This is a genomic window from Pedobacter yonginensis, from assembly GCF_003173595.1.
GTDB lineage: Bacteria > Bacteroidota > Bacteroidia > Sphingobacteriales > Sphingobacteriaceae > Pedobacter > Pedobacter yonginense.
Map to the genome: position 1 here is coordinate 748,898 of NZ_QGNZ01000002.1, position 115,343 is coordinate 864,240.

The following is a 115,343-nucleotide window of genomic DNA, read 5'->3' on the forward strand; positions in this document are numbered from 1 at the left end:
TTAAAAAAATAAAATCAGGGGCTTCGCCCCTCTATTGCAAAACGAAAAAATATGTTTGAAAATAAAGAGCGCACGGATATTAATGAATTAGGTGAATTTGGCTTGATAAAACACCTCACCACCAATTTCAAAATAAAGAATGAATACTCGGTTAAGGGCGTTGGCGATGATGCTGCCGTTTTAGACAGCAAAGGGAAACAAACCTTAATTTCTACCGATCTACTCTTAGAAGGAATCCATTTCGATTTGGCTTATGTGCCTTTAATGCACCTAGGTTATAAAGCGGTGCAAGTAAATTTGAGTGATATTTATGCAATGAACGGTAAGGCCAGTCAAATAACAGTATCACTTGGTTTATCGAGTAAATTTCCGTTGGAGGCCGTTGAAGAACTTTATAAAGGTATCGAACTGGCCTGTAACAAATACAATATCGATTTAATCGGTGGAGACACGTCATCAAGCAAGCAAGGTTTGGTAATCAGCATAACCAGTATTGGCTATGCAGATGCGGATAAGGTTGTATATAGAAATGGGGCACAGGAGCATGACTTACTTTGCGTTTCTGGAGATTTAGGCGGTGCATATTTAGGACTTCAAATATTAGAAAGAGAAAAGTTAATTTATCTCGAAAACCCACAAATCCAACCTGATTTGGAGGGAAAAGATTACATCATCGAGCGGCAATTAAAGCCAGAAGCCCGCGTGGATATCGTTGCACTTTTGGAAGACATGAACATTAAGCCAACAGCTATGATTGATGTTTCTGATGGTTTGGCTTCAGAAATTTTGCACTTAGCAGAACAGTCTGACAAGGGCATAACCATCTATGAAGAGAAGATTCCGTTGGATCCAATGACTTATGAAACGGCTCGCGAGTTGGGCTTAGATCCGACCGTTTGTGCATTGAGTGGTGGTGAAGATTACGAATTGTTGTTTACCATCAGTCAAGAAGATTATAAAAAGCTAAAGCATGATGTTGATATTACCGTGATTGGTCATGTTACTGATAAAAACTCTGGATGTAAAATGGTTTCAAAATCAGAAAAAGTACATGAGTTGAAAGCTCAGGGTTGGAATGCGTTTAATAAATAACGTGAGTTGGAGAGATAAAAATATCCTTTACAAAAGCTAGGGAGCATGAAATAAATTCATATAAGCATTTTTTAAACACAATTCATCAGGTTGTGTCATGATTCAGAAAAAGTTGGCAAACAAATTTTGAATCACTTAAATCAACCTAAGAACATGCAAAGCAAACGGCAATTTAAATGTCGGTTGGTTTAATATACTAATTCTGTGTTTTCGTGGTGAAAATATGGAGTTTTATATGTTATAGAAACTAAGACACAAAAGGAAAGGCTCAACGTTGACGTGCGAGAATTGATGCTTTGATAGCATAATAGTATTTCCAACTCAAAGCACAATCACTTTAAAAGGCAATTTTTGCCTGTAAATCTTTCATCGCTACTTTTGTGTCCTTTCTGTTTTATATGGCTCGAGATAGAATTTTGTCCGCTATAGATGCTTTGGTTTATGATACACCCCAAAATCATTAATCTTCCTCTAGATATTTAATATCAATTTGCTTGGTTGCTTTAGCACCCAATTTTTTAATCTTTTCTGATGTATTGGTTAAATTACCGGCGCCAACAGATAATTTATTTATGGCCTTATCATAGGCATCTTGCCCATTTTTAATGTGTTTGCCAATGTTTTCCATATCGGCAACAAAACCAACAAATTTATCGTACATCGAGCCGCTGAGTCTGGCAATTTCCATAACATTTCGATTTTGTCGTTCTTGTTTCCACATACTGGCAATGGTGCGTAATGTAGCCAATAAGGTAGAAGGACTTACAATAACTACCCTTCTATCCCATGCGAAGTTGAACAATTCTGCATCTTTTTGTACCGCTATGCTAAAGGAAGATTCGATAGGTACAAATAGCAAAACAAAATCTGGAGAATTGATTTTATATAAATCTTGATAGTTTTTTGAAGATAGCTCTTGGATGTGATTCTTAATTGACGCCAGATGCGCCTTTACATAGCCGTCACGCTCTTGTTCGGTCTCCGCTGATACAGATCGTTCATAAGCCACCAAACTCACCTTGGCGTCAATAACAAGGTGTTTATCGTCTGGCAAATCTATCACAACATCTGGCTGGTAACGCCCGCCTTCACCAGAAGTATGGGAAGCTTGAATTCGATATTCTTGATCTCTCACCAACCCAGACCGTTCCAGTACCTTTTCCAGAATTACCTCGCCCCAGTTTCCCTGTCTTTTATTATCGCCTTTTAAGGCTTTAGTTAGGTTATTGGCGTCTTCTTGGATGAGTTTACTTTGAATTTGAAGTTCGGAAATAACACCTTTTAAAATGTTTCTTTCGTCGGATTCGGCTTTGTAAACTTTTTCTACCTTTTCTTCAAATGCTTTTATATTTTCTTTTAAAGGATTTAAAATCAAATCTAAATTTGTCCTGTTCTGCTCCACAAATCTGTTCGATTTTTCTTCCAAGATTTTATTGGCAATCAGTTCGAAATCTTTATTCAATTTTTCTTGTGATTGCTGATAACTCAGCTTTTGTTCGGCCAGTTTTTCTTTTTCGGCAGTGTAAAATGAACGCGTACTTTCCAGTTCTCGGTTGGCATCAGCTAAGCGATCGCGTTCCATTTGTAATTCTTCAATTAAACGTTGTTGTTCTTGCTTTAACAAAAGGGTGATGTGCTCTTTCTCTTGAGACAAGCCATTAGAGCGCTCTTCTGCTTTAGCTAAATTTATTTTCAGAAGATCATTTTCGGCTTTAATTTTTTCAAAATCTTCTACAGATAATAAATTTTGGGTGGATTGGGGTTTCTTGATAAAAAGAAGGATCAAAACAATTAAAACGACAACAAGAAGTACAACCGACGCTATTTCCATAATGATAAAAAATTTAGTAAAAATCAACATTTAAAACAAAATTGGCAAATTATTTTGGTAATAAGTGAAGTGAGAAGGAAAGGCTATCTTGGCATCAATGCGATAAAATAAATACAAAAATTTAAGGCTGATTATGATTTAATGTTTATAATTGATTTTTTAGATTATGCAAATGAATGAATTAACAATTCTCATCTCCTGCCCCGATCAAGTGGGTTTAGTAACCAGCATCACCAGTGTTTTAGCGGCTCATCAATTAAATATTATCGCCATGCGAGAATTTGTAGATGAGGCAAATAAATCCTTCTTTACCAGAATTGCTTGTACGGGTATGATGTTTGAAACAGACCAGCTTAGGCAAAGGCTTTTGGAATGCCTACCCAAAACCGCACAGGTAGATTTAGTAACCAAAAAGGAAAAGCAAATAGCTGTTTTAGTGACGAAGGAATATCACTGTTTAGCGGAAATTTTAATTAAAAATCAATTTAAAACCCTTGGTGCAAACGTTCAATGTGTTATTGGCAACTATGAGGAGCTCAGAGATTTTACCGAGAAAATGGGTATTCCATATTTTCATGTTAGCCATTTAGAGAAGGACAAATCTCAATTTGAAAACGAGATTAAGCATATTATCGATGGCTTTGAAGTAGATTATCTGGTGCTCGCTAAATTTATGAGAATCCTATCAGCTGATTTTGTAAAAAGCTATGCAGGTAAAATCATCAATATTCACCACTCTTTTTTACCAGCATTTATTGGCGCAAACCCATATCGACAGGCTTTTGAAAGAGGTGTAAAAATTATAGGTGCTACGGCACACTTTGTAACAGATCACTTAGATGAAGGCCCAATTATTACCCAACACACCACACATGTAGATCATAACTTTGGTGTAAAGGAAATGGTTAGAGCGGGTAAGGAAATTGAGAAAGCGGTTTTATTGGAGGCATTGGAATTACTTTTTGAAGATCGAATTTTTGTGAGTGGTAATAAAACCATTATCTTTAAGTAACACACAAATCTTCCCGATTATGAAATGGCCACTTATCTTGCTGTTGCTTCTAACGTATGGAGCAAAAGCCCAAACCGATTTAAAATTCGATAAAAAATTATTGGATTGCGAAGATAAGTGGGTTGTAATTCCTACAGTTCAAGACAGTAACTACGTTTATGGCTTTGTTTATCTGGATAATTTTGCAGGATTAACATTTAAATCTGAGGGGGTTTTTTCCATAAAAAATGGTAACTACGAACTCAGAAAGGCGAAGACGCTTAAATTTAGAATCTTGCCCACTAAAGATTTGGTTGCCTTGGTTCCCGAAGGAAAACTCGGTGTTTTAAACATATCAGGAAACCCCAATTGGCTGCCTTTTTTTAAAAATAAAAGCCAATCTACAGATCGCCTTTTTAGCTTAGCATGTACCTATAATTTATGGGGTGAGTTTGAAAAAGCTCTGGAGTATCTTGATAAATTAAGTTTTAGAGATGATCAGTACCCCGGTCTTTATATACAAAGAGCGAATGCTCAGAACCAGATTTTGATGAAGAAATTGGGCAAGCCTACCCGCCCGCTTCTATTTGCGACTGAAAAATATTGTGATTATTATAAGCAGACGGTATTTGATAAAACTAATGCCGGACGGTTAAAGGAAGCCGAAGAAACCTATCACGAATCGCTTCCCCAATGCCCTAACGAAAGCTATAAAGCTGAAATGGCTTATTACATCCTGTTCCAGTATTACAAAATTAAAAACACCGAAAAATTTAAAAACTGGTCGATGGAACTTGAACGCTGGATTTTACCTACAAACGATTTAGACCTAAAGGTTGCTAAAATGAAAAGTGAAATGGTAAAATTACAGACTCCTTAAAACCATTTCTGAAACATCTGCACCAGTTTGCGAGCCAATAGCAATGCCCATTCCATTACAGCGGGTAGCACAAAAAACATTGTTGCTAACCTCTTTAATTAGAGGCTCAAGCACTTTTCCGAAAGCCATAACTCCACTCCAACGCTGCTCCACTACAAATTCTACATCTGGCAAAATAACCGATTTTAAAAGCTCTTCTAAAGCTTGTTGTATGGCTTCTGTTTGCCCGAAATTTGTCGTTGTCTCCCCTGCAAAATCGAGGTTTCTTCCTCCTCCGAGTAAAATTCGATTGTCTATATTTCTAAAGTAGTAATAGCCTTTATCATAGTGAAAAGTGCCTTTTACTTTAAGATTTTTAATTGGTGCCGTTATCAAAACTTGCCCTCTACCGGGTGTAATTTCTAAATCTGGCAAAAGTGAATTTATAAAAGCATTAGTGGCAACAATAATTTTTTTGGCAATAAATTTACCTTGATCTGTGAGTACCTCAACACCCTTATCTACATTTAGAATCTCATCTACTTTGCAATTGTTAAATACCAGTATGCCTTGTTGCTGTGCAAGTTGTAATAAGGAAAGCATCATTTTCCCCGAGTCGATTTGCGCTTCGTATTGGTTAGCGATTAAACATTCAACCTCGCTAAAGCCAAAGGTTTTTATTTTCGTATTGCTTAAACTGAATGCATCTGCTCCAACAATATTCCGAATCAGGTGATTGAAATGTTCAATTTTGGCTACACATTGGTTTGAAAGAGCGGCTTCATCTTTTCTAAATAATTCGTAGCCCCCTAAACATTGATAATCAATGGTTTTCTCGCCGAGTAAATCACGCAATTTTAATAAACCTTTCCAACGTCTTTCAATAAGAATAGCTAAGGCATCTGTACCCGCTATTTTTTCCTGCTCAATCAATTCAGAAACGCTTCCAAAGCATGCAAAACCTGCATTTTTTGTACTTGCACCCATAGGCAAAAAGCCTCGTTCCAGTATCGCTATTTTTAACTTCGGCGCAGATTTTTTTAAATGGATGGCAGCATTTAAACCCACTATGCCGCTACCAACAATAATCACATCGAAATTAAAAAATTGAGTTTTTTCCCAGTATGAAAGGTTGTTTGCCATACCCTAAAATTAGTATATTTTTCAAATCAAATAATATGGGAACGCTTTTTGATATATCGGTATTGAAAAACATACAAAAAAATGGGAGTTTATTTAATTATAATCGTCCCGGTATTAGTGTTGAGCATGTTTGTACAATGGCGTTTTAGAAACAAATTTTCTAAATATGCAGAAATGCAACTTAGCTCCGGACTATCGGGTAAGGAGGTAGCTGAAAGAATGCTACATGATAACGGAATATACGATGTGAAAGTGATGAGTACGGAAGGACAGCTTACAGACCATTACAATCCCTCAGATAGAACCGTAAATTTAAGTACAGATGTTTACTACAGTAGAAGTGTGGCTGCTGCCGCTGTAGCAGCACACGAGTGCGGTCATGCGGTACAACATGCAAAATCATACACATGGCTTAATTTAAGAAGCACTATGGTACCTGTAGTGAGCATTTCATCGAATTTATTACAATGGGTACTGTTACTTGGCGTTATGTTGCTGGTCTTTTCGGTTACTCCTATTGTTTTAGCCATTGGCGTGGTGGGTTTAGCGTTAGTAACCGTATTCAGTATTATTACGTTGCCAGTTGAGTTCGATGCAAGTAATCGGGCTTTGGCTTGGCTAAAAAATAACAGTGGGGTTATGCAAACGCAAGAAGAAAACGCGCAGGCAAAAGATGCACTTTGGTGGGCGGCAATGACTTATGTTGTAGCTGCTATTGGCGCGCTTGCCAACTTGCTTTATTATGCATCGATGCTTTTTGGCAGAGCCAGAGATTAACAAAATTAATCTATTGTGATACACGAAGCGGTTAAGGATTATTCCTGACCGCTTTTTCTTTTTGCATCGATTTTTAATAAATGACACCCAAATCGCAACTATTTTTAAAAATTATCTTTCAAATTATGGGCAACAAACTATATTAGTCAAACCATTTAATGCAATCAAATTCGGCGAATGAAGGATATTATAACTCAGATTTTTGAGATAGAGAACAAAATTAAAACAGAAGATTTTGCCTCGTTTAAACGGAATTTTCAAAGGATCTACCATGAACTAGAGCAAGAGGGTTATATTGTTGTCAATCCACTGCATCAGCCGTATGACGAACGGGATGCCTCAGTTGAAGCAAATATATTAAATGAAAGCGGGCAGAGTTTAAAAATCACAAAGGTTTTAAAGCCAACCATTTACAAAAATGAAAATGGCAATCGGATCTTGATACAAAAAGCAGTTGTAATTGTAGAATAAGCGAATGGAAAACATAAATTTTGGGATAGATTTAGGCACAACCAACTCGGGTATCGGAAAATTTCAATCCGGGAAGGTCAATATTTTTAAAAACCCCGTAGGTTTTAGAGATACTTTGCCATCTGTTATTGCATATCGAAATGGACGTATTTTAGTTGGAGATAAAGCCCGGGAACTAACCTCAGTACAACCAGAAAATGTGTTTTCTAGCTTTAAACGGAAAATGGGAAGCGAATTCAGCTATCATGTTCCCGCTACCCAAGAAAATAAAACTGCCATTGATTTTTCCGCACTGGTTTTAAAAGAGCTCATCAACTTTGTGGGTGATGAAAAGCCAACATCGGCAGTTATAACCATCCCCGCATCTTTTGATACCATTCAATCTAACGCCACTAAAAGTGCTGGCTACAGTGCGGGTTTGCAAGAGGTTTTATTATTGCAAGAACCTATCGCCGCATGTTTGGCCTATGCAAACACCCAAAATATTTCCATTGATGAATCTAAAAAATGGTTGGTTTACGATTTTGGGGGTGGTACTTTTGATGTAGCCCTGGTGAGCATCAATAATCGTGAACTAAAAGTGATTGACCATGAAGGAAATAACTTCTTGGGGGGCTTAGATATCGATAATTTAATTCTTGAACATCTTTTTTGTCCGATTTTGGAGAAAGAACTCGGCACCGATAACTTGTGGAAGCAAATGGTTAGCGCCGAAAAAGGAATTTACAGCAAGCTATTTTTCGAATTGCTGTATAGAGCAGAGGAAGCTAAAAAGGAATTATCCATTAAAGAAAGTGTGTATGTAGAGCTTGAATTGGAGCTCGCATCCAAGTTTATCGAATTTGAAATTACAAGGCAACAATTTAACGAACTTATTCATCCGAAAGTAGAGGAAACAGTTAAGTTAACGAAACGACTGTTAGAGAAAAACAACGTCTCTAACCAACAGGTTGAACGGATTATTTTGGTGGGAGGAACAACCTATATACCATACGTTAAGGAATATCTGCATCAGGAATTTGAATCTACCGTTGATTCGAGCATCGATCCAACAACCGCTATAATTGTTGGGGCAAGTTACTACGCAGGCACCAAAACGAAGCAGAATTTAAGTACTGAAAAGGCAGAAATTAAAGAAGAAGTACCAGATCAGTTGCGAGATGTAAAGTTGGTTTACGAGGTAAATTCTCAAGATAATGAAGAACTTTTGACTGGATTTGTACCCAACGAATTTTCTGGCTACTACCGGGTAACCCGCACCGATGGAGGCTTTGATTCGGGCTTAATTTCCTTCCACTCTAAGTTTAACGAATTTTTAAAACTGGTACCCAAAACCAGTAACTTCTTTCACGTTAAAATCTTTAATAAGCACCAGGTTTTGGTGTTTGAGCAAGATAATTTAAGCATTAACCATGGCATTTATAATATCTCTGGGCAGCCATTACCCAATGACATTTGTTTAGAAGTTGATGACACCTTAGGAACTACTTATTTAGAACGGATATTTAAAAAGAACGACATACTGCCCCTTTCCAAAAAAATATATAAAACAGTTTCCAAAACGATTTTGAAGGATTCTGGAGCGCAATTAATCATCAATATCGTTGAAGGAAAGGCAGAAACATCGCCCGCGAGTAATTTGTGTATCGGTTACTTAGAGATTAATGCATCAGACTTGTCTGCAAATTTATTGAAGGGAACTGATATTGAGATCGATTTCGAGATTAGCGAGTCGCGAGATTTAACGGTTAATGTTTTCATTGATGCTATAAATCTGGAAATCAGCCAAGTATTTAATGCATCAGCAAAGCAAGTTTCCATTCCAAAAGTAAGGCTAGAACTCGAAAAATCTTTAAACAATATCGATTATGAAATTGAAGAGTTCAGCATAAATAATCGACATGAAATTGTAGATCGTTTGAATGATCTTCGCCTAGAAATCATTGAGCTATTAAAGGCTCTTATTGATATTGAAGATGACCTGGTTACGGACAAAATTTATAATATAGATGAGCGGAAGCGCAAAGCATTTCAGCTATATGATGATTTGGTGAGAAGGAAAAATGTAATTGCCGAAATAGAAGAATACCAGGCTTACAAAGCGGAGATTAAAGAAGATTTACTTTTGAAACCCAATGCAAAAATTGAACATGTTTTTAACAACATCATTAAGAACGAAGCTCAGTTTTTGAATTCAAACCAAACATCAATTATTAGATCGAAAACAAAGGAGCTTCAAAAGATTTCTCATGAAATGTATTATCAGCACGATGAATCTTACGTGAATTTGTTTTATCAATATGCTTACAAAGAAATTAGTGATTACTCGAACGAATCTGTCGCTAGAAAACACATTTCAAACGGAGAACGAGCAATCAAGAATGAAAATTATATTGAGCTAAAAGCCATAATTTCTGCGCTGTATCATTTATTGAAGATTAAACCAAAAGACTATTTCGAAGATAAAAACGGAACGTTGGGTTTAAAATAATTGGAATTATCTCCTGCTATTGATGGCATTAATTAATCGGGCAATTAAGCCTATGCAAAGTATGATTGGGGTGACAGCTCCAGTAGCACCGCTAGCAACTGCAATGATGATGACAACCACAATGATGGATATCACTATAGCTGTCATGGTTGTGGAGCTGGTAGAAGAGCTGTTAGATATCGTTTCGTTAGGATAAACCCATTGCAAGGCAATCTGTTGGTTATTTTCAAGTGTTTCTTTTAAACTTTCTGTATAGGCATTAAAATAGCTTGCGGCATAAAGAATTTTGCCAAGAAAAACTTTATTGTGTACGGTGGTCTTCTGTTTTTCGCAAATGATGTTATTTATCGCTAAAATATCATCATCAAAAAAATGTTGATCTATCGTGCTTAACATAGAATAATACTGAATATCAGCACAATAGGAGTTGTTTTTAACGTAGTCAACAAACTGGTTGTTGTAAATTGCTGAAATGATCGCTTGATTTTTGAGCTTTAAAATTTGATAAATTTCGTCTCTAGTTGCATCGCCAACAAGGAAAGTGTAGTTCATAAAAATGCTTCTTAAACTGTTCCACTTATTGTTTCTAATGCACTGCCTCAAATATTCTAAAATATTGCTGGAAAAAGCTTCTTCAAAATCATGGAGTGTTTCTGCGGGGATGTTTTCGGGGTCGAAACGGGCGAAATTAATGGTTGCTTCCTTGCCAGTTACAATTGTGCTGATGTTCTTATTCTTTAAAATGGGAATAAACCTTCCTCGGTAATTCCTTAAGAAAGTAATCAGATTTTCAATATCATTGATCTTTACTTGTGGGTTAAGTTTGGCTTCGGCTTTTAAAATTTTTTCGATTTTAATGATGTCATCATCAAGATCAAAATTTAAGTTGGGAAACTGTTTTTGGGCTAAGTCTAAAAGATTGAGCTGAATCATTTTAAAAGGTACGAGGCGTTAAAGATCTGCTTGCTAATTACAAAGTTATCATAAAACAAGAAAATTTAGCCTCAAAACCTAAAGCCTATTGAATATGACGACCGATAGATGGTATGCTTTAATTTAATTTGTAAGGTGCAATGAGTAAAAATTTCGGAATATCTACATCAAAGTCAGCATCATCAGTTAAACGTTTCATTAAATACTTGCCTTCCATGCTACCGATATCGGTTTTTAGATTACAGCCCGAAACATACACATGCGTTTCGCCAGGATGAATAATTGGTTGAATGCCAACAACGCCCTCACCTTCTACCTCCCTACGACTACTATTTGAATCAAAGATAGACCACTGCCTGCGCATTAATTGAACAGCATAATCAGAAAGATTGGATATTTCTACACGATATGCGAACATAAAATGCTCGTTCGCCGGATTGGAATATTCTGGTTGGTAAATCGTTTCTACAGAAACCTTAACTCCATCTGTAATTGCTGTAACCATGTTGATTGATACGAATGTACAAAAATGCTTTCAAAAATCAAGCCATTGCGATTGTTGGATCGTAATCGGCAAATTTCACTGCCACTTCGTCTAAAATGCTATAAATGTTATTAATATCACCTTCAGAAACCAATCTCATACGATAGGGTTTGAAATCTGGCAAGCCTTTAAAATAATTTGCATAGTGCCTGCGCATTTCGAACACACCTGTTTTAGGGCCTTTCCACTCGATAGATTTTTCGAGATGAGTTCTACAAACCGAAATTCTTTCTTCGATTGTTGGTCCGGCTAAATGCGCTCCGGTTTTAAAAAAATGTTTAATTTCTCTAAATATCCATGGATAGCCAATCGCCGCTCTGCCAATCATAATCCCATCAACCTCATACTCCATGCGCCAGTTAGCGGCCTTCTCCGGGCTATCTACATCACCATTACCAAAAATTGGAATTTTGATTCGTGGGTTTCGTTTAATTTCTCTAATTAATGTCCAATCTGCAGAGCCTTTGTACAATTGTGCTCGTGTACGTCCGTGGATAGTAAGGGCCTGGATACCAACATCCTGAAGTCTTTCTGCAACCTCACAAACATTCTTGGTATTGTCATCCCAGCCCAATCGGGTTTTCACTGTAACGGGTAAATGTGAGGCTTTTACTACGGCATCGGTCATTTTCACCATTTTGTCAATATCCTGTAATAAACTAGAACCTGCACCTTTGCAAACCACGTTTTTTACTGGACAGCCATAGTTTATATCCACTAAATCTGGCCCAGCTTGCGAAGCAATTTCTGAAGCTTCTCGCATGTGTTCGATGTCGCCCCCGAAAATCTGAATCCCGATGGGCCTTTCATATTCAAAAATATCAAGCTTTTGAATGCTTTTAGCGGCATCGCGAATTAGGCCTTCGGATGAAATAAATTCGGTGTACATCATATCGGCACCGTTTTGCTTACATACAAAGCGGAACGGGGGATCGCTAACATCCTCCATTGGAGCCAACAATAATGGGAACGCTCCCAAATCTATATTTCCTATCTTTACAGACATTTTCTATCTTCAACGATTAATAAAACACACAAAGGTACAAATAATGAATTTTGTAACACCCATCAACCGAGAAAGCCATCCGCTTTTGCAAATATTTTTACTTTGTGTTTACTGGGCGGTAGGCGCAACATTGTTTAGCGCATTATGGGCATTGCTTGTGCTCTTGGTTTATGGAACGACGATCTTCAGTGATTTTAGCCTGATGATGAATGGTGCGCCACAATATATTACAGCTTTAAAGATGTTTCAAATTTTAAGCTCAATTGGAATGTTTATTGTGCCGCCAATTGCTCTAGCTTACACGGAGCGGAAAACACCAGTCACGTTTTATGGATTTAAAAAGCCGAGTCTGTTGCCGCTAGTTCTTGTATTGGTTATTATGATTGTGAGTATGCCGGTAATGGAGTGGACGGCACTTGTCAATCAGAAAATGGTTTTGCCTGATTTTCTCAAAGGAATAGAGCGATGGATGAAGGAAACAGAAAACGAAACCATGAAAATCACCATCCAACTAATCACGGTGCGCAGTAATTGGGATTTTGTGGTTAATTTAATCATGATTGCCGTTTTGCCAGCCATTGGCGAGGAACTATTTTTTAGGGCGGGTTTACAAGGTGCTTTACACAAAATGTTGGGCAACCACCATGTAGCCATTTGGGCAGCCGCAATAATTTTCAGTACAATTCATTTTCAGTTTTATGGCTTTGTACCCAGGCTGCTTTTAGGGGCTGGTTTTGGTTATTTATACTACTATAGCGGGAGTATTTGGTATGCAATGTTGGCACATTTTTTAAATAATGGATATGCCGTTTGTGTAGCCCTTTACATGCAAAAACACAATATGCCGCTAGAAAGGGCTGATGATGCCATTGGTTTTCCTTGGTACGGCTATGCAATTAGTGTAATATTAACCATAGCTTTGTTTAAATTTTTTAAAGATTATACACAACGTGAACGAAAATTGGGTTAAAGTATATACAACTGGCGATGCATTTGCTGCCGAAGTTTTGAAGCAAGGTTTAACTGAAGCCGGAATCCCGGCGGTAACCATTAATAAGCAACTTGCGGCTTATAATTTCGGCGAAGTAAATGTATTGGTCAATCAAGCTGATTTTGACAAGGCAATCGAGTACATGGTTCAAAACGAAATTGAATAAAAATTTAATCCAACACTTCCTCTACAAATGAAAACCCGGGCAATAACCGCATTCTTTTTTACTATTGTTATGCTTGGCTCCATCTTTTTGGGCAGCTATACTTTTTCTGCTTTTTATCTCGTATTAAGCATCTTATCTCTTTTCGAATTTTATAAGCTGATCAAAAATTCGGGCATTAGGCCACACAGAAATATTGGACTTATTGCTGGTGGACTAATTTTTTTAATGGCGGCAGGCTTACATTATCTCAAGTATGATGTAAAATACCTTCTTCTTTGCATTCCCTTAATCTTTTCTGTTTTTATTAGCGAATTGTATAAGAAAAACAAAATTCCCTTTGCCAACATCTCATACACCTTTGTGGGCTTCATTTATGTAACCATTCCCTTTTGCTTTTTTCATGCTTTAGGTTTTTTAAAGGATTGGAATCATTACAACTTCCATTTTCCGCTAGCCTTTTTGCTAATGCTTTGGGCCAATGATACTGGTGCTTATCTGTTCGGAGTAAAGTATGGTAAGCGGAAATTATTTGAGCGCCACTCCCCTAAAAAAAGTTGGGAAGGTTTCTTTGGCGGCATGTTTACCAGCGTTTTAGTTGCGGTAGGCTTGTCTTATATTTTTATCGAGAATCAAGTTATTGTTTGGGCAGGCATGGCGGTTTTAATCGCATCTTTTGGAACCCTTGGAGACTTAATTGAATCCATGCTGAAGCGGAGCTTAGATACCAAAGATAGTGGAGGCTTATTGCCTGGTCATGGTGGCTTACTCGATCGTTTTGATGGTTTACTTTTGGCTGCACCTGTAGTGTATGCCTATCTTTATTTGATTTTGTACTAATGTCTAGTTATTGAGCGGTTCATCGCTAGCGTTGATGGGAGTATTTTGACATTAGCTTTTGTCCAGCGTAAATTAGTTTTCTGCCCACTTTAATTGTTATGTAGGTTTTGGCTTTAGGGCTCAGTTAAGCGCCTGAGCAGTGCTTCAAATCTCCCTCATTCAAAAACCAATCGCCACTTGTAACAAATTAGCTTCAAGCCATTTTTGGAGGTTATTCTACATTATATTTGATTAACCAACAAACAAATCTCGATTATGATAAAAAACTACTTTAAAAAGCTCAGTATTGCCTTTTTAATGATTAGCAGTAGTGTTGCATTTGCGCAGGAGATACCCACTCCAAAATCGCACTTTGGTTTCAATATTGGCGATGATTATCAACTGGCTACCTACACTCGAACCGAAGCCTATTTTAAAAAGCTCGCCGAAGCATCGAATCGTGTAAAGTTGGTGGATATTGGCAAAACCGAAGAAGGCAGAAGCCAATACATGTTGATTGTTTCTTCTCCAGAGAATTTGAAAAACCTAGCTCGTTATAAGGAAATTTCACAACAACTTGCCCATGCAGAGATATCGCCTGAAAAAGCAAAAGCATTGGCAGAAGAGGGTAAAGCAGTGGTATGGATTGATGGAGGGTTGCATGCAACAGAAACTGTCGGTGCACATCAGTTAATCCAAACCATTTATGAGTTCGTTTCGAGAAAGGATCCGGAAACGATGCGGATTCTGGATCAAGTCATTATTCTTTTTACCCACGCAAATCCAGATGGACAAGAACTGGTGAGCAATTGGTATATGAGAGAGAAAGACCCTAAAAAAAGAAGCTTGAGTGCTTTACCAAGGCTTTATGAAAAATATGCTGGCCACGATAACAACAGAGATTTCTTTATGCTTAATCTTAAGGAAACACAAAACATTGGCAGACAGCTTTTTGTTGAGTGGATTCCTCAAATTATGTACAATCACCACCAGGCAGGTCCGGCAGGCACGGTGGTTGCTGGGCCACCCTATCGAGACCCATTTAATTATGTTTTTGACCCTACTATTTTAACCAGTTTAGATGCCGTAGGGGCGGCAATGCACAATCGAATGAATGTGGAGAATAAACCTGGTTACACCCAGCGTGGTGGCTCGGTTTACTCTACTTGGTACAATGGGGGCCTTCGCACCACAACCTATTTCCATAATATGGTTGGCCTTTTAACCGAAATTATTGGCAGCCCAACACCTTCTGATATTCCATTGGTACCATCAAGATTACTGCCCAATGGCGATTCTCCAAACCCAATTACACCGAGAAAGTGGTATTTCAAAAATTCTATAGATTACTCCGTATCATTAAATTACGCCGTTTTAGGTTATGCACAACGCTATCACGATGAATTGTTATTTAATATTTATCAAATGGGAAAGAACTCCATTGATAGAGGAAGTAAGGATAATTGGTCGTTTTCACCCAAGAAAATAGAAGCCATAAATGAGGCAGCCAAGAATGAAAAGGGGAATGCTGCTGCTGGAGATACTGATTTTGGTGCTCGCAGGCAGATGAGCATGAAGTCGTTCGATACGGTAATGAAGGCCCCTATTAATCGGGATGCGCGAGGTTATATCATTTCCGCAAATCAGCCTGATTTCAATACAGCGATTAAATTTTTAAATGCATTAATCAGAACTGGAATCGTTGTTGAAAGGGCAACGGCAAATTTTACCGTCGAAGGCAAGTCATATCCTGAAGGAAGTTATGTTGTAAAAACCAATCAAGCCTTTAGGCCACACGTTTTGGATATGTTTGAGCCCCAAGATCATCCAAACGACTTTAAGTACCCAGGTGGTCCGCCGGTTGCTCCGTACGATGCTGCGGGCTGGACTTTGGCCTACTTAATGAATGTTAAGTTCGACCGAATTTTAAACGATTTTTCTGGTCCATTCAAGAAATTGCCAATAGGAGCGCTTTTAACACCATCAAACAAAGTTCCTTTAGGGAAAGGTTTTGTTTTAAGTTCAAAACAAAATGATTCTTATAAAGCGGTTAACGATTTATTGAAGGCAAATTTGGCAGTCGTTCGCGATGAGCAGTCTGGTGATTTTTATGTTAAATCCTCTGCTAAAGCTGTGGAAGTTTTGCAAAAGGCAAATGTGAATGCACAAATTGGTGCTGAACCTAAACGGAAACTTCCAATTAACACAGCTCGAATTGCCTTGTGGGATACTTATGGTGGATCGATGGCTTCTGGCTGGGTTCGTTTTATAATGGAGCAGTACCATTATGCAATTGATGTGGTTTATCCTCAAGATATTGATGCAGGAAACTTAAAATCCAAATATGATGTGATTGTGTTTGTTGGCGGTGCAATACCACCTGTGCAAGCACAAGGTACAAGTAGTCGTAATTTCGGGCCTAAAGCAGAAGACATTCCCGAAGAATTTAGAAAACAATTGGGCAGAATTACGGCAGGCAAGTCGATTCCAGAATTGAAGGAATTTTTAGAAGAGGGAGGAAAGATTGTAACGATGGGCACCAGCACCAATTTAGCGTATCAACTGGCTTTGCCTGTTAAAAATGCAATAGTTGAAATTGTTGATGGTAAAGAAAAAAAACTACCAGATGAAAAATATTACATACCTGGAAGTGTTTTACAAACGGAAATTGATGATAAAAAACCTGCAAACTGGGGACTAGGCAAACTCACCGATGTGTATTTTGATGAAAGTCCAGTTTTTACATTGGATAAAGATTCTAAATCAGCTTATAAAATTGAGCCATTAATGTGGTTTAACTCAGCTGCTCCATTAAGAAGTGGATGGGCTTGGGGTCAAGCTTATTTGAAGGGTGGGATCACAAGTTTCCAGAGCCAAATTGGTAAAGGAACACTTTATGCTTTTGGCCCAGAAATTACCTTCCGCGCTCAAACGCATGGTACATTTAAGCTTTTGTTTAATCAGTTGTATAAATAATGTAGAGCTACCCATTTTTAGGTAGCTTTACATTACTTACAAGTATCAAGTTGCTTCAAAAAGGTTTTAATTCCATCTAGGTTGTTCTTAAATTCTTTGCTTGTTGCTCGCTCAGCCAAAGTTGGACAATTGGCTGCCATTTCAGCCATTTTCGTGGAAGAGTTCAGCATCCAATTGGATGTTGATAGTGATTCTCCAATTGTACTCCCAGTTTTTAAGATAATTAGTTCACCGGTATAATATTGATATAAGGTATTCTTTTTGCCAATAAATTGTTGTTTAACAAATTTAGGTACTGGAGCTCCTAGTCCCGCATCAACAGCTTCTTTGAATGTAACTGAATTATATTCATCTCCGTTAGCTAAAACTAAACTTTTAACTTGCGCTGCACTATAGTTTCTGTATATAAACTTACCTGTTTTTGAGTCCTTAATCCTTACTGAAATATTTTTGTTAATAGTTTGAATGGATTTAAGGCCAATATATGAAGCAACAGTATCTTTGGAAGTGATAATGTATGCTAGCATAAATGCAGGATCTCGTTCTAATACATAAGCATCATCAGCTAAAACCTCAGTTTCTTTAGTATCTAATTTAGTATTTACGGGCATATGTCTAGAATTGACTTTATTAGCCAAAAAGGATTCCAGAATTAGCTGATTATCTTGAAGAAGGCTTTTGCCATCAGATTCGTCGTATTTATTTTCAATCAGTTTTTTTGCCCATTCTAAAGATTTTTCAGGAAGATCTAAATATTTGTAAATTACAGCTAAGTTGAAATAAGCTAAATATCTTATTTTCCTATCCTTTCTTTCGTCTTCCTTGTATAACAAATCCAATCCTTTGTAATACTCAATTGCAGCCTCCAACTCTTTTTCCATTGAAGCAACTGATTTGTCAAATTCCATTTTCTCAAATACAGATTTCACTCTCTCGTATGCAACCTGATTTTTAGCCTGTTCTGAGTGTTTCGTGTTAGCGAGCATCCATAAAAAATCTCTTCCTTTTTGAATAGAATATCCGAAATCAACAGAAAGATGATGATTCAGCGAATTGGTAACTTCGTTTAAGAAAGCATCTTTAACTACCGATGACGTGAATTGATTTAGATATTTTTTGGCATCCTCGTACATGCTAAATTCTGAACTCTTATTCTCTCGGATACCGGAATATGAATATGTTTTGTTTAATTTTTCATCAACACAAGCAACTTTACAAATTCCCTCCTGTTTATATTTTATTTCAGCAACAAATGTATAGTCTATCGTCTCCTTCCCTGATTTATCTTTACTTTTTGTTGTTATTGTCTTAACATCTTTCTCGACTATAATCGGATTCTGGAGATCTATGTTGATAGTTAAGTAACCATTTTTCGATAATTTTTCAAATCCCAGGATGGAAATTTTGCTTTCCAAATAATTATCTGCCTTATCACCCATCAAACTTTCTGCCGTGTTTATATCAAAGCTATAGCTCCGATTTTTCTCATCCAGAACTGGGGTTTTTGGAAGCTGAACAAAAGCAAAATTAAATTCTTTGCGATCTATATCGGTAGATTGACAAAGAGCAATTTTTGATACCAGAATTAAGGCTATTAAAAGTATTTTTTTCATAATGTATGAATGAATAGCGACTATCCCGAATGGGAGAACCGCTATTTAACAGAGCTATTTTTTAGAAAAAACTCTTAATTCATTTTGGTATACGTAGTAAAGATTATTTGTTGCGTAATCTACTTCATACAATGGACGAGTATTATCTATCGCAACCTTATCAATCTCTTCTCCGTCTGATTTTCTCACTTTTACAATATAGTTGGACTGATTTGCTTCACCTCTAGCAAAAATAAAAGCAAAATCTCCATTTTGTTTTAAAGCTTTAAATCTCGAAGCAAATTTGGGGCTTGTTTAATCAGTTGTATAAATAGAAATCTATTACTAACAATAACACCGCTTAGGTTAAAGTGGCGCTATGGTTTAATTCTTTATACAAAAATTATATTCTTTAAGTAACCTTTCCCAAATTTTAAACGGGTTTTCTTCTTCTCTCGGCTGTTCTATACCCCCATTCTTAATATTATCACTAATTTTTTGTTTTAATGCACTTAAGCTAAATTTAGGTTCTTCAAATGGAACATACCCGGGGGTTTTATCGGTAATTTTTTGAGCCAAATCCGGACAGGCAGCAAAAAATACGCTTGCTTTCTTAGGAAAATTGGGCATGAACTTTGCCGCATCTACACTAATTACGTTTCGTTCATTATCGATATCAGTAACATAATAAAATGAATCTAATCGATTTCCTTTATCTGGATTACTTACCTTTCGTTCATATAATTTTAATTTTCCGGTTTCATCAGAAACTAATCTGAAAAAAGTTAACCCTTCTTTTAAATAATATTTTGCTCCCTGAGCATTTTTTACAAACCACGTTCCTCGCATTGACGTTACAACACTAGTAATGTCTTCGATTTTAATAACTTGAAATTCACTTTTTTTACGGGTGTATAATTTATCGAAAGAATTAAAAGTAGAAGTGTCAGAAAAAAGCAAAACCCCTGTATTATATAAATGAAATGCCACAACTCCAGTCTTAAATTCACCACTCGTCAGATATACTGTTGCTTTGTTTATGATCCCAACATTCTCTAATTGATCAGTATTTTGTGCTCGTGTTTGAATATTGGTAAATAGGATTAACGAAAACATACAGGCTCCTAATAATTTAGCAAATATTTTTTTCATAATTATAATTTATCTAGTGATGCAATTAGTCAAATCATATGCCATATAGTTAAATCTTTAACTTTCAGTTATTTGTGCTTAATTTAAAATAATTTTCGAGTAAAAATTCCCCAGTTCGGGTAAATTGTTACTCAAATTGGGGCGGCTTAATTTGGGTGGTGTTTTTACTTTGAGTTTACCTGCCTTAACATTTATCCCCGTAATTTTGCGTTATGAAAGTAGAGATCTGGTCGGACGTGATGTGTCCGTTTTGCTATATCGGGAAAAGGCATTTCGAACAGGCAATCGAAAAACTTCCATTCAAAAATGAAATTGTGGTGGATTGGAAAAGTTATCAGCTTAATCCAGAATACCACAATACCAACAATGAAACGGTTTACGATTACCTTTCTAGAAGTAAAGGAATGCCCATTGAACAGGCTAAACAAATGACCAAACAGGTGGTTGAGATGGCTTCAAATGCGGGCTTGACTATTGATCTTGATCATAATATTCCTGCAAACACATTTAATGCCCATCGATTAATTCATCTTGCATCAAAACACAATCTTCAAGATTTGGCCGAGGAAAAATTATTTGAGGCACACTTCGTACAAAGCAGAAACCTGGGTGAAAATTCGGTCTTGATTGATGTTGCCGTAGAAATGGGCTTGGATAAAACAGAGGCTGAACAGGTTTTAAATAGCGACCAATTTGCAGAAGCTGTAAGATACGACCTTTATGAAAGCCAGAATTTGGGGATCCGTGGCGTGCCTTACTTTGTTTTGGATCGAAAATATGGCATTTCTGGTGCGCAACCCGTGCAGGCTTTTACAGAGGCACTAACACAGAGTTTTACCGAATGGAAAAGCGCTCAACCAAAAGACACAATTACATCCTTAAATACAAAGAATGATGCAATGTGCGATGAGGATAACTGTAAGGTTTAATCAAAAACTTCGGCCGCTCTTGAAATAAGCGACCGAAGTAAAAGGAATTTAATTCCACCCTCCACCTAAAGCATGGTAAACATTCACTACCGCATTTAATTGTTGCTTCTTGGTTTCGATAAGTTCTAATTTTGATTGTAGTGCATCACGTTGCGTCATGAGCACTTCAAAATAATCTGCCCTAGTCGATTTGAACAAGTCGTTGGCAATTTCTATCGATTGGGTTAAAGCCTGAACTTGTTTGCTTTTCAAATCATAGCTTTTTTGCAAATTACTGATGTTTGATAGTTGATTTGCAACCTCAAAATATCCATTCAAAATGCTTTTCTCGTAATTAAATACCGCTTGCAGTTGTTTCGCATTTGCAGTTAAATACTCGGCCTTAATCGCATTTTTATTGATTAGTGGTCCGGCCAAATCACCAGCTAAGGAATAAGCTAAAGATTCAGGTGTTCTTAACAAATAAGATGGATTGAATGCTTGGTAACCCAATGTTGCCGATATGCCTAATGAGGGGTAGAATTGTGCTTTGGCCACTTTCACATCTAATTTGGCGGCGGTAAGATCATATTCTGCCTGTTTAATATCTGGCCTATTGGATAGCAATTGTGCAGGAATACCAGCCTGTATGGTTGGGGGAACCAAATCCGTAAAACTTGTTTTATCTCTTGCGATGGGCTGAGGATAGCGGCCCAATAAAAAGTTAATTTTGTTCTCCGATTCAGTAATCTGTTGTTGAATGTCAAACTCCAAGCTTTTCGAACTTAAAACCTCTGCTTCAAATTTACGTACGGCAAGTTCCGTAACTCTGGTCGCTTGCTTTTGGATTTTCATCAATTCCAAAGCATTGGTTTGTAAAGCAATGTTCTTTTTAACAATTTCCAGCTGATTATCTTGAGCCAATAATTCGTAATAGGTATTTGCAATTTCGGCCACAAGGTTAGTGATTACAAAGTTTTTCCCTTCAACACTGGATAAATAACGCGTTAAGGCTGCTTTTTTTGCATTTCGTAGTTTGTGCCAAATATCGGCTTCCCAATTTGCTTGAAGGCCAAAAGCATAATCTGGCAAAACTTCGGGCACTTCCTTACCGGGTGTTATGTCTGTCGAGGCATCGCCTGCACCGCTGCTGGTGTAACGACCCACTTTTTCCAATCCTGCACCAACTCGATAACCAAGTGTGGGTAAAAGGTCTCCCTTTCTCGTCTTGATTTCATTTTTGGCGATTTCGATCTCCTGTAACGTGATGTTTAGCTCTTGATTATTTTTTAAGGCCGTATCAATCAGGCTAACCAAATTTGGGTCGGTGAAAAACTGTCTCCATTGCACTTTACCGCTACTTAAAGTATCTAAAGAAGTGGTGAAACTTCCAGGAACATTTTTATTTTCGTTTCTCTGAGCTACCTGTGGCACTTTACAAGCGGTATAGGCTAAGCAGATTAGAATAAATCCGAGCCCTGTGTATATATTTTTCTTAAACATTGTGTTCAATTTCTTCAGTTAATGGATGTTCTTCTTCAATTTTAATCAGTTTATGCTTGGCGGCAATAGTACCGAATACATAATAAAGTCCAGGGATGATGAGTACTCCGAAAATGGTACCGAAAAGCATACCGCCTGCCGCTGCAGAACCGATGGTTCTATTTCCAATTTTACCTGGTCCGGTGGCAATCATCAACGGAATTAAACCTGCAATAAAGGCAAAGGAGGTCATTAAAATTGGGCGGAAACGAACGCTTGCCCCTTCCATGGCTGCCTTTAAAATGGTTGCTCCCTGCGCATGCCTTTGCGTAGCGAACTCTACAATTAACACCGCATTTTTACCAAGTAGCCCGATAAGCATAACCATGGCCACTTGGGCATAAATGTTGTTTTCTAAGCCCAGAAGTTTTAAAAAGAGGAAGGCTCCAAAAATACCGACAGGTAAAGATAGAATTACTGATAACGGTAATATGAAGCTTTCATATTGCGCCGCGAGCACAAGGTAAACGAAACCTAAACAGATCAAGAAAATATAGATGGCTTCATTGCCTCTGGATACCTCATCTTTAGATATACCTGCCCAATCGATACCGAAACCTCTTGGTAAGGTCTTCTTGGCTACTTCGGTGATTGCTGCAATGGCTTCGCCAGAACTGTAACCCGGAGCAGATTGCCCACTAATTTCAGAGGCATTATACATATTGTGTCTGGTAATTTCCGAAAGGCCATAAACCTTTTCCATCTTCATAAAGGCCGAAAACGGAACCATTTCATCTTTATCATTCTTAACGGATAGTTTCAAAATGTCTTCGGGCAGAGCACGGTATTGTGGCAAAGCCTGGACCATTACCTTATACTGCCGATCATATTTTATAAAACTTGTTTCGTAATTACTTCCTACAAAAGTAGATAGCGTATTCATGGCGTTATCAATAGTAATGCCTTTTTGCTGAGCGATGTCATTGTCAATCTTCAACATATATTGAGGAAAACTGGCACTGTAAAAGGTAAACACAGAGGATAACTCTTTTCGTTTGTTAAGCTCTTTTACGAAATCGTTTGCTACGGTTTCCATCTTTTTATAATCGCCGCTACCTGCCTTATCCAATAAACGAAGCTCAAATCCACCCGCTGCCCCATAACCCGGAACGGCTGGCGGCTGGAAAAATTCAATGGTGGCACCAGGAATCGATTTCGATTTTTCTTCAAGTTCTTTTATGATATCTGCCGCCGAGCTTTTACGATCGTTCCAATCTTTCAGGTTAATTAAACAAGTTCCAGAGTTAGAGCCCGTTCCTTCGGTTAAAATTTCATAACCTGCCAATGATGAAACGGATTTTACGCCATCAATGTCCTCACATATTTTCTGAAGCTTCTCTGATACCTGATCGGTTCGCTCTAAAGTAGAACCTGGAGGGGTTTGAATAATGGCATAAACCATACCTTGATCTTCATTTGGAATAAAGCCTGATGGAACGCTTCCGCTTAATGCCCAAATGCCCAAACAAAATACAATTAACACTCCAAAAGTCAACAAACGCCTGCCCACAACTTTGCTTAAAACAATTTCATATTTACCTGAAAGCTTGGCAAAACCGTTGTTAAATCGGTCGAGAAATAAATCAACAAAAGTTTTTTTCTTTGCTTGCCCGTGGTTGTTTTTTAACATAATGGCACACAATGCAGGCGTAAGCGTTAAAGCAACAATACCAGAAAGGATAATCGCCGTTGCCATGGTGATGGAGAATTGGCGATAGAAAATACCCACCGGTCCAGACATAAATGTTACTGGGATAAATACCGAAGCCATTAAGAAAGTGATGGCAATAATTGCTCCGCTGATTTCCTTCATCGCTTCTTGGGTGGCCCTCAGTACAGATATTTTTCTATCGTGTTCCATTTTAGCATGCACAGCCTCAATTACTACAATTGCATCATCAACCACCACACCAATGGCCAGCACCAATGCGAATAATGTGATGAGGTTAAGCGTAATCCCAAAAAACGACATGAATACAAATGTTCCAATTAGGGAAACAGGTACAGCAATTGCGGGGATCACTGTTGAACGCCAATCGCCAAGGAAAAGAAATACCACCAAGCCTACCAAAATAAAAGCCTCAACAAGGGTGTGAATTACTTTTTCGATAGAGGCATCAAGGAATTTCGAAACGTCATAACTCACTTCATAATCCAAACCCTTTGGAAAGGAACTTTCTTTAATTTCGGCCATTTTGGCCTTTACATCCTTAATTACTTGGCTTGCATTACTTCCATAAGATTGTTTTAACACAATTGCAGCAGAGGCTTTTCCATTCAATGTTGAATATAAATTATAGGCTGCGGCACTGAAATCGACATCGGCAACATCTTTTAAGCGCAACATTTCTCCATTGGCATTTGCCCTTAAAACAATGTTTCCATACTCTTCTTTTGTATTAAATCGGCCCGAATATTTTAGCACATATTCGAATGCTTGCGATCGTTTACCAGAACTTTCTCCAGTTTTCCCGGGAGAGGCTTCTAAACTTTGCTCATCCAGAGATTTCATTACCTCATCAACCGAAATTTTGTAGGCCTGCATGCGATCTGGCTTTAACCAAATGCGCATGGCATAATCTCTATCACCTAAAATATCGGCAAAACCTACCCCATCAATCCTTTTTAACTCGGATAACAAATTGATATCGGCGAAGTTATAAAGGAAGTTTTGGTTCATTTTCGGATCCTTGCTATACAGATTGATATACATCAACATGTTAGATTCTTCACGACTGATTTTTACGCCCTCTCGAACAACCAAAGGCGGTAGTTTATTGGTTACAGCCGCTACACGGTTCTGAACGTTTAAAGATGCCTGGTTAGGGTCGGTACCTAAATTAAATACAACTTGAATGGAGGCTTCACCATCGTTACCAGCATCAGATGCAATGTATTTCATTCCTGGTACGCCATTCAAAGCACGTTCTAGCGGAATCACGACAGACTTAATTAACAACTCGTTGTTTGCCCCAGGATATTCTGCGGTGATGTTTACCTTGGGAGGCGAAATAGAAGGAAATTGCGTTACGGGCAGATAGTTTATGGCCAGCACACCTAAAAACACAATTACAAGCGATATAACGATAGAAAGGACAGGCCTTTGTATGAATTTACTAAACATAAAATAAGTATTGGCAAATGTGGATTATTCGGTTTTCAATCTCAATTGTTTGATAACTTCATTCGGGTTTTGGAACTTGAAAGTTATTTTGTCATCATCTTTCACTTTCTGAACGCCTTCTAGCAAAATCTTATCGTTTAAAGCTAGCCCGTCGCTAATTACATATAAATCAGGTAATTCACTTGCAATTGTAATCGCCCTTGAGTGCACTTTATTATTCTTATCCACTACAAAAACATAAGTTTTATCCTGAATATCATAGGTTGCTTTTTGGGGAATAACAATGGCATTTTTTAATGGAACAACCATTTCGATTTTGCCAGTTTCGCCATTTCTCAATAAATTATCAGCATTGTTAAATCTTGCCCTAAACGCGATGTTTCCTGTTTCGTTGTTGAATTCACTTTCAATTACTTCTACTTTCCCTTTTGATTTTAGCATTTCATTATTTGCAAGTAACAAACCCACTTCTTGCTGTCCTTTAGCTTTCGCAGCAGATTGATAACTTAAATATTCAGGCTCCGATACATTGAAGTAGGCAAAAACCTGACTGTTATCTGATAGGCTAGTAAGCAATGCACCCTCATCAATCAAACTACCGAGTTTCAGTGGAATACGGTCAATGGTTCCATCAAATGGAGCTCTAATCTCAGTAAAACCTAAATGCAGTTTTGCCAAGGCAGTTTCGGCATTAGCAGCTTGAAGCTTGGCTTTTGCCATGGCGAGCTCATTTTTAGAAACTACATTTTTATCGGTTAATAATTTGGTGTTTTCAAGTTCTATTTCTGCTGATTTAGTTTCTGCTTGTGCTTTTAGCAATTCCGCTTGAAGCATTTTTGGCATTATTCTGAATAGAACCTGACCTGCATGAACATGTTGGCCCTCATCAACATAAATGTTTTGCAAGAAACCCTTTTCTTGGGCTCTGATTTCGATGTTTCGGACAGATTTAATCTGTGAAACGTATTCTTTAGTGAAAGATGTGTCAATCTTTAAAGGAGAAGTAACAGAATAGGTTACAACTTCTTCTTTTTCTTCTTTTTTTGACGTACAACTTGTTTGATACAGCAATCCGCTGAACATTGCGAGCATTATAACTTTTTTCATTATCTGATTTTTTAGCAATTTTATTTAGGGTACTGAAATACCTCTTATAAATGCCAAAATAACCACACGATTATGAAGTTTTTATGAATTAGGGATGCGATAGTGATAAATAAGGCCTGATTGTATGGCACTCAGATCATGAATAATGGGTTCCCGCTGATTTCTTTTTATCATTTCTATTCAATCTGCGTTTACCTTTTTGATCTGCGGGAGAAATTATGACGCGCTTTTACCATTTTGATCTGCGCAAGATAATGAAGTAGTTTATCTTTAAATCGGTTCTCGCTGACAAAGACAATTTTTTCAATATCTAAATCGCTACACACGCAAGCGTCATTATCGATTCTGGTTTTTCAACGGCGTTAACAAATATTCCAAGCCGTTCACCCTTATTTCGAACATGGTAGCCATTAAATCTCCCAGTTTGCCTTTCGGGAAGCCCTTGTCTTTATACCATAGCAAATACTGCTCAGGAATATTGCAGATTAAATACCCTTTGTATTTTCCGTAGGGCATTTGCATCTTCACTAAATCGAGCAAGAGGGATGGATCCATTATTTATGACGAGTTTTTTTTAATCGATTAGTTCTAAAGTTTGGATGGCTTCGTCAACAGAGGATACATTATCGAAAGCAATTCTAAGCGTATTTTTTACCTCTTTTAAATTACACATTCTTGGGTGATTTTGAGCAAAAGTTAAAATTTTGGTAAACGTATTCGAATCAAAATAAGCCGATTGTTTGTCACTCAAAAAGTATCCCCGTAAACTGTTTTTCTTGAAACTAATTTTCTCAAAGCCCAATTTTTTGCCTAGCCACTGTAAACGCACCACGCTTAACATGGTTTTTACTTGTGGTGGTACTGGACCAAATCTATCGGCCAAATGCTTTTCGAAAACGGCCAATTCAGATTCATTATTCAGCTTAGAAAGCTCTGTATAAAGGTTATAACGTTCAGTGATGTTGGTAATGTAAGCATCTGGAATATACAACTCCAAATCGGTATCCACTTGTGTGAAACCAACGAAAGGCCTGGCGGGTTCATTCTCGAATAAGCCTTTAAATTCGGCTTCTTTAAGCTCTTGAATGGCCTCATCTAGTATTTTATGATACATTTCAAAGCCTATCTCTGCAATAAACCCACTCTGTTCGGCACCTAATAAGTTTCCACTACCACGAATGTCAAGATCTCGCATGGCCACATTAAATCCACTACCCAAATCCGAAAATTCTTCAATAGCGCTCAAACGCTTTCTAGCTTCTGAGGTTAGGGTTGATAAGGGTGGAGAGAGCAAATAACAAAATGCTTTTTTATTGCTCCGTCCTACCCGACCACGCATTTGGTGTAAATCGCTCAGCCCAAACATGTGTGCGTGATTGATGATAATGGTATTCGCATTCGGGATGTCTAAACCGGCTTCAATAATCGTTGTGGCCACCAAAACATCCTTTTCGCCATTGATGAAATCGAGCATTACATCTTCTAATGCATCGCCATCTAGCTGCCCGTGGGCAATACCAATTCTGGCTTTTGGAACCAATTTTTGGATTAATCCGCCCAATTGCATCAAATCATTTACCCGATTATGGATAAAAAACACCTGCCCACCACGGTCGAGTTCAAATTGAACGGCCTCCTGAATCAGTTTATCATTAAACACATGCAGTTCGGTGCTTACTGGTTGGCGATTTGGAGGTGGCGTGCTAATGATGGATAAATCTCTTGCCCCCATTAAAGAAAAGTGTAGCGTTCTTGGAATTGGGGTTGCAGTGAGTGTTAATGTATCAACATTTACCCGTACAGCTTTTAATCGTTCTTTAGCAGTAACTCCAAATTTCTGTTCCTCATCAATAATCATGATGCCCAGGTCTTTGAACTTTACATCCTTGCTTAGCAAGCGGTGGGTGCCAATTAAGATGTCAACCTTACCGGCGGCGGCCTCTGCTAAGGTATCTTTGATTTGCTTGCTGGTTTTAAAACGATTAATGTAATCAACCGTTACCGGAAAATCTTTTAATCTGGAAGAAAAGGTTTTGAAATGTTGCAGAGCCAAAATGGTTGTAGGCACCAATATCGCGGCTTGCTTACCCTCTGCAACCGCTTTAAAAGCAGCTCGAACCGCAATTTCTGTTTTACCAAAACCCACGTCGCCACAAACTAGGCGATCCATAGGATGTGGTGATTCCATATCCTTTTTTACATCTTGAGTGGCTTTTAACTGATCGGGGGTGTCCTCATAAATAAATGAAGCCTCTAGTTCGGTTTGAAGATATCCATCAGGAGAAAATGCCGTGCCTGCCTGGGTCTTTCGTAAAGCGTAAAGCTTAATTAAATCACGGGCAATGTCTTTAACTTTTTTTTTTGTGGTTTTTTTTAACTTATCCCAAGCATCGGTTCCAAGCTTATTCATTTTTGGAACACCACTCTCTTTTCCACTATATTTTGCAATCCGGTTTAGCGAGTTGATGTTTACATAAAGCAAATCATTGTCAGCATAAACCAAACGAATCATTTCTTGAGTTTTGCCATTAACCTCAACTTTTTCAAGGCCGGCATATTTTCCAATACCATGATCGATGTGGGTAACATAATCTCCTGATTTTAACTCACGAAGATCTTTAAGTGTAATGGCTTGGCTTTTTTGGTAGCCCTTTTTAAGTTTGTATTTATAATATCGATCGAATATTTGATGGTCAGTGTAAAATGCCGTTTGAATCTGCGGATCAACAAATCCCTCGCGAAGCATGCTATTAATCGGCGTAAACTTGGCTGTTTTATCAATATCCTCTAAAATGGCGTACAAACGCTCAACCTGCTTAGGCGAATCGGTAAAAATAAAATTAACAATTCCGGCCTTTTCATTCTCTTTAAGGTTGTGAATGAGCAGATTAAAATCTTTGTTAAAAGATGGTTGAGGCTTGGTTTCAAACTCAAATCGGTTTTCGGTTTGATAAAAAAACTGCTTCCCAAATTCTACCAAGGGAAAATCTTGCAAATGATCGCCCAACAATTTCTCATCTGTAAAAGCAAACTTTGGATCAATCCAATCGGGATTTTGATTTTTATCGGCTAACGATAAAGCTTTCCAAAGTTCTACAGCCTTTTTATATCCGGCCTTAATAATATCCAAGGTAAATTCAACATCCTTAAACCACAGCTGTGTGTCTTGGTCGATGTAATCTAAAATGCTGATGTTGCTTTCCGTTAAAAACTTAGCCTGCACGTTCGGTACGATGGTTAATGATTTTACATCTGCAACGGAGAGCTGACTCTCGATTTCGAAACTTCGGATGCTCTCCACCTCATCACCAAAAAATTCGATGCGATAAGGCAAATCAGAAGAGAAAGAGAAAATATCCACAATTCCACCACGGATAGAAAACTGGCCAGGCTCATAAACAAAATCTCGCCTATCGAAATCGTAGTCAATTAAAAACTCATTGATAAAATCAATTCCTAACTTAGCGCCAATACTTATTTCTAAAGTGTTTTTCTCTAAAGCAGAGCGATCAATAACCTTTTCTGCGATGGCTTCAGGATAAGAAACCACAATTTTCCCGTACTCCGAATCATGGTTTAGTTCGTTTAAAACCTCCGCACGCGCCAATACGTTTGCCGTATCTACCTGAGTAAAATCGAACGATTTACGGTAAGAAGAAGGGAAAAGCAAAACCTGTTTATCCAGCACACTTTCTAAATCAGACTGAAAATACGCAGCCTCTTCCCGATCAGGAAAAACAAAAAGTAAGGGTTTATGAAGTAGGAAGTACGATGAAAGTGCTACAATGGCATCGGCAGAACCCACCAATCCCTTTAATTGGATTTTTGGATGTTTAGAGCCGTTTAACGCTTTGGTAAATTCGGTTACCCTTTCGTCGGTTTTATATCTATTTATTAAATCGCGGATATTCAAGACACAAAAATAAGGTTATCTTTTATATTTAACCGCAAAGTTCTGTAAAGGTTTTTTAAGTTTTGGTGTGTTTAACATTGCAGATCAAATTATGTTTCTCGGTGTATTACCCCAATTCGTCGAATTTTTTATACTTTTCGTCGAAATAAGCCTAAAACGTGTAACAAAGCCTATCCGTTTACCTCTAAAATATATAAATAGCAAAACATGAAGTACATCAAAACCTTTCCGCTAGAACTTTTTTTCTGGATTACGGCTTTGATGTTGTTGGCAACTACTAATGCTCATTACCATCACTTTACACTTTGTCCTCTGGCAAATTTGGGCTTTGAGAACTGGTGTCCAGGATGTGGATTGGGACGGTCAATAAGTCATATTTTACATGGCGAATTTTCCAATAGTTTTAGCGAACATTGGTTTGGGCTGCCGGCACTTTTAATTATACTGTATCGGATTTACACACTAACATATAATAAGAATTATAAAATTTTAACCACAAACAAATAGAAACCATGGATATATTTCAATCACCTCTTATGTCGTTACCAGGTATAACACCAGAGGAATTTTCATATTTACAACAAGCAACAACCGGATTAACCGAACAACAATTGCGAAACTTTTTGATGGTTTACAGCACTAAACGGAAAAACCCTTCAGATATGTTGATATTTTGCTTAATCGGTTTGTTCGCCGTTCCGGGTTTGCAAAGATTTATTATTGGTCAAATTGGGATGGGAATATTGTATTTGTTTACTGCTGGTTTATGTTTCATTGGGTCAATCATTGATGTAGTAAATCATAAAACCCTTGCTTTCGAGCACAACCAGAAAATGGTTTTCGAAAGCTTACAGATGGTGAGAATGGGTGGTTTTCAGTAATCAAAATTTGAAATAAACAGCACGACCTTTTTTACCCTTTGCTTAACCACAAAGTTTAAATCCGCACTTGATGATCAATTGAGTTCGGATTTTTTTGTTCGGTTCAGATTGACAAAATATTTATTCTAAAAACCCCAAATTACATATCTTTATAAAATGAAATTAGCTGAGATCACCAATTACTTGGAAAGCATTGCCCCCCTTAATTATCAAGAAGATTATGACAATTCAGGGCTGATCGTTGGCGATCCAAATATGGAAATTCATGGTGCTTTGGTTGCTTTAGATTGTATTGAAAAAATTGTAGATGAAGCCATCTCCACGGGATGCAATTTAATCATCACCCATCATCCAATTGTGTTTAAGGGTTTGAAAAAGCTTAATGGAAAAAATTATGTGGAGCGCGTAGTGCTAAAAGCCATTAAAAACAACATTGCTTTATACGCCATACACACCAATCTTGATAGCATTCATACCGGCGTAAATGCAAGAATTTGCGAACGTTTAGGCCTAACCGGCACGAAAGTGCTTTCGCCAAAAGCTGGATTATTGAAAAAGCTGGTTACGTATTGCCCACAGGCGCAAGCCGAGCAATTGCGTTCTGCGCTTTTTTATGCAGGGGCAGGCAATATCGGCAATTACAGCGAATGCAGTTTTAATACCGATGGTTTCGGTACTTTCAAAGGCAACGAACACGCAAATCCATTTGTAGGTGAAAAAGGCATTAGGCATAAAGAATCAGAAGTTCGGATAGAAATGGTTTACCCAAGTCAAGCCGAACGCAAAATTTTGGTTGCCTTGTTCGAAAATCATCCTTATGAAGAGATTGCTTACGATATTTATAAATTAGAAAATAAGCATCAATTGGTAGGTTCAGGCATGGTGGGTTGGTTAGAATATGATCTGGACGCCTATGATTTCCTACATTTGGTGAAAGATAGAATGCAAGCTAAAGTGGTAAGACACACAGAGGTAATCAATAAAAGGATTAAAAAAGTTGCCGTTTGTGGTGGTTCTGGAAGTTTCTTACTAAAGGAAGCAATTGCTGTGGGAGCGGATGCATTTATTACCGCCGATTTTAAATACCATGAGTTTTTCGATGCAGAGGAAAAATTGATCATTGCCGACATCGGACACTTTGAAACTGAACAATTTACCTCAAATTTATTGCTTGAAATTATTCAGAAAAAATTTACTAACTTTGCAATCCGTTTAACGGAGCAAAATACAAACCCCATAAATTACTTGTTTTAATGGAACAAACCGTAGAACAAAAGCTAAAGGCTTTATACGAATTACAAAATATCCACACAAAAATTGATAAAATTCGTCAGGTAAGAGGCGAACTACCAATGGAAGTTGCCGATCTTGAAGACGATGTTTTAGGATTAGAAACTAGAATTTCTAAAATCAAAACCGATCTTGATGATTTAGAAGATTCAATCGTAACTCGTAAAAACACGATTAAAGATGCCCAAGCGGCCATCAAAAGATACGATACTCAATTAAAAGAAGTTAAAAACAACCGTGAATACGATGCTTTAACAAAGGAAATTGAGATTCAAGGATTAGACATTCAGGTTTCTGAAAAGAAAATCAAAGAACACGGTTTTGAAATCACATCTAAAACTGAAATTTTCGAAGCAGCGCAAGCTGAATTGGAAGGCAGAAAAAAAGATTTAGAAGTTAAAAGAGCTGAATTGGGTGTAATTACGGCAGAAACCGAAAAAGAAGAACAAGATTTACAAAAGAAAGCTGATAAAGCAGAGCCTCAAATTGAAGAGCGTTTATTGGTTGCTTATAAACGTTTGCGCAAAAATGCCGTTAACGGTTTAGCAGTTGTAACCATCGATCGTGATTCTTGCTCTGGTTGTTTTAACCAAATCCCACCTCAACGTCAATTAGACATCCGTCAACGTAAGAAAATTATCGTTTGCGAGCATTGCGGACGTATTTTGGTTGATGAGGCCTTAACACAAGAAGTAGCTGAAGCTTAAATTATAAGCTAAATATTTATTTAAAACGTCTCGATTTTTATCGGGACGTTTTTCGTTTTGAACAAAACAAGAATGTATATTTTGCGTTAATTCTTCATATTTGTTTAATGTGAATTTAGGTTACATCCAAAATTGTAATCTAGTCAGAAACACCATTTAATAATGATTAAAAGCTTACGCCTGTTTCCAATTGTAGTTTTTTTATCGCTCCCGATTTCTGTATTTGCCAATTTTGATTTCAATGCAAACTGCCTAAATGCTTATAAAAGTATTTTTGAGCTTAAGTTGGGTAATGCAAAGGCCTACATTGCCACCGAAAAGAAGCTCCGCCCCAATAATTCAATTATCCCCCTGTTAGAGAATTATGTAGATTATTTTACATTAATCACGTCAGACAGCAAGGCTGAATTTGATCGTCTTAAAGGAAATAAATCTGCTCGGTTGGATCAGATTAGCGATGATGATGCAAAATCTCCCTACTGTCTTTATGCTCAAGCAGAAATTAATTTGCAATGGGCATTAATTCGTGGCCGATATGGCGAATACTTCAATGCAGCAATGGAAATCAGAAAAGCGAGTGGACAACTTCAAGAGAATAACAAGAAGTTTCCAAATTTTCAACTCAACTTTAAAGGCTTGGGCTTAATCAATGCGGTATTGGGAAACCTACCCGATGGCGCATTAAAAAGTACCCTTTCTACATTTGGCATCAAAGGGAACTTACAGAATGGCCTTAACATGTTCGAAAAATTGGTAGATAATCTCCCAAAATCATCTTATGAACCTTTTTACGAGGAAGTGGTGTTTTATTATGCCTATGTGTTAACAGATGTAGCCCATAGTACATCAGCTTATGTTAAAACCATGCGGTATACCGATCGCATTGCAGACACAAGTTTATTAAAGAGTTATCTTCAGAGTTACGTGTGCATTAAAAATGGCCATAACGAGGAAGCCATAAATATTCTAGCCAAAAAACCTGAAGGCGGTGTTTATCAACCTTTTCCATATTTAGATTATTTAGAAGGCATTGCACATTTAAATAAATTGGACTTGGGCGCATCAACCTACTTTAACCGATTTTTGCAAACAAACAAAGGGGTAAATTACATTAAAGACGCAAACCTTCATTTGGCTTGGATTGCCTTGTTAAAAGGCGATAAAACAGCTTATTCAGCATACGTTTCGAAAGTAAGCAATAATGGTTACACTTATAATGAAAAGGATAAGCAGGCGCAAAACGAAGCCGCTGCTCCAACTCCTGTGGTTGATTTATTAAAAGCCAGATTACTGTTTGACGGGGGGTATTTAACTAAAGCACTCCAAACCTTGGGAGCTGATAATGTGAGCAATTATTCATCAGATAAGGATAAAACTGAATATAATTACCGCTTGGGAAGGATTTATGATGATTTGGGAAAGGATGATTTAGCGTTAACCGCCTACCAAGCAACCATAAATCAAGGTAAAAATTTGAAATATTACTTTGCTGCCAATGCTGCACTACAAATGGGCAAAGTTTATGAAAAAAGAAGAAATACAGCTAAAGCAAGAGAGGCTTTTAATATTGCCATTGCGATGAAAAATCACGAATATGAAAGCAGTATAGAAAGCCAGGCTAAAGCAGGATTACGAAGGTTGAGCAATTAAAAACGATGTACAAAGGCATTAATGTGCATGCCGGCACCAACTGATGCAAAAACAGCAACATCGCCAGGTTTAACTCTATAGCCTTCAACCTCACCTTTCAACACTAAATCTAATAAGGTTGGTATGGTGGCTACCGAGCTGTTTCCCAACCAAGAAATCGTCATTGGAACTAGGTTTTCGGGTATGGTATCTTTTCCGTACAATTTAAACAAGCGTTTCATAATGGCGGTATCCATTTTGCCATTGGCTTGATGTACAAAAACAATATTAACATCCTCTACAGTTAAGCCAGCTTTATCAATCGCTTTTTTAATCACCTGGGGTACTTGTACAACCGCAAATTCATATAGCTTACGGCCATTCATTTTTAGGTAGTAGTTTCCACTGGTTTCTTCAGGATGCGAGCCTTTGCCCATAACCAATAAATTGCCATAATTAACGGCGTGAGTTTCCGTTTTGTGTGCTAACATCCCTTTTTTCTCTCCGCTTTCATCTGCTTCGAAAATTACCGCCCCTGCACCGTCAGAAAAGATCATGCTATCCCGATCATGTGGATCAATAATTCGGCTCAATGTTTCTGCGCCGATAACCAAAACCCGTTTGGCATCGCCACTTTTGATGTAATAGTTAGCTTGAATGGCTCCCTGAACCCAACCTGGGCAACCGAATATTATATCGTAAGCCACACAATCTGGATTAACAATGCCCAGTTGCTGTTTAACTTTTGAAGCTAATGCTGGCAAAACGTCAATACGATTGCTGTTTAATGGAATATCGCCAAAGTTATGGCAAAAGATAATGTAATCTAATGTTTCCTTATCTATACCCGCATTTTCAATCGCCCTTTCAGCAGCAATTGCACCAATTTGATTGCTTAATTGATTTGGGCAAGCATATCGCCTTTCAACAATCTCCGTAATTTCTGAAAATTTATGAATAATTTCGGCATTGTCTTTTTCAAGCAGACTTCCATTTTCAAAAAATGTGGAATTAAGAAATTCATTCCCAGAAATAATGTTGTCAGGAATATAACTTCCGGTACCGGTAATTATCGTATTTATAGATGTGCTCATAATTATAATACCGCATACTAAAACGGTATGTAGTATAAAACTATGGTTAATAAATTAGAAATGGAAATTATTTAAGAAAAATCGTCAATTAGGAAAACAAAAAGCTCCTTCGGACCATGTGCTCCTAGCACCAAAGTTTTCTCAATATCAGCTGTGCGACTTGGCCCTGTAATGTTACTAATCATTGTTGGTATTTGCGTACCATATTTATTTTTTAACAATTGAAAGCCATCTTTCAAATCTAAAACCAATTGACTCGTACGGGCGATAACAATATGATGGTGAGGGAAAATGCTTAATCTCCTCCCTGCTGCACTTTGGTTGGTTACCATTACGCTTCCGTTTCTGGCAATTAATGCTTCGCATAAGGTTATACCAACCTCTGCCTGTTCAAAATCTTTATCCGTTTGGTAAAAAGGGAATTCATACTTCGATAGAAAATCTTGAAGCTCTGGTTCCCAGCAATAAATTTTTCTCCATTTGAATTGATCTGCCAGCTGGAGCATATTTTCTATGAAATCAATCCCATCTTCACAAAAAATAAAGTTACCAGAAACAGCGGTTAACTGCTCTGCGAATAAAATCTCTAAGGGATCATCATTCTTTTTATACAATGGGCTTTCTTCTAAATTTGGATACGGATTTTCTCGCTTCTCTAAAAGCGCCTTCCGAATCTTTTTTAGCATCTGTTCTTTCGCGGTCGTATTATCCTTCATTGTCTAAAAAAATGAAACCTCGAATTTTTTAGGTTCAAGGTTTCAAACTTATATATAATTGTGTTTATATGCAATTTAATGCATGCACTTATTCCTTTTCTGATGCAGGAAGTCCAGAAACTTCTTTTTCGATGTCGGTATTTCCAACACCATCGTGAATTAGGCCTTCTGCAGCTGGAGTTTGATCTCCTGTACCATTAACGAATTCATCGTAAGTGGTACGTGTATCAAATGGGCGTTTGCCTAAAATCTCCTCTAAATCTGTTTGGAACAAAATTTCTTTCTCTAAAAGTTTCTGAGCAAGTTTCTCTAAACCCTCTCGCTTGTCGATGAGCAATTGTTTAGTTTTAATGTAAACGTCGCCAATCAATTTGCGTACTTCAACATCAATTAATTCTGAAGTTTTTTCAGAGTAAGGTTTGTTAAAGTTGTATTCATTTTGAGGATCGTGGAAAGAAACATTACCCACCACTTCGTTCATACCGTAAATACTTACCATGGCATATGCCAATTTCGTAATGCGCTCTAAATCGTTTTGTGCGCCTGTAGAAATTCTACCAAAAGTAATGTCTTCTGCAACACGTCCACCCATTGTCATACACATTCCGTCAGTTAGCTGCTCGGTAGTGTATAAAAATTGTTCTTTAGGCAGGTATTGCGCATAGCCTAAGGCAGCAACGCCACGGGGAACAATAGAAACTTTAACTAATGGATCGGCATGCTCTAAGAACCAGCCCGCAATGGCGTGCCCTGCTTCGTGATAAGCAACGATTCGCTTTTCTTCTGGTGAAATGATTTTATTTTTCTTTTCTAAACCACCAATTACACGGTCGATAGCGTCTTGAAAATCTTGCATATCTACCGATTCTTTGTTTTTACGAGCTGCAATTAAAGCCGCTTCATTACAAACATTGGCAATTTCTGCCCCTGCAAAACCTGGAGTTTGTGCCGATAATTTTTTCGCATCAACTTCAGATGATGTTTTAATAGGTTTTAGATGCACATTAAAAATGTGTTCACGACCAACTAAATCTGGCTTATCGATAGAAATTTGTCTATCGAAACGACCTGGGCGCAACAATGCCGAATCCAATACATCTGGGCGGTTGGTTGCTGCAAGAATGATAATTCCAGAATCTGTTCCGAAACCATCCATTTCTACCAGTAATTGGTTCAATGTATTTTCACGCTCATCGTTTCCACCCATTACGCTATTCTTTCCACGAGCACGTCCGATAGCATCAACCTCATCAATAAAGATGATACATGGTGCTTTATCTTTGGCTTGTTTAAACAAATCTCGTACTCGAGAAGCACCAACACCCACAAACATTTCTACGAAATCAGATCCTGATAGGGAGAAGAAAGGAACTTGAGCCTCACCTGCTACGGCTTTTGCCAATAAAGTTTTACCTGTGCCCGGAGAACCTACTAGCAAGGCACCTTTAGGAATTTTACCACCGAGGTTGGTGTATTTTTTAGGGTTTTTAAGGAAATCTACAATTTCCATAACCTCTTGCTTGGCTTCTTCTAAACCAGCAACATCATTAAAAGTAATGTTCACTTGGCTTTCTTTATCAAATAAAGTGGCTTTAGATTTTCCAATACTGAAAATCTGCCCGCCGCCGCCAGCGCCACCACCCATTCTGCGCATCATAAAGATCCAAAAACCAATAAGAAGTAATAAAGGCAGGCCAATATTAATTAGCAACCCAAGAAAAGGATTGCTTCTACTTTCTTTATCAGCTAAAATTCTAGGTTGGTCTGGTGGTAGGTTTTTTTGTGATTCTGCCAATTGCTTATCTAAGCCATCCATTGTTCCGGCGTTAAAATAAACTGTTGGTCCGGTTGATACAGCAAAAGAGCTATTGCTTTTATACTTTTGGTATTCTGGTTTTTTTAAACTGCTTTCTTTGATGTAAACCTCAACCTTAACAAGATCTTCAGCTTTGTAAGCAACAATTTTTTCAACGTCTCCAGTTAAAAGCATTTTACTTTCAAATTCTGGATATTCTACTTTTTTACCTCCGTCGGTAGAGAATAGAAATTGAGCAGCAATAATGGCAACTATAATTGCGGCATAAACCCAGAAAATATTAAACTTCGATCCCTTTTGTGGTTTTTTTGGGATGTTTGGGAGTCTTTTTCCTGGCTTTTTGTTTTCGTTTGTATTTTGATTATCGTTCATTTGTCTTTTTCAAAATGGTTTTAAGGGCTATGCGCTTTGAAAGTTTGTGCTTTCTGCATCGCCCCAAAGTTCTTCTATGCCATAAAAATGGCGCTTTTCGGTTTTAAATATGTGCACAACCACATCAAAATAATCTAAGATAATCCAATCGGCACTTTCAAAACCCTCTTTATGTCGTGGGTCTGCCTGGGTAGCCTTGTATATTTCTTTTTCTACGCTATCGGCAATAGCTTTTACCTGCGTACCAGAGTTGGCACTGCAAATAATGAAATAATCCGCTACCGATGTATGAATGTTTCTTAGATCCAACCGCACTATATCTTCTCCTTTTTTTTCTTGTATGCCTTGTACGGCTAACTCTGAAAGGTATGTAGAAAGGGCTACTATTTTCTTTTTTACCATTAAAATGATTTAATTTTGGAATTACAATAATATAAATTCAACACTTGCAAAATAACACTTTTTCGACACTATTTGTTGGTCAAAATTTAATCAAATTAAAAGAGGTTGATTCTACTAATAACTTTTTAAAGAATTTGGTGTCAAAATCCGAGCCATTACCCGAAGGGACTGTAATTATGGCAGACAATCAATTTGCCGGAAGAGGTCAGCAAGAAAGCGTTTGGCAAACAGAAGCAGGTAAAAACATTAGTACAAGTATTTACCTAAAACCAAATTTCCTGCCATTAAATAAACAGTTTTATTTGAATATGGCTGTTAGTTTAGCTGTTAGCGAAGCGCTAAACCACATTTTACCCCAGCCTGTGTTGGTTAAATGGCCTAATGATATTTATACTGGCGGTAAAAAGTTGGGTGGTATATTGATTGAAAACACACTGACAGGATCATTTATAAAATCATCAGTTATTGGCATTGGCTTAAATATTAATCAACAAACGTTTAAGTCAGATTTAACCAACAAAGCCACGTCGGTAATTCAAATTTTACAAAAGGAAACGCCTTTAGCGGCTGTTATGGAGAAAATTGTAGTGTTTATGGAGAAATACTACTTAATTTTGAAATCTGGTAATTATATAATTTTACAAAAGGAATACTTTAAACGTCTGTATAACTTTGGTACATTAGCTCATTATCAGCAAAATGGTCAGGTTTTTGAAGGCAAGATAACTGGAGTTGAAGAAAGTGGACGTTTGGTTATGGAAACGGAAGCGGGTTTAAAAAGCTTTAACTTTAAAGAAATAGAATTTACACACACAAAATAACACATGAAAAAAATCACCTTAGTACTGTCAATGGTACTCTTCACTATTGCAGGGGCTTTTGCCCAAATTGAAAAGCCCGTAACTTGGTCTTATGCGGCAAAGAAAATAAGTAAAACAGAAGCAGTACTTTACATCAAAGCAAACATAGAGGATAGATGGCATATTTATTCTCAGAATATTAAAGACGGCGGGCCTGTAAAAACAACATTTACTTTTTCTCCATCAAAGGATTTTAGTTTGCTTGGAAAAACAACCGAACCAAAAGCTATCGTTAAATATGAAAGCACCTTTAAAATGAACGTGAGTTATTTCGAGAAATCTGTTGTGTTCCAACAGAAGATAAAGCTCAATAAAGCCGCCACTGTGGTTAAAGGTAAGGTTGAGTTTATGGTTTGTAATGATAAGCAATGCCTTCCACCAGAAGAGGTTGAGTTTAGTGTTCCAGTTAAATAACGAACGAACTTATAAAATATAACATAGGCAGTCCCGATTTTTGGGACTGTTTCTGTTTAAAGTAAAATCTAATGGCGTGGAAGCATCAAAGATTAATCCTTTAAAAATTATTCTTAATTTCACAGCTTCAACACACACACAAAACATCCAAATGAAAAAGGTTTTATTATTAATCTTAATTGCTTCAATGTTTATTGCATTGCCTGCGGTTAAAAGTTACGCTTCGGTATTGCAAGATACTACTGCCTCTGCTCCAGATGATATCCAGTTTACGGAAGTCGGATCGGCTCAAGATAGCGCAGCAAACGGCATTGTTAAAGATTCGATTAAAAAGGATACGGTTAAAGCCCCTGTTGTAGCAAAGAGTAAAACCACTGATGCTGAAAAATTAACTCTGTGGCAGACTTTTTTGAAAGGATTATTTGGGGGATTTCTTGCCTTTTTAATGCCTTGTATTTTTCCGATGGTGCCTTTAACGGTCAGCTTTTTTACAAAGAAGGCCGGAAGCAGGGCTAAAGCAATTGGTCACGCCTTCTTATATGGTATTTCTATTATCATTATTTATGTGGCACTGGGCATGTTTGTAACTATTGCTTTCGGTTCGGATACGTTAAATGCCCTATCCACAAATGGAATATTTAATGCATTTTTCTTTTTGATGCTCATTGTTTTTGGAGCATCTTTTCTGGGCGCTTTTGAAATAACATTACCTAGTGCCTTCGTAAACAAAATTGATGCAAAATCAGACAAGGGCGGTTTAGTAGGTATATTTTTTATGGCATTCAGCCTTGCACTAGTTTCTTTTTCTTGCACAGGGCCGCTTGTGGGAACTTTGTTGGTAGATGCAGCATCAAAGGGGGATCGCCTAGGCCCGGCTGTAGGAATGTTTGGTTTCTCGCTGGCATTAGCTATTCCTTTTGCGCTATTCGCTTTGTTTCCATCATTACTCAAATCATTACCTAAATCGGGCGGTTGGTTAAATAGCGTAAAGGTGGTGCTTGGTTTTATTGAGCTTGCTTTTGCATTCAAGTTCTTGTCAAATGTAGATTTAGCATATCATTGGAATTTACTAGATCGTGAAGTTTTTCTGGCCATTTGGATTGCAATTTTTGCTTTGATGGGCATGTATTTACTTGGAAAGCTAAAATTTTCTCATGATAGTGATTTACCATTTTTGTCGGTACCAAGAACATTTTTAGCGATACTGGTTTTTGCTTGGGTTATTTATTTAATCCCTGGCATGTGGGGTGCACCTCTAAAATCGATTAGTGCTTTTTTACCACCAACTGCAACACAAGATTTTGACCTAAATAATTTAACATCAATTCAATCTTCATCTACTGCAAAAACTTCAATCAAAGAAAAAAAATATGCAGAAATTTTTCACAGATTAACACCAAAAGGATTTGATCCTTATTATGATTTCGAACAGGCTAAACAAGCTGCTAAAGAATTAAATAAACCTGTATTGGTAGATTTTACAGGATGGAATTGTGTCAACTGTAGAAAGATGGAAAACAACGTCTGGTCTAATCCTGCAGTAGCAAAAAGATTAAAGGAAGATTTTGTAATGGCTGAACTTGTAGTGGATGATAAAACTGAATTGCCAGAATCTGAACAATTTGTTTCTAACTTTAGCAAGAAAAAAATAAAAACCATTGGAAATAAATGGAGTGATTTTCAGGCATCAACCTACAATAGCAATTCTCAACCACAGTACATTATTATTGATGCAGAGGGGAATGTTTTGGTTCCACCACAAGGGGCCGATTATAATGCTGAAAATTATATTAAATTTTTAGATAGCGGAAAAGAAGCTTTCAAGAAAAAAACAAATGAATAAGATAAAAAATATAGGTGTTTTAACTTCTGGCGGCGATTCGCCGGGGATGAATGCCGCGATTAGGGCTGTAGTAAGAGCCTCCATTTATTATGATATTGAAGTAACGGGTTTTCTTCGTGGGTATGAGGGCTTAATCAATAACGACTTCATCCCTATGGATCGGAAATCGGTGGCTAATATCATTCAGCGTGGTGGAACCATACTAAAAACCGCTCGTAGTGAAGCATTTAGAACTGTTGAAGGCAGACAAACAGCCTATAAAAACCTAAAAGAAAGAAATATAGATGCTTTGGTTGTTATTGGTGGTGATGGAACCTTTACCGGAGCGAACATTTTTTCAAAGGAGTTTGATTTCCCTATAGTTGGTTTGCCTGGAACTATAGATAATGATTTAGCCGGTACAGATTTTACCATTGGATACGACTCTGCCATTAATACGGTAATTGATGCTGTAGATAGAATTAGAGATACAGCAGAATCACACGATCGAATCTTTATTGTAGAGGTTATGGGTCGAGATTCTGGTTTGATTGCTTTACGAAGTGGCATTGGAGTTGGTGCAGAAGCCATCCTCATCCCCGAAGCAAATATGGGCGTAGAAGACGTTTTGCATAAATTGGAGCATAGTCGTAAAGATAAATCATCAAAAATTATCATTGTGGCCGAAGGCGACGATGCAGGTGGTGCTTTTAAAGTGGGTGAAATTTTACAATCTAAATACCCACATTATGATACTAAAGTTTCCGTGTTGGGGCACATTCAACGCGGGGGAAAACCAACCTGCATGGATCGCGTATTGGCAAGCCGATTAGGGGTTTCTGCGGTAGAAGGATTAATTAATGGCGAAAGTGGTGTTATGGCCGGACAGGTTAACCGCGAAATGATTTTTACCCCTTTTGACCATGCAATAAAGCACATCAATGCAGAGCAGGTAAGCTCTACGTGGATAAAATTGATTGACATTTTGTCGTTTTAAGAGACAATCGGATGAATGATTTTCAAGATCATTCATCCGATTTGTATTTCTATAAGTCTTCTATAATTACTGCTGTTCCGTTTGCGCTAACCATTAGCATGCTCCCGCCGCTACCAACGGTTTCGTAATCTAAATCTACCCCAACAATTGCATTGGCACCCAAAGCAGCCGCATATTGTTGCATTTCGTTAATTGCAGTATCTTTTCCCTCACGCAAAACACGCTCATAAGAGCTTGATCTTCCGCCAACAATATCTGTAATTCCGGCAAATAAATCTTTAAAAATATTTGCACCAATAATCGTTTCGCCTGTTACAAGGCCAATATATTTGACTATTTTTTTGCCTTCTAAGGTAGGCGTTGTGGTTACTAACATAATTTAGTTTTTTATAATTAGAATGGTTTTTTCGTAAAATGTTACATGCTGTGTTGTCGCTATTTCTCATAGCGCTTGGAGGTTCAAGGTGACAAAACCTTGGCGACGCATTTCTGCTATTGATTTTCAAACATTTGTTTATTGTGAATGAATTGTTTTATTGTTTCGTTAAGACACGAACCAAGTCACCGAACGAGGGTAACTGTATAAAAATTCATTTGCAGGTGCCAAACTAACTAGTTGATTAACAGCTTGTAAAATCTGTAAAGCAAGGGCAGTGCATGTATTAATGTTCGTCCAGCTTTCCACTATAGCCCCGATAGAAAAAATCGGGGGCTGACGTTTCAATCTGGTTTATTTTACTCGGGCTGGTGCACGATGGACTGCGAACCGCTATGGTACGTGTCCTCACGTACCATCATCGAATTGGTTTATTGTTTCGTTAAGACACGAACCAAGGCGCCGAAAGAGGGTAACTGTGTAAAACATTCATTTGCAGGTGCCAAACTAACTGGTTGATTAACAACTTATAAAATTTGTAAAGCAAGGACAGTGCATCTATTTTCGTTCGTCCAGCTTTTCACTATAGCCCCGATAGAAAAAATCGGGGGCTGCCGTTTCAATCTGGTTTATTTTACTCGGGCTGGTGCACGATGGACTGCGAACCGTCATGGTACGTGTCCTCGCGTACCATCATCGAATTGTTTTATTGTTTCGTTAAGACACGAACCAAGTCACCGAAAGAGGGTAACTGTATAAAAATTCATTTGCAGGTGCCAAACTAACTAGTTGATTAACAATTTAAAAAATTTGAAATGCAAAGACAGTGCATCTATTTTCGTCCGTCCAGCTTTTCACTATAGGCCCGATAGAAAAAATCGGGGGCTGCCGTTTCAATCTGGTCTATTTTACTCGGGCTGTTGCACAATAAACAGCTGCCTTAGGTACAACCGCCATGGTACGTGTCCTCACGTACCATCATCGAATTGTTTTATTGTTTTCGTTAAGACACAAACCAAGGCATCGAAAGAGGGTAACTGTATAAAAATTCATTTGCAGGGGCCAAACTAACTAGTTGATTAACAGCTTATAAAATTTGTAAAGCAAGGGCAGTGCATGTATTAATGTTCGTCCAGCTTTTCACTATAGCCCCGATAGCAAAAATCGGGGGCTGCCGTTTCAATCTGGTTTATTTTACTCGGGCTGTTGCACAATAAACTGCTGCCTTAGGTACATTATCTAAAGGGATATGCATTAGAATACGGTCGGTTGGTGCTGCTGCACCATTAACCAAGGGTTTTCTTTGCCCAAAACGTTAATTGAATCACTACGGTTGAAAACTAAACCTGATGGGACGGAAAGCCGCTATTTTTCATAGCGCTTGGAGGTACAGCAGGACAGAACCATACCAAAGCATTGCTGCTATTGCTTTTCTAATCTTTATTTTATGCTATATAAATTGGTTGATGAATCACCACCAAGGGGTAAATTGTTTTGAGCAATTGCCAATTAATTAACGTTAAAGCAACAATCCTGCAATCTCTTCCCAGCTATTAACCCTTTCGTATTCCGTAATCAGCAGGTTATGCGGCGAAGTATATAAAAGCGGTCGCCCTTTAAAGTTTACAAAGTTTTTAATTCGATCATCAATGAGTATATCTGCCTCAACAATTTTATTTCCGCAGAACATAATGTGCTGCCAATCTATAAATGAAAAGTGTTCGGCAAGCCAATCGTATTTATCGATTAGAGAATTTCTAAATTCCATCGCCGCAGAAACAATATACACATCATATTTTTCTTGTAAGGCCTTAATTACCCTTGGGCTATCGGCAATCACCTCTAAATCGCGAAAAAAGCCTGGTTCGTTAATATAATCAAACCATTTCCTGTTCACATCTTGCGGAACATGATGATAAATTTCATTCCCAGCATCAATTTTCAAATCAAGAGGAACACCGAAGTCTCTGTTATAAAGTTTAATAAATTTTCCAAGGGGATCGGCAATTACCTCATCCATATCAATTGCAATTCTTTCCATTTCGTATCTGCAAAAATTTTGGGTCAAATATCCTTAAAACAAAGAAATTAAACTATGTTTTTAATTTACAGTATTTTAGTTATCTTTGCAGCCCCGCAGCACGAAGCTCCGGGAACTATGTTGAATACATAAATACAAAAGAAATGGCAACTAAAATCAGATTGCAAAGATTCGGTAAAAAAGGGAAACCTTTTTTCCATGTAGTGGTAGCAGATTCTCGCTCTCCACGTGATGGTAAATTTATTGAGCGTTTAGGTTCATATAACCCAAACACCAATCCAGCAACCATCGAAATTAACTTCGAAAAAACTTTGGCATGGGTAAACAGTGGTGCACAACCAACTGACACTGCTCGCGCAATCCTATCTTACAAAGGTGTTTTGTACAAAAAACACTTAGAAGGTGGTGTTAAAAAAGGTGCTTTAACTCAAGAACAGGCTGATGAGAAATTTACTGCTTGGTTAAATGCTAAAGCTGGCAAAATTTCTGGTAAAACAGAAGGTTTAGCTACTTCTAAAGCTGATGCACGTAAAGCGGCATTAGTTGCAGAAGCTAAGAAAAAAGAAGATAGAGCAGCCGCTATTGCAGCCAAAAATGCACCAGTTGCAGAAGAGGTTGTTGAAGAAGAAGCTACTGAAGAAGCGCCAGCTGTTGAGGCTGAAGCTACTGAAGAAGCTCCTGCAGCAGAAGCTACTAAAGAAGAAGGCGCAGAATAATTTATTATTTTGTTGCAATGAAATAGCGTTCCGAAACTTTCGGAACGCTATTTTTTTAACTAAAAATGTCATCAAAATTTGGGTGTACCAATTTAACATGAGTTCAGTTTAAGCCCTAAGGGAGAGAGACCAAAGCAATCAATATCCATTAAGATGCTGAAATACATTCAGCATGACGAACGAGTTTTGAAAGATACTTGTCGGATGTAGTCACCTTAAATTTATTTCGAGGTTCTTGGCTTTTTTTAAAGGATATTTTTGTTATCCCGAACGCACATTATTTAAACTTGGCTACACGCTTGAAGATGATTAAACCAAAGGGTTATGAAACACGAAGAAGCATTTTATATAGGATACGTTACTAAAACAAGGGGTTTAAAAGGTGAAGTACAGATCTTTTTTGAATTTGATGAATATGAAAAATTAACGTTCGACGTTGTTTTTGCAGACATGAATGGAAAGCTTGTCCCTTATTTCGTCGCTTCTGCAAAGCTTCAAGCAAATAAAACGGGTTATTTCAATTTTGATGATGTAGATCACATCGATAAGGCCCAACCTCTTTTAAAGAAAAAATTATATCTACCCATTGCTCAAATGCCCGAACGAGCCGAAGATGAATTTTTTTACACCGATCTTAAAGGTTTTATGGCTGTGGATGAAACGCTGGGCGAATTGGGCGAGATACTGGAGGTAAATGAATACCCGCAGCAATTTGTTGCCACTGTCCTTTACAAAGAAACAGAAATCCTCTTTCCTTTAAATGAAGATTTTATTGTAGAAATTGATGATGAAGAGAAAATTTTGACGTTAGATCTCCCTGAGGGTCTTTTAGATGTTTATCTGAACTAAACCCTTGGCTTTGAGCAATTAAATTGTTAGTTTTAGCTTTCATCCTAACCAAAATTAACATGCTCAAAAAATTCATTCAATACACTGCATTCTTATTTGCGGTTATTTCAATCGTTTGTTGCAAAACACCACAGCAGGCCAATTTAAGGGAGATTAAACCGTTTGTTGGAATTTGGAATGTGGTTAATCATCCCGGAAGTAGTATTGTTTTTAAATCTGACGGTAGCTTTTACAACCTCTCAAAAGAGAATGGTACAAAGATCGTCACCCACAGTGGGTCTTATAAAATTTTATCTAACAATACCTACGTTCTTGATATCACCTATGCGCGGGCCGATGCACTTTACCAATTAGCAGGAAAACAATATGTTAACTATTTTACGCTCAGCGAAAAGAACCAAAAGCTGAAGATGAGTGGCGTTGTTGACGGCAAGCTTGGCGGTTCTAAATTGGAATGGGTTGATGAACTGGTTAAGGTGAATACGCTAGATTAGGCGTAATTAGATTTTTTAGAACTTAGGTAAACTCCAACCTCAATTCTTACCTTTGCGACATGCGTTTTGATATTATAACCGTTTTGCCCGCTTTATTAGAAAGTCCGTTTGCACATTCTATTTTGCAAAGGGCACAGAAAAAAGGCATTGCCGAAATTGTTGTCCATAACTTACGGGATTACGCTACCAATAAGCAAAAAAGCGTAGATGATTATCAGTATGGTGGCGGCAGTGGAATGGTAATGAGCATTGAGCCCTTTGCCGCTTGTATTGAAAAGCTTCAGGAGGAGCGTGACTATGATGAAATCATTTTTATGAGCCCAGATGGGGTAACCTTAAATCAAAGCACAGCGAACGAGTTATCCATTAAAAAGAACATCATTATTTTGTGCGGTCATTATAAAGGAATAGATCAACGCATACGCGATATTTTTGTAACCAGAGAGATCTCTGTTGGCGATTATGTGTTAAGCGGCGGAGAACTGCCCGCTGCGATTGTGGTAGATGCAGTAGTGCGGTTAATCCCCGGCGTTTTAAATGATGAGACTTCTGCCCTTTCGGATAGTTTCCAAGGAGAATTACTCGATGCCCCGGTTTACACCCGCCCTGCAGATTGGCGGGGGCATAAAGTGCCTGATGTTTTATTGAGTGGGCATGAGGCAAAAGTAAACGAATGGAGGCACGAACAGGCCTTAGAGCGCACTCAGAAACGTCGTCCTGACCTTTTGGAATAGAAGCATTTAACCTAATCGATTGTGGATTTCTAAAAGATTGTGGAAAAAATTAAATTAGACTTTTTTATATCAAAATATTTCCCTAATATTGCAATCCGATTTTCAAGGTAAAGAAAGTCGGTTTAATAGCTTAAAATCATGGATTTAGTAAAATTTGTTGAAGAGCAGGCCATCGCGAAAAAAGATTTTCCTGCGTTCAAGTCTGGCGATACAGTGAGCGTACACTATAAAATTCGCGAAGGTAATAAAGAACGTGTTCAAATTTACCAAGGTGTTGTAATACAACGTAACAGTGCAGGTGCTAACGAAACTTTCACAGTTCGTAAAATGAGCAACGGCGTTGGTGTTGAGCGTATTTTCCCTTTCAACTCTCCAAACATTGAGAAAGTAGAAGTGAATAGCTATGGTAAAGTTCGTAGAGCAAAATTATTCTACTTACGTGCTTTAACTGGTAAAGCTGCTCGTATCAAATCTTTGAGAAAATAATATTCTTTATTATAAGATATAACCTTCACGACCAAATCGTGGAGGTTTTTTTGTTTATATCTTTGCCGTATGTTAAACGCTGCTTTTTTCGACCAGGTTTTCTGGGGGAACACCGTAAAGGCTTATTTTCTTTTCGGTGGAATTCTTTTAGTTGGGCTTATATTTAGAAGGCTTGTTTCTAAGCTTTTGAGCAAGCTTTTATTCACACTCTTTAAAAGTTTCTCTCAGCAATCGCATGATGACACCTTTGTTGGCTTGTTGTTAAAGCCTATCGAGGTGTTTATGCTTTTCACCACATTGTACCTCTCGATCAATCAGTTGTCTCATCCCTTGGAGGTAGCGGTATTTCACTATCACAAAATTGTTGGCAAGGTAAAGGAATTAATCCCTGTAACCATAGGCGAGTGTATTGATCGTATTTTTCTGTTCTTAATCATTTTATCCATCTTTTGGATTATCTTACGCATCATCGATTTCATTTCGCATGTACTCCTGTTTAAGGCTTCTCTAACCGAAAGTAAGTCTGACGATCAATTGGTGCCATTTTTAAAGGAGCTTTTTAAAACGATAGTGGTTTTCATTGGTTTTTTTACCCTTTTGGGTTTTGTATTTGAGGTTAACGTTTTAACCTTGATTACAGGTTTGGGTATTGGTGGTATTGCCATTGCGCTTGCCGCAAAAGAAAGCTTAGAAAATTTATTGGGCTCTTTCACCATTTTCTTGGATAAGCCCTTTGTAGTGGGCGATTTGGTAAAGGTAGATGGTGTTGAGGGTACAGTAGAAAAGGTTGGCTTTAGAAGTACGCTTATTCGTACTACAGAAAAAACCATGGCAACCATTCCGAACAAAGGGATGATTGATGGAGTACTCGAAAATATGAGTTTGAGAAATTTTAGAAGGGTAAAATTCTCTTTCGGAATAACTTACGAAACCAATGCAGAAACCATTAAAAAAATTGTTGATGAAATTAGGACTTACATTAGAGATCATGCCGATACCAGTGACGATGGCAATGCATACTTTGAGGGTTTTGGCGATTCCGCTTTAAATATAGAGGTTATTTATTTTGTTTCGATTACTGCATATAACGATTATCTGTCTATAAAACAGGAAATTAACTTCAAGATCATGGAAATTGTAATGCGCAATAAATCTGATTTTGCCTATCCTACTCAGCGGCTGATTAGTGATAAATTAGCAGGAACTGACGATAAGGTGGGTAATGATGCCACCGACTAATTGCAGAAACAGATTTAGCTTTGTGTGTTTTTAAGTTATCTTCAGATATTCAAGCAGCATAATCAATGGGTTCATTGTGAGCCCAAAGGATTAACCAGACTAAGCCTGATGTCAATTATAAAATCTTGGTTGGTGTTTTTAAACTAGCTTAAGGTAGCTAAGGTAGTAATTCCGCCTTTTACAACTTGATTAAGTTCTACATTAACTTTGGTGCCTACAGGAAGAAAAACATCTACTCTTGAACCAAATTTGATGAAACCGAATTGCTCTGCCTGTACCACTTGATCGCCTTCTTTAACATACCAAACTATTCTACGTGCTAAAGCACCGGCAATTTGACGAAATAAAACGGGTGTGCCAGATTTATGCTCTACTACCGTAGTTGTACGTTCGTTTTCTGTTGAAGATTTTGGATTCCAGGCAGCAAGATATTTACCTGGGTGATATTTGAAAAACTTAACCACTCCGGAGATTGGATTGCGGTTAATGTGAACATTTACCGGCGACATAAAAATAGAAACCTGTAAGCGTTTGTCTTTAAAATATTCACCTTCTTCTGTTTCTTCTATCACCACAACTTTACCATCGGCAGGGCAAATTACCAAATTTTCGCCCGCAGAGAAACTCCTGCTTGGATTGCGGAAAAACTGTAAAACAATAATAAATAATGCGGCTGAAAAAATATAAATAAACCAACGCAACCAGGTTACATCATAATATTTGTAATCTACAAAGGCGTTTATGATGAAAATAAACAATATGGTTAAAGCTATAGTGGTGTAGCCTTCTTTATGTATGGTCATTTTGTTAAAATTATTGGGCAAAGGTGCAAAAAATAAATTAATCCAATCTAATAATTATGCTTCTGTTGCTCTGTAAATATCGGTTAGGTTTCTACCTAAGCCATTATAGTCTAATCCATAGCCCACCACAAATTCATTAGGAATTTCAAATCCAACGTATTCCAACTCTTCTATTTCGTATTGCAAAGCTGTTGGTTTAAGCAGTAAGGAGCTCACCCTAATTGATGCTGGTTTTTTCTCTTTGATGGTTTTTAAGATATGGGTTAGGGTAAGGCCTGTATCTACAATATCTTCAACAATTACAATGTCTCGGCCTTCTATATCTTCTGGCAAGCCGATAAGTTCTTTCACCTTGCCTGAGCTTGATGTGCCCTCGTATGAGGCTACCCGCATAAAAGCGACTTCGCATGGCACATTAATTTCTTTGATTAAATCGGCCATGAATAAAAAGCTTCCGTTTAAAATGCCAATAAATAAGGGACATTTGCCTTCATAATCCACATTCATTTGAATTCCGATCAATCGAATTCGCTTATTTATGGTATCGTTTTCTAAAAAAATCTCGAATTCTTTATCTTCTACTTTAATTTTATGCACTTCTGGAGTCGTTTGGTTAATGTATGCTTTCTTATTGAGGGTTTTCTAATTCCTTCTCTCTACGCCTTTGTTCTCTACGTTCTTGGCGCAATTGTTTTTTGGTTTTTGCGGTATCGCCTGGCTTAATGGCCTGCCTATTGCCTGTGTCTTTTTTTGAACCGCCTCCAAAAATCCTATCGAATAGATTTTTATTCTTATCCTGCATAATTACGGGCGGCATTCCCTCATCCTCCTCATCAAAAGCTGTTGTATCAACTACCGCAGTATCTGGGGCTAAATATTGGCGTAAGCCCTCACGTAAACGAACGTTGTAAAAACCGTATCCAGAAGTGTCGCCAGGTGTTAAGCCTCTTCTCGCCATAATGTTTCCCATAAATCGGAAATAATTAAACATATAAGGCTTTAAGCTTCCATCCGCCATAAATTTGTACATAGAGGCTTTTGGTTTCGGAACTATACTAGCTAAGAAAAGGCCATCGCCAATGGTTAAATCGGCAGGTTGTTTGCCGAAATAATATCTTGAGGCTTCTCCAATCCCATAGATATTTTGGCCAAGTTCCATAATGTTGAAATACACTTCCAACATCCGTTGTTTGCTCACCAAATGATTGTGTTCAATCAGCCAAACGATAAGAATTTCTTCGGCTTTACGGGCAAGTGTTTTTTGGCGACTTAAGTAAACATTTTTTACCAACTGCATGCTAATGGTACTGCCGCCCCTTTTAAATTTCTTTTCCTTAAAATTTACGGCAATAGATTTGCGAATAGATTCTTCCACGAAGCCGTTATGCGTAAAGAATGAAGGATCTTCAGCAGTTAATACGGCATTGATAAAGTTTTTTGAGATGGATGATAGCGGTGTGAAGTTTGGATTTGATGGACCGATGGTAATGTCTCGCATGGGTTTGCCATACTCGTATGGGGTGTAAACAAAAGGACTGTTAATTTTCTGCAAATTTGTTTTGCCCCATTGGATAATTTTAAAATCAACCGGTGTTAAGGTAGAACTGAAGCGAACGCTATCTGGAATCTTGGTGTCTAGATAAAAATTCAAATTGTATTTAACCTTTCCTTGAACCTTCAACCCTTCTAAAGATTCGAACAGGCCTTGTGGAAAGGCGTTCAACACCGCCTGCGCATCTTGTTCTTCTGCATTGAGCTTAAGTTCGTAAATTTTATTTTTGCCTAAGGTGTATTTAACGTAAGGATGGATTTCCGCATCTTTTAGGTAAGCGGTTGAGGTGCTATCCAAAGCAATAAAATTTGGCCCAACTAAAACATCAGCATCAAGCTTTGCACTTTGAATAATGATGTCATTACTTGCAATTCTCGCTTGGTTAATTAACATATTTTTAACGGACCAAGAACCAGAGATTTTATAATCATCACCACTATAGCCTGCGTCTTTAAGTTCCGTTTGTAGGGTGTCGAAGCTTAATTTTGCATGAAGCTTTTGATTTAGGTAGGGCAATTCGAGCTTCTTTCCATCTGCGTAAGCACTAAAACTTAGCTTTTTCCTGCCAGGTTTTACCAAGCCATCAATGTGCCAAGTGGACTCTCCGTTATTTACATTGATGGTCGATTTTAAATCACCACCATCAATTGTGGCCGTTGTGGCGAAGCTCAGTTTGGCAGTATCATGGTCGTTAAATTTGAAAACCATGTTCTTTACGTCCATATCATCAGGAATTTTATACAAAACCTGATTTAGAATGTTGTTTGCTATTTCTGGTAAGTTGGCTTTACCCTTGTTTTCTGTGCTGTCTTTTTTCTTCCTTTTTAAGATGAAATCGATGTTGGTTGTCGAATCTTTCAGAACGATACTAACATAACCATCATTCAGTTTTACTTCTGATAACTTAACGTTCCCGAATAGTAAAGGGAATAATTTAACGCCAACACTGAGCTCGCCTATGTTTGAAAGGGTATCACGATCTTTTGGTACGACAGAAATTGCCGTCATTTTTACGGTGCTTAATCCGGTAAAGCCTGCTGAACCGATTTTAACGTCGAGGCCATAATCTTTATCTGCTTTCGCAATGGCTTTCGCAACCATCTTTTTCAGAAGAGCTTCTCTTTTACTATATGCTACAGCCCCTAGCGCCATACAAATAATCAAAATAACGCCAAAAATCCAGGCACCAATTTTTAAATATTTTTTAGGGATCTTAATTTTTGGTAATTGCATATAGTCGTTAAAATGGTTAATTGCTTAAACGTAACAATTAAATGTTTATTTCGTGTTAAAATTACAGTTAAAAACCCTAAATAAAAGTATTTGTGGCTACGTTTTGTTAATTTTGAATTTAAATTAATATGATGCAGATAAGCCCGCAACAAGTTTTAGATGCCCTTAAAAATGTAGAAGATCCAGATCTTAAAAAGGATTTGGTTACCTTAAACATGATTAAGGATTTACAGATAAACAACAATCAGGTAAGTTTTACGCTTGAACTTACAACACCAGCATGCCCGATGAAGGAAATGCTGAAAAATGCCTGTAATAATGCAATAAAGCATTTTGTATCTGCCGAAGCTCAAGTGTCCATCAATGTTACCTCTCGCGTTACTCAACCCATAAATTCATCTTCGTTAGATAACATAAAGAACATCATTTTGGTTTCATCTGGTAAGGGTGGTGTTGGTAAATCTACTGTAGCCAGCAACCTTGCCGTTGTTTTGGCTAAAAACGGTGCTAAAGTTGGTTTGATTGATGCTGACATTTACGGCCCATCTGTACCAACCATGTTCGATTTAGTTGATGCTAAACCTGGTGCTGAGGAAACGGCAGATGGCAAAACAAAAATATTACCGATAGAAAAATATGGGATAAAATTACTATCCCTTGGCTTCTTTGCAGATCCTGGTCAGCCTGTACCATGGCGTGGGCCAATGGCTTCGAATGCGGTTAAGCAGTTGTTTAACGACACGAATTGGGGAGCCTTGGACTATTTAATTGTTGATCTTCCTCCAGGCACTGGCGATATTCACATCACCATAACTCAAAGTTTCCCAATTTCTGGTGCGGTGGTGGTAACTACCCCTCAGCAGGTGGCTTTGGCCGATACCCATAAGGGCTTGGCGATGTTTAGGATGCCAGGGATTAACATTCCGGTTTTGGGTGTAATTGAAAACATGTCTTATTTTACCCCAGCTGAGTTGCCTGACAATAAATATTACATTTTTGGAAATGGTGGCGGAAGGAAATTGGCAGAGCGATTTGATGTTCCTTTTCTGGGTGAAATTCCGATTATTCAAAGCATTTCGGAAGCAGGTGATAGCGGAAAACCTGTAGCATTAAATCAAAACCCGCTTTTGGATGTTGTGTTTGGAGATATTGCAAGTAAAATTGCGCAGCAAATTTCCATTAACAACGCGCAAGTGGCGAATTGCTAAAAAATTACTATTTTTATATTTTAAAAAACAGATAATGAATTTAACAGAGCGAGTTGAACAGGCATTGGAAACCATAAGACCATATTTGATGGCAGACGGGGGGAATGTTTCTGTTGAAGAAATTACTTCAGATGGCATCGTTAGATTAAAGCTTTTGGGAAACTGCGGTTCTTGTCCAATGAGTTTTATGACTATGAAATCTGGAATTGAACAAGCCATTATCAAAGCTGTACCAGAAATTACCTCGGTTGTTGCCGTTAATATGGCCGAGCAAGAATAGCTTTAACAATATTTAACAAGGAAGTTTTATTATTAAAATTACTTTTGTCTTAATGAGATATTGCGTTACCCTAATTTTATTGATTTGTTCTGTAACCGCTTTTGCCCAACAAAAGCCGGCCCAGGATAAGCTTATTCAATTTTCAGGGATTATAACCGATATGGACAGTACAAATGTAATTCCATACGTAACTATTACCAATCTTTCAGCAAAAAGCAAACGCGTTGCTGCCGATTATAGGGGTTATTTCACTTTTATTGTAAATCCGGGTGATACAATTCTGTTTACGGCAATTGGTTATAAAAAATTCTCAACGGTTATACCTACTACCACTCCAGATAACAAATACACCATCATGGTGAAGCTTAAAGCGGAGGTAATTAACCTGCCAACCGTGCGTGTTTTCCCTTGGGCCACAACGGAAGAATTTACGCGTGAGTTTTTATCGATGAAGCTGGCTGATGATGATATGGCCATAGCCAAGAAAAATCTTTCAAGATCTTCTATTGACGGTTTGATTCAAACCTTACCGCGTGATGGGCAGGAAATTGGAAGTCAGAACTATCGCTATAACTTTGATCGGATGATTAATAAGAACATGGTTCAAACCAACCCATTGTTAAATCCTTTTGCATGGGGTAAATTAATGCAGCAAATTTTTGATGGCGATAAAAGCCGGAACGAGAATTAAAAGGCAAAAAAAAAGGAAAATGTTCCCATTTTCCCTTCTATTTTCTAAATCTAATCCTGAGTTTGGTTTAGCCCTAAGCTGGAATTCAGCAAGACCAACCCGTTTCAAAAGATATTTATTAGTTCAACTCAAGTTAAATCTGAACTATCTTTTCTTACTCTTATTCGGAAATTTCATTTTGTAGTCTGTTTTGATGTTTCCTTTTGAAATGGCATCTAATTTACTTTTAAGTAATGTTTTACGTAAAACGCTTACCTTATCTGTAAAGAGCTTTCCTTCTATGTGATCATATTCGTGCTGAATGACGCGGGCGGGCATTCCATCAACATCATCAATATGCTCAACCCAGTTTTCATCAAAATATTTTACCTTAATATTTGGTTTGCGCATGATATTTTCGCGAATATCTGGAATGCTTAAGCATCCTTCGTTAAAGCTCCAGGCTTCACCTGTTTCTTCCAAAATCTGGGCATTTATGAATACTCTTTTGTAACCTGCTTTTCCATCGTCATCTTCACCCGTATCTACAATAAATAAACGGATTGGCAAGCCAATTTGTGGTGCAGCAAGGCCCACACCGTTGGCATAATACATGGTGTCGAACATGTCGCTAATCAACTGTTTTAGTTCTGGATAGGATTGGTCTATATCGGTTCCAACTTTTTTTAATACTGGATCGCCGTAAGCTACTATTGGTAATTTCATTGTGTATGCTATTTTTCAGATCATTGAATCTGAACGTATTTGTTATCGTGTTTTTTGAGTATGCATGCTGTCAGAGGATCTATGCCCGCATAACCGTTTGGTATGTCATTTTATTTTACATCAAAAAATACTTCTTGATTTGGGAGAACGGAATATTATTTACAAAAATAACAATTATTCCAATATTGGGCTGAAAGTAAAAATATTCAGTTTATCAATATCCAAAACTTCGTCGGCGATTTCGGCTACTTCTTTGGTTGTAACCTGGTTTATTTTTTCAAAAACCTGCTCTAACGAATCGATTTTGTTATGATCGATTAAGCTTTTGGCCATAGAGATGATTAGGCCAATCCGATTTTCTTCGCCCAAAGCAATTTGACCAATGAATTTGTTTTTGGCTTTTTGCAACTGCAAATCGTTGAGGGGATAATCTCTTAACTTCTTAATTTCTTTGAAGATTAGCGATAAGGCTTTTTGTTGTTTTTCTTTATCTGTTCCAAAATAGATGGAAAAAATTCCGGTATCGCTTAGTGGAGAAAAATTAGATTCGATGGTATAAGCAATCCCATACTTCTCTCTGATTTGAAGATTCAATACCGAACTCATTCCATTACCGCCAAAATAGTTGTTAAGCAACATTAATCCAGCTTTCTTTTTATCGTGTGTGGAATACGTTTGAGCCCCCACAATACAATGCGATTGCATAATCGGTTTGTAAATCGTGGTGTTAGATGGGGCTAAGATGCTTGGCTTTATTCTGTTTTGGGTGGGCGAATTTTCTTCTACATCAGTAAAGTGCTTGGTGCCTTTTTTAATGATGCTATTGAAGGTGTAGTTCCCTAAAACAGCGATAACGATTTCATTGGTTCGGTAATTTGCTTTTCGAAAGTTTATGATGTCTGTTCTGGTAAAATTTTGAACCGACTCGGTGGTGCCTAAGATATTGTTCCCCAAGGCATTACCGGCAAATAGCATGTCTTCAAAATCGTCGTTTATGGCTTCTTCTGGTTGATCTAAATAAGATGCAATTTCATCAAGTATAACACTCTTTTCTTTATCCATTTCATCTTCTGGAAAGGTAGAATGAAAAATAATGTCGTTGAAAAGATCTAACGTTCTATCCAAATATGGATTCAAAAAAGAGGCATGTACACAGGTGTATTCTTTGGTGGTATAAGCATTTAAATCGGCCCCTACACTTTCTAATCGATTTAATATCTGGTTTGTGCTGCGCTTTTCGGTGCGTTTAAAAATGAGGTGCTCAATAAAATGCGCCAAGCCAGCTTTGTTTTCTGGTTCATCTCTAGAGCCTGTATTTACAATTATGCAGGCATGAGATATTGCGGAAGCTGAAGGTACATGCAATAAGCGGATGCCATTGGGCAGGGTATGAACATTGTATTCCATTGGAAGGCAAAGATAAGGCTATTTGCTTACAATGCCTCGCTTTCTGGGTATTGCAATTGTAAATCCGATATCACTTTATCTTTGGTTGGCCTACTACGGATTAAAAAAAAGAGACTAATCCCTGCAAAAATTAAAAAGAATGCATTTGTTGTTATAAAAAAACCAACAATGTTTAAAAGCGCGCCGCCGTCCAAAAAGGCTGAAGCTACAATAAAGGCTGCTTGATATTGCCCTAGCTTTGCATCCAAAGAATGGGCTGGATTGATTTTAGAAAGGAGTTGTTTTTTCAAAAAGATGCTTGCACCTAAAGTTGCCATACCAATAATTGGGAAACTGGGGTTAAGGGGTGCCGTATTTTCGAGTTTTGCATCGAACACCATCATGTTCTTATTGATGATAATGGTAACGATGGCAAATAGAAATATACCAGCGCAAAGTGCAAGATGAATGATTTGGAGCGTTTTTAATTTTGAATTCATGCGTATTGAAAGTAAAATTTATTGAGTTAATGCCATTTACGAGACATCAACTCACACTAAATATATTAACCTGAGTTCGGGATAACAAAAATATCTTTTAAAAAAACTGAGACCCTGAAATAAATCAGGGTAACGATTTCCGATAACGATATTTTAGAGGCTTACGTCATCTGATTTTATTTCAGCATCTTAATGGATATTGATTTAATTGGTTCCCCTTAGGACTTAACCCGAACTCAAGTTATATTATTATTTACGTATTCCCTCCAAGGCAAAGAAAAAGGCATAGCCTAAAGCTTCTTCTTTTAAATAATCGAAACGGCCTGATGCACCACCGTGGCCAAATTCCATATTCGTCTTTAGCAGGAGCACATTCTTGTCGGTTTTTGTGGCCCTAAGTTTTGCAACCCATTTTGCCGGTTCAAAATATTGAACTTGACTATCGTGCAAGCCTGTAGTAACCAACATGTTTGGATAGGCCTTAGCTTCTACGTTTTCGTAAGGGGAATAGCTTTTCATATAGTCGTAAGCCTCTTTTTTCTTCGGATTTCCCCATTCATCAAATTCATTTGTGGTTAAAGGGATCGTTTCATCTAGCATGGTGTTTACCATATCAACAAATGGAACATCTGCAATTACACCGTTCCATAAATCTGGAGCCAAGTTAACAACTGCGCCCATTAATAATCCACCCGCACTTCCCCCATTAGCATACAAATGTCCTTTGCTGGTGTATTTTTGATTGATCAGGTATTCGCCACAGGCGATAAAATCGGTGAAGGTATTTTTCTTTTTCATCAACTTACCGTCTTCGTACCACTGCCGGCCAAGCTCTTGTCCGCCACGAATGTTTGCAATTGCAAAAACAAAGCCTCGGTTAAGCAAACTTAATCTTGGTGTAGAAAAGTACACATCAGAATTTACCCCGTAAGAACCATAACCATAGAGCAATAATGGCGAATTTCCGTTCTTTTCAAATCCTTTTTTATAGACCAAAGCAATTGGAATTTTAGTTCCATCTTTAGCATTTGCGAAAACACGTTCAGTTACATATTCTTTAGGGTCGTATCCGCCAAGCACTTCTTGTTGTTTCATTAACTGCTGTTTACGTGTATTCAAATCATAATCGTAAACAGAATTGGGTGTGGTTAGCGAGGTATAGGCATAGCGAAAGGTTTTGCTATCATACTCTGCATTAGAGCCAAGGCCTGCATCATAGGCAGGTTCATCAAATTTGATGTAATAATCGCTGCCATCTTTTTTAAGTACATGCAAATCGGTTAAGCCATTTTTACGTTCAGATAGCACCACATATTCTTTAAATTCTTCTACGCCTTCTAAAAGTACGTCAGAACGGTTGGGGATCACTTCTTTCCAGTTTTCTTTTTCGGTTTTATCCAATGGGCATTCCATCAGCCGGAAGTTTTTTGCATTCCAGTTGGTGCGAATTAAAAATTTACCATCAACAGGATAAACATCATAAAGCACATCTTTTGAACGAGGCGAAAATACCTTAAAATTTGATTCCGGATGCTTTGCATCAAGCATTCGCATTTCGGAACTTAGTGTACCTTCCGATTCAATTAAAATGAATTTACCATTTTTAGATTTTCCTACCCCGATGTAATTGGTGTTGTCTTTTTCATCATAAACAATCACATCGCTTTTAGCATCGGCGCCTAAAGTGTGTTTTTTAATTTTTTCGCTCAATAAGGTTATCGGATTATTGGCGGTATAGAAAAGGGTTTTATTGTCGTTGGCCCAAACGGCTCTTCCGTTGGTATTGGTTACGGCATCTTTATATACCTCGCCAGTTTCTAGGTTTTTGATGTTTATGGTGTACTGCCTGCGCGAAACTTTATCGACCCCAAAGGCCAAGAGTTTGTTATCGGGACTGATGCTAAAGCCTGTAGCACTGTAATATGCATGTCCTTTTGCCAAATCATCCACATCCAACAAGATTTCTTCTTGAGCGCTTAGGCTTCCTTTTTTACGGCAATATTTAAAGTATTGTTTGCCATCGTCGGTTCTGGTATAATAGAAATAGCCATTTTTAAATACGGGAACCGTTTCGTCTTTTTCTTTGATTCTGGCCTTCATTTCGGCAAATAAATCTGCTTGAAACTTTTGGGTTCCCTTCATCATGGTATTTAAATAGGTATTCTCTGCTTTCAGATAATCAACAACTTTTGTGCTGTCTGGGCCTTTTTTAAAATAATCTATCATCCAATAATAGTTATCTATTACGGTGTCGCCATGTAAAATTCTTTTTTTCGGAATAATCTCTGCCACTGGGGCTTTAGCATCGGGCCATTTATACGTTTCCATCTCTGTTTTTTTTGGGTAGTTGCAGGCTGTAATTGCACAAAGCAACAGCATGCTAGGTAAAATCAGTTTCATAATACCATTAGGGGGTTGAGGTTAATGCAATATAAAGTTTTTATCGGAGATTTAGATGAGGGTACAGAATTATCAAATTGGCAAAAATTCATCATCACATTGATATTCATTCGAATTTTAAAAATAGATGTTAAATTGCCGCATTAAATGTTGCGAGTGTAATAATAATGAAATTAGGTTACAAAAAAATTGTTGTTAAGGTTGGGTCCAATGTCATTACCAAAGCCGATGGTTTGCCAGATGAAGCGAGAATTAAACATCTTGTAAATCAGTTGGCTGAGCTCAAAAAGCTTGGCATTGAGGTGATATTGGTGTCATCTGGCGCAGTAGCTTCTGGAAGAAGTTTAATTAAAGTTTCCGAAAGACAAGATGCGGTAAGCGCACGTCAATTATTGGCATCCATTGGGCAGGTGAAACTGATTAATGCCTATTCTAACTTTTTTTCAGAACATGAAATAAAATGTGCTCAGGTATTGGTTACCAAAGAAGACTTTCGAGATCGGGCACATTATCTCAATATGAAAAACTGCCTACAGATTTTGCTCACCCATGATGTAATTCCTGTAGTAAACGAAAATGATGTGGTATCGGTTACCGAATTAATGTTTACCGATAACGACGAATTGGCGGGTTTAATTGCTTCTATGTTAAATGCTGATGCATTGATTATACTCTCCAATGTAAACGGAATTTATAACGGCGATCCTAAGGAGGATGGGTCGCAAGTGATTCAGGAAATTAAGGGGTCAGTTTCTAATCTGGCCTCATTCATTCAAACAGGGAAATCGCAATTTGGGCGTGGAGGAATGGTTACGAAATCAACTATGGCTCAAAAGGTTGCCAAATTGGGTATTTCTGTTCACATTGCAAACGGGACTACAGATCATGTGCTGATTGCTTTGTTAAAGAACGATTTGATTCACACTCATTTCATTCCTGAAAAAATTAAATCGGGCAAAAAGAAATGGATTGCGCATTCAGAAACATCGGCTAAGGGCGTTGTCCAACTTAATGAAGGGGCTAAAAATGTATTAATTTCTGGTAAGGCAACCAGTTTATTACCCGTTGGAATTATTGCCATTCAATCTGATTTCCAAAAGGGCGATATCATTAAAATTGTTGATGAAAACAACAACCTAATCGGACTGGGTATTGCGGAATACGGTTCTGATAAGGCCAGGGAAAGAATAGGACAAAAAAAGCAGAAAGCTTTAGTACATTACGATTATTTTTATGCTGCAATTTAAGCAGAGAGACCACAGCAAATAGAGAGACCTAAAAAGGCAGGTCTTTTACGCTCTGATACTTTACAATAATATGGATTACAAACAATACTTCGAAAGGGCACAGCAAGCCAGTCGCACCATGACCAGCATTTCTCCAGAAAAAACAAATGCTGTATTACTAGATTTAGCTAAATTTTTGGTTTTGCATAGCGATACCATCCTGACCGAAAATGCGAAGGATTTGGATAGAATGGATGTAGAAGATCCAAAATACGATCGCTTGAAACTTACGCAAGAGCGCATTGTTAACATTGCCAACGATATTAAAAATGTGGCGGGTTTGGTAAGTCCGCTTGGAGAAATTCTTTCAAATCAAATTTTAGAAAACAAACTCCAAATCCAGAAAACAAGGGTTCCACTGGGTGTGGTGGGTGTAATTTACGAAGCCAGGCCAAATGTAACGGCAGATGTTTTTTCACTTTGCTTTAAAACCGGAAACGTTGCCATTTTAAAAGGCGGTAGTGATGCGGAGTTTTCGAACCTAGCCATTGCTAAAGTCATCCAAACTGTTTTAGAGAACCACAGAATTAACCCTGATGTTTTAACCTTATTGCCAGCAGAACGCGCAGCAACCGAAGCCTTATTAAATGCTAGGGGCTTTGTTGATGTTTTAATTCCTCGTGGCAGTCAGTCCTTAATCAACTACGTTCGGGAGTATAGTAAAATTCCGGTTATAGAAACTGGAGCTGGTATTGTACATACCTATTTTGATGAATCTGGCGATTTGGAAAAAGGTAAGAACATCATTTTCAACGCAAAAACCAGACGCGTAAGTGTTTGTAATTCTTTAGATTGTGTTCTGGTTCAGCAAAATAGAGTTGCTGATTTACCTGTGCTTTTATCGCCGCTTGCCGCAGCCAATGTAGAACTTTTCGCAGACGAACAAAGTTACGCCGTTTTAAAAGAATCTTACCCTGCACAGTATTTAAATGTCGCCAATGCAGCGCATTTCGGCACCGAGTTTCTCTCGCTTAAATTGGCCGTAAAAGTTGTTGGTGATTTAGACGAAGCACTAGAGCACATTGCCAATTACAGCTCAAAACATAGCGAAGCCATTATCTCCGAAGATGCCGAAAACATCACTAAGTTTTTGAATCAGGTAGATGCTGCTGCGGTTTACGCCAATGCTTCTACAGGTTTTACAGATGGTGCAGAGTTTGGTTTAGGGGCAGAAATTGGAATCAGTACGCAGAAACTCCACGCACGTGGCCCAATGGGCTTGCAGGAACTTACCAGCTATAAATGGGTGGTAAGAGGTAATGGGCAAGTGAGGGGTTAAAGGGCCACACCCAATCTTCCCACAGGGGAGGGCAAGCGCGAGCAGGAAGTATCAGCCAATAACCATCAAACGAAACACCTATTAAAAGGGGCTTCTAAATCTCAAACATCTCCCCTTTTTCTGGCGCTACTACATTAAAACCCTCCTCTTGTAGGGCTGTAGTTAAACTTTGTAAGCTTTTATCTTCACCATGAACCAGAAAAACTTTTTTGGGTTTACCAGTTTGTTTTACCGTTTTTACCAAATCATCATGATCGCCATGACCGCTTAGTAAATCTGTTTGACGAATGGTTGCATAAACCATCATTTCTCGATCTTTAATTCTAACAATTGGCGCTCCACTCAATAACTTGTATCCTAAAGTGCCTTTTGCGCAGTATCCAATAAAAAGCAGCGTGCAATAATAATTCTGAATGTTGTAGTAAAGGTGATCTTGAATTCTGCCCCCTTCCAACATTCCGGCAGAAGAAATGATAATGCAAGGGTCGAAATAGTTGGAAACATCCTTACTCTCTTTCATGGTGTGCACATAGGCCAAATGCTCAAATTCAAATTCATCGCCCATGGTTTTGTAAAAATCTTTTGCTTCCTGATTCACCAAATTGTGGTGTTTTCGGTAAACATCAGTAGCTTGTAATGCCATTGGGCTATCCACAAAAATTTGTACCGGCGGTAAAAGTTTTTTGGTAAAAATCTGGTTTAGTGCAAACACTAAAGATTGTGTTCTGCCAATACTAAAAGCTGGGATAATAAGTCGGCCAGGGCTTTTAATGCAAGCTTCCGTAATTTCTTTAACCAACCGCTCTTCCAAGGTTTGGTCTTTGGTATGGTATCGGCCACCATAGGTAGATTCGCAAACAAAATAATCTACTTCAGGTATTGGTTCAGGTTTAACCAAAACGGGGTAATTGTCTCTACCAATATCTCCCGAAAAGGCAATTTTCTTTTCTTCTCCATGATCATTTACCGTTAAAACAGCAGCAGCAGCACCCAGTAAATGCCCAACAGGAATAAAAGTTAAACTAATGTCGCCATTAATTCGAAAAGGTTTATTAAAAGCGATGGTTACAAAGCGATCTATGGTATCCATCACATGTTTATGCAGATACAAAGGTTTTGGTCCACTAAAGTTGCCCCGCTTTGTACGAGGCTTACGTCCTTGTTTTCGTAAAAAAAGCTCAACAGAATCAAACAACAAAATGGCTGTTAAATCGGCAGTGGGTGGTGTACACAGCACTTGGCCCTCAAAACCAAAGCGCACCAAAGTTGGTAAATTGCCAGAATGATCTATGTGTGCATGCGTTAAAATAACCAAATTTATATCGGCTGGATCAAAAGGGAATTGTTGGTTTTCTTCTTGGTAAGTATCCTTCTCGTAATCCAATCCGCAATCAATCAATATTTTATAGCTTCCAACCTCTAGCAAGTGCATACTTCCTGTTACCTGTTGCGCAGCGCCCCAAAACGTTAACTTCATCTTTCTTTCTGTAGGGTAAATTATTTAGTGTAAAGTAGGATAAATGATGCAATTTTTAAACAACAGGAAGTAATTTTTTAGCTAGCGGAAGCCCTTGTATCTCAGTAGAATAGAAATTTAAGGTTTGGTAGTCGTTTTTTTGGAAAGCAAAGGCAGTAGTTTTTCGGTTACCTCAGTCCCGCCTTTCGTTCCAAATCCGCACCTCGTTCCTCGGTTTGCGTGTTTTCCACTTCAGTCGGGTTTGGGTGGAAAGGCCCTTGCAACTATTTTCGAAAACGAAGTTCAAAACAAACCGACGGCAATATTTATGATTGTATTTTGTTGTTTCAGCGCCAAATCATGAAGAGCAGAATGATATTGAGGTTTTAAAGCTTTATCTTTGTAAAAAAACATCAGCAATGCAAGAACCTTTTGATATAGAAGTTGGCAACATCACCTATTCCGTTTTTCCAGAGGGAAATGATACCTACACCATTTTTAAAGATGGTAAAGAGCATATTCAAATTATGAAGGATACCTCTTCCATTTGGTTAAAAATGGATTATAAAACTGAGCTTCCTATTTTTGAGGAAGATGAAGAAGTAAATGCCATTGGAATTGCGATTTCAAGCTACGTACCTGAGGAAGAGGACGAAGAAGAAGAATTGTAGAAAATAAAAAAGTCCCGATTTTACAACCAGGACCTCTCGTGGTTTTATTAATTACCTCGTGCAATTGGCTGTCCAGGTTTCACCGCCTCTTGATACCAGCATCTTTAAGTTGCTTGCATCAATGCTAATTCCGGTTAAGCCAGAGCCGATACTCACATAGCTGTTATCGCCAGTTTTTTCAAACTTAACACCAGTAATATCTGGAATGTTGTTTCCGAAGTAAAAGTTATACGTTTCGCCAACTTTACTTACGGTAACTCTCCCGTCAGAGCTGTTGATGGTTGTTTGATCGTTGCGATAAGAAACTGTTCCGTTGTATGTACCAACAAAGAAATCTTTATCGGCAGGATCTGTATCTTTTTTACAAGATACCAAAACGGTTAATGCGATTAAAAGCATACTAAAAATTTGAACTGTCTTTTTCATGTTTTGTTTTTCAATTTGCGAGTCTGCGTGCACAGATTCAATTTGTAAATGTAACATGCCCTTTACAACCACTGTGCCAAAAAGGGCTTTTGTAACCCAATATAATAGTGGTAAGGAGCCATAAAAAGAAGTTATTCGTACTTATAAACTACTGGTAGATAGGTAGTTTTTAATCATGTTTAAGTGGCTTCTGGTTGGCATATTTAGTTAGATTTCAGAATTCAAATATTCCCTACTTTAATTTTCAAAGTGTTTAGTTTAGCAGAAAAATGGTGCCTTCATCCATTAATGCATTGGCCCACAACACATATTCAGGCCATATTTTGGGGCTTCGAAACACCACCTCAAAAAATTAGCAGATATTTAATTTCATTTAGCCTGCCCAACCCTCTCTATCCAAGCTTCGGTAATTTATAGATTCGGCTAAGTGTTCTAGTTCTACTGTTTCACTGGCATCTAAATCGGCAATTGTTCTGGCTACCTTTAAAATTCTATCGTATGCCCTTGCCGAGAGACCTAAACGCTCCATTGCCGATTTGAGTAGAGCGGTTCCTTCATCGCTAATTTGGCAAACTTTTCTAACCATTTTTGGACTCATTTGGGCATTGTAGTGTAAATCATTTTTGTCGGCAAAACGGCGATCTTGTATGGCTCTCGCTTGGATTACGCGTGCTCTGATGCGTTCGCTTTTCTCCGCTTCACGGGTTGAGGCCAGCTCAGAAAAATTAACGGGCGTAACCTCAACATGCAAATCAATTCGATCTAACAACGGACCAGAAATCTTACTTAAATATTTTTGAACCACCCCTGGTGCGCAAACACATTCCTTTTCAGGATGATTGTAAAAACCGCAAGGGCATGGGTTCATGGAAGCAACCAACATAAAACTTGCTGGATATTCTACAGAAAAGCGGGCCCTAGAAATGGCCACTTTCCTATCTTCAAGCGGTTGGCGCATCACCTCTAAAACGGTCCTTTTGAATTCTGGCAGTTCATCCAAAAACAAAACACCATTGTGGGCTAAAGATATTTCGCCTGGCGATGGGTGCATACCGCCCCCTACTAAAGCAACATCGCTAATGGTATGATGTGGCGACCTGTAAGGACGAACAGTCATTAAAGCATCGGCCGAAGAGAGTTTACCTGCTACAGAATGAATTTTTGTGGTTTCCAGCGCTTCGTGTAGGTTCAATGGCGGCAGTATAGTTGGTAAACGTTTGGCTAGCATGGTTTTTCCTGCACCTGGAGGGCCAATCAAGATTACGTTATGGCCACCAGCTGCGGCAATTTCTAATGCTCGTTTAATGTTTTCTTGGCCTTTAACATCCGAAAAATCGTGTTCGTAATTGCCAATGTTTTTCATAAACTCTTCTCTCGTATCTACCTGTGTAGGCTCGAGCGTTTCAGTCTGATTAAAAAAACGAATTACTTGAGCTAAATTTTCTACACCGTAAGCAGTTAAGCCATGTACAATAGCCGCTTCTCTAACATTTTGTTTGGGCAGTATAAAGCCGGTAAACTGCTCTTGCTGGGCTTGTATGGCAATGGGCAAAGCACCTTTTATGGGTTGGATGTTTCCATCTAGAGAAAGCTCACCCATGATGAAATATTTGTCGAGATGTTCGGCAGGGATTTGCCCTGAGGCCGCCAAAATTCCAATGGCGATGGGTAAATCGTAGGCAGAGCCTTCTTTTCTAATGTCGGCAGGTGCCAAGTTAACAACAATCTTTTGCCTTGGCATTCTATAGCCCGAAACCTGAATGGCACTTTCTACGCGTTGCAAGCTTTCTTTTACAGCATTATCTGGCAAACCCACCATTAAGTATTTATTGCCAGCGCTAATGTTAACCTCAATTGTTATCGTAAGTGCGTTTACGCCAAATAAAGCACTCCCGTATGTTTTTACAAGCATTTAAAAAATTGTTTCTAGAAAAAACGGGATGTTGTTATTTTGGGACGAATTTGGAACTGGTTACTAATATAAGAATATGATTCACAATCTTTTTATTTTTTAAGATTGTGCATGAGGCTGACTGTAGAAATGTCTTGCTTTATCCTTACAAATTGGAGATTTTTTACTTCAATAAATCATCAACTGAAACTTCCAACGCAGTTGCAATAGAATAGGCTGTACTGATAGAGCAATTTACTTTACCACGCTCTATTGTGCTAATGGCCCCAAGCTCTACATCGCACATCAAAGCAAGCTGTAGCATAGTTAGGTCCTTGGAAATCCTTTGTTTACGCACATTTTCGCCAAACTTAATGATCAGTTTTTCGTTCCTTGGATTCTTAGTTGCCATAAAAGCAAAGCTAAAACACAAGGTATTTAGATTGTGCACGACATATCGTGTATTATTTTTATCTTGCCAAAATATTTGAATTCCAAAATGAGAAAATACTTAATCATGTGTTCGGCGCTATTTATAGGTTCGGCTTGTAAAAATAAAACAGGCACAGGGCCGGGCCAAGAAAAGTGTGATTGCTACCGAGAAGCCATGTCATATTCTGCTAAAACGATGCAACTGAGTAGGATAAACGATTGCTACAATTGGTATCAAACCGACCTAGAAAGACTTAACCTACAATTAACTGAGCGTGAATTAAGTCAGGCTCAAACACAAAAAGAATTAGAAAAGTATAAAAAAATATATAAGGATTGCAATTGCGAAACTGTTAAACGATAGCGCTGGGTTGTGGAAAAGCGGGTACTTCATTAATCAAAAATAGTTTAAGCAAACAAAATTTTATTTTGAACCACAAAAGAAACAAAAGGGCATAAAAGTAGCGATGCAATATTCGCAAGCACAATTTAACTTTTAAAAATCATCGTGATTTCTATTGCTAAATATTATTTGGCTACCGCAAACAAAAAATCCCAATCATTTCCGATTGAGATTTTAGATTATCTGAATGCTAATCTTTAAAGCTATCTGCCAAATGGCATTTTCGGCATGCCTTTCATCATGGCTGCAGCTGCGGCTGGATTAGAAAACTGCTTCATCATTTTGCGCATATCTTCAAATTGTTTAATCAACTTGGTTACCTCTTCAACCTTGCTACCAGAGCCTTTTGCAATTCTTAATCTGCGACTTTGTTGAATGCTATCTGGATTTTCTTTTTCGAAAGGCGTCATCGAGTTGATAATGGCTTCGATTGATTTAAAGGCATCATCTTGGATGTCAACATTTTTCATCATCTTACCCACACCCGGAATCATTCCCATTAAATCTTTCATGTTACCCATCTTCTTAATCTGTTGAATCTGGTTATAGAAATCATTAAAATCGAATTTATTTTTTCGGATTTTCTTTTGCAATTCTGCGGCTTCTTTCTCGTCGAACTGCATTTGCGCACGCTCTACAAGAGAAACCACATCACCCATTCCCAAAATACGCGATGCCATACGGTCTGGATAGAAAACATCAAGTGCTTCCATTTTCTCACCCGTACCAATAAATTTAATTGGCTTATTTACAACCGATTTGATGGATAACGCAGCACCACCACGGGTATCTCCGTCTAACTTGGTTAAAACGACACCTGTAAAATCTAAACGATCGTTAAAGATTTTGGCGGTGTTAACCGCATCCTGACCTGTCATCGAATCCACCACGAATAAAATTTCGTGAGGCTGTGTTTTGGCCTTAACTTCCGAAATCTCGTTCATTAAAGATTCGTCAATAGCTAAACGCCCAGCCGTATCAATAATAATAACGTTATTTCCGTTTTGTTTACCATGTGCAATACCTTCTAATGCAATGGCAACAGGGTCTTTAGATTCGCGATTGGCAAATACAGAAACACCAACCGAAGTACCTAAAACCTCCAACTGATCTACCGCTGCCGGGCGATACATGTCGCCAGCCACCAACAAAGGCTTTTTGCCTTTACCTTTTAGGTGTAAAGCCAATTTACCTGCGAAGGTTGTTTTACCCGCACCGTTTAGTCCTGCAATTAATATAATGGTTGGATTCGCTTTCGTTTCTAATTCGGTAACCTCGCCGCCCATTAATGCAGCAAGTTCATCGTTCATTATTTTGGTAAGCAATTGCCCTGGCGAAACAGATGTTAATACATTTTGTCCGAGTGCTTTTTGCCTAACATCATCGGTAAACGCTTTGGCGGTTTTATAGTTAACGTCGGCATCTAATAATGCTTTTCGGATCTCTTTCATGGTTTCTGCCACGTTGATTTCCGTAATGCTGCCTTGTCCTTTTAATACTTTAAATGCTCTATCTAGCTTGTCCTGTAAATTATCAAACATGTTATTTAAGCTAAAAGCTTTTTGTTGTGTTGCAAAAAGCCATTTGTTAATAAAAAACAAAGGTATCAAATTTTGAGTGTAAATTTGAATGAGAGAATGAAAGAATTGCTGAATGATTGAATGAAAGAATTACTGAATGAGAGAATGAATGATTGACTTTCAAAAGATAGTTTTCTCAATAATTTAACCACAAAAGAAACAAAGGAAACAAAAGTTTTCATCTGCCCTCTCCGGCTTCGGGCTTTTGGCTTTTACCTTTGGTCTTTGGACTTTTACCTTTGGTCTCTCGGCCTCTCGGCTTTGGTCTTTTACCTTTAATCTCTCGGTTTTGGTCTTTGGTCTTCGGACTTTTACCTTTAGTCTCTCGGCTTTAGTCTTTTAAATTTTATTTTTAGTTTTGCGCGCAACATTTAGATTACTAGAGGGTCTTATGTTTATTCAAACAAACAAATGAAACGCTTTTTACCCATATTTTTCACTATTTTTTGCTTGTACTGCCATGCGCAAAATCCTGCCGAACAAAAAAAATTAACGGCTATAAGAACTGAACAAGCACCAAAAATTGATGGTGTTTTGGATGACGCTTGCTGGGTTAATGTACCCATAGCCACCGATTTCTTTGAAATTAGACCAACGCCCGGCCGGGTTGAAGGGCAAGCAAAGCGTACTGAAATGAAACTATTGTACGATGATGTTGCCGTATATGTTTATGCGCGTATGTACGATAATCCTGATAGTGTTGCGCACGAATTGGTTTCCAGAGATAATGTGGGTAATGCCGATTTCATTTCAATTATCTTCGATCCTTTCTACGATAAAATGAATGGCAATGGTTTCTTTGTAACAGCTGCAGGTGTTCAGTTTGACGCTAAATATTCGCAAATAGGTGGTGAAGACCCCAATTGGAATGCCGTTTGGGAAAGTGAAGTAAACATAGATGATAAGGGCTGGACATGCGAAATGAAGATTCCTTATTCTGCCCTGCGTTTTTCTGGTAAAGACTTACAGAATTGGGGCTTAAACTTTAGTCGCAGAATTCAGCGCACAAACACGCAAACTTTTTGGAATTTTGTAGATCCGAAGGTTAACGGTTTCATCAATCAAGAAGGGCTTTGGGTGGGTATTAAGAATGTAAAACCACCACTACGCCTATCGTTTTCACCCTATGTGTCTGGCTATATTAATCATTATCCCCTCAATTTGCCAGGGGTAAAAAATACAACTACACGATTTAATGGTGGCATGGATGTTAAATATGGAATTAACAACAGTTTTACCTTGGATATGACTTTAGTGCCCGATTTTGGCCAAGTGCAATCTGATAACCGCATTTTGAATTTAACCCCCTTTGAGGTAAAGTTTAATGAGAACAGACAGTTTTTTACGGAAGGGACAGAATTCTTTAACAAAGGCGATTTGTTTTATTCGAAACGAATTGGCTCCATCCCTGCATACTACAATTATAGCCAAATTTCAAGTGATGATAAAATTGTGAAAGACCAAACCGAGGCAAAGGTTTTAAATGCCACAAAAATTTCGGGTAGAACGGCCAAGGGTTTGGGTATAGGGATTTTTAATGCCGTAACCAATAGCATGCAAACGGAAGTAGAAGATGCTAATGGAAACCTGCGTGAGGTAGAAACACAGCCCCTTACCAATTATAATATTTTGGTTTTCGATCAATCGTTAAAAAATAATAGCTCCGCTACGTTTATCAATACCAACGTTTTACGAGCAGGAAGTGCTTATGATGCTAATGTGACGGCTTTGCTCCTCACCCTAAATAGTAAAAACAACAAATATTTTGTTAATGGTGATGGTAAAATGAGTTACCTACGTGGTGAAAATACGAGCACAGGTTATAGCTATATTTTTAGGTTTGGCAAGCAAAGTGGCAATTTTACGTGGTATTACAATCAAGTGTATGCCGATGACAAGTTTGACCCATCAGACATGGGCTTTTTTACCAATAATAATTTTTTTGACAACCGATTTGGCTTTAGCTACAACATTTTTAAACCCAGTAAATGGTATAATGAGCAGCAAAATTGGTTTAACCTAGTGTATTCTAGAAGGGCAACACCAGGTGATTACCAAAGTTTTACTCTCAATGGAGGATCGTATGTAGCTTTCAAAAACTTGTGGGCTGCCGAATTTAATGTTAATTATGAGGGAAGAAGAAACGATTTTTACGAAGCCAGAAACGGCCAAGTTTTTCGAGCGCCAGAAAACTATGGTTTAGGCTTGTATTTTAATACCAATCGTGCTAATGCCTATAATTTTGGCGGAGACTTTCGTTACCAAGAGCAGCAGCTTTTTGAGGGAAAATCTTTCAACTTTTACTTTTTTCAAAACTTAAGGTTAAATGATAAAATCGCTTTTGGCTTAGACTTAAATTTTAACCCGAACTACGATTATGTAAACTGGGTTACTTCGCTTGGTAATCAGGCTATATTTTCTCGGTACGACAGACGAACGGTTGAAAATTCTTTTGATGCCAAATATACCCTTAGCAATAAAATGGGCTTTACCGTAGTATTAAGGCATTATTGGAGCGATAGAAGAAACAAGGAGTTTTTCTTGCTTAAACCAGATGGTAACTTAACTAATTATCAAGGCACTCCGTTAACCGGAACAGATAGAAATTACAATGTGTTTAACATCGACTTGATATACACTTGGCAATTTGCACCCGGAAGCACTTTGTCGGTTTCATACAAAGATGCTGCGGAAACTTACCACACATACTATACAAAGGGCTATAATAGAAATTTAGATGGGATTTTATCGGCCCCTCAAAACAATAGCCTTTCTGTAAAGATTTTGTATTTCGTTGATTATCTGGATTTTAAGAAGAAGAAATCTTAAGCCATCTAACCTGAGTTCTGTTTACGCGCCCATTGGTGAAGGCTAAAGCATTTTTAACATCGATACCTATTCCGTGTATTCTGTGATTCCGTGGCTAAAACTTGTAATTTCAAATGTTTTGGAAGCTGAAATACAAAAGCAAAGAGACCAAATTGATGCTTAAGAAGCTTTTAAGATATAATTTGGCAACATCAAACGCAAAAATATCCCAAAATCAGGTTAATTTATCTAGGAAAAGTGAAGCCAAAGCCAAGCGCAAGGGTTTGGTTGGCTTGAATTTTATTGGTACCCGTATCTGCATCAAAAAGCATCACGCCTGTTAAACTGGTATTCATAAAGCGGTTTATTTTCGCCGTTATGGCAATATCTAAACGGTGATCGATTTTTGACCATGCAATGTCTTCGTAAGGGATAAACATCAGGTATCGGGCTTTTAAATTTGTGTTTGGAAAAATATCCTTATCAAAGGAACTTACTACTTGGAAAGCCAACTCGTTGCGGAAATTCTTGCCTTTATCAACACCATACACATTGTTTTTGCCATCGTAAACGGTACTGTCTAAAACAAAGGTTTGCCTTGCCGTTCCGGTACCAATTCTGGTAGAGAAGTATTTTACAGGTTTATATTCGAAACCGATAGATTCAGTTAAGTATCCCGGAGCCATAAATCTAGAAATTAACACCTGTTGTTCTTGTTGGGTGTTATTGTCTCTAAAATATCGGTAACCGTTATCAAATTGTGATTCAAAACTTACCGACCCGAAGAAAAACCAATTTTTTGATAATTGAAACGAGGCTTTATTATCCCAAAAAATCCTATCGTTGGTTTTCTTCTGCAATTGATCTTTGTTTTTAACCTTACCGTATTGCAAAATAAGCTCGGTTACGTAGCTGTAGCTGTTTTTATTGTATTCTGCTTTGTAATTTAATAAACCACCAACGGCAACAGAATTTACGCCACCACCTTTCCAATTGTTGCTAAATTGGGCTTGATTTACGTTGATGCCGATGTTGGTTCTGGTTTTCCAATAGTTAACTTTCGCATTAACTACGTAAGGTTTCAGCTTTACTGGCTCAAAGTTTAATGGGCCCTGCCTACTTGGCAATGGGCTGCGTTTTAGCTTAAGGTTAAGGTCTTTGGTATTAATCGGAATTGTATCAATCTCCTGAGAGTATGTTCTTACCGAGCAGATGCTGAGAATGATAACTATGGAGGCTACAAGTTTCTTCATTGGTTACAAAGAAAATGAAAAATTTTAGAGATTAAAAGGTTTTAGTGAAATGAATGTATCTCATTAACTCGCACGAATTGTAAAGGATTGTTGTAAGGGCGTCGTTGCCCGGAGTTTATCTTATGGTCTTGGTTGGTTTTAGAAAGTTAATTATCTGGAACTTACCTGATTCGAATATTCGATGTGAATTAGGCCTATTTACTGCGCTTAAGCCAACCAAACCAACTCCCTTTTTGCAAATAACTTAAGTCGCTTTCATGGTTGTAAGCTTCCTTTTCGAAGATAATATTTCGATAGGCCAAGTGGTGGTCTCCATATTTTAGCCTATTAACCAAATAGTTAAGAAGGTATAAAACGTAAAAGGGAACAACAAGCAATTCGAGTTGCTGGCGCAGATGGATTTTTTCATGATTGATGATTTCCTGATCGTGCATTAATCGTTCGGATTTTAACAAGATAAATGGAAATATGGCCATCCCAGAAGCTGGGAGGTTTTTCACAATCAAAATCGGTGCTTTCACAGCTTATCTATTGTTAGTTTTGGTAATGCTGGCAATTGTAGCGCTTTTGGATTTAAGCGATAACTTTTATAGGCGTTTCGAATAAATAGATTAAACGAATAATCTGTAGCATCGAGCACAAATTGGTATGTTGGGCGATACTGCTGCATAAAATCCGTGAGTTCTTCCTCCTTTATATTCAGAATCTTTTGAACTAGAGTGGCATTGAAGCGATAATCAATCAAATCTTCCCGATAATCCTTTTCCAATATTTTTTGTAAGTGGCGGGCATTTCTCCCCTGCTTGCTGAGCAAATTGTAAATGGCATCTATACCGAGCCCAACACCACCATTGCCTAAATTTATAAGGTCTTTGCTGCTTCCTTTAATAGTTGCGTAGCGATATTCTCTTACCGATTTTTCATATTGTTGTTGCGGGGTTAACCTTTTTTGTTGGATCATCACATCCCTTAGCCTAATCCCTAAAGAATTTAACTGAAAATAGGCCGCCGACTGTCCTTTAAACACCATGGTATCTACCCCATAGCCAGCCAATGCGGCAACCAAAGTATCGCCCGGCACAGCAAAGGTGCTAAACTCTCCTTTGGTATTGTTGTAGAGTCCATCTCCAGTTCTTAGGTTGTAGATATACACCTTCGCCAAGCGCTGTTTCGTTTCCTTATCAATAACAATTCCTGCCAAAGGTTTGGTTTGGGCATAAATCATCGCCGATAGGCAAAAAAAGGAAAGAAATGCGGTAATAAATTTCATTGGGTTACAAAACTACAAATAAGCTTTAGGCTACCATTAGGATTAACATTATTTAACCTTAAGCACTTGGCCCAGTTTTATTGCATCGTTGGTGATGCTGTTTAGCATTTTTAGCTCATCAACAGATAAATTGAAACGTTTTGCAATATTATATAAAGTGTCGCCTTTAATAACAGTATAAGTTCCATCGGCCAAAATCGGCTTGGCACCAAGTGGTGGTGTTTCTACAGGGGTAAATTTCTTTTTTTCTTGCGGGATATTTTCATTGATTTCTGTAAATACACGGTCTTCGCGGGCAATTTTCTGTTTTTCGCTTTCTGGTTGGTCGTATTGGTATAGCTGGTATTTCTCAATGGTATTGATCAGCAAATCTGGATATTTAGGATTGGTGGCATAACCAGCTGTTTTTAAGCCCTGTGCCCAGCTTTTGTAATCATTTTTATCCAATTGGAAAAGAAAACTGTATCGCTTGCGTTTCAAAAATTCTGAATGATCTTTAAACGATTCGCGTGCATCTTTATACACCCTAAAACAGTCGTTTTTTTGATCGTCGTCTCTGAAGTAATTTTTTCCTTTCCAATCGGAAGTACACTTAATGCCGAAGTGATTGTTGGCATATTTAGCCAAATCGCTGTTGCCACTACCCGATTCTAATATGCCTTGGGCTAAGGTAATACTGGCGGGAATACCGTATGCATTCATTTCTTCTATCGCTACGGCTTTAAACTCATCTATATAACTTAAGGTGTTATAGCTCTTGTAGGTGCTGTTGTTGGCTTTGTTGGCTGCTTTTTCAATCTGCTTGTTGTTTTTAGCGTATTTCCTTGTAGAGCAAGAACTTAATGCAAGCGCAACAATGGTAAGGAGAACAAAGGGTTTTAAAGTGGATAGATTAATCTGACGCATTTATAAAAAGCTGAAATGATGTGGAGTAAAGATATTCGGATTTATAACTTAATTTTTTGACCAGGTTTTAAGTTAACCTTTTTTAAACCATTTTTACGCATAATGGCTTTTACGGTTGTTCCTTTTTTCTTAGCAATAACGCTTAAATTATCGCCGAGTTTTACAGTATAGGCTTTACTTGTTTTTGTGCTTCTCTTTTTGCGACGATACACGGTACTTGCATAAACAGGTTCTTCGTAACCATCAGGGCGCTCATCGTATTTGTAAAGCTCGTATTTTTTTACCAGAGCAATAACTTGGCTTGCCCAGCTTCTGCTGTGCGCATAACCACATCGTTGAATGCCTCTTGCCCAGCCCTTGTAATCGTACTGATCGTACTTGGCGAAAAGATTATTAAAAGGTGCACGCGTTTCCATAATCTCCACAAAATGACTGTAAGATTCATCTGCATTTAAATAATCTCGGTAAGAAGAACGGATGTTATCATTGTTATTAGGTCCCTTAACACCAAAATGATTGTTTAAATGTTGGGCAATTCTACTATTTCCGGATGCAGATTCATGTATGGCTACCGCCAAAATTAAACTCGCTGGGATTTTATGGTCACGCATTAACTCCTGCGCGTATTTTACATGGTCTGCAATGTAGTCTTCGGTTTCTTGGGCTTTTGCTAACGTTCCTAATAAAAGGAATAAGCAAAGAGAAAGTATTTTCATTTGGGTTAATTGTTAAACTGTTACATTGAATAATTGCGCTATCCTTCCAATCGATTCATCAAATTCACGGTTATTATTTCTTCCTGATTACAAACAAACCATCTCTTACGGGTAAAATCAGTTTCTCTACCCGATGGTCTGCAGCAATCTTATCATTAAAATTAGTAATATTCTTGGTGTCTTTATCTTGTTGATTATGAAGTACTTTTCCACTCCATAACACATTATCCACAATGATGATTCCGCCAGGGCGCACGCGGTCGAAGATCAAATCGTAATAAGTACCGTTATTTTTTTTGTCAGCATCTATAAATACCACATCAAAAACCTCGTCTAGCTGATTGATGGTTTGTGTAGCATCTCCTAAAATATAATTGATTTTATCGTTGTAAACAGATTGGGCAAAGTTATTCCGAACCATGTCTTCTAGCTCGGCATTAATATCTAAGGTGTAAATAAGGCCATTGTCTGATAAACCCTCGGCTAAGCAAAGGGTTGCATAACCGGTAAAGGTTCCGATTTCCAGAATCCTTTTAGGCGCAATCATTTTACTTAATAGGCTTAAAACCCGACCTTGGTAATGGCCAGAAAGCATACGGGGCATTAAAACTTTAAGATTAGTTTCGCGATCTATCCTTTGAAGCAACTCGCTTTCCGGCTCGCAATAGTTAATGAGTAATTGTTGTAAATCGTCGTTTATTAGGCTCATATATTCGGTTATAAACGGTTAGTTTCCATAAAATATTGCAAAATAATGGTTGCGGCAATGGTATCTACCCGATCTTTATCTCGTCTATCCATCTTTTTTAGTCCGCTTTGCATAATGGTTTGGTGGGCCAATTTTGAAGTGAAGCGTTCATCAACCCAGTGTTGTGGGGTGGTGGGAAAAGCTTTTTTAAGTAGTGTAGAAAAGCCCTTTACATGTTGTTTCGAGTCAGAATCTGTACCATCCATTTGTTTTGGGTCGCCTAAAACAAAAGCCTCTACCGATTCTGCAAGCATATATTTTTTAATGTATTCGATAATGTCTTTTGGATGTACAGTATCTAAACCTGTGGCAATAATTTGCAAAGGGTCGGTAACGGCTATGCCAATGCGTTTTGTGCCATAATCGAAAGCAAGAATTCGAGCCATATTAAAATTAAAAGCCCCAAAGGTACGTTTTTTTGATAAATGAGATTTTGAGGGTAAATTCTAAGGCATTCAATATCCCCCACTTAACCGGCAAGAAGCAATAAATAATCACAAATGGGTGTTTTAAATATGTGGGAGATTTTTTTAAAATCCAGACCAATTTGGTCATATATCACATCAATTATCTCAATTATCATATCTATTTCTTATTTTGCACCAAATGCAGTTTAAAGAAATCATCGGTCAAGAAAGAGTTAAGCAACAATTGGTGCAAACGGTTAAAGAAAATCGCATCAGTCATGCGCAATTGTTTCTCTCTCCGGCAGGATCTGGTGCTTTGCCTTTGGCCATTGCTTATGCGCAGTACATAAACTGTTTAGAAAAAGACGATAACGACAGCTGTGGAGAATGTTCCAGTTGCAGAAAGTATGAGCGTTATATCCATCCAGATTTACACTTTTCTTATCCATTTTTTGCTTCAGCAAGCGTAAAAACAGCTGTAGATGTATTGGATGATTGGCGAAACATGCTACTTCAAGATCCTTATTTTGATTTGGATATTTGGCGATCTAAACTAGAAGCGGCCAACAAACAAGCCAATATCAATATTGCAGAATGCCATGATATTATTAAAAAATTAAGCTACAAAGCCTTCGAAGCCCAAACTAAGGTTTTAATTATGTGGCTTCCAGAATATTTGGATAAGGCAGGCAATGCACTGTTAAAACTTATTGAAGAACCGCCAGCCAACACGCTATTCATCTTAATTGCACAAAGTCAAGATCAGATTTTAACCACCATCTTATCGCGTACGCAGATTGTTAAAATCCCGAAATTATCTAACGATGAAGTTTCTAACTATTTACGCAGCACAAGCGGATTAAATGACAACCAAGCCATTGATTATGCTTTCTTAGCCGATGGGAATTTAATTGAAGCGAAAGCTTTGGCTGCCGATACACAGAGCGATAGTTCGGGCATGTTTACGAGTTGGTTGCGTATGGGGTTTGGCAATAAGGTACCTGATTTGATTGATTTTACAGAGCAAGCGGCCAAGTGGGGACGAGAAAATCAGAAAAATTTTTTAAAGTATGGTGTAAAGTATTTACGCGAATGCTGTTTAATTATTAGTGGTGCAGAAGAATTGGTAAAACTGCCCCCATTAACCTTAGATACCGCAAAAAAGTTGAGTACCAATGTACTTACGCTGCCTATGGCCGAAGCCATTATTGGCGAGTTGGAAAAGGCACATTACCACATTGAAAGGAATGCAAATCCAAAAATTCTGTTTTTAGATGTATCTTTACAATTGGTTAAAATTATTAGGTTTAAAACGCTCCCTCAGGGGACTCAATATATATACAATTAATTATGGGATGTGGAAGTTGTTCAACAGGTGGTGGTTGCACCCCTAATGGATGCAAAAGTAATGGCTCATGCGGCACCGGTGGTTGCCAAACAATGGAAGTTCACGATTGGCTATCCAATTTGGATATGCCTTCTAACTATAAACCTTTTCAGGTTACAGAAATAAAATTCAAAGGCTCGAGAAAAGAGTTTTTCCTTAATAACGATAACATTTATCTGGAAATTGGGGAGTTGGTTGCCGTTGAAGGGCCAACTGGAGGTTTTGATGTGGGCCACGTTTCGCTTACAGGCGAGTTGGTGCGCATCCAAATGAAAAGACGTAAAACGAGTTTAGATCAGGTTACAAAAAAAATCTATCGCAAAGCAACAGAAGCTGATGTAGAGAAATGGAATGCCGCGAAAGAGATGGAATGGGAAACCATGCACAAAGCCCGTAAACTGGCACTTGATTTACGTTTGCAAATGAAAATTAGCGACGTAGATTATCAAGCAGATAAAACCAAGGCAACATTTTTTTATACTGCGGATGGTCGTGTTGATTTTCGTGAACTGATTAAAAAAATGGCCGAAAGTTTCCGCATTCGGATTGAAATGCGCCAGATTGGAATGCGCCAGGAAGCAGGTCGTTTAGGAGGTATAGGTTCTTGTGGTAGAGAGTTGTGCTGCTCAACCTGGTTAACCAATTTTAAAACGGTTTCTACAGCTGCGGCTCGTTATCAAAACCTTTCACTCAATACGCTAAAGCTTGCGGGCCAGTGTGGTAAGCTTAAATGTTGTTTAAATTATGAGTTGGATACTTATTTAGATGCTTTAAAAGACATTCCAGATCGCATCGAAAATTTAGATACCGAAGCCGGTTATGCGCGGCATCAAAAAACAGATATTTTTAAAAAAATAATGTGGTTTAGCTATCAGGGCGATGAAAACTGGATTCCAGTTGCTGCCGCTCGTGTTAAAGAAATCATGGTGATGAACAAGGCTGGTAAAAAGGCTCCTAATTTAAAAGAAGAAGCCATTCAAGTTGCCGCACCAGTAGTGGTCGAAAAATCTTTCGATTACGAAAACGTTGTTGGTCAAGACAGTTTAACCCGTTTAGATGAACGTTCTAGAGGTAAAAACAACAACCAGAACAGAAACAACAATCAAAAAAACAACCGAAATAATAATCAAAATAGAAGAGATAGAGTTCCTGCCGGAGAGAAAAATGTTGCTCCAAATGCGAAACCTCAACAAGGGCCAAGACCCCAACAAGCAGGCCCAAAACCCGCTCAAGGAAATGCCAAACCTCAACAAAGTGGACCAAAGCAACAGCAGGCTAATGCTCCAAAACCTCAAAACGGACCAAGGCCGCAACAAGCACAAAAACCTATTGTAAAAGCTGAAGGAGAAACAGGGGCTGAAGGGATTAAAACAGAGCAGAATAAAAATAAGAATAGAAACAACAGAAGAAAAAATAATAACCGCCGAAAAAACAACAATGGCTCAGACAATAAACCAGCTGCTGAATAAAAGGTCGATTTTAGTTTTAGGCTTTTTGTGGCTTGCATCTCTTTTTTCGGGATGTACGGCTAATGTTATCGATTCGAACGTGGAAATTCCGGAGCATAAGTGGACCTATAGAAATCACATCATCAGCCCTTTCGAGATTAAGGATAATAGCAAGGCCTACAATATTTTTTTCAAGTTAAGGCATACCGCTGATTATAAATACGCTAATCTTTATATTTTGGCACATTTTAAGGATGGAAAAAATAAAACAACCCGCAGGTATCAGTTTAAATTGGCTAAAAATGATGGCGAATGGTTAGGGAGCGGCTCTGGGAATATATTTACTTATACTTTTCCCATGCTTACCAACTATCGTTTTCCACATAAGGGCAAATACGAAATCGAAATTGAGCAGAACATGCGAGATAATCCGCTTCTAGAAATAAGCGATGCGGGTGTTTTGGTGGCGGAAACTCAAAGTAGATAACGTGAGTTGGAGATAACAAACATATCCTTTTAACTAGCTAAAACCTTTAAAAAAATTCAAGGTGACTACTTCAGATAAGCATCTTTTAAAATTCTTTCACCCTGCTGAATTCATTTCAGCATCTTGATGGATATTGATTTGCTTTGATCTCTTTCCCCTTGGGGCTTAAACCGAGCTAAGGTTGATAAGATTGGATAAATTACAAGTATTCCAATAAACTTTCTAATTTCATACCTCTTGATCCCTTCAATAAAACAAGATTGTCTTGAACTGAATTTTGTTGTAAATGGGTTGCTGCTTCGGCTGGTGTTTCAAAAAATAGTCCATCAAATTTATCTTTAAACGCATAGAAATGTTTTCCGATAAACACCAGCGTATTCAAGCCGCTTTCGTTAGCTTGCTTGGCAATCAGTTCGTGTTGTGTTGCCGATTCTGGTCCCAATTCAAACATATCGCCTAAAATTGCCGTTTTATGTTCAGCCGTTAAAACAGAAATGTTTTTGAGTGCGGCACTCATACTACTTGGGTTTGCATTGTAAAAATCGCAAATCACCGTGTTTTTATCGGTTTTAGTCAGTTGCGAGCGATTATTTTTAGGCTGGTAGTTAGATAATCCGGCATTAATTTCTTCAGGATTTAAATCAAAGAAATCGCCAATGCAAATTGCAGCCAAAATATTTTCGAAATTATAACTTCCCGTTAGGTTGGTTTTAACACTGGATGAAAGATCATGGTTTGTCCATTCTACTTCAATAAACGGATCGCTGCTTTTCAAGGTTCCCTTGATGGTATTGCCATTTTCGGTTCCGTAATAAATAAGTTTATTTAAACCCGCTTTTTGGCTCATTTCAAGTAGGTGGGGGTTGTCTCTATTGATGAAAGTATAACCTTGAGCCTCTTTTAGGTAGGCATAAAGTTCTGCTTTGCCTTTCTTTACTCCCTCAAAACCGCCAAAACCATCTAAATGTGCCAGGCCAACATTGGTTATAATTCCGTGCGTTGGCTGTGCTATTGTGCACAACAGTTCAATCTCTTTTTGGTGGTTTGCACCCATTTCAATAACAGCGATTTCCACCTCATTATCAATACTTAAAATAGAAAGTGGAACACCGATATGGTTATTCAGATTACCAAAAGTTGCAAAAGTTTTAAAACGCTCTGCCAAAACTGCATTAACCAATTCTTTACTGGTTGTTTTGCCGTTACTGCCAGTTAATCCGATTACCGGGATATTTAATTGGTTTCTATGGTGGCGAGCCAGTTGCTGTAGCGTAGTTAAAACATCATCAACCAATAGGCATTTATCGTTTAAAGCGAAGTCTGCCTCATCAATTACTACGAAAGCAGCCCCCTTCTCTAAAGCTTGTTTGGCAAACTCATTTGCATTGAAGTTATCGCCTTTGAGGGCAAAAAAGATACAGCCTTCGCTAATATTTCTGGTGTCGGTAGAAATTAACCTGCTTTTAAGATAGTAACTGTAGAGTTTTTCGGTTGTGATCATGCTTTTGGTAAAATATCTGCTGTAAAATTAAACTTTCGTAACAACAAAAAACAAAATTAGTACATTAGTTGAAATTATTGTTTTTATGAAGAAAGGCCTTACGCTCTGTTTATTTTTACTTGGTTCGTTTTTGTTCGTTCATGCTCAGGTTAAATCACCCGATCAATTTCTTGGATACGAATTGGGAAGCCATTTTACACCACACTTTAAGGTGGCAGAATATTTTAAGCAAACGGCTTTAGCTTCTCCAAAAAACATCAAATTGATTGAATATGGCAAAACGAACGAAGGCAGGCCATTAATGGTGGCCATAGTTTCATCAACAGAAAATATAGCTAGGCTTGAGCAGGTTAGAACAAACAATTTGGCTTTAGCTACAGGCACAACAAACACGGTTGATTTGGTTACACAGCCTACCATTTTATGGTTGAGTTATAATGTTCATGGTAACGAAGCCAATTCAACTGAAACAGCCATGAAAATGCTTTATACCCTAGCCTCTGGTAACAATGCCAAAGCAAATGAGTGGTTGAAGAACACCGTAGTGGTTATTGATCCTTGTTTAAATCCAGATGGAAGAGATCGTTATGTTAATTTCTTTAACAGTGTGGTGGGCAAAACACCCAATTCAGATCCTTCATCAAGAGAACACATTGAGCCTTGGCCAGGTGGCAGACCGAACCACTACTATTTCGATTTAAATAGAGATTGGGCTTGGCAAACCCAAGTTGAAAGTCAGCAGAGGTTGGCACTCTACAACCAGTGGATGCCCCAGGTTCATGTAGATTTCCACGAACAAAGTTATAACGAACCATATTATTTTGCACCAGCAGCAGAGCCTGTGCATCAAGACATAACCCCTTGGCAAAAAAGTTTCCAAGTTGTGGTTGGAAAAAACAACGCAAAGTATTTTGATGCAGAGGGTTGGGGCTATTTTACAAAAGAGCGTTTCGATTTACTTTATCCTTCTTATGGTGATACATATCCTTTGTATAATGGCTCTATCGGGATGACCTATGAGCAGGGTGGAATTAGAGCAGGCTTATCGGTAGTTACCAATGATGGAGATACGCTAACGTTGAAAGACCGTATTGCACATCATTTTACAACAGGCATGTCAACAATTGAGGTGACCTCTTTAAATCACAACAAGCTCCTGGATGAATACAAAAAGTATTTCCAACAAGAATTAGTAACCTCACCAGGGGTGTATAAAAGCTACGTCATTAAAGCAACCAATTTGTCGAGGTTAAAAAAACTAGCAGAATTATTAATTAAAAACAAAATAGAATTTGCCTACGGGGGAGACAAAACGGGAAGAGGTTATGATTACGATACCCAAAAGGAAGATAATTTTACAGTTGGCAGAAACGATCTGATTGTGAACATATTTCAATCGAGAGCGGTGTTGGCTAATGTGCTCTTAGAACCTCAAACCTTTGTAACCGATTCTAATACTTACGACATAACCGCATGGGCACTACCTTATGTGTATGGATTAAAAGCTTATGCGAGTAAAGAAAGCTTTAAAGGGAAATATTCAACATTAGAAGAAAACAAAGTCACTTCTAACGACATTGATAAGCCATTAGCTTGGTTGTTTGGCTGGGGAAGCAGTGAAGACGTGCAGGTTTTAATTGCCCTGCAAAAGGAAAATCTGAAAGTGAGGCAGGCAGACCAACCTTTCTCGGTAAATGGTAAGGATTATCCAGCCGGAACGCTAATTATTTTGAGGGTGGAGAACGAAAAATCTATGAAAGACGTAAGAAACAAAATTGTAAGCATTGCAACGGCTTTAAACAAACCCATCCAAGCCGTTACAAGTGGTTTTGTAGAAAAGGGAAAAGATTTTGGCTCGAATGTGTACCCACTGTTGATGCAGCCAAAAATCGCAATTGTTTCTGGTAGTGAAGTTTCTTCTTTAGCTTTTGGAGAAGTGTGGTTTTACTTAGAACACGACTTAAATTTAACCCCAAGCATTATCAATACGCGAGACATTAATAATTTAGATTTTAACAAAATCAATACACTAATTCTGCCTGATGGAAGTTACAGTGCATTAATTGGCGATGGTTTAAGCGCCTGGTTAAATAAAGGCGGTAAGCTTATTTTAATGGAAGATGCCATCGAAGGTGTTTTAGAAAAGAAAGGCTTTGATATCAAAAAGAAAGAAGCAGTGGCTAAGAAAGATCAAAAACCTGAGCCGAGCAAGCTGCTTTTCAAAGATAAAGACAAAGATGATTACGAAACCACCATTCCTGGGGCTATTTATAAAATTAGTTTAGACCCTAGCCATCCATTTGCTTACGGATTAGGCAAATCCTACTACAGCTTAAAAACGGATCGCAAAATTTACGAGCCATTTGTTAAAGGTTGGAATGTTGGTTTGGTAAATGACAAGAGCTTGATGGCAGGTGTTGTGGGTAAAAAGGTTCGCGAGGAACTCAAATCTGGTTTGCTGATCGGTGTTCAGGATTTTGGCCGTGGTCAGGTTGTTTATTTGGCTAACGATCCGTTATTCAGAAATTTCTGGGAGGGCGGTAAAACTTTATTCGGAAACGCCATTTTTTGCAGCTATTAGTTTATTATTAAAATTTAATCGAGCTTGAAACCGAAAGGAGTGCTCCATAACCAAGGGCTATATTTTAACCCTATAAAAGGGGGGATATAGCCTTTGAAAAAAAAATTGTTTAAAACTTTGCAGTCTTATAGATAGACGGGAATCTCAATGCAAAAAGTTCCGTCTTCCTTTGTGCATCCCTATAATTAATCTTTTTAAACACATCTTATTCTAGAATGTGATTTTCTCGTCCAATCTCCAAAACGCAGCGCACAACTCAGGGCTCTAAGAAATTTAGTAGCCAATTTGCTCAGGGCATTTCTTGCCTTTCATGATGATTATCAGGCGCCTAATGCACTTAGGGCTACCATACTTTTATTGCAAAATGCTATAACTATAGATTTACTCAAACAAGAAATAGCCTACTCAAAAGCAACCTTTTAAGGTTTTGGGTCGTACAATCATTTACAAAATGTTCTTGAAGTGTATTACTTATTGGTAAGGTGATGAAGAAATTGAAGCGTTTTTATGTAGAAAAATTTACACGATAAAGACGTAGAATAATACTTGTTTCCACAAAAAAACTACAAAGTGTGTTATTTTTTCCACAATTTATCAAAATAAATTTGGTGGTGTTAACAACTAACTATAATTTAGCATATTATTAAAAATCATTAACTAACCTATTTTCAAATTATGAAAAAACTTCTACAAAGTTTGTTCATACTTATGTTTGTTGCTTTTACGGCAATGGCACAAGATCGAACAATCACCGGTACTGTTACATCATCAGAAGATAATCTTCCGATTCCAGGTGTAACAGTAAAAATTAAAGGTGCTACAGGTGGCGCAATTACAGGAGCAGATGGTAAATATTCCGTATCGGTTCCAGCTTCAGCTACAGCATTAGAATTTAGCTCTCTGGGCTTTACAACTCAAACAAGAACAATTGGATCATCAAATGTTATCAGTCTTTCATTAGCAACTGATGCTAAATTATTAAACGAAGTTGTAGTAACAGCAGTTGGTATCGAAAAAAGCAAAGCCTCTTTAGGTTATGCTGCAGACAATATCAAAAGCGCTGATTTAACAACGGGAAGACAAAGTAACTTAATCAACGGTATTACTGGTAAAACTCCGGGTGTTCAAATTGGTCGTTCAAGCGGTGGTGTAAATACTGCAACGCGTATTACAATGAGAGGAACAAGATCTTTACAGGGTGAAGGTCAACCTTTATTCGTAATTGATGGTATTCCAATCGATAACTCATCTACTCAACCTTCAAGCAGTTCTGCGAATCAGGTTGACGTTGGTAACCGTGTTGGTGATATCAACCCAGACGATATTGAGTCTGTTACAGTTTTAAAAGGCCCAAATGCTGCGGCATTATATGGTTCTCAAGGTAGAAATGGTGCGATTATCATTACCACTAAAACAGGTAAAGATGCTGCATTAAGAAACAAAAAACTAGAAATCAATGTGGTTTCATCTTTCAATTTAGATAATGTTCAAAAATTACCTGAATTGCAAAATGAATTTGGATCGGGTTACGAAAACGGTACTGGAAATCCAGCAATTTACGATGAGATTGAAAACACCAACTGGGGTCCGAGATTAGACGGTTCAATCGTTCAATCTGGTCCAACATTAGCTAATGGAAATAAATTATTCATTCCATATAGCGCTGTTCCAGATAACGCTAAAAATTTCTTCAATACAGGTACAAATATTCAAAACTCAGTATCGTTTTCGGGCGGTAATGAGAAAGGATCTTTTTACGCGTCGTTATCAGATAATGAAGTTAAAGGCGTGGTTCCAATGGATAAATTCAGAAGAAACACTTTCAAATTGTCAGGATCGACTAAATTGGCTAACAATGTTAACGTAAGCGCTAACATTTCTTATAACAAAAACTTAACCAATACCTCTTTCAGTGGTACTGGTAACGCAACAGTTATTAACGACGTTTTAAACGTAAGTCGTCAAATCAATTTAGAAAACTTTAAAGATTGGAGAAATTATGAGTTTGCAACAACTCAAGGTTTCTTTAACGGTTATCAACCAAACCCTTATTACGCATTAGAGAACAACAGATTTAACAGTAATCTTGACAGATTTTTAGGTAGCTTCCAAGTTACTTACGATCCGGCAAAATGGTTAAATGTAACTTATCGCTTAGGTACGGATTATACTTCAGATAGAAGAAAACAAACTTTTGAAAAAACAACTTTTGGATCAGGACAACGTCCAACTGCAACTCCGGGAGCAATCATTGAGGATGCGTTTTCAAATAGAATTATAAACTCTGATTTATTATTGACTTTCAAAAAAGACATCAACGAAGATTTCAATGCAACTTTAATCTTGTTAAATAACGTTCGTCAAAACGATAGCCGTAACTTAACCGCTTCTGCAAGTGCAATTTCAACACCTGGTTTCTTTAACTTATCTAACCGTGTTGGTGAGCTTGGTGGTGGTGAAAGTTCTTTCAAAAACAGAATTATCGGTTTTGCTGGAGATTTAACTGTTGGCTATAAAAACTATGTTTTCTTGAACGGTACATTAAGAAATGATATTTCTTCAACCCTACCAAAAGATAACAACTCTTATTTCTATCCATCAGCTAGTTTAAGTTTTATTGCAACTGAAGCAATTGATGCCTTGAAAAATAATGATGTACTTTCTTATGCTAAATTCAGAGCAAGTTATGCTAAAGTAGGTTCAGATGCTAATCCATACAACTTGGTTCCAACATTTGGAGCGGGCGCTGGTTTCCCATTTGGTTCTACTGCTGCTTTCACATTATCAAACACAACTCCTAATCCAAACTTAAAACCAGAGTTCACAACATCTTACGAATTTGGTACAGAGTTATCTTTCATTAAAGATAAATTAGGTTTAGACTTTACTTATTACAAAACTTCTACTGATGGACAGATTATCAATGTTGGTATTCCAGGTTCAACAGGTTTTACAGCTGCAACGGTTAACGCGGGTGTAGTTAGTAATAAAGGTGTTGAGGTATCTTTAAAAGGAAATCCTTTTAGAAATCGTGATGGTTTCTCTTGGAACTTCAGTGTGAGTTATACCCACAATAAAAACTTAGTAGAATCTTTATATAACGGTGCTCAACAACTTCCTTTAGGTGGTGGTGATCCAGTTCCGACAGCGATTGTTGGTCAGCCGATTTCTTTACTAGGTTCAGCTTACTTAAGAGATCCTAATGGTAATGTTGTGGTTGATGCAACTTCAGGTTATATCAGATTAGACCCAACGTTGAAAAACTTAGGTCAAGTAAGTCCAAAACATATTTTAGGATTTAACAATACTTTCTCTTATAAAGGTTTCAGCTTATCAACAACATTTGATTATAGATCAGGTAACGTAATCTATTCAGGAACTAAGAGTACCTTAACCTTTACGGGTTCTACGGAAGAAACTACCCAATATGGTAGAGAAAGATTTATCTGGCCAAATTCAGTAATTGAAACTTCACCAGGTGTTTACACGCCAAATACTACTGTTAGAACACGTAGTGGTAACTTCGATTTCTGGCATGGTAACTTTAATAGTTTTGCAGAATCTAACATCGTTGATGCTGCATTCTTAAAATTAAGAGATATCTCTTTCGGATATCAGGTTCCAGCTAAATATTTGAACAAAACGCCTTTTGGTAGAGCTAGTTTATCAGTTAATGGTGCTAACATCTTATTATGGACACCAAAATCTAATAAATATATTGATCCAGAGGCAAGTATTTTCGGAACTAACAATTCTCAAGGTAGAGAGTTTACCAGTATCCCATCTACTAGAACATTTGGTATAACATTAAATGCTACTTTTTAGTATTTATAAATAATCAGACATATGAAAATTAAAAATATCATAAAGGGAATAGCACTCGTTTCGCTTACAATAGCGGCAACAGGCTGTGAGAAGAATTTTTTGGATATTAATCAGAATCCGAATACCCCTACAACAACAACCCCAGAGCTTGTTTTACCTGCAGCCTTGGCCAATACGGGTTCAAACGTTAATAATAGTTTGAATGTTCTTGGGAATTTGTTAACAGGAAACTGGGGTCAATCACCAGATTTCTTGTTCTATCAACCACAAGAAACTTATCAGTTAACCCCTAATACTTACGATGCAGTTTGGACATCATTGTATGCAGGTGGCTTAAATGACTATAAGTATGTAGAACAACAAGCTACGGCTTCAGGTAAGAAAAATGCATTAGCGATTGCTAAAATTATGCAAGCTTATAATTTCCAGTTACTTGTAGATACTTGGGGCGACGTTCCTTTTACCGATGCGCTTAAAGGTACAACCGTTGTTGCGCCTAAGTTTGATAAAGCTGAAGATGTTTATGATGGTATTCTTACCTTAATTAATGATGGAATAGCCAATATAAATGTAACAGCAACAGGTGATAACCCATCTGCTGCGAGTGATATCGTTTTCGGAAGTGGAAGCATTACAGGATCTCCAGCTACCCCAATGGGTAAATGGTTAAGATTTGCCAATACTTTAAAACTTCGTGTTTTATTGAGACAGTCTTTAATCCCGTCTCGTGCTGCTAAGGTTACAGCTGGATTTGCTACTTTGGCTGGACAAACTTTCTTGGGTGCCGGCGAAAATGCGGGTGTAAATCCAGGTTATCTCAACCAAGCAGGTAAATTTAACCCTTTATATGGTCAGATTGGGTTTAGTGTTACCGGTGCTGAAACCTCTAATTATCAAGCTACAAGAGCAAATAAATATGCAGTAGATTTTCTAATTGCTGCTGCAGATCCTAGAATTGGCTTAATCTACAGACCAGCTGTAGCTCCGATTCCTGCTACACAAACTTACACTGGTGTTTATCCAGGAACAACTGCTACGCCAACATCTAAAAAGGATAACTATTCTGCGGTTGGAGCTGGTGTTTTACCATCTAGTGCAAGTAATGGTTTTGCTAAACCGGCTTATTTGTTAACCGCTTCCGAAGGTTACTTCTTACAAGCTGAAGCAATTTTAAAAGGATATCTTCCTGGTGGCGCAACTGCTGCACAAGCAGCTTACCAAGCTGGTATTGATGAGTCGTTTAAGTTGTTAGGTTCAACTGCTGCTGCAGCGAACGCATATTATACAGCATCAACTTCTCCATTGGTAAACTGGACTTTAGCTACTACTGCAGGTCGTCAGTTTGAAGCAATTATTACTCAAAAATGGATTGCAAACAATGGTTTCAATGGTAATGAGGCATGGGCTGAATACCGTAGAACAGGTTTCCCTACAAATATTCCAGTTGGTTTGAATAATGTGAGTGGTGGTAAATTACCATTACGCTTACCTTATCCACAAAACGAATTGGCAAGTAATGGTGGAAATGTTCCAGTGATTAATATTTTCAACAATAAAATTTTCTGGGAGAAATAGTCCTAGTATAATTTGCTTAAAAGCCGATTTCTTAAAAGGAAATCGGCTTTTTTTATGGCTCAACCTCTCCTAACTTTTTGGATGTCCATGCCAAACTTATGGTAGAGCAATATTTGAAGTAATTGTAATTGCTTTGTAATCTTAAAATGGCTTTCTGCCATCCAAATCCTTTGAACAACAACCTCTGGTTGTGTTTATTGGCGATTTTAAGTTTATTTTATCGAAATAATTGTGTATTGTTTTTTGTTTGTAAAATTTGCATTACACTATACTTAATGTTATATTAGGGTATTATTAACTAAACTAAACTTAATTTTTATGAAAAAACTTCTACAAAGTTTGTTCATATTGCTGTTTATTGCGGGCTCTGCAATGGCGCAAGACAGAACAATAACTGGTACAGTTACGGGCAAGGATGACGGATTACCTCTCCCTGGTGTAAGTGTAAAAATCAAAGGAGCCACCGGTGGAACCACAACCGGAGCAGATGGTAAGTACTCAATTAGGATTTCAAGCAATGCTACATCGCTGGAATTTTCTTCGGTTGGGTACACGTCCATAACAAAAAATATTAGTTCATCGAGCGTAGTAAATGTCGCTTTGGAAACAGATTCCAAGTCTCTTACAGAAGTGATCGTCACGGCATTGGGACAAAAGAGGGAAACCAAATCTTTGGGGTATGGTGTAACAACTGTCAAAAATAGTGAATTGACAGCTGGACGCTCATCCAATGTTGTAAATGCGCTTGCGGGCAAAGTGGCTGGTGTTAAAATTTTATCCTCTGGTGGCGCTACTGGCTCGTCAGCCAATATCAATATTCGGCAGGCGACAACCTTTACCGGCTCTAATCAACCATTATGGGTAGTCGATGGAATTCCGATCGATAACGGAGGTGGAAGCCAAAGTGTTAATACAGGTAGTACCAATTCTAATAGAGGTATAGATTTGAATCAAGACGATATTGAGTCTGTAACGATTTTAAAAGGGCCTGCCGCTGCTGTTTTGTATGGATCAAGAGCTGTGGCTGGGGCGGTGATTGTTACAACAAAAAAAGGTAGCAAAGGCCAAACAGGTAAGGTTGAGCTAAGTAGTAATTATAACTATTTAGAGGTTAATCGTTTGCCAAGTTATCAGAATGAATATTCACAGGGCACAAATGGATTGTATGATTCCTTTTCTCAAATGTCTTGGGGAGCTAAAATAGCTGGTCAAACTGTTACTAACTATCTCGGTAACGCTGAGACTCTTACTGCATATCCAGATAATGTTAAGGATATCTTTAAAGGAGGATATAATTTACAAAACAATGTTTCTTTTTCTGGTGGTACCGATAAAACTGCTTACTATTTCAACTATGGAAATTTCAAGGAAAATGGATATCTTGAAAATAACACATTGGCTAAAAATAATTTTACTGTAAATGCAAGCACAGAATTAAGTAAAAAACTCACGCTGAGTGCCTCTGTTCAGTATATTAGAAATAACTCTGTGGGCACGCCTACGGGTAACCAAAGATCTAATCCCTTATTCGACGGAATGACTTTACCTCGAACGTATAATTTGGATAACTATCCATTTGAAACTGTTTCGGGCTTAAATAATATACCTACAAGTCGTGTCAATAATTCAGGTTATACATATTATAACATTCTTGGAACAGACAACCCTTTATGGTCCATAAAATACGTTCTTTTTAAGCAAAAAATAGATCGGGTAATTGGTAACGCTGGTCTTGACTATAAAATAGCCGATTGGTTGAGCGCCAATTATAAGATTGGTATTGATCAATACACCAATGTGTCTAAAACAATTAATGAAAAATCTGCTAACAACAATCAATCTGCTAGTAGAACAGGATCAATTATCGATAATACTACAAATAGAAGGGAAGTCAGTTCATACTTCAATTTGGTTGCAAACAAAAAGTTCTTAAAAGATTTCGGTGCGAGGTTTCTATTGGGTAATGAAATAAATTACAGAAGATTAGATGAATTGCAGGTTACAGGTAATGGCATCCAGGTTGCACATAATTATAATATTTCTAATACATTAACTTATGTTCCCGCTCAGGCAGTTACGGAGCAAAGCTTAGTTGGTGTTTACGCAGATCTTAGTCTAGACTATAAATCGTTTGCTTACCTTTCTTTCACCGGGCGTAGAGATGTATCGTCCACCTTTGCTCCCGATAAGAGAAGCTATTTTTATCCTAAAGTTGATGCAACTTTCATCGTAACGGAGGCTTTTCCTCAATTGAAGCAAAACGACATAGTGAACTACTTGAAAATTAGGGCTAATTATGCTAAAGTAGGTAGAGAAGCGCCGGTTTACAGCACAGGTACTTACTATAATACGGTTAATCCTTCGGATGGTTTTGGTCCAAATTTAATTTTTCCTTTTAACGGTGTTAATGGGCAAACTTATGCTAATGCTGCAGGTAATATTAACATTAAGCCAGAGTTTACTGCCTCAAAGGAAATTGGTATAGAAGGTAGGTTCTTGAAAGATCGATTGAGTATTGATATTGCTTATTATAGTACCAAAAGTACTGATATCATATTTTCAGTTCCAAGTGCACCATCATCTGGTTATACAAGCACTTTGCTAAATGCAGGAACACTAAAGGCACATGGAATTGAGTTATTAGTTAGTGGAGTACCATTGAAAACCAGAGACTTTATTTGGGATTTATCGGTAAACTTTACGAAAGGAAGAAATGAGGTTGTAGAGTTAGCGCCAGGTGTTCCATTTATTGGAAATGGTGGTTTCACAAATCCTCAAGGGCGAATTGTAACTGGCTATCAGTATGGTACCTTGTTTGGTCAGGTATTTAAAAAGCTTAATGGCAAGGACGTTGTAGATGCAAATGGCAGATTAAGCTCGGGTCAGATCAACACGGCTGAGCTTCAGCCGATCGGAGATCCTAATCCAAAATGGACTGGTGGAGTAAATTCGACTTTCACATACAAAGGTTTGTCTTTGAGCTTATTTGCCGATGTTCGTTATGGCGGTGACATTTATTCCAGAACAATCACCGATTTGCGAAGATACGGAGTTGCTGCCGAGACAGCCGACAGAAATAGACTATATATTCACAATGCTGTTTATGCAGATGGCACCGCAAATAATACATTGATCACTGCGGAGCAATATTATAGTGATTTATACTCGTCAGCGGCACAAGAATACGCTGTTTTTGATGGGTCTTGGATCAGATTGAGAGAAGCGACATTGTCTTACAGAATTCCTAATAATTTATTGTCCAAGCTTAAATTTGTAAAGGGAATTAGTGTTGGCTTGACAGGTAGAAATCTCTTGATGTATGCACCTAACTTTCCGCACATTGATCCAGAAAATAACCTCTTAGGTGTTAGCAATGGGCAGGGAATTGAGTACAATGGCCAGCCTCAAACAAGAACCTACGGTGGGTTTTTGAAATTAACATTTTAGTAGTAGGAGATATAGACATGAAAATTAATATAAAAGAAATAGTTCTCGGAGTTGCATTAATTATTATAGGGCTCAGCTCGTGCAAGAAATTCGTCGACATTAATGATAACCCTACTAGGTTAAAAGATCCAGATGCAAGCTTAATTTTGCCCTCCGCTCAAGGGAACCTGGGTTTCACTATGGGGTCTGACATTCATCGTTTTACCTCTTTATGGGTTCAGCAGTTTGCCGCTCAGGGGGGTGGCGCTGCACAGCCAACTCAATATGATAAGTATGCGGTAGGTGAAGGCGACATAAATAACACCTGGGCTTCAACCTTCGCCGGAACATTGACAGACCTACAGAAGGTAATTGTAAAAACTAAAGCAACAAGTCCAAAGTATGCCGGCGTTGCAGAAATTTTGAAAGCATATGTATATCAAACTCATGTAGATGCTTATGGAGATCTTCCATACTCAGAGGCAATAAGTTATGAAACAAACCTGAAGCCTACGTTTGATGGATCTTCATCTATATACGATAATGTATTAAACCTAATCGACGAGGGCATTGCAGATATCAAAAAAGCATCGCTACTCACGCCTTCAAGTGATGATTTGTATTACGGAGGAGATATGGATAAATGGGAGCGTTTTGGTAATGCATTGAAATTAAGAATGTACATTCATTATTTCTCTACCAATGCAACGGTTGCTGATGTAGCTAAGGGGAAGGCAGGAATCCTAGCGGTTCTGGCTACCAATAAGTTATTAAGAGCAAACAGTGATAATTTTCAAATGCGATTTTTAACTTCTGCGAATCAAACCAATCCAATTCATCAGTTCGAAGGATCAAGGCCCAATCAGTTTTTCCCAAGTAAAACGTTAGTTGACATCATGAATAGCAAAAATGATAGCAGGAGAAATTCATTTTTCACTTTACAAGGCGGTGTTTATGTTGGAGCCACAAATGGTATCGGTGATGTAACCATTAGTACGGCATTCTCTCGCATGAGTACATATTTAAGAGGGAGGCTCTCGTCAGGTGCCTATTCTGGTGAAGCTCCTATTAGAATGTTAACTTTTGCCGAACAGAATCAAATATTGGCAGAATATTATGCTAGGACAAATGGTGGGAACGATTTAGTGACCGCAGATATTTATTTCAAAGCAGGGATTACTGCTTCATTCGCTGCTGCGGCAGAGTTTTCAGACGCAACAGAAGCATTAGCCGTGTCAAGTGGTTTGGCCTCATACTTGGCATCAGCCAATGGAACAGTTACTACTGGAAATGCACTTCAAAAAATTATTGAAGAAAAATTTGTGTCAAATTATGGTGTAGCAATCGAGCCATGGTCTGATTGGAGAAGAACAGGTTATCCAGCAATATCTCCTGTAACTCCAGCCACGGCTATTCCACGTATATTGCCATACTCATTTAATGAAAGAAGCTATAATCCTAATACACCAGCCCGACCATCAGTATTTGTAAAATCTGTATTCTGGGATAAATAATCATAACCATGAAAAGAATTTTAATCATATTATTTGCATCAGTACTAAGCTTAGCCTCATGCAAAAAAGATCCAAAACAGCCAGAAACTCTTGATGCGCCCGCCACAATCATTTTTGACGGTTATGCAAGCACAACAAGTGGCACGTACTCAACTTATGCTGCATCTACACCAACAGTCAAAGGCACAGGATCCGTTAACATTGTCCTTACATACACGGGAGATGTGAGGACACTCACATTTACTACACTAACGGGTAGTGTCGTAAACACCCTGGGAACGGCTAATGTAAGTGGGGGAAGTTATACTTTTACTAGATTGGTGAAAGATTTGAGGGGGGCTACCGATGCACCGCTCCCCACCTCTGGTACAAGCGGATCAGTTGTTTTAACAGTTTCCGCTACTTTAGGTGATGGGCAAGTGTTAAAGCGATTTTTTACGATAAACATCACAGGATAGTTAAAAAAAGGCTGAGAATTTTCTCAGCCTTTTTTTATTCAGAGTTGTCAAGTCCGGAAATGGCAATACAGAAAAATAATGTCATTAATTCAAAAAAAATAAATCAGCTAATAATTATAGCTCAAGTCAATCCTTAAAGTTTTATCTATAAAATTTGCCAATAAAGCCCACGTTTATCTAAAACGTCAAGGTTCTGCTAAATATTTAACCAATTAATCAAAATATTAAACTCGGTTAGCTTTTTATGCGAGTGATACTTGGTGTATTTGCGTCAATCCCCATCAACTTATTCTTTAGTTTGAATTATTGCTGGATTTGCTCCCATCCTTTACTTTAATTAGCTCTTTTAACAAAAATAACAGTAGTCAAGAGAGTAAAACTATTAATTTAGTTGATTTTAACAAGCTGTTTTATCAAAAAACTATAATAATTTTTACACTATCTATATTTTTTGATCATTTTTTGTTCAAGTAAATTTGTATTTCATAAAATTAACAGTAGTTTAGTGACTAGATAATTAAATCAACCCTAACTAAACTAAATTTTTATGAAAAAACTTCTACAAAGTTTGTTCATTCTGGTGTTTTTTGCGTTCGGCGCAATGGCTCAAGAAAGAACAATTACTGGTACAGTTACATCCCAAGAAGATGGCCTCCCGGTACCCGGTGCAACTGTAAGGGTAAAGGAAATCCCCAACCTAGGAACCCAAACCGGAGCAAACGGAAAATTCTCTCTCCGTGTTCCAGCAAATGCAAAAACCTTAGTAATCACCTTCTTAAGTTACGAAACAAAAGAATTTGCGATTCCGAGTAACAACGTTTTAAATGCTGTTTTAAGCTCAGATTCTAGATCTTTAAATGAAGTTGTGGTTACCGGTTACGGTACCCAATCTAAAAAAGAACTTACAGGTGCAGTTTCTAGTATCACTGGAGAAAAAATCCAAAATTTGCCAGTACAAACTTTCGATAAAGCAATGCAAGGTCGTGCGGCAGGTGTGCAAGTAACTACCAATAGTGGACAACCAGGTTCTGGAATCTCTGTCCGCGTAAGGGGTGTAGGTACAATCAATGGTAGTGCAGAACCACTTTACATTATTGATGGTGTTCAAGTTAACGCAGGTGGTCTATCTACGGCAACAACTCAGAACGTATTGGGCGCAATTAACCCTAACGACATCGAGTCTATTCAGATTTTGAAAGATGCGGCAACCGCAGGTATCTACGGATCGCAAGCAGCCAATGGTGTTGTAGTTGTTACTACAAAACGTGGTAAACAAGGCAAAACAGCTGTTAAACTTTCGGTTCAACAAGGGGTAAACTCTCAAATTAATCCTTACGAACTATTGAATTCTCAACAATATTATGAATTGAGAAGAGAAGCAGTAGTAAATAGAGCATTACGCTTAGGAAACCCTGTTGCAACAGCGGTAACCAATTTTAACACCGCATCATTTGGATCGGCAACAGTTGATCCTACAGCTTTAACCACAACAGATTGGTATAACGAAGTTTTCCGCGATGCAAATTTCGGAGAATATAACCTTTCTTTTAGTGGTGGTAATGAAAAAACAAAATTCTTCATCTCTACAAACTTTAACAATACAGACGGGGTAGCTATTGCTTCAGACTATAAAAAAGGTGGAATTAGAGGTAATATCGACAATCAAATCAGCGATAAGCTTTCATTGGAAGCAAACCTAAGCTTAACCTATACCAAATCTGGTGGGCCAAGCACTAACGCTGGATTTTTTACCAATACCCCTTTTACAGGTGCATTGTACATCCCGCCTTACAACACGGTTTACTTACCTGATGGAAGTTATCGTAATGGTGCAAACTTACGTAATGCACAAAACGTAAACATCATTCAGCATTTGAATGAGGAATTGAGAAGTACAAAATCTATACAATCCATTAGTAATGTGGCCTTAAACTATAAACCAATACCAGGTTTAACATTAAGAGCCTTTGGAGGTATTGATTTTGCAGATGCGGCCAATTATAACTATAGACCGACTACAATTCCTATTTATGCACCAACAGGAGGATCTGGAAGTGAGAACTCGTTAAGAAATTTCAACTTCAATACAAGTGCAACAGCTTCGTATGCTAAATCTATCAATAACGATCACAACTTCTCTGTATTAGGTGGATTTGAATATAGATCAGCTACACAAGAGCAATTAGGTGCTTCGGCACAAGGTTTTCCAAGTCCGTTGTTTGTTTTGATTAGCAGTGCTTCTACTCCACTTACAACAACTTCAACCTTTACTCAGTACAAAATTGCCAGTTTAATCGGAAGCTTGAAATACGATTATAAGAGCAAGTACCTGTTTTCAGGTAGCTTACGTTATGACGGATCATCAAGATTTGGTAACGATTACAAATTCGGATTATTCGGTGGTGTATCAGGTGGATGGAGAATTTCTCAAGAAGAATTCTTGAAAGATTCAAAAATCGTTAGCGAACTAAAACTTAGGGGAAGTTTTGGAGTTGTAGGTACGCAACCAACTACCGATTTCGGTGCATTAGCCCTTTATGGTTCACCAGGCTCAACAGGTGCTTACAATGGTGGTGGTAGTATCCGCCCAACACAGTTGGCAAACCCAGAGTTAACTTGGGAGCAAACACAACAAACAGGTATTGGATTGGATTTCGGATTCTTAAACAATAGAATTACTGGTGCAATCGATATCTATAAGAAAAAAACTACTAAACTATTATTAGATAGAGCTTTACCAAGTAACAGCGGTTTCACCTCTATTAGAGAAAATGGTGGTAGATTAGATGGAAAGGGCTTAGATTTCGAGTTAACTACCGTGAATTTAGACTTGCCAAATGGTTTCAAATGGACCACAACGTTTAACATCGCTTTCTTCAAAAACAAACTTATCGAGCTTAACAACGGTGCTACAAGAATTGGAAACACTCAAATCGTAGGTTATCCAACAAACATCTTATATACATTCAAATATGCTGGTGTTAACCCTGCTGATGGTAGACCAATGTATTATGATAAGAATGAAAACTTAACTTACGTACCTGTTGCAGGTGTTAATGCTGATGATAGAATTATCGGTTACGGAAATCCAAAATCATTTGGTGGTTTCGGTAACACATTCTCTTTCAAAGGATTTAGCTTAGATGTGTTGTTCCAGTATCAGTACGGAAACTCAAGTTACCTACAAACAGCACAAATACTTGAGGCATCTGGTATGTCAATCGAAAACCAAGTGACTAGTCAATTGGGTAGATGGACAGTTCCAGGTCAAATTACAAGTGTTCCAAGAGCTTATGATGGTTATACTGAACCAGGTGGTTATGATCCAACGAACTTATCTTCTAGATATATTCAAGAAGCATCATACATTCGCTTGAAGCAAGTTAACTTAAGCTATAGATTACCAAGTTCTTTAGTTTCCAAAATTGGATTACAAGGTGTTAACGTGTTTTTACAAGGCCTAAATCTTGCAACAATTACGAACTACAGAGGAGAAGATCCTGAGAATACAGGAAACAATTTAAATGGTTACCCTCAACCAAAAACTATTTCTGGTGGTATAACGATTGATTTATAAGGATTAACATGAAAAGGAAATTATTAATATTTAGTATATCGCTAGGCTTATTTTTAAGCTCATGCGAAAAAATGGTCCAGGTTGAACCAAAGAACTCCGTATCGGCAAACGTTGCATTAGGAACGATATCTGGATACGAATCGCTCCTAAATTCTGCTTATGTAAGATTTATAGCCTTTACCTATTATGGAAGAGATTTTGTATTGCTTCCAGATGTAATGTCTGATAACTTATATACCGAATTGAGCGTTGCCAACGGTAGGTATATTTCTCAAAACAGTAATCAAATTAACGCACACATGAACTTGTGGACAAACAGTTATCTGATTATTAACGAGGTGAATACCATTCTTGATAACATCGACAAATTAACAGACCCTAGGGTGAGTCAAATTAAAGCCGAAGCTTATTCTTTAAGAGCATTAGCTTACTTTGATTTGGCACGTGTTTATGGCTATGAGCCTGTAAATGTGGCTACTGCCGGAGCAGGATTTGACAAAAGTGTGCCTTTGAGATTAAAATCAACAGCAGTTGTTGCTGATGCTGCTCAATCGCCAAGAGCAACGGTTACTGAGGTATATAAATCTATCGAAGCAGATTTAAGATCAGCCATTGCTTTATTTGGATCTGGCGCAAGTGCTTCTAGATATAGATTTAACAAAGGTGCTGCTTATGGCTTGTTGGGTAAAGTATATATTTATTCTGGAAGATGGGCAGAAGCAGTAACTGAATTGGATAATGCAATGAGCACAACCAATACAGGTGCTAGGTTAGCTGCTGCGGGCAACTATGTTGCGGCATTTAAAGCGACTCCAAATACAGAATCGTTATTAGAATTTGTAATTAGTCCTACTGCTCAATTATCTGGTGTAGTTGGGGGTAACGACTCTATGTATTCTTATACGCACCCGAATGGTTATAATGCAATTTCTACTTTCGGTGGACAAACAGCATCAGATGAATTATTCGCCCTATTTAATGCTGGCGATGATCGTTTGAATATGTTTTTCAAATTCGGTGGTACATCTGCTAGTCCAGCGCCTTTATTTAACTGGGTTGACAAATACTCTGCTGCACTTGGTGTTTACACCGATAATGCTAAAGTAATCAGATTTTCAGACTTATTGCTTTTGAAAGCTGAAGCACTTGCAGAACAAACTCAGTATGCAGCAGCGGCAGCAATTGTTACTCAATTACGTGCCAACAGAAATGCAACTGGTGTTACTGTCCCTACCGACATCAACATCAAAGAATTCATCCAAACTGAAAGAAGAAGAGAATTATTTTTTGAAGGACAACGTTGGTTTGATTTAAAACGTAGAGCAGTGGGTATTTCTAAACCAGCTAAAACTGGTGTTGCAACACTTGCACCTACAGATTTTAGATTGCTTGCACCAATTCCTAATGCTGAGGTATTGTTAGGTATTCAAAAAAACCCAGGTTATTAACTAAAGAAAAATGATGAAAAGATTATTATTATACGGATTGGCATTTGCTTCCATTTGTACGATTTTTACAAGTTGCATGCCAAAGGACGAATTGGTTTACACAGGTCCAACTGTTATCGAATTTAAAAACCACTTATTGAGTAGGGTTACAGCTAAACAACCTGCAGGTGTAACAGCCAATGCGGTATTAGCCAGAACAGCTAGTGTAAATACGCGCGGTACCGATACAATTTATGTGCAATTAGTAGGTCCACAAAGAACAGCAGCAACAGAAATTGGCTTTAGTGTTGCCACAACAAGCACAGCTGTTGCCGGTACACACTACAACTTCAGACCTGCTGGATCTAACAAGGTAACTATACCGGCTAACTCTTCAGTAGGCTATCTTTTAGTAGATATGATTCCTGGATCGGTTACTGGAACAGCAACTTTCCCATTAGTGTTAACACTAACGGGAAATGGCGATACCTTCCCTAGTGAGAACTATAAAACGTTTACACTAACACTTAGAAATTAAAATTTAACAACTATCCTCCATAATTGGGGGATAGTTTTTTTTCTTATGAAATATCTACTGAATCTTTTCCTGGTTTCTGTGTCTTTGTTAAGCGCAACAAATTGTTCTGCACAATTTTTATCTGATTTTAGAGGGAAGCCTGTGAATGAGCAGAGATATGTACAAGTAACTGGTTCGCCATTTTACGCAAAAAACTTCTTGAAAGGTGAAGTTGCTTTTTCAAACAAGAACATCAAAAATGTAAAAGGCTATTTAAACTACGATCAGATACAAGGCATTATTCTTTTTAAGCCCAACTTTGAAAATCAATCTGCCACCGAAATCATAGATCAAGTAGATAAGTTTACGGTAACTCCAGACAATGGAGTGCCTGTAAATTTCATTTCTTTAGGATCAATCGGACTTGATGGAGATTCTGGTTTTGCTGAAGAGCTGCTGTCTGGTAAGGTGAAGCTTTTAAAAAGAGTTAAAAAGAAGATCATTGAAACCCAAGTGTATAACTCTGCAAATGTAGAGAAAGCAGTTGTTCAAGAAACCAATTATATCTTAGTGAAAGATAACAAGCCGATGGTTCTTAAACAAGATCGAAATAGCTTCTTGTCTGCTTTGGCTGATAAAGAAGATGCGATAAAAAAGTTTCTTAAAGACCAAAAAGTTAACTTTAAGCAAGATGAAGATGTGGTAAAGTTATTGAACTATTACACAAGCCTCTAAGCATTTCGATTGCCTAAAACACTTAAATAATAGCCCAATAACATTAAGCTGTTTATTTCTTATCTACACTGTATTTCCCTGGGCCGATAAAAATCAAGCTTAAAAAAACAATGCCCATTTCAATCGCGTGGCTCGCAGCTTGCAAACCCTCTCCATTGTTAAGATGACCAAGCGCAGCAATAGCCATTGTAAATACCAATAGGATACAAACCGGACGAAAGAATAAGCCCAAAATTAAAAGAAAGCCTCCAAAAGTTTCGGTAGCGGCAGCCATAAAGCCCCAAAATACGGGCAGAAAATTGATTCCAACTACCTTCATACTACCACCCAAGCCAGTCCAGCCCTCTGGCCCACCGGCCAATTTTGGAAATCCATGTGTAATAAATAAAATTCCGATTCCAATGCGCAATAAGAGCAAGCCTGTATTGCGGTATTTTCCTAAGTTTTCTAAAATAGCCATATTATAAATATCTAAAAGTTACTGTTTTTGTATCTACTGTTAATTCTATTGGTGCACCTAAGTTCATGCTCATGTTGTTGTTTATATGTCCGGTAGGGAAGTTAAAACAAATCGGATATTCGTAATCCTTAACAATTTCCCAAATCACTTCATCGGCCGTTTGCCCAAAAGAAATTTTTTCTTCCTCAATCTCATTAAAGGCACCAACTATCAAACCTTTTAATTTGCTTAGCTTTCCTGCTCTTTTAAGCATACGCAACATTCTATCGATAGCGTACTCGTGCTCACCAACGTCTTCCAAAAATAAAATTTTATCATTAAAATCCATTTCGGATATCGACCCCTGCATCGTACACAGTAGGGTTAAGTTTCCGCCTATTAAAATGCCTTCGCAAGCGCCTATTTTGTTTTTAAAGGTACTAGTGTAGGAATAGGATTCTTTTTCGCCGAATAGGGCTTTCTTTAAAGAAAGTAAAGATTCTGGAGTAGCATCTTCAAAAGTGTAGGGCATTTGGGCATGTAAACATTGGGTGTTTGTTGCAGCAATGATATGCGAAAGTAAAACCGTAATGTCGCTAAAGCCGACAAACCATTTCGGGTTTTCCTCAAATTTACTAAAATCCAGCGCATCAATAATTCGGATGCTTCCATATCCCCCACGGCCAGATATGATGGCTTTTATGCTATCATCATCCAAAAAACGTTGAATATCTTTGGTGCGTAGGGCATCTGTTCCGGCAAATTGATGGTGGCTCGCATACACGCTATCGCCTATAATAACTTCTAATCCCCAGCTTTCTAAAACGTTTATGGCGTAATGGATAGATTTGGGTAATTTCTTTGCCGGACAAACCAAGGCAATCTTATCTCCTATTTTTAAATACGGTGGCTGCTTAATCATTCTTCAAAACACTTATCTTTGCCAAATTAATAAAAATTGTTTTGGATAATAGTAAAATAAAAAGATATACCGTAACGGCGGCGCTTCCATACACCAATGGACCTGTGCATATTGGTCATTTGGCTGGAGTTTATATTCCTGCTGATATTTATGCCCGCTTTTTACGATCGAACAAACGCGATGTAAAATTCATCTGTGGATCTGACGAGAATGGCGTGCCCATTACCTTAAAGGCTAAGAGAGAGGGCATTACACCCCAAGAAGTGGTTGATAAGTACCATAAAATTATTGGCGATTCTTTTAAGGAATTCGGAATTTCATTTGATATTTACCACCGTACCTCATCCTTAACACACCACCAAACCGCAGCCGATTTTTTTGAAACCCTGTACGATAAAGGGGTTTTTACAGAGGAGGTAACCGAACAATACTATGATCCAACAGCCAAACAATTTTTAGCCGATCGCTATATTACAGGTACTTGTCCTAACTGTGGTAACGAAAATGCCTATGGCGATCAATGCGAAAACTGCGGAACAACGCTAAATGCAACAGATTTAATTAATCCAAAATCTACCCTATCGGGCGATAAACCCATCCTAAAGGAAACCAAAAATTGGTTTCTACCTTTAGATAAATACGAAGCTCGCCTTCGCGAATATATTGAAAGCCATAAAGAATGGCGACCGAATGTTTACGGGCAATGCCAAAGCTGGTTAAATGCTGGCCTACAACCTAGAGCCATGACCCGCGATTTGGATTGGGGTGTTCATGTGCCCCTTCGTGATGCGGCGGGCAAAGTTTTATACGTTTGGTTTGATGCCCCTATTGGCTACATCTCTGCAACTAAAGAACTGTGCAATTACGCCAAACTGGATGTGTGGAATCCGAAGGCAGAAGAATATTACATCAGCAATTTTGAAAGTGATAAGTGCGATTGGGAAGAGTATTGGAAAAGTGAAGAAACCAAATTGGTTCATTTTATTGGTAAAGACAATATTGTATTCCACTGCATTATTTTTCCTGCAATGTTAATGGCGCATGGCGAATTTACACTGGCAGATAATGTGCCTGCAAATGAGTTTTTAAACCTTGAAGGTCAAAAAATATCGACTTCAAAAAACTGGGCGGTTTGGCTAAACGAGTATTTAAGAGAGATGGAAGGCAAGCAAGACGTTCTACGTTATGTATTGACTGCCACTGCGCCTGAAACGAAGGATAACGACTTTACCTGGAAAGATTTCCAAGCCAGAAATAACAATGAGCTGGTCGCCATTTTTGGAAATTTCGTAAACCGCGTTGTGGTACTTACCCATAAATACTTTAATGGTATTGTACCTACCTTGATGGAAATTACCCCTGTAGATCAAGCGGTTATTGATGAACTTGCCACATATCCGGCTAAAATTTCGGCCTCTATAGAAAATTATCGTTTTAGAGAAGCCCTGGCAGAAGTGATGAATGTGGCTCGTTTGGGGAATAAGTACCTTGCAGAAACTGAACCTTGGAAACTGATTAAAACAGATGAAGATCGGGTAAGAACTATTTTACACATCTCGTTGCAAATTGCTGCTAACCTTCAAATCCTTATTGAACCATTTTTGCCTTTTACAGAAGAAAAGCTGATGAAGATGCTTAAAAACGGTGGGCATACTTGGGATGCTGCAGGTGGAATCAATTTGCTAAAACGCGGACATGAAATTGGAGAAGCTGTACTTTTGTTCGAAAAGATTGAAGATGCCGAAATCGATTTCCAAATCGAGAAACTGAACAAGAGTAAAGCCAGCAATACCCTGCAAGCCGCAGAAGCTTTACCCCTTAAAGAAAATATCCAGTTTGATGATTTTTCTGCAATGGACATCAGGGTAGCGACCATTGTTGCCGCAGAAAAGGTTGCTAAAACCAAAAAGCTGTTGAAGCTTACTGTAAATACGGGTATTGATGAGCGTACCGTTGTTTCTGGCATTGCAGAACACTACCAGCCAGAAGAAATTATTGGTAAACAGGTGAGCATGATTGTGAATTTAGCGCCCCGCGAAATCAAAGGAATTTTATCGCAGGGGATGATTTTAATGGCAGAAAACGCAGAAGGCAAGCTTACCTTCGTGGCTCCTGTAGATCGATTTATAGAGGGTAGCGTAATTAGATAAAGGCTGTATAAGCTAAAGATAAAACCCAGCCAAGTTTAAAGGATGGGTTTTTTTATCCGTCGATTTAATAAATGAGTTTTAAATGCGGATGCGATTTTTTATTATCTTTGCACGCATTAAAAGGTCCCGTAGTTCAACGGATAGAATAGAAGTTTCCTAAACTTTAGATATGAGTTCGATTCTCGTCGGGACCACTCCTTTGGCCAGTAGTTACGTATAGCTGCTGGCTTTTTGGTTTGATGGGGCTAGAAAAGGGGCGAATCGTTTTGATTACAGGTGTGTAACAAACGCATAATTTGATTTATTATTAAAGCTTTAGCGTTATGAAAATAAACTTTCATAACGTATTCAAATGATCCAAATCTTTTGGTAAAACGGTTATTGAATGATAGCTTTACAATACTTCTCTAATTAGATAAGCATAATCCCACTACGATTAGATTCACTTAAATTTGACTATATTATTGCGTTAAAACTAAGATCAGATCTAAAGCTAGGTAAATAGACAGATGGAATTAAATCATCTTAATTTAAAAATATTAACTGTTTAAAGGGGGTTGCCAACAGTTTCAATATCGACTATATTATCAAAATCACATTTAGTACAATGTTCGATAAGTTTGTTATCATTTTTAATAGAATAAATTTCAAGACTCACGCTTCCACAATTTGGACATCGTGGTTGATGATCAAAGCCAACATATTTCATAAATAAATTCTCCAAAATAGAAACTGTTGAAGCAGCTAATATGGTACAGATTTTGACATCAGGAAAGTTTTTATAAGATGAATGAACAATTTCTGAAGCATAGCTCCAAGCGATGTCACTCATTTTTCTAGCGTAACTCCGTAGTGTTGCAATGCTTACACCAGGTGCATATTCATCAATGAATATTTTGGCAATACCTTTAAAGTCTCCTTTCTTTAACTGCTCGTCTTCAACAATTTTCGTGTTTCTTTTTGCGAGTTCTTGAGCCAAAGCTAAAAGACTCTCTCGACAAATTAACCCGATAGCCTGCATTTCTTCAGATTCCATACTAATATGTAAGCGATCTGATGCAAGTGTCAGTTTTCTTCTAATTGCATGAACCTCCTCAAGTTGAATAATCGCAAACGTAACGCTTGATAGCAATCCTATTGTTGCCGATCAATGTTTGATTACAGTTACCTAGTTTCTATCCCAAACATTATATCAGTAAGGAATGATAATATAGCACAAACTTATCTCCCATCGAACTAATCTAAATCATTCGAAATAGAATCAAGATTAACTCAGAATTAATTTTCCTATTTTAATGGTGTTTTCTTTGCCGAGGCGATCGATTGTTGTTTAATTCAGGGCAAGTTCCAGATTAGGGTTTATCGTTGCGCTCGAGCATTAATTTTATCTTGAATAACTTATTTGATTTTTATTTTATAGTCCAGGGTCTGGTTGATTCTGCTCTAGTCGATATAATTAGTCTAAATCATCATCTACTGGTATCGTTGATGTTTGAGTTAGCTTTTGTTCGGAAAAATAAGGAGCTATTGTTGATGTTTTGAAATATTTTATAGGAATGGCATAAAGCTTGACTAAGGCATCCAAGGTTGAAATCAGGTATTTTTTCTTCATAGCCTTGTGATTTAATTTAAACATCAAATGATAGAAAGATGCCCAAAAAATTGCAACTTCTTTCATCTTGACTTTTTTATTTGGCCCGATTAACGAATTACACCCGCTTTTTGGGAATAATTCAAAAGCCATATTCTCATTGACAGCAGCACAAGCCGAAAGAAATAACCTTCTGTACTTAAGTTTTCTATGTAATATACTTCCAAGTTCATTGTTGCTTATCTCCTCTAGGGTCAATTTAATTCCATCATTGTTTCCATGGCAAGAGATATGTAGAAACCTAAAATTTGATTCTACAAATTGGTTAATAAAATGTACAAATTCGTCATATGATCGAACATATACATATTCAACTGGAATACCTGAAAGTTGTAGAATACCATATAATATTTCGCCTTCCTTACTGCCTCTTTCATCTTCAAATTCCAAGCTTTCGATGATAAAAACACCTGGAATAGTTTTTTTTCTAACATCTGACCCGCTACCTTTTGTCTCCATGGTTTTAAGATTTTTGTGCAAATAAAAGAGATTTGCACTTTCAATTGAATTTTTAGCAATGAATAATTTATTAAGTAAAATACTTATAAAAGTTTAATTTTACTTTTCAAGAATAAATGCAAAGTTATGTCAAAAATTAAAGCAATCGGAAATGGTTTTGTCCAAATAGGCGATAGCCTCATCAATCTAAGGACATTTAAAGAAATTAACAAATATACGTTTGGGTATGATGAAGATCCAGAAGGGCATTCGGCATTCGGAATAATCGTTTCTCCGCTTACTCCTAGCGCACAATCATTGCAAAATGGAGTTGATGGATCATATTTTATTTCAACTTATGAAAGTGAAATGCAATCAGAATTTGAGGAAGATTTCGAAATAATTATTAAAGCCCTCAAAGACAATAATCCCTAGTTATCTTCATTTTAATAGTATTAAAGAAGTCAGAAGGTAAATAATAGTTTTTGTCTGAATAATTTAGTGTTTGTGTAAAGTAATACGCGAAAGATACTAATAAGGTATTTTATAATGAATTGGCCTATTAACCTGCATTTGGATAATTGTTTTAGGACGAATCCGGCATAGAGGTTCTAATCACTAAGCCTTGGGTTAGTAAATTACATATTTTATTTATGCAAATTGCAACAAGCATTAAGTAAATACATTTTAAAAATGCATTTTTGAGCACTAATGATAAATTTATCCGAAACGCTTACTTGGAAACAAAAATTTGGGTTACTTCCTATTCATTTGCGCCCATTAATTAATGATTCAACATTTGTTCTTCTAAATGGGGGGAACGGAGATTTTTGTTTGCAAACAGAGAATTATGATGACCTAACTCCCGATTATTATTCAAAATCATGGTCAAGCAGCACAAAAAACTTTTTGGTTCTTGATCAAGGATTGGTCAAAATTTTTAATTGGGAAAAAAATGTATATGAGGAAATATCGCAAGATGTTGTAAAGGCAAATTTTAACAAATTCTATCAATATTTACTTTCAAACAGTCGTAGGTCTGATAAAGATGTTGTTCCTTTCATAGTAGACATATTTAGACAAATGCGGAACTTAACGAGGGAGAAAACAAACCCAGTAGAAGCGCTGAATTTACTATTTGTTCTTCTCAGTAGTTTAGAGGATGATTACTTGGATCTTGATGAAAATAAGTGGAATCTAAATAAAGTTGATATCCCTGATAACTTTGGTTTCTTTGTGGATAAAATTAATAAAGGAATTAATAATATTAAACCAGAGTTCGATATTATTATACGTCATTCCGCAGGTATGCTTTTTCAAGAAGCCCAAAAAGAAGTATTTTATTTTAGTAGTCAGAGAGACCTATTTGGAGGGGTATCTAGTACTCTGGAAACAATTAGTTCTTCATATTCGAGTATTCACTATACTCCTCCATATTTATCAAGAACCATTGTAGAAAACGCATTACGCCAATTAGATTTATCAAAAACTAGTCTTAAAATACTAGATCCGTCCTGCGGTTCATCTGAGTTTCTTGTCGAAGTTCTGAAACAATTGCGAGAACTCAAATACCAAGGAGAATTAGAGGTAATCGGTTTTGACTCGTCACAAACTGCAATAAATACATCGAACTATTTACTTAGGTATGAGCAAAGGACAATTTGGAGAGATCAATTGAAATTTAAATTTCTTATTGTTGAGGATTCTCTGAGAGAGTCTTGGGATAATGATTACGATCTAATCTTAATGAATCCTCCATTTGTATCTTGGGAATTATTATCAAATAGCATAAATAGAGACGCAGTTCAACATACGTTGGGTTCCAATTTCATTGGTAAGCCAAATCAAGCTAGCGCATTTTTCTACAAATCAATACAGTCTTTAAAGGATGGTGGTGTGATTGGATGCGTTATTCCCTCGTCATTATTAACATTGGACTCATATAAAAAATTGAGAGATGAAATAAGTCAAATTATTTCTTTCTCATTGCTTGGGAAGCTTGGTAATTTTGTTTTTGAAGATGCTCTTACAGATGTAAGCATAATTATTGGAAATAAGCCTAAAAAAATGTCTATGCCTACTCTACTTTGGACTCAAAATCAAAAAGGAGTAGCTCAAGAGGCACTTAGGGATTTAAGAAAAATGTCCTATTCAAATGAATTAAGTATGAGCTCTGACTTATACAGTATTTACCAGCCGCTAAAATTCCCGATAGTAAAGAATACATGGAAACCAGTTTCTTCAAGTGAACATGAGTTATTAACTAGCCTTGATTTATTAGTCGCTGAAGGAAGACTAAGCACTATCGGTCAGATTTTTAAGGTTCAGCAAGGGATTAGGCAAGGAGCTAAAAATATTTTCAAAATTACAGAAGCTGAATATTCGAAGCTATCTATAAAAGAGAAAGGATATTTTCGATTGGTAGCAGATAATGAAACTATCAGGTATGGCCAATTCCAAAGTCCCAAAACATTTATTTGGTATCCTTATGATAGGAATGGCGTAGTCTTAAAAACAGTTGATGACGTAATTAAAAATGCACAATTCTCCTACGAGACAATGCTTTTGCCTAATGAGGGTTTATTAAAAAAACGCGCGGGAATTACCGAATGGTGGGGCCTTACAAGGCCACGAAATTGGCAATTTGAAAGACAACCCAAGATTTTATCTGCTGAATTTGGAAGCTCCAGTTCATTTGCATTTGACAAGATTGGTCATTACGTTGTAGAACGCGGTAATGCGTGGATTTTAAACGACTTATCAGATGAGAATGACTACTACTTTTATTTATCCCTTTTTTCAAGTCCCTTTTTTGATAGACTTTTATCCATTTACTCAAAGCAACTCGCGGGAGGGAATTGGTATGATTTAGGTAAGATGTATACAAGTCAGATTCCAATACCAGAAATTTTTAGATCTCAGGAAGCATCCGAAGACTTAAATAAGTTACATTCGGGTTCACATATCTATGCGCGTCTAGTAGAAATTGGTGTTCAAATCTCCGAAGGTAGCTTTTTTGATAAAAGAGTTTTAGATGACTGGATACAGCAGTATTTATATCCTCGAATATAATAATGGATAATCTAATCAATCGCCTCCAACAATCTATTCAAGATTATTTCCCAGACAATGTTTTTATCAGAAAAGATGGTTTTGGAATTTATAGGTTAGTTTCAAATAATATTAGTGATGCAAAAGATTTGCACAAAAATTATCTTGAGGATACAAAAGTTGTAAAATGGTATTTTGATTACTGGATAAAGATTATAATTCAATTTACTAAAATCGATATTGAATCGACGTACACAAACAAAAGTGGTATAACGAAGAAAGATTATCTAAATAATTTATCAAAAAACAACATCGAATTAAATAAGATGTTTTTTGAAACAAATATTTCTCTTTCTCTATTCAAGGGAGATTATGAAGTTACAACAAAAGTTCAGTTGTTTAGGGCAGAATGGGATAGCTATGAAAGCGTACAAAACAAACATCCACAACCGCACTGGCAATTTTATCAATTAAACGAATATCAAGATAAGTTAGATTCAGTATCATCGGATTCTAACTTCTTGTCAACTGTTAGTAGCTCTGTAGGCTTCAATGAATTTTTAAATAGCAAATTTGATTTTAAAAGGTTTCACTTTGCAATGAATGGGAATTGGATCAATAATGATAGTCACATTCACTCATTAAATTGCGAAGAAAAAATTGTTAAATGGTTGCCCGGACTTCTTTCTCATTTAAAAAGCCAAGTTGAACATTTGGAATAGCTGACAAATTAGTCAAGATTTTTAATCAGCCACATTACGCTCATAGTGATAGTTATTTGGAAGAATAAAAACTTAAATATTCATTAGGACTTAGGGAGTAAAAAAGGGAATGTAATTTGATTAGATCTGGACTTTTTTGAACAGAAGTGACTCAATTTAAACATGCTCTGAGGATGATTTTTTTATCGTCGGGACCACTTCCTTAGATTCAAACCAGAACATTGTTGCGCAAATCGTTGATTTTAAGGCTTTGTTTTGGTTTTTATAACACATTAAGACTCGTTTTCAATCATTCTGAATGGTAAATTTTAGTGAGTCGAAAACTGATGATTTTTGTAAAATACTGTAGGTCAGTGGATTGACTGAAACGTCAAAACCGGAATTATTCTGAAATGCTCGGGTGCTGGATTATTTTTTAAGATACTGCTTTACAGCCCGTCCGACTGACGAACATCTTGATGACTTCACTAGTGCAATTTTCATCGCGAAAGTAGAGCGAATCTATAATGAAATCCTTTTTAAAAAAACCGAATTAGGGATATGAGGAATTATAGTATTAGCAACTCGCCTCCATTTCTGCATGCTTTACATTTTGCAATTTAAACTCTGCTATTTTGTGCATGCAAAGCGTTTCCGTGAGTTCGAAGAATGCATAAGCCTTTGATAGGAGTTTATTTGCATCGGCAGCATTCACCTTAAAGTTCCGATTGAATTTGGCCTGGGCAGAACTTCTCAATAAAATATCAAGTAGCTGGAAATCTTCATTTGTACTACTAAACAGCTTAGCAGGTTCTTCAGAGAAGCAGCAACATAAATCGAGCTGCTGAGCTAAATGTTGGAGACCATACGGATAGCCAAGATGAACCCGAATTAACGTTAGGCTACATTGTTTAATCACTTGGTGAATCAAACAAACGGAAAGTGCATAATGGTGGTTCTTGTGGCAATCTGCTGCTGCAACTAGAAAACCCTTTGCCAATAAAATCCGACTTTCGAAATGCTTTTTTGCCTCTATATAGTTTTGGCTTGGGTTAAAAGGAATTTTAGCTTCTGGCAACAAAATCTCGCTACCATTGTACAGTAACTCCCCTTCATTAAATATAGTGATGAAACACCGGTTTTGCTTTTCAATACAAGCTTTAATGGTTTCGATGCCATGTGTAAGTATGGTAATTTTGCCGTGTTTAAAGTGTGCACGGCCAAAGTTTTGTGCTTCGTGGGCAATTATGGTTGAGCTTTCCAACACCATTAGCAGAAAGTAATGTGTCTTATACTGGTTTTGGCCAACGGCAAAGCAACCCGTACGAATATTGGATTTTGTAATGGTGCAAAATGAATAAATTTTTAAAGGTCTAAATTTTATTGCTAGTAACTCGATAAATATATTTAGCTCAGAAACAATAGCTTGTGTGTGGTTTAAGTTCGATAAGCGCATTAATTTTCAATTTTGTTCAAATGTCGAAATCAGCATTGCTGTAGCGAACCATAACAGCTTGTTTAATACAATAAGCTGGTTGTTTTTTACCAAAGGGAAATTTTAGATATATTTGGAATATGGAAACTTCAGATAAAAACACTCGCACGCACTTAGGACGTAAAATTTCTAGGATTAGAGAATTGCGAGGAATGAAACAAGAAGTGCTTGCAATAGAATTGGGTATTAGCCAGCAAGCCGTTAGTAAGATTGAGCAAAGCGAAGATATTGAGGATTCTACTCTGGAAAAAATTGCGAACATACTTGGTGTTACCGCTGAGGGAATAAAAAGTTTCAATGAAGAGACTATTTTAAATATAATTTCCAATACGTTCACTAGTAACGATAGCTCAACAATTAATGCGATAAATGTGCAGCCTAATTTTAATCCGATAGATAAAGTCGTCGAATTATTTGAAGAAAACAAAAAATTGTATGAAAGACTATTAGCAAGTGGAAGGGAAAAGGTTGAGATTTTAAGAAAAGGGTATAACTAAAAAATTTACTTTGTTATCTAAGGTTTCAGTTAGAAGCTTAGCTTTTGAAAACATGTTCCCTATGCCACTCAAGCGCATCCCTATCTGGAAAATGTATCTGTTTGTTCGGCAATAAAATCCTTCTTCCTGATAGTCCTTTCAAAGCATAAGCATGAGCTTCCTGTTCAATCACATGATCTGAAACGAGAATAGTGAAGTCGGTAGATATACTGACAAGTCCCCGATCAAATGCTCTGTGGAGATTTGGACATAAGGCAATTCCATTGGTTACCTTATCATCATGGGTTTGACTAAACGGTACAATGTGACAGGCATCAATAAAACTATGGCCAAAGGTACTGCTCAGCTGCATGCCTGTAAAACTGCATTGGTTGCCATATATTTTTGGCACCAGTTTTTTGAATAATCCGTTTCGAACAAATACATCTTCTTCGGTATTAATAATGATGCGTTTGTACTTGGCTTCGGGTTCGTTCAATACAAACTCTTCCTGATCATGCAAGTAACCTTCGCCATGTATTTTAGCCTCAATAAAAAGGGATTTATTTGATGCAAAATAGCGTTCGAGCAATAATGTTTTGAATACTTCTCTGATGCTTACATCCGTTAACAGCATAAATAAATGTGGGTCGAGATGGCCAAAAGCGCAAGTTTGACTGAGCTTTAACACAGACTTGATGGGAGCATTTATTTGCATCCCCAAGTATGGTTGCAAAACCCAGAACGGTTTACCTTCAACTTTATCAGTTTGCAAATGGTAAAAAGGCTGTGTAAAATCAGCCTGATGCAAAGTAGTTACAAGAAGTAACCAATTTTCTTTAAACGTAGCGACTAAATCGGCATTTACCTCAAATTGATTGTTGGGGACTAAACCTTTTTCAATAAGTTCGA

At 37.6% G+C, this 115,343-nt stretch carries 96 protein-coding genes and 1 tRNA gene (1 of these 97 cut by a window edge); 53 read left to right on the forward strand and 44 right to left on the reverse strand.

Going from position 1 to position 115,343, the window contains the following annotated elements; all coding sequences use genetic code 11:
• Positions 1 to 51: 51 nt before the first annotated feature.
• Positions 52 to 1,092 carry a thiamine-phosphate kinase gene (thiL, locus tag DHW03_RS10065; RefSeq protein ID WP_109925612.1) on the forward strand — a complete coding sequence of 347 codons (1,041 nt, stop codon included), beginning with the start codon at positions 52 to 54 and terminating at the stop codon, positions 1,090 to 1,092.
• Between the two features lie 460 nt (positions 1,093 to 1,552).
• On the opposite strand, the gene rmuC is transcribed toward thiL, so the two are convergent.
• Positions 1,553 to 2,923, reverse strand: coding sequence for a DNA recombination protein RmuC (gene rmuC, locus DHW03_RS10070; protein WP_109926016.1), 1,371 nt, complete (start codon positions 2,921 to 2,923; stop codon positions 1,553 to 1,555).
• A gap of 172 nt (positions 2,924 to 3,095) precedes the next feature.
• Between rmuC and purU the strand changes: the two genes are divergently transcribed.
• Both purU and DHW03_RS10080 read left to right on the forward strand, forming a co-directional pair.
• Positions 3,096 to 3,935, forward strand: coding sequence for a formyltetrahydrofolate deformylase (gene purU / locus DHW03_RS10075; RefSeq protein ID WP_109926017.1), 840 nt, complete (start codon positions 3,096 to 3,098; stop codon positions 3,933 to 3,935).
• Positions 3,936 to 3,954: 19 nt separating this feature from the next.
• Positions 3,955 to 4,794 (forward strand): hypothetical protein, encoded by an 840-nt coding sequence (locus DHW03_RS10080; protein WP_133248518.1) that lies wholly within the window; start codon positions 3,955 to 3,957, stop codon positions 4,792 to 4,794.
• Here DHW03_RS10080 and DHW03_RS10085 read toward each other — a convergent pair.
• Positions 4,780 to 5,916, reverse strand: coding sequence for an NAD(P)/FAD-dependent oxidoreductase (locus DHW03_RS10085; protein ID WP_109925616.1), 1,137 nt, complete (start codon positions 5,914 to 5,916; stop codon positions 4,780 to 4,782). The two genes, DHW03_RS10080 and DHW03_RS10085, sit on opposite strands and share 15 nt — an antisense overlap.
• Before the next feature lie 81 nt (positions 5,917 to 5,997).
• Between DHW03_RS10085 and DHW03_RS10090 the strand changes: the two genes are divergently transcribed.
• The 3 genes from DHW03_RS10090 to DHW03_RS10100 all read left to right on the forward strand — a co-directional run bounded on the left by DHW03_RS10090 (position 5,998) and on the right by DHW03_RS10100 (position 9,655).
• Positions 5,998 to 6,693, forward strand: coding sequence for a zinc metallopeptidase (locus DHW03_RS10090; RefSeq protein WP_109925618.1), 696 nt, complete (start codon positions 5,998 to 6,000; stop codon positions 6,691 to 6,693).
• A 177-nt stretch (positions 6,694 to 6,870) separates the two neighbouring features.
• Positions 6,871 to 7,164, forward strand: coding sequence for a hypothetical protein (locus tag DHW03_RS10095; protein WP_109925620.1), 294 nt, complete (start codon positions 6,871 to 6,873; stop codon positions 7,162 to 7,164).
• Between the two features lie 4 nt (positions 7,165 to 7,168).
• The gene (locus tag DHW03_RS10100; RefSeq protein WP_109925622.1) at positions 7,169 to 9,655 is read left to right on the forward strand and encodes an Hsp70 family protein; all 2,487 of its coding nucleotides are present in this window, start codon (positions 7,169 to 7,171) and stop codon (positions 9,653 to 9,655) included.
• 6 nt (positions 9,656 to 9,661) lie between these two features.
• Here the strand turns inward: DHW03_RS10100 and DHW03_RS10105 are convergent, their stop codons facing one another.
• From DHW03_RS10105 to dusB, 3 genes are all read right to left on the reverse strand, one after another.
• The gene (locus DHW03_RS10105) at positions 9,662 to 10,588 is read right to left on the reverse strand and encodes a hypothetical protein (protein ID WP_109925624.1); all 927 of its coding nucleotides are present in this window, start codon (positions 10,586 to 10,588) and stop codon (positions 9,662 to 9,664) included.
• Positions 10,589 to 10,706: 118 nt separating this feature from the next.
• Complete coding sequence (apaG, locus tag DHW03_RS10110) at positions 10,707 to 11,093, reverse strand: Co2+/Mg2+ efflux protein ApaG (protein ID WP_109925626.1); 387 nt, start codon at positions 11,091 to 11,093, stop codon at positions 10,707 to 10,709.
• 37 nt (positions 11,094 to 11,130) lie between these two features.
• Positions 11,131 to 12,138 (reverse strand): tRNA dihydrouridine synthase DusB, encoded by a 1,008-nt coding sequence (gene dusB, locus DHW03_RS10115; protein WP_109925628.1) that lies wholly within the window; start codon positions 12,136 to 12,138, stop codon positions 11,131 to 11,133.
• A gap of 43 nt (positions 12,139 to 12,181) precedes the next feature.
• On the opposite strand from dusB, the gene DHW03_RS10120 reads away from it, so the two are divergent.
• From DHW03_RS10120 to DHW03_RS10135, 4 genes are all read left to right on the forward strand, one after another.
• Positions 12,182 to 13,108, forward strand: a complete 927-nt coding sequence (locus DHW03_RS10120) for a CPBP family intramembrane glutamic endopeptidase (protein ID WP_109925630.1) — start codon at positions 12,182 to 12,184, stop codon at positions 13,106 to 13,108.
• Positions 13,089 to 13,295, forward strand: coding sequence for a putative signal transducing protein (locus tag DHW03_RS10125; protein WP_158526236.1), 207 nt, complete (start codon positions 13,089 to 13,091; stop codon positions 13,293 to 13,295). The genes DHW03_RS10120 and DHW03_RS10125 overlap by 20 nt, the downstream gene beginning before the upstream one ends.
• A 27-nt stretch (positions 13,296 to 13,322) precedes the next feature.
• The gene (locus DHW03_RS10130) at positions 13,323 to 14,132 is read left to right on the forward strand and encodes a phosphatidate cytidylyltransferase (RefSeq protein WP_109925634.1); all 810 of its coding nucleotides are present in this window, start codon (positions 13,323 to 13,325) and stop codon (positions 14,130 to 14,132) included.
• Positions 14,133 to 14,387: 255 nt separating this feature from the next.
• Entirely contained in the window at positions 14,388 to 17,087 is a 2,700-nt protein-coding gene (locus DHW03_RS10135) for a M14 family metallopeptidase (protein WP_109925636.1), read from the forward strand.
• Between the two features lie 32 nt (positions 17,088 to 17,119).
• Here the strand turns inward: DHW03_RS10135 and DHW03_RS10140 are convergent, their stop codons facing one another.
• A complete protein-coding gene (locus DHW03_RS10140) occupies positions 17,120 to 18,700 on the reverse strand; it encodes a hypothetical protein (RefSeq protein ID WP_109925638.1) in 1,581 nt (526 codons plus the stop codon).
• Positions 18,701 to 19,063: 363 nt separating this feature from the next.
• The gene (locus tag DHW03_RS10145) at positions 19,064 to 19,831 is read right to left on the reverse strand and encodes a hypothetical protein (protein ID WP_109925640.1); all 768 of its coding nucleotides are present in this window, start codon (positions 19,829 to 19,831) and stop codon (positions 19,064 to 19,066) included.
• Positions 19,832 to 20,043: 212 nt separating this feature from the next.
• Between DHW03_RS10145 and DHW03_RS10150 the strand changes: the two genes are divergently transcribed.
• Positions 20,044 to 20,760 (forward strand): DsbA family oxidoreductase, encoded by a 717-nt coding sequence (locus tag DHW03_RS10150; protein ID WP_109925642.1) that lies wholly within the window; start codon positions 20,044 to 20,046, stop codon positions 20,758 to 20,760.
• A gap of 48 nt (positions 20,761 to 20,808) precedes the next feature.
• Here DHW03_RS10150 and DHW03_RS10155 read toward each other — a convergent pair whose 3' ends face one another.
• From DHW03_RS10155 to mfd, 5 genes are all read right to left on the reverse strand, one after another.
• Positions 20,809 to 22,242: a TolC family protein gene (locus DHW03_RS10155; RefSeq protein WP_109925644.1), complete on the reverse strand. Its 1,434-nt coding sequence runs from the start codon at positions 22,240 to 22,242 to the stop codon at positions 20,809 to 20,811.
• Positions 22,235 to 25,405 carry an efflux RND transporter permease subunit gene (locus DHW03_RS10160; protein ID WP_109925646.1) on the reverse strand — a complete coding sequence of 1,057 codons (3,171 nt, stop codon included), beginning with the start codon at positions 25,403 to 25,405 and terminating at the stop codon, positions 22,235 to 22,237. Before DHW03_RS10160 ends, DHW03_RS10155 begins: the two co-directional genes overlap by 8 nt.
• Positions 25,406 to 25,429: 24 nt before the next feature.
• Positions 25,430 to 26,512, reverse strand: a complete 1,083-nt coding sequence (locus DHW03_RS10165) for an efflux RND transporter periplasmic adaptor subunit (protein WP_109925648.1) — start codon at positions 26,510 to 26,512, stop codon at positions 25,430 to 25,432.
• A gap of 336 nt (positions 26,513 to 26,848) precedes the next feature.
• Positions 26,849 to 27,067, reverse strand: a complete 219-nt coding sequence (locus DHW03_RS10170; RefSeq protein ID WP_109925650.1) for a DUF3820 family protein — start codon at positions 27,065 to 27,067, stop codon at positions 26,849 to 26,851.
• Positions 27,068 to 27,086: 19 nt separating this feature from the next.
• Positions 27,087 to 30,425, reverse strand: coding sequence for a transcription-repair coupling factor (mfd, locus tag DHW03_RS10175; protein WP_109925652.1), 3,339 nt, complete (start codon positions 30,423 to 30,425; stop codon positions 27,087 to 27,089).
• A 261-nt stretch (positions 30,426 to 30,686) separates the two neighbouring features.
• On the opposite strand from mfd, the gene DHW03_RS10180 reads away from it, so the two are divergent.
• From DHW03_RS10180 to DHW03_RS10200, 5 genes are all read left to right on the forward strand, one after another.
• A complete protein-coding gene (locus tag DHW03_RS10180) occupies positions 30,687 to 30,932 on the forward strand; it encodes a DUF2752 domain-containing protein (RefSeq protein WP_240618525.1) in 246 nt (81 codons plus the stop codon).
• A gap of 5 nt (positions 30,933 to 30,937) precedes the next feature.
• Positions 30,938 to 31,306 (forward strand): TM2 domain-containing protein, encoded by a 369-nt coding sequence (locus DHW03_RS10185; protein ID WP_109925656.1) that lies wholly within the window; start codon positions 30,938 to 30,940, stop codon positions 31,304 to 31,306.
• A 156-nt stretch (positions 31,307 to 31,462) separates the two neighbouring features.
• Complete coding sequence (locus tag DHW03_RS10190) at positions 31,463 to 32,560, forward strand: Nif3-like dinuclear metal center hexameric protein (RefSeq protein WP_109925658.1); 1,098 nt, start codon at positions 31,463 to 31,465, stop codon at positions 32,558 to 32,560.
• Complete coding sequence (locus tag DHW03_RS10195) at positions 32,560 to 33,303, forward strand: zinc ribbon domain-containing protein (protein WP_109925660.1); 744 nt, start codon at positions 32,560 to 32,562, stop codon at positions 33,301 to 33,303. Before DHW03_RS10190 ends, DHW03_RS10195 begins: the two co-directional genes overlap by 1 nt.
• Before the next feature lie 162 nt (positions 33,304 to 33,465).
• Positions 33,466 to 34,953: a tetratricopeptide repeat protein gene (locus tag DHW03_RS10200; protein WP_109925663.1), complete on the forward strand. Its 1,488-nt coding sequence runs from the start codon at positions 33,466 to 33,468 to the stop codon at positions 34,951 to 34,953.
• Here DHW03_RS10200 and DHW03_RS10205 read toward each other — a convergent pair.
• The 4 genes from DHW03_RS10205 to rsfS form a co-directional block, all read right to left on the reverse strand.
• Positions 34,950 to 36,026, reverse strand: a complete 1,077-nt coding sequence (locus DHW03_RS10205; RefSeq protein ID WP_109925665.1) for a 3-oxoacyl-ACP synthase III family protein — start codon at positions 36,024 to 36,026, stop codon at positions 34,950 to 34,952. The genes DHW03_RS10200 and DHW03_RS10205 overlap by 4 nt on opposite strands.
• Positions 36,027 to 36,097: 71 nt before the next feature.
• Entirely contained in the window at positions 36,098 to 36,742 is a 645-nt protein-coding gene (locus DHW03_RS10210; protein ID WP_109925667.1) for a LutC/YkgG family protein, read from the reverse strand.
• An 88-nt stretch (positions 36,743 to 36,830) separates the two neighbouring features.
• The gene (ftsH, locus tag DHW03_RS10215) at positions 36,831 to 38,930 is read right to left on the reverse strand and encodes an ATP-dependent zinc metalloprotease FtsH (protein WP_109925669.1); all 2,100 of its coding nucleotides are present in this window, start codon (positions 38,928 to 38,930) and stop codon (positions 36,831 to 36,833) included.
• 27 nt (positions 38,931 to 38,957) lie between these two features.
• Entirely contained in the window at positions 38,958 to 39,332 is a 375-nt protein-coding gene (rsfS, locus tag DHW03_RS10220) for a ribosome silencing factor (protein WP_109925671.1), read from the reverse strand.
• Positions 39,333 to 39,376: 44 nt separating this feature from the next.
• On the opposite strand from rsfS, the gene DHW03_RS10225 reads away from it, so the two are divergent.
• The 4 genes from DHW03_RS10225 to pfkA all read left to right on the forward strand — a co-directional run bounded on the left by DHW03_RS10225 (position 39,377) and on the right by pfkA (position 43,425).
• Positions 39,377 to 40,153 carry a biotin--[acetyl-CoA-carboxylase] ligase gene (locus tag DHW03_RS10225; protein ID WP_109925673.1) on the forward strand — a complete coding sequence of 259 codons (777 nt, stop codon included), beginning with the start codon at positions 39,377 to 39,379 and terminating at the stop codon, positions 40,151 to 40,153.
• 3 nt (positions 40,154 to 40,156) lie between these two features.
• Positions 40,157 to 40,606: a protein-disulfide reductase DsbD N-terminal domain-containing protein gene (locus tag DHW03_RS10230; protein WP_109925675.1), complete on the forward strand. Its 450-nt coding sequence runs from the start codon at positions 40,157 to 40,159 to the stop codon at positions 40,604 to 40,606.
• 151 nt (positions 40,607 to 40,757) lie between these two features.
• Positions 40,758 to 42,449, forward strand: a complete 1,692-nt coding sequence (locus DHW03_RS10235; protein ID WP_109926018.1) for a protein-disulfide reductase DsbD family protein — start codon at positions 40,758 to 40,760, stop codon at positions 42,447 to 42,449.
• The gene (gene pfkA, locus DHW03_RS10240; RefSeq protein ID WP_109925677.1) at positions 42,442 to 43,425 is read left to right on the forward strand and encodes a 6-phosphofructokinase; all 984 of its coding nucleotides are present in this window, start codon (positions 42,442 to 42,444) and stop codon (positions 43,423 to 43,425) included. The genes DHW03_RS10235 and pfkA overlap by 8 nt, the downstream gene beginning before the upstream one ends.
• A 49-nt stretch (positions 43,426 to 43,474) precedes the next feature.
• On the opposite strand, the gene DHW03_RS10245 is transcribed toward pfkA, so the two are convergent.
• Positions 43,475 to 43,801 carry a heavy metal-binding domain-containing protein gene (locus tag DHW03_RS10245; protein ID WP_109925679.1) on the reverse strand — a complete coding sequence of 109 codons (327 nt, stop codon included), beginning with the start codon at positions 43,799 to 43,801 and terminating at the stop codon, positions 43,475 to 43,477.
• A gap of 1,519 nt (positions 43,802 to 45,320) precedes the next feature.
• Positions 45,321 to 45,842 (reverse strand): 5' nucleotidase, NT5C type, encoded by a 522-nt coding sequence (locus DHW03_RS10250; protein ID WP_165825405.1) that lies wholly within the window; start codon positions 45,840 to 45,842, stop codon positions 45,321 to 45,323.
• A gap of 143 nt (positions 45,843 to 45,985) precedes the next feature.
• Here DHW03_RS10250 and DHW03_RS10255 point away from each other — a divergent pair, with 143 nt between their 5' ends.
• The 6 genes from DHW03_RS10255 to DHW03_RS10280 all read left to right on the forward strand — a co-directional run bounded on the left by DHW03_RS10255 (position 45,986) and on the right by DHW03_RS10280 (position 50,360).
• Entirely contained in the window at positions 45,986 to 46,558 is a 573-nt protein-coding gene (locus DHW03_RS10255) for a 30S ribosomal protein S16 (protein ID WP_109925681.1), read from the forward strand.
• A 324-nt stretch (positions 46,559 to 46,882) separates the two neighbouring features.
• The gene (gene rimM / locus DHW03_RS10260; RefSeq protein WP_109925683.1) at positions 46,883 to 47,407 is read left to right on the forward strand and encodes a ribosome maturation factor RimM; all 525 of its coding nucleotides are present in this window, start codon (positions 46,883 to 46,885) and stop codon (positions 47,405 to 47,407) included.
• A 59-nt stretch (positions 47,408 to 47,466) separates the two neighbouring features.
• The gene (locus DHW03_RS10265; RefSeq protein WP_133248519.1) at positions 47,467 to 47,901 is read left to right on the forward strand and encodes a hypothetical protein; all 435 of its coding nucleotides are present in this window, start codon (positions 47,467 to 47,469) and stop codon (positions 47,899 to 47,901) included.
• A 59-nt stretch (positions 47,902 to 47,960) separates the two neighbouring features.
• Positions 47,961 to 48,635 carry a tRNA (guanosine(37)-N1)-methyltransferase TrmD gene (gene trmD, locus DHW03_RS10270; protein WP_109925687.1) on the forward strand — a complete coding sequence of 225 codons (675 nt, stop codon included), beginning with the start codon at positions 47,961 to 47,963 and terminating at the stop codon, positions 48,633 to 48,635.
• Between the two features lie 138 nt (positions 48,636 to 48,773).
• Positions 48,774 to 49,121: a 50S ribosomal protein L19 gene (gene rplS, locus DHW03_RS10275; protein ID WP_039474107.1), complete on the forward strand. Its 348-nt coding sequence runs from the start codon at positions 48,774 to 48,776 to the stop codon at positions 49,119 to 49,121.
• A 69-nt stretch (positions 49,122 to 49,190) separates the two neighbouring features.
• A complete protein-coding gene (locus DHW03_RS10280) occupies positions 49,191 to 50,360 on the forward strand; it encodes a mechanosensitive ion channel family protein (protein WP_109925689.1) in 1,170 nt (389 codons plus the stop codon).
• 143 nt (positions 50,361 to 50,503) lie between these two features.
• Here DHW03_RS10280 and DHW03_RS10285 read toward each other — a convergent pair whose 3' ends face one another.
• Genes DHW03_RS10285 through DHW03_RS10295 form a run of 3 tightly spaced genes read right to left on the reverse strand, consistent with a single transcriptional unit; the run spans position 50,504 to position 53,948 of the window.
• Complete coding sequence (locus tag DHW03_RS10285; RefSeq protein ID WP_109925691.1) at positions 50,504 to 51,163, reverse strand: phosphatidylserine decarboxylase family protein; 660 nt, start codon at positions 51,161 to 51,163, stop codon at positions 50,504 to 50,506.
• A gap of 54 nt (positions 51,164 to 51,217) precedes the next feature.
• Positions 51,218 to 51,760, reverse strand: coding sequence for a hypoxanthine phosphoribosyltransferase (gene hpt / locus DHW03_RS10290; protein WP_109925693.1), 543 nt, complete (start codon positions 51,758 to 51,760; stop codon positions 51,218 to 51,220).
• Between the two features lie 31 nt (positions 51,761 to 51,791).
• A complete protein-coding gene (locus DHW03_RS10295) occupies positions 51,792 to 53,948 on the reverse strand; it encodes a transglycosylase domain-containing protein (protein WP_109925695.1) in 2,157 nt (718 codons plus the stop codon).
• 131 nt (positions 53,949 to 54,079) lie between these two features.
• Here DHW03_RS10295 and DHW03_RS10300 point away from each other — a divergent pair, with 131 nt between their 5' ends.
• From DHW03_RS10300 to DHW03_RS10310, 3 genes are read left to right on the forward strand one after another with little or no spacing between them, the layout of a single operon-like run.
• On the forward strand, positions 54,080 to 55,156 hold the full coding sequence (locus DHW03_RS10300) for an Mrp/NBP35 family ATP-binding protein (protein ID WP_109926020.1): 1,077 nt from the start codon (positions 54,080 to 54,082) through the stop codon (positions 55,154 to 55,156).
• Between the two features lie 34 nt (positions 55,157 to 55,190).
• Positions 55,191 to 55,436, forward strand: a complete 246-nt coding sequence (locus tag DHW03_RS10305; RefSeq protein WP_109925697.1) for a NifU family protein — start codon at positions 55,191 to 55,193, stop codon at positions 55,434 to 55,436.
• 52 nt (positions 55,437 to 55,488) lie between these two features.
• Complete coding sequence (locus DHW03_RS10310) at positions 55,489 to 56,127, forward strand: peptidase associated/transthyretin-like domain-containing protein (protein WP_109925699.1); 639 nt, start codon at positions 55,489 to 55,491, stop codon at positions 56,125 to 56,127.
• A 144-nt stretch (positions 56,128 to 56,271) separates the two neighbouring features.
• Here the strand turns inward: DHW03_RS10310 and def are convergent, their stop codons facing one another.
• The 4 genes from def to DHW03_RS10330 form a co-directional block, all read right to left on the reverse strand.
• Positions 56,272 to 56,832 (reverse strand): peptide deformylase, encoded by a 561-nt coding sequence (def, locus tag DHW03_RS10315; protein ID WP_109925701.1) that lies wholly within the window; start codon positions 56,830 to 56,832, stop codon positions 56,272 to 56,274.
• A gap of 174 nt (positions 56,833 to 57,006) precedes the next feature.
• A complete protein-coding gene (locus DHW03_RS10320; RefSeq protein ID WP_109925703.1) occupies positions 57,007 to 58,239 on the reverse strand; it encodes a M16 family metallopeptidase in 1,233 nt (410 codons plus the stop codon).
• Positions 58,240 to 58,265: 26 nt separating this feature from the next.
• Positions 58,266 to 58,718, reverse strand: a complete 453-nt coding sequence (locus DHW03_RS10325; RefSeq protein WP_109925705.1) for a hypothetical protein — start codon at positions 58,716 to 58,718, stop codon at positions 58,266 to 58,268.
• A 249-nt stretch (positions 58,719 to 58,967) separates the two neighbouring features.
• Positions 58,968 to 61,118 carry a S9 family peptidase gene (locus tag DHW03_RS10330; protein WP_109925707.1) on the reverse strand — a complete coding sequence of 717 codons (2,151 nt, stop codon included), beginning with the start codon at positions 61,116 to 61,118 and terminating at the stop codon, positions 58,968 to 58,970.
• 167 nt (positions 61,119 to 61,285) lie between these two features.
• On the opposite strand from DHW03_RS10330, the gene proB reads away from it, so the two are divergent.
• Both proB and DHW03_RS10340 read left to right on the forward strand, forming a co-directional pair.
• Positions 61,286 to 62,365 carry a glutamate 5-kinase gene (gene proB, locus DHW03_RS10335; RefSeq protein ID WP_109925709.1) on the forward strand — a complete coding sequence of 360 codons (1,080 nt, stop codon included), beginning with the start codon at positions 61,286 to 61,288 and terminating at the stop codon, positions 62,363 to 62,365.
• A 70-nt stretch (positions 62,366 to 62,435) separates the two neighbouring features.
• Positions 62,436 to 63,683, forward strand: a complete 1,248-nt coding sequence (locus DHW03_RS10340) for a glutamate-5-semialdehyde dehydrogenase (RefSeq protein ID WP_109925711.1) — start codon at positions 62,436 to 62,438, stop codon at positions 63,681 to 63,683.
• 94 nt (positions 63,684 to 63,777) lie between these two features.
• On the opposite strand, the gene DHW03_RS10345 is transcribed toward DHW03_RS10340, so the two are convergent.
• The gene (locus DHW03_RS10345; RefSeq protein WP_109925713.1) at positions 63,778 to 65,160 is read right to left on the reverse strand and encodes an MBL fold metallo-hydrolase RNA specificity domain-containing protein; all 1,383 of its coding nucleotides are present in this window, start codon (positions 65,158 to 65,160) and stop codon (positions 63,778 to 63,780) included.
• A 398-nt stretch (positions 65,161 to 65,558) separates the two neighbouring features.
• Between DHW03_RS10345 and DHW03_RS10350 the strand changes: the two genes are divergently transcribed.
• Positions 65,559 to 65,810: a hypothetical protein gene (locus tag DHW03_RS10350; protein WP_109926021.1), complete on the forward strand. Its 252-nt coding sequence runs from the start codon at positions 65,559 to 65,561 to the stop codon at positions 65,808 to 65,810.
• Positions 65,811 to 65,861: 51 nt separating this feature from the next.
• Here the strand turns inward: DHW03_RS10350 and DHW03_RS10355 are convergent, their stop codons facing one another.
• From DHW03_RS10355 to DHW03_RS10365, 3 genes are all read right to left on the reverse strand, one after another.
• Positions 65,862 to 66,236 (reverse strand): hypothetical protein, encoded by a 375-nt coding sequence (locus tag DHW03_RS10355; RefSeq protein WP_109926022.1) that lies wholly within the window; start codon positions 66,234 to 66,236, stop codon positions 65,862 to 65,864.
• 373 nt (positions 66,237 to 66,609) lie between these two features.
• Entirely contained in the window at positions 66,610 to 68,148 is a 1,539-nt protein-coding gene (locus DHW03_RS10360; protein ID WP_109925715.1) for a YifB family Mg chelatase-like AAA ATPase, read from the reverse strand.
• A 163-nt stretch (positions 68,149 to 68,311) separates the two neighbouring features.
• Entirely contained in the window at positions 68,312 to 68,539 is a 228-nt protein-coding gene (locus tag DHW03_RS10365) for a helix-turn-helix domain-containing protein (protein WP_109925717.1), read from the reverse strand.
• A gap of 87 nt (positions 68,540 to 68,626) precedes the next feature.
• On the opposite strand from DHW03_RS10365, the gene DHW03_RS10370 reads away from it, so the two are divergent.
• Positions 68,627 to 68,923 (forward strand): hypothetical protein, encoded by a 297-nt coding sequence (locus DHW03_RS10370; RefSeq protein WP_133248520.1) that lies wholly within the window; start codon positions 68,627 to 68,629, stop codon positions 68,921 to 68,923.
• A gap of 242 nt (positions 68,924 to 69,165) precedes the next feature.
• Here DHW03_RS10370 and ffh read toward each other — a convergent pair whose 3' ends face one another.
• A complete protein-coding gene (gene ffh, locus DHW03_RS10375; RefSeq protein WP_109926023.1) occupies positions 69,166 to 70,503 on the reverse strand; it encodes a signal recognition particle protein in 1,338 nt (445 codons plus the stop codon).
• A 450-nt stretch (positions 70,504 to 70,953) separates the two neighbouring features.
• Here ffh and DHW03_RS10380 point away from each other — a divergent pair, with 450 nt between their 5' ends.
• Entirely contained in the window at positions 70,954 to 73,371 is a 2,418-nt protein-coding gene (locus tag DHW03_RS10380; protein WP_109925721.1) for a DUF5916 domain-containing protein, read from the forward strand.
• 224 nt (positions 73,372 to 73,595) lie between these two features.
• On the opposite strand, the gene DHW03_RS10385 is transcribed toward DHW03_RS10380, so the two are convergent.
• The 7 genes from DHW03_RS10385 to ruvX form a co-directional block, all read right to left on the reverse strand.
• Positions 73,596 to 74,603 carry a DUF3078 domain-containing protein gene (locus tag DHW03_RS10385; RefSeq protein WP_109925722.1) on the reverse strand — a complete coding sequence of 336 codons (1,008 nt, stop codon included), beginning with the start codon at positions 74,601 to 74,603 and terminating at the stop codon, positions 73,596 to 73,598.
• 194 nt (positions 74,604 to 74,797) lie between these two features.
• A complete protein-coding gene (locus tag DHW03_RS10390; RefSeq protein WP_205940991.1) occupies positions 74,798 to 75,124 on the reverse strand; it encodes a hypothetical protein in 327 nt (108 codons plus the stop codon).
• Complete coding sequence (locus DHW03_RS10395; protein WP_109925724.1) at positions 75,121 to 75,873, reverse strand: hypothetical protein; 753 nt, start codon at positions 75,871 to 75,873, stop codon at positions 75,121 to 75,123. Before DHW03_RS10395 ends, DHW03_RS10390 begins: the two co-directional genes overlap by 4 nt.
• Positions 75,874 to 75,921: 48 nt before the next feature.
• Positions 75,922 to 76,779: a glucosaminidase domain-containing protein gene (locus DHW03_RS10400; protein WP_109925725.1), complete on the reverse strand. Its 858-nt coding sequence runs from the start codon at positions 76,777 to 76,779 to the stop codon at positions 75,922 to 75,924.
• Positions 76,780 to 76,820: 41 nt separating this feature from the next.
• Entirely contained in the window at positions 76,821 to 77,495 is a 675-nt protein-coding gene (locus DHW03_RS10405) for a glucosaminidase domain and LysM peptidoglycan-binding domain-containing protein (protein ID WP_109925726.1), read from the reverse strand.
• Positions 77,496 to 77,568: 73 nt separating this feature from the next.
• Positions 77,569 to 78,204 (reverse strand): O-methyltransferase, encoded by a 636-nt coding sequence (locus DHW03_RS10410; protein ID WP_109925727.1) that lies wholly within the window; start codon positions 78,202 to 78,204, stop codon positions 77,569 to 77,571.
• A gap of 8 nt (positions 78,205 to 78,212) precedes the next feature.
• Positions 78,213 to 78,629 (reverse strand): Holliday junction resolvase RuvX, encoded by a 417-nt coding sequence (gene ruvX / locus DHW03_RS10415; protein WP_109925728.1) that lies wholly within the window; start codon positions 78,627 to 78,629, stop codon positions 78,213 to 78,215.
• 220 nt (positions 78,630 to 78,849) lie between these two features.
• On the opposite strand from ruvX, the gene DHW03_RS10420 reads away from it, so the two are divergent.
• Genes DHW03_RS10420 through DHW03_RS10430 form a run of 3 tightly spaced genes read left to right on the forward strand, consistent with a single transcriptional unit; the run spans position 78,850 to position 81,972 of the window.
• Positions 78,850 to 79,998, forward strand: a complete 1,149-nt coding sequence (locus DHW03_RS10420) for a DNA polymerase III subunit (RefSeq protein ID WP_109925729.1) — start codon at positions 78,850 to 78,852, stop codon at positions 79,996 to 79,998.
• 2 nt (positions 79,999 to 80,000) lie between these two features.
• Complete coding sequence (gene ricT / locus DHW03_RS10425; RefSeq protein WP_109925730.1) at positions 80,001 to 81,506, forward strand: regulatory iron-sulfur-containing complex subunit RicT; 1,506 nt, start codon at positions 80,001 to 80,003, stop codon at positions 81,504 to 81,506.
• Positions 81,475 to 81,972 carry a gliding motility lipoprotein GldH gene (locus DHW03_RS10430; RefSeq protein ID WP_109925731.1) on the forward strand — a complete coding sequence of 166 codons (498 nt, stop codon included), beginning with the start codon at positions 81,475 to 81,477 and terminating at the stop codon, positions 81,970 to 81,972. Before ricT ends, DHW03_RS10430 begins: the two co-directional genes overlap by 32 nt.
• Positions 81,973 to 82,171: 199 nt before the next feature.
• On the opposite strand, the gene DHW03_RS10435 is transcribed toward DHW03_RS10430, so the two are convergent.
• On the reverse strand, positions 82,172 to 83,473 hold the full coding sequence (locus DHW03_RS10435; RefSeq protein WP_205940992.1) for a UDP-N-acetylmuramoyl-tripeptide--D-alanyl-D-alanine ligase: 1,302 nt from the start codon (positions 83,471 to 83,473) through the stop codon (positions 82,172 to 82,174).
• A gap of 85 nt (positions 83,474 to 83,558) precedes the next feature.
• On the opposite strand from DHW03_RS10435, the gene DHW03_RS10440 reads away from it, so the two are divergent.
• The 10 genes from DHW03_RS10440 (at position 83,559) to DHW03_RS10485 (ending at position 103,108) form a co-directional block, all read left to right on the forward strand.
• Positions 83,559 to 86,054, forward strand: coding sequence for a M14 family metallopeptidase (locus tag DHW03_RS10440; RefSeq protein WP_109925732.1), 2,496 nt, complete (start codon positions 83,559 to 83,561; stop codon positions 86,052 to 86,054).
• 675 nt (positions 86,055 to 86,729) lie between these two features.
• Positions 86,730 to 89,879: a SusC/RagA family TonB-linked outer membrane protein gene (locus tag DHW03_RS10445; RefSeq protein ID WP_109925733.1), complete on the forward strand. Its 3,150-nt coding sequence runs from the start codon at positions 86,730 to 86,732 to the stop codon at positions 89,877 to 89,879.
• Positions 89,880 to 89,900: 21 nt separating this feature from the next.
• Positions 89,901 to 91,454 carry a SusD/RagB family nutrient-binding outer membrane lipoprotein gene (locus DHW03_RS10450; protein ID WP_109925734.1) on the forward strand — a complete coding sequence of 518 codons (1,554 nt, stop codon included), beginning with the start codon at positions 89,901 to 89,903 and terminating at the stop codon, positions 91,452 to 91,454.
• A 318-nt stretch (positions 91,455 to 91,772) separates the two neighbouring features.
• Positions 91,773 to 94,901, forward strand: a complete 3,129-nt coding sequence (locus DHW03_RS10455) for a SusC/RagA family TonB-linked outer membrane protein (RefSeq protein WP_109925735.1) — start codon at positions 91,773 to 91,775, stop codon at positions 94,899 to 94,901.
• Positions 94,902 to 94,918: 17 nt separating this feature from the next.
• Positions 94,919 to 96,394: a SusD/RagB family nutrient-binding outer membrane lipoprotein gene (locus DHW03_RS10460; RefSeq protein ID WP_109925736.1), complete on the forward strand. Its 1,476-nt coding sequence runs from the start codon at positions 94,919 to 94,921 to the stop codon at positions 96,392 to 96,394.
• An 8-nt stretch (positions 96,395 to 96,402) separates the two neighbouring features.
• A complete protein-coding gene (locus DHW03_RS10465) occupies positions 96,403 to 96,852 on the forward strand; it encodes a hypothetical protein (protein WP_109925737.1) in 450 nt (149 codons plus the stop codon).
• A gap of 547 nt (positions 96,853 to 97,399) precedes the next feature.
• Positions 97,400 to 100,429, forward strand: a complete 3,030-nt coding sequence (locus DHW03_RS10470; protein WP_109925738.1) for a SusC/RagA family TonB-linked outer membrane protein — start codon at positions 97,400 to 97,402, stop codon at positions 100,427 to 100,429.
• 8 nt (positions 100,430 to 100,437) lie between these two features.
• Entirely contained in the window at positions 100,438 to 101,877 is a 1,440-nt protein-coding gene (locus tag DHW03_RS10475) for a RagB/SusD family nutrient uptake outer membrane protein (protein WP_109925739.1), read from the forward strand.
• 10 nt (positions 101,878 to 101,887) lie between these two features.
• Entirely contained in the window at positions 101,888 to 102,394 is a 507-nt protein-coding gene (locus tag DHW03_RS10480) for a hypothetical protein (RefSeq protein WP_133248521.1), read from the forward strand.
• A 45-nt stretch (positions 102,395 to 102,439) separates the two neighbouring features.
• Entirely contained in the window at positions 102,440 to 103,108 is a 669-nt protein-coding gene (locus tag DHW03_RS10485; protein ID WP_109925741.1) for a hypothetical protein, read from the forward strand.
• Between the two features lie 52 nt (positions 103,109 to 103,160).
• On the opposite strand, the gene DHW03_RS10490 is transcribed toward DHW03_RS10485, so the two are convergent.
• Both DHW03_RS10490 and DHW03_RS10495 read right to left on the reverse strand, forming a co-directional pair.
• The gene (locus DHW03_RS10490; protein ID WP_109925742.1) at positions 103,161 to 103,568 is read right to left on the reverse strand and encodes a DoxX family protein; all 408 of its coding nucleotides are present in this window, start codon (positions 103,566 to 103,568) and stop codon (positions 103,161 to 103,163) included.
• A gap of 1 nt (position 103,569) precedes the next feature.
• Entirely contained in the window at positions 103,570 to 104,469 is a 900-nt protein-coding gene (locus tag DHW03_RS10495; protein ID WP_109925743.1) for a S66 peptidase family protein, read from the reverse strand.
• Between the two features lie 41 nt (positions 104,470 to 104,510).
• Here DHW03_RS10495 and metG point away from each other — a divergent pair, with 41 nt between their 5' ends.
• Entirely contained in the window at positions 104,511 to 106,619 is a 2,109-nt protein-coding gene (gene metG, locus DHW03_RS10500; RefSeq protein WP_109925744.1) for a methionine--tRNA ligase, read from the forward strand.
• 122 nt (positions 106,620 to 106,741) lie between these two features.
• Positions 106,742 to 106,813: transfer RNA gene (locus DHW03_RS10505), tRNA-Arg, on the forward strand.
• A 353-nt stretch (positions 106,814 to 107,166) separates the two neighbouring features.
• Here the strand turns inward: DHW03_RS10505 and DHW03_RS10510 are convergent.
• Together DHW03_RS10510 and DHW03_RS10515 are read right to left on the reverse strand one after the other, a co-directional pair.
• Positions 107,167 to 107,655, reverse strand: a complete 489-nt coding sequence (locus tag DHW03_RS10510) for a hypothetical protein (protein ID WP_133248522.1) — start codon at positions 107,653 to 107,655, stop codon at positions 107,167 to 107,169.
• Positions 107,656 to 108,075: 420 nt separating this feature from the next.
• Positions 108,076 to 108,729 (reverse strand): hypothetical protein, encoded by a 654-nt coding sequence (locus DHW03_RS10515; protein WP_109925746.1) that lies wholly within the window; start codon positions 108,727 to 108,729, stop codon positions 108,076 to 108,078.
• A 126-nt stretch (positions 108,730 to 108,855) separates the two neighbouring features.
• Here DHW03_RS10515 and DHW03_RS10520 point away from each other — a divergent pair, with 126 nt between their 5' ends.
• The 3 genes from DHW03_RS10520 (at position 108,856) to DHW03_RS10530 (ending at position 112,481) form a co-directional block, all read left to right on the forward strand.
• Positions 108,856 to 109,143: a hypothetical protein gene (locus DHW03_RS10520; RefSeq protein ID WP_109925747.1), complete on the forward strand. Its 288-nt coding sequence runs from the start codon at positions 108,856 to 108,858 to the stop codon at positions 109,141 to 109,143.
• Between the two features lie 276 nt (positions 109,144 to 109,419).
• A complete protein-coding gene (locus DHW03_RS10525; RefSeq protein ID WP_109925748.1) occupies positions 109,420 to 111,780 on the forward strand; it encodes an HsdM family class I SAM-dependent methyltransferase in 2,361 nt (786 codons plus the stop codon).
• 2 nt (positions 111,781 to 111,782) lie between these two features.
• The gene (locus DHW03_RS10530; protein WP_109925749.1) at positions 111,783 to 112,481 is read left to right on the forward strand and encodes a hypothetical protein; all 699 of its coding nucleotides are present in this window, start codon (positions 111,783 to 111,785) and stop codon (positions 112,479 to 112,481) included.
• A 556-nt stretch (positions 112,482 to 113,037) separates the two neighbouring features.
• Here DHW03_RS10530 and DHW03_RS10535 read toward each other — a convergent pair.
• Complete coding sequence (locus DHW03_RS10535) at positions 113,038 to 113,916, reverse strand: hypothetical protein (RefSeq protein ID WP_109925750.1); 879 nt, start codon at positions 113,914 to 113,916, stop codon at positions 113,038 to 113,040.
• 119 nt (positions 113,917 to 114,035) lie between these two features.
• On the opposite strand from DHW03_RS10535, the gene DHW03_RS10540 reads away from it, so the two are divergent.
• Positions 114,036 to 114,452: a helix-turn-helix domain-containing protein gene (locus DHW03_RS10540; RefSeq protein ID WP_109925751.1), complete on the forward strand. Its 417-nt coding sequence runs from the start codon at positions 114,036 to 114,038 to the stop codon at positions 114,450 to 114,452.
• A 37-nt stretch (positions 114,453 to 114,489) separates the two neighbouring features.
• Here the strand turns inward: DHW03_RS10540 and DHW03_RS10545 are convergent, their stop codons facing one another.
• Positions 114,490 to 115,343 carry the 3' portion of an HNH endonuclease gene (locus tag DHW03_RS10545; RefSeq protein WP_109925752.1) on the reverse strand. It continues 106 nt past the right edge of the window, so only the last 854 of its 960 coding nucleotides appear in the window; its start codon lies off the right edge, out of view; the stop codon is at positions 114,490 to 114,492.

Excerpts from the sequence above, each read along its gene's own strand:
- thiL (WP_109925612.1), top strand. The coding sequence starts at position 52 with ATGTTTGAAAATAAAGAGCGCACGGATATTAATGAATTAGGTGAATTT.
- rmuC (WP_109926016.1), bottom strand. The coding sequence starts at position 2,923 with ATGGAAATAGCGTCGGTTGTACTTCTTGTTGTCGTTTTAATTGTTTTG.
- purU (WP_109926017.1), top strand. The coding sequence starts at position 3,096 with ATGAATGAATTAACAATTCTCATCTCCTGCCCCGATCAAGTGGGTTTA.
- DHW03_RS10080 (WP_133248518.1), top strand. The coding sequence starts at position 3,955 with ATGAAATGGCCACTTATCTTGCTGTTGCTTCTAACGTATGGAGCAAAA.
- DHW03_RS10085 (WP_109925616.1), bottom strand. The coding sequence starts at position 5,916 with ATGGCAAACAACCTTTCATACTGGGAAAAAACTCAATTTTTTAATTTC.
- DHW03_RS10090 (WP_109925618.1), top strand. The coding sequence starts at position 5,998 with ATGGGAGTTTATTTAATTATAATCGTCCCGGTATTAGTGTTGAGCATG.
- DHW03_RS10095 (WP_109925620.1), top strand. The coding sequence starts at position 6,871 with ATGAAGGATATTATAACTCAGATTTTTGAGATAGAGAACAAAATTAAA.
- DHW03_RS10100 (WP_109925622.1), top strand. The coding sequence starts at position 7,169 with ATGGAAAACATAAATTTTGGGATAGATTTAGGCACAACCAACTCGGGT.
- DHW03_RS10105 (WP_109925624.1), bottom strand. The coding sequence starts at position 10,588 with ATGATTCAGCTCAATCTTTTAGACTTAGCCCAAAAACAGTTTCCCAAC.
- apaG (WP_109925626.1), bottom strand. The coding sequence starts at position 11,093 with ATGGTTACAGCAATTACAGATGGAGTTAAGGTTTCTGTAGAAACGATT.
- dusB (WP_109925628.1), bottom strand. The coding sequence starts at position 12,138 with ATGTCTGTAAAGATAGGAAATATAGATTTGGGAGCGTTCCCATTATTG.
- DHW03_RS10120 (WP_109925630.1), top strand. The coding sequence starts at position 12,182 with ATGAATTTTGTAACACCCATCAACCGAGAAAGCCATCCGCTTTTGCAA.
- DHW03_RS10130 (WP_109925634.1), top strand. The coding sequence starts at position 13,323 with ATGAAAACCCGGGCAATAACCGCATTCTTTTTTACTATTGTTATGCTT.
- DHW03_RS10135 (WP_109925636.1), top strand. The coding sequence starts at position 14,388 with ATGATAAAAAACTACTTTAAAAAGCTCAGTATTGCCTTTTTAATGATT.
- DHW03_RS10140 (WP_109925638.1), bottom strand. The coding sequence starts at position 18,700 with ATGAAAAAAATACTTTTAATAGCCTTAATTCTGGTATCAAAAATTGCT.
- DHW03_RS10145 (WP_109925640.1), bottom strand. The coding sequence starts at position 19,831 with ATGAAAAAAATATTTGCTAAATTATTAGGAGCCTGTATGTTTTCGTTA.
- DHW03_RS10150 (WP_109925642.1), top strand. The coding sequence starts at position 20,044 with ATGAAAGTAGAGATCTGGTCGGACGTGATGTGTCCGTTTTGCTATATC.
- DHW03_RS10155 (WP_109925644.1), bottom strand. The coding sequence starts at position 22,242 with ATGTTTAAGAAAAATATATACACAGGGCTCGGATTTATTCTAATCTGC.
- DHW03_RS10160 (WP_109925646.1), bottom strand. The coding sequence starts at position 25,405 with ATGTTTAGTAAATTCATACAAAGGCCTGTCCTTTCTATCGTTATATCG.
- DHW03_RS10165 (WP_109925648.1), bottom strand. The coding sequence starts at position 26,512 with ATGAAAAAAGTTATAATGCTCGCAATGTTCAGCGGATTGCTGTATCAA.
- DHW03_RS10170 (WP_109925650.1), bottom strand. The coding sequence starts at position 27,067 with ATGGATCCATCCCTCTTGCTCGATTTAGTGAAGATGCAAATGCCCTAC.
- DHW03_RS10180 (WP_240618525.1), top strand. The coding sequence starts at position 30,687 with ATGTTGTTGGCAACTACTAATGCTCATTACCATCACTTTACACTTTGT.
- DHW03_RS10185 (WP_109925656.1), top strand. The coding sequence starts at position 30,938 with ATGGATATATTTCAATCACCTCTTATGTCGTTACCAGGTATAACACCA.
- DHW03_RS10190 (WP_109925658.1), top strand. The coding sequence starts at position 31,463 with ATGAAATTAGCTGAGATCACCAATTACTTGGAAAGCATTGCCCCCCTT.
- DHW03_RS10195 (WP_109925660.1), top strand. The coding sequence starts at position 32,560 with ATGGAACAAACCGTAGAACAAAAGCTAAAGGCTTTATACGAATTACAA.
- DHW03_RS10200 (WP_109925663.1), top strand. The coding sequence starts at position 33,466 with ATGATTAAAAGCTTACGCCTGTTTCCAATTGTAGTTTTTTTATCGCTC.
- DHW03_RS10205 (WP_109925665.1), bottom strand. The coding sequence starts at position 36,026 with ATGAGCACATCTATAAATACGATAATTACCGGTACCGGAAGTTATATT.
- DHW03_RS10210 (WP_109925667.1), bottom strand. The coding sequence starts at position 36,742 with ATGAAGGATAATACGACCGCGAAAGAACAGATGCTAAAAAAGATTCGG.
- ftsH (WP_109925669.1), bottom strand. The coding sequence starts at position 38,930 with ATGAACGATAATCAAAATACAAACGAAAACAAAAAGCCAGGAAAAAGA.
- rsfS (WP_109925671.1), bottom strand. The coding sequence starts at position 39,332 with ATGGTAAAAAAGAAAATAGTAGCCCTTTCTACATACCTTTCAGAGTTA.
- DHW03_RS10230 (WP_109925675.1), top strand. The coding sequence starts at position 40,157 with ATGAAAAAAATCACCTTAGTACTGTCAATGGTACTCTTCACTATTGCA.
- DHW03_RS10235 (WP_109926018.1), top strand. The coding sequence starts at position 40,758 with ATGAAAAAGGTTTTATTATTAATCTTAATTGCTTCAATGTTTATTGCA.
- pfkA (WP_109925677.1), top strand. The coding sequence starts at position 42,442 with ATGAATAAGATAAAAAATATAGGTGTTTTAACTTCTGGCGGCGATTCG.
- DHW03_RS10245 (WP_109925679.1), bottom strand. The coding sequence starts at position 43,801 with ATGTTAGTAACCACAACGCCTACCTTAGAAGGCAAAAAAATAGTCAAA.
- DHW03_RS10250 (WP_165825405.1), bottom strand. The coding sequence starts at position 45,842 with ATGGAAAGAATTGCAATTGATATGGATGAGGTAATTGCCGATCCCCTT.
- DHW03_RS10255 (WP_109925681.1), top strand. The coding sequence starts at position 45,986 with ATGGCAACTAAAATCAGATTGCAAAGATTCGGTAAAAAAGGGAAACCT.
- rimM (WP_109925683.1), top strand. The coding sequence starts at position 46,883 with ATGAAACACGAAGAAGCATTTTATATAGGATACGTTACTAAAACAAGG.
- DHW03_RS10265 (WP_133248519.1), top strand. The coding sequence starts at position 47,467 with ATGCTCAAAAAATTCATTCAATACACTGCATTCTTATTTGCGGTTATT.
- trmD (WP_109925687.1), top strand. The coding sequence starts at position 47,961 with ATGCGTTTTGATATTATAACCGTTTTGCCCGCTTTATTAGAAAGTCCG.
- rplS (WP_039474107.1), top strand. The coding sequence starts at position 48,774 with ATGGATTTAGTAAAATTTGTTGAAGAGCAGGCCATCGCGAAAAAAGAT.
- DHW03_RS10280 (WP_109925689.1), top strand. The coding sequence starts at position 49,191 with ATGTTAAACGCTGCTTTTTTCGACCAGGTTTTCTGGGGGAACACCGTA.
- DHW03_RS10285 (WP_109925691.1), bottom strand. The coding sequence starts at position 51,163 with ATGACCATACATAAAGAAGGCTACACCACTATAGCTTTAACCATATTG.
- DHW03_RS10295 (WP_109925695.1), bottom strand. The coding sequence starts at position 53,948 with ATGCAATTACCAAAAATTAAGATCCCTAAAAAATATTTAAAAATTGGT.
- DHW03_RS10300 (WP_109926020.1), top strand. The coding sequence starts at position 54,080 with ATGCAGATAAGCCCGCAACAAGTTTTAGATGCCCTTAAAAATGTAGAA.
- DHW03_RS10305 (WP_109925697.1), top strand. The coding sequence starts at position 55,191 with ATGAATTTAACAGAGCGAGTTGAACAGGCATTGGAAACCATAAGACCA.
- DHW03_RS10310 (WP_109925699.1), top strand. The coding sequence starts at position 55,489 with ATGAGATATTGCGTTACCCTAATTTTATTGATTTGTTCTGTAACCGCT.
- def (WP_109925701.1), bottom strand. The coding sequence starts at position 56,832 with ATGAAATTACCAATAGTAGCTTACGGCGATCCAGTATTAAAAAAAGTT.
- DHW03_RS10320 (WP_109925703.1), bottom strand. The coding sequence starts at position 58,239 with ATGGAATACAATGTTCATACCCTGCCCAATGGCATCCGCTTATTGCAT.
- DHW03_RS10325 (WP_109925705.1), bottom strand. The coding sequence starts at position 58,718 with ATGAATTCAAAATTAAAAACGCTCCAAATCATTCATCTTGCACTTTGC.
- DHW03_RS10330 (WP_109925707.1), bottom strand. The coding sequence starts at position 61,118 with ATGAAACTGATTTTACCTAGCATGCTGTTGCTTTGTGCAATTACAGCC.
- proB (WP_109925709.1), top strand. The coding sequence starts at position 61,286 with ATGAAATTAGGTTACAAAAAAATTGTTGTTAAGGTTGGGTCCAATGTC.
- DHW03_RS10340 (WP_109925711.1), top strand. The coding sequence starts at position 62,436 with ATGGATTACAAACAATACTTCGAAAGGGCACAGCAAGCCAGTCGCACC.
- DHW03_RS10345 (WP_109925713.1), bottom strand. The coding sequence starts at position 65,160 with ATGAAGTTAACGTTTTGGGGCGCTGCGCAACAGGTAACAGGAAGTATG.
- DHW03_RS10350 (WP_109926021.1), top strand. The coding sequence starts at position 65,559 with ATGCAAGAACCTTTTGATATAGAAGTTGGCAACATCACCTATTCCGTT.
- DHW03_RS10355 (WP_109926022.1), bottom strand. The coding sequence starts at position 66,236 with ATGAAAAAGACAGTTCAAATTTTTAGTATGCTTTTAATCGCATTAACC.
- DHW03_RS10360 (WP_109925715.1), bottom strand. The coding sequence starts at position 68,148 with ATGCTTGTAAAAACATACGGGAGTGCTTTATTTGGCGTAAACGCACTT.
- DHW03_RS10365 (WP_109925717.1), bottom strand. The coding sequence starts at position 68,539 with ATGGCAACTAAGAATCCAAGGAACGAAAAACTGATCATTAAGTTTGGC.
- DHW03_RS10370 (WP_133248520.1), top strand. The coding sequence starts at position 68,627 with ATGAGAAAATACTTAATCATGTGTTCGGCGCTATTTATAGGTTCGGCT.
- ffh (WP_109926023.1), bottom strand. The coding sequence starts at position 70,503 with ATGTTTGATAATTTACAGGACAAGCTAGATAGAGCATTTAAAGTATTA.
- DHW03_RS10380 (WP_109925721.1), top strand. The coding sequence starts at position 70,954 with ATGAAACGCTTTTTACCCATATTTTTCACTATTTTTTGCTTGTACTGC.
- DHW03_RS10385 (WP_109925722.1), bottom strand. The coding sequence starts at position 74,603 with ATGAAGAAACTTGTAGCCTCCATAGTTATCATTCTCAGCATCTGCTCG.
- DHW03_RS10395 (WP_109925724.1), bottom strand. The coding sequence starts at position 75,873 with ATGAAATTTATTACCGCATTTCTTTCCTTTTTTTGCCTATCGGCGATG.
- DHW03_RS10400 (WP_109925725.1), bottom strand. The coding sequence starts at position 76,779 with ATGCGTCAGATTAATCTATCCACTTTAAAACCCTTTGTTCTCCTTACC.
- DHW03_RS10405 (WP_109925726.1), bottom strand. The coding sequence starts at position 77,495 with ATGAAAATACTTTCTCTTTGCTTATTCCTTTTATTAGGAACGTTAGCA.
- DHW03_RS10410 (WP_109925727.1), bottom strand. The coding sequence starts at position 78,204 with ATGAGCCTAATAAACGACGATTTACAACAATTACTCATTAACTATTGC.
- ruvX (WP_109925728.1), bottom strand. The coding sequence starts at position 78,629 with ATGGCTCGAATTCTTGCTTTCGATTATGGCACAAAACGCATTGGCATA.
- DHW03_RS10420 (WP_109925729.1), top strand. The coding sequence starts at position 78,850 with ATGCAGTTTAAAGAAATCATCGGTCAAGAAAGAGTTAAGCAACAATTG.
- ricT (WP_109925730.1), top strand. The coding sequence starts at position 80,001 with ATGGGATGTGGAAGTTGTTCAACAGGTGGTGGTTGCACCCCTAATGGA.
- DHW03_RS10430 (WP_109925731.1), top strand. The coding sequence starts at position 81,475 with ATGGCTCAGACAATAAACCAGCTGCTGAATAAAAGGTCGATTTTAGTT.
- DHW03_RS10435 (WP_205940992.1), bottom strand. The coding sequence starts at position 83,473 with ATGATCACAACCGAAAAACTCTACAGTTACTATCTTAAAAGCAGGTTA.
- DHW03_RS10440 (WP_109925732.1), top strand. The coding sequence starts at position 83,559 with ATGAAGAAAGGCCTTACGCTCTGTTTATTTTTACTTGGTTCGTTTTTG.
- DHW03_RS10445 (WP_109925733.1), top strand. The coding sequence starts at position 86,730 with ATGAAAAAACTTCTACAAAGTTTGTTCATACTTATGTTTGTTGCTTTT.
- DHW03_RS10450 (WP_109925734.1), top strand. The coding sequence starts at position 89,901 with ATGAAAATTAAAAATATCATAAAGGGAATAGCACTCGTTTCGCTTACA.
- DHW03_RS10455 (WP_109925735.1), top strand. The coding sequence starts at position 91,773 with ATGAAAAAACTTCTACAAAGTTTGTTCATATTGCTGTTTATTGCGGGC.
- DHW03_RS10460 (WP_109925736.1), top strand. The coding sequence starts at position 94,919 with ATGAAAATTAATATAAAAGAAATAGTTCTCGGAGTTGCATTAATTATT.
- DHW03_RS10465 (WP_109925737.1), top strand. The coding sequence starts at position 96,403 with ATGAAAAGAATTTTAATCATATTATTTGCATCAGTACTAAGCTTAGCC.
- DHW03_RS10470 (WP_109925738.1), top strand. The coding sequence starts at position 97,400 with ATGAAAAAACTTCTACAAAGTTTGTTCATTCTGGTGTTTTTTGCGTTC.
- DHW03_RS10475 (WP_109925739.1), top strand. The coding sequence starts at position 100,438 with ATGAAAAGGAAATTATTAATATTTAGTATATCGCTAGGCTTATTTTTA.
- DHW03_RS10480 (WP_133248521.1), top strand. The coding sequence starts at position 101,888 with ATGATGAAAAGATTATTATTATACGGATTGGCATTTGCTTCCATTTGT.
- DHW03_RS10485 (WP_109925741.1), top strand. The coding sequence starts at position 102,440 with ATGAAATATCTACTGAATCTTTTCCTGGTTTCTGTGTCTTTGTTAAGC.
- DHW03_RS10490 (WP_109925742.1), bottom strand. The coding sequence starts at position 103,568 with ATGGCTATTTTAGAAAACTTAGGAAAATACCGCAATACAGGCTTGCTC.
- DHW03_RS10495 (WP_109925743.1), bottom strand. The coding sequence starts at position 104,469 with ATGATTAAGCAGCCACCGTATTTAAAAATAGGAGATAAGATTGCCTTG.
- DHW03_RS10510 (WP_133248522.1), bottom strand. The coding sequence starts at position 107,655 with ATGGAATCTGAAGAAATGCAGGCTATCGGGTTAATTTGTCGAGAGAGT.
- DHW03_RS10515 (WP_109925746.1), bottom strand. The coding sequence starts at position 108,729 with ATGGAGACAAAAGGTAGCGGGTCAGATGTTAGAAAAAAAACTATTCCA.
- DHW03_RS10520 (WP_109925747.1), top strand. The coding sequence starts at position 108,856 with ATGTCAAAAATTAAAGCAATCGGAAATGGTTTTGTCCAAATAGGCGAT.
- DHW03_RS10525 (WP_109925748.1), top strand. The coding sequence starts at position 109,420 with ATGATAAATTTATCCGAAACGCTTACTTGGAAACAAAAATTTGGGTTA.
- DHW03_RS10530 (WP_109925749.1), top strand. The coding sequence starts at position 111,783 with ATGGATAATCTAATCAATCGCCTCCAACAATCTATTCAAGATTATTTC.
- DHW03_RS10535 (WP_109925750.1), bottom strand. The coding sequence starts at position 113,916 with ATGCGCTTATCGAACTTAAACCACACACAAGCTATTGTTTCTGAGCTA.
- DHW03_RS10540 (WP_109925751.1), top strand. The coding sequence starts at position 114,036 with ATGGAAACTTCAGATAAAAACACTCGCACGCACTTAGGACGTAAAATT.